General features: G+C 48.8%; 91 protein-coding genes and 3 pseudogenes (1 of these 94 running past the window's edge). 56 read left to right on the top strand and 38 right to left on the bottom strand.

What is annotated here, in order from left to right; all coding sequences use genetic code 11:
* Positions 1-1,036: the 5' portion of a ferredoxin--NADP reductase gene (gene petH / locus NDI45_RS11070; protein ID WP_190793726.1), read on the bottom strand. The gene continues 221 nt to the left of window position 1, outside the view; 1,036 of the gene's 1,257 nt are visible here — the first part of the coding sequence; the start codon lies at positions 1,034-1,036; its stop codon lies off the left edge, out of view.
* Between the two features lie 839 nt (positions 1,037-1,875).
* Between petH and NDI45_RS11065 the strand changes: the two genes are divergently transcribed.
* Both NDI45_RS11065 and NDI45_RS11060 read left to right on the top strand, forming a co-directional pair.
* The gene (locus tag NDI45_RS11065) at positions 1,876-2,886 is read left to right on the top strand and encodes a phosphoribulokinase (protein ID WP_190793727.1); all 1,011 of its coding nucleotides are present in this window, start codon (positions 1,876-1,878) and stop codon (positions 2,884-2,886) included.
* A gap of 1,007 nt (positions 2,887-3,893) precedes the next feature.
* Positions 3,894-4,337, top strand: coding sequence for an ATP-binding protein (locus tag NDI45_RS11060; RefSeq protein WP_190793728.1), 444 nt, complete (start codon positions 3,894-3,896; stop codon positions 4,335-4,337).
* Between the two features lie 34 nt (positions 4,338-4,371).
* Here the strand turns inward: NDI45_RS11060 and NDI45_RS11055 are convergent.
* From NDI45_RS11055 to glgP, 3 genes and pseudogenes are all read right to left on the bottom strand, one after another.
* A pseudogene (locus tag NDI45_RS11055) lies at positions 4,372-4,562 on the bottom strand (IS66 family transposase); the annotation flags it as partial.
* Positions 4,563-4,718: 156 nt separating this feature from the next.
* Positions 4,719-5,594 (bottom strand): DUF2382 domain-containing protein, encoded by an 876-nt coding sequence (locus NDI45_RS11050; RefSeq protein ID WP_348247346.1) that lies wholly within the window; start codon positions 5,592-5,594, stop codon positions 4,719-4,721.
* Between the two features lie 779 nt (positions 5,595-6,373).
* Positions 6,374-9,028: an alpha-glucan family phosphorylase gene (gene glgP / locus NDI45_RS11045; protein ID WP_190790306.1), complete on the bottom strand. Its 2,655-nt coding sequence runs from the start codon at positions 9,026-9,028 to the stop codon at positions 6,374-6,376.
* Between the two features lie 1,070 nt (positions 9,029-10,098).
* On the opposite strand from glgP, the gene NDI45_RS11040 reads away from it, so the two are divergent.
* Positions 10,099-11,067, top strand: a complete 969-nt coding sequence (locus NDI45_RS11040) for an RNA polymerase sigma factor, RpoD/SigA family (RefSeq protein WP_190790305.1) — start codon at positions 10,099-10,101, stop codon at positions 11,065-11,067.
* Positions 11,068-11,395: 328 nt separating this feature from the next.
* On the opposite strand, the gene NDI45_RS11035 is transcribed toward NDI45_RS11040, so the two are convergent.
* The 5 genes from NDI45_RS11035 to NDI45_RS11015 all read right to left on the bottom strand — a co-directional run bounded on the left by NDI45_RS11035 (position 11,396) and on the right by NDI45_RS11015 (position 17,426).
* Positions 11,396-12,205 (bottom strand): tetratricopeptide repeat protein, encoded by an 810-nt coding sequence (locus tag NDI45_RS11035; RefSeq protein ID WP_348247345.1) that lies wholly within the window; start codon positions 12,203-12,205, stop codon positions 11,396-11,398.
* Positions 12,206-12,430: 225 nt separating this feature from the next.
* The gene (locus NDI45_RS11030; RefSeq protein ID WP_242067145.1) at positions 12,431-14,290 is read right to left on the bottom strand and encodes an ABC transporter permease subunit; all 1,860 of its coding nucleotides are present in this window, start codon (positions 14,288-14,290) and stop codon (positions 12,431-12,433) included.
* Entirely contained in the window at positions 14,259-15,014 is a 756-nt protein-coding gene (locus tag NDI45_RS11025; protein WP_190790303.1) for an ATP-binding cassette domain-containing protein, read from the bottom strand. Before NDI45_RS11025 ends, NDI45_RS11030 begins: the two co-directional genes overlap by 32 nt.
* Before the next feature lie 37 nt (positions 15,015-15,051).
* Positions 15,052-15,969, bottom strand: coding sequence for a putative selenate ABC transporter substrate-binding protein (locus NDI45_RS11020; protein ID WP_348247344.1), 918 nt, complete (start codon positions 15,967-15,969; stop codon positions 15,052-15,054).
* A gap of 221 nt (positions 15,970-16,190) precedes the next feature.
* Complete coding sequence (locus NDI45_RS11015; RefSeq protein ID WP_348247343.1) at positions 16,191-17,426, bottom strand: methionine gamma-lyase family protein; 1,236 nt, start codon at positions 17,424-17,426, stop codon at positions 16,191-16,193.
* Between the two features lie 165 nt (positions 17,427-17,591).
* Here NDI45_RS11015 and NDI45_RS11010 point away from each other — a divergent pair, with 165 nt between their 5' ends.
* Both NDI45_RS11010 and NDI45_RS11005 read left to right on the top strand, forming a co-directional pair.
* The gene (locus NDI45_RS11010; RefSeq protein ID WP_348247342.1) at positions 17,592-18,407 is read left to right on the top strand and encodes a fatty acid desaturase; all 816 of its coding nucleotides are present in this window, start codon (positions 17,592-17,594) and stop codon (positions 18,405-18,407) included.
* A gap of 306 nt (positions 18,408-18,713) precedes the next feature.
* Positions 18,714-19,193, top strand: coding sequence for a hypothetical protein (locus NDI45_RS11005; protein ID WP_190794657.1), 480 nt, complete (start codon positions 18,714-18,716; stop codon positions 19,191-19,193).
* Positions 19,194-19,227: 34 nt separating this feature from the next.
* Here the strand turns inward: NDI45_RS11005 and NDI45_RS11000 are convergent, their stop codons facing one another.
* The 4 genes from NDI45_RS11000 to NDI45_RS10985 all read right to left on the bottom strand — a co-directional run bounded on the left by NDI45_RS11000 (position 19,228) and on the right by NDI45_RS10985 (position 25,816).
* The gene (locus tag NDI45_RS11000) at positions 19,228-20,487 is read right to left on the bottom strand and encodes a glutamate-5-semialdehyde dehydrogenase (protein ID WP_348247341.1); all 1,260 of its coding nucleotides are present in this window, start codon (positions 20,485-20,487) and stop codon (positions 19,228-19,230) included.
* 12 nt (positions 20,488-20,499) lie between these two features.
* On the bottom strand, positions 20,500-20,907 hold the full coding sequence (locus NDI45_RS10995) for a hypothetical protein (RefSeq protein ID WP_348247340.1): 408 nt from the start codon (positions 20,905-20,907) through the stop codon (positions 20,500-20,502).
* A 304-nt stretch (positions 20,908-21,211) separates the two neighbouring features.
* Complete coding sequence (locus NDI45_RS10990) at positions 21,212-23,362, bottom strand: polysaccharide biosynthesis tyrosine autokinase (protein WP_348247339.1); 2,151 nt, start codon at positions 23,360-23,362, stop codon at positions 21,212-21,214.
* A gap of 144 nt (positions 23,363-23,506) precedes the next feature.
* Positions 23,507-25,816: an SLBB domain-containing protein gene (locus tag NDI45_RS10985; protein WP_348247338.1), complete on the bottom strand. Its 2,310-nt coding sequence runs from the start codon at positions 25,814-25,816 to the stop codon at positions 23,507-23,509.
* 904 nt (positions 25,817-26,720) lie between these two features.
* Between NDI45_RS10985 and NDI45_RS10980 the strand changes: the two genes are divergently transcribed.
* The 35 genes and pseudogenes from NDI45_RS10980 (at position 26,721) to NDI45_RS10810 (ending at position 68,064) form a co-directional block, all read left to right on the top strand.
* Positions 26,721-27,740, top strand: a complete 1,020-nt coding sequence (locus NDI45_RS10980) for an MraY family glycosyltransferase (protein ID WP_348247337.1) — start codon at positions 26,721-26,723, stop codon at positions 27,738-27,740.
* A gap of 149 nt (positions 27,741-27,889) precedes the next feature.
* Positions 27,890-29,194 (top strand): glycosyltransferase family 4 protein, encoded by a 1,305-nt coding sequence (locus NDI45_RS10975; protein WP_348247336.1) that lies wholly within the window; start codon positions 27,890-27,892, stop codon positions 29,192-29,194.
* A 512-nt stretch (positions 29,195-29,706) separates the two neighbouring features.
* Positions 29,707-30,279 (top strand): PTPA-CTERM sorting domain-containing protein, encoded by a 573-nt coding sequence (locus tag NDI45_RS10970; protein WP_348247335.1) that lies wholly within the window; start codon positions 29,707-29,709, stop codon positions 30,277-30,279.
* 548 nt (positions 30,280-30,827) lie between these two features.
* A complete protein-coding gene (locus NDI45_RS10965) occupies positions 30,828-31,484 on the top strand; it encodes a PTPA-CTERM sorting domain-containing protein (protein WP_348247334.1) in 657 nt (218 codons plus the stop codon).
* A 346-nt stretch (positions 31,485-31,830) separates the two neighbouring features.
* Positions 31,831-32,445, top strand: a complete 615-nt coding sequence (locus tag NDI45_RS10960) for a hypothetical protein (protein ID WP_348247333.1) — start codon at positions 31,831-31,833, stop codon at positions 32,443-32,445.
* 52 nt (positions 32,446-32,497) lie between these two features.
* Complete coding sequence (gene crtC / locus NDI45_RS10955) at positions 32,498-33,409, top strand: cyanoexosortase C (RefSeq protein WP_348247332.1); 912 nt, start codon at positions 32,498-32,500, stop codon at positions 33,407-33,409.
* A gap of 569 nt (positions 33,410-33,978) precedes the next feature.
* Complete coding sequence (locus tag NDI45_RS10950; protein ID WP_348247331.1) at positions 33,979-34,407, top strand: hypothetical protein; 429 nt, start codon at positions 33,979-33,981, stop codon at positions 34,405-34,407.
* A gap of 319 nt (positions 34,408-34,726) precedes the next feature.
* Positions 34,727-35,671, top strand: a complete 945-nt coding sequence (locus NDI45_RS10945) for a GDP-mannose 4,6-dehydratase (RefSeq protein ID WP_348247330.1) — start codon at positions 34,727-34,729, stop codon at positions 35,669-35,671.
* 182 nt (positions 35,672-35,853) lie between these two features.
* The gene (locus NDI45_RS10940; RefSeq protein WP_348247329.1) at positions 35,854-36,693 is read left to right on the top strand and encodes an ABC transporter permease; all 840 of its coding nucleotides are present in this window, start codon (positions 35,854-35,856) and stop codon (positions 36,691-36,693) included.
* A gap of 54 nt (positions 36,694-36,747) precedes the next feature.
* Positions 36,748-38,037 carry an ABC transporter ATP-binding protein gene (locus NDI45_RS10935; protein ID WP_348247328.1) on the top strand — a complete coding sequence of 430 codons (1,290 nt, stop codon included), beginning with the start codon at positions 36,748-36,750 and terminating at the stop codon, positions 38,035-38,037.
* 284 nt (positions 38,038-38,321) lie between these two features.
* Positions 38,322-39,221 carry a hypothetical protein gene (locus tag NDI45_RS10930; RefSeq protein WP_348247327.1) on the top strand — a complete coding sequence of 300 codons (900 nt, stop codon included), beginning with the start codon at positions 38,322-38,324 and terminating at the stop codon, positions 39,219-39,221.
* 81 nt (positions 39,222-39,302) lie between these two features.
* Positions 39,303-40,256, top strand: a complete 954-nt coding sequence (locus NDI45_RS10925; protein WP_348247326.1) for a glycosyltransferase family 2 protein — start codon at positions 39,303-39,305, stop codon at positions 40,254-40,256.
* 42 nt (positions 40,257-40,298) lie between these two features.
* Positions 40,299-41,522, top strand: a complete 1,224-nt coding sequence (locus tag NDI45_RS10920) for a glycosyltransferase family 4 protein (RefSeq protein ID WP_348247325.1) — start codon at positions 40,299-40,301, stop codon at positions 41,520-41,522.
* Positions 41,523-41,848: 326 nt separating this feature from the next.
* Complete coding sequence (locus tag NDI45_RS10915) at positions 41,849-42,742, top strand: glycosyltransferase family 2 protein (protein WP_348247324.1); 894 nt, start codon at positions 41,849-41,851, stop codon at positions 42,740-42,742.
* 281 nt (positions 42,743-43,023) lie between these two features.
* On the top strand, positions 43,024-44,166 hold the full coding sequence (locus tag NDI45_RS10910; protein ID WP_348247323.1) for a glycosyltransferase family 4 protein: 1,143 nt from the start codon (positions 43,024-43,026) through the stop codon (positions 44,164-44,166).
* 20 nt (positions 44,167-44,186) lie between these two features.
* A complete protein-coding gene (locus NDI45_RS10905; protein ID WP_348247322.1) occupies positions 44,187-45,194 on the top strand; it encodes a glycosyltransferase family A protein in 1,008 nt (335 codons plus the stop codon).
* A 91-nt stretch (positions 45,195-45,285) separates the two neighbouring features.
* Positions 45,286-46,638, top strand: coding sequence for a glycosyltransferase (locus tag NDI45_RS10900; protein ID WP_348247321.1), 1,353 nt, complete (start codon positions 45,286-45,288; stop codon positions 46,636-46,638).
* Positions 46,639-46,695: 57 nt separating this feature from the next.
* Positions 46,696-48,045: a glycosyltransferase gene (locus NDI45_RS10895; protein WP_348247320.1), complete on the top strand. Its 1,350-nt coding sequence runs from the start codon at positions 46,696-46,698 to the stop codon at positions 48,043-48,045.
* Complete coding sequence (locus tag NDI45_RS10890) at positions 48,045-49,208, top strand: glycosyltransferase (protein ID WP_348247319.1); 1,164 nt, start codon at positions 48,045-48,047, stop codon at positions 49,206-49,208. The genes NDI45_RS10895 and NDI45_RS10890 overlap by 1 nt, the downstream gene beginning before the upstream one ends.
* Before the next feature lie 369 nt (positions 49,209-49,577).
* The gene (locus NDI45_RS10885; protein WP_348247318.1) at positions 49,578-50,786 is read left to right on the top strand and encodes a glycosyltransferase family 4 protein; all 1,209 of its coding nucleotides are present in this window, start codon (positions 49,578-49,580) and stop codon (positions 50,784-50,786) included.
* A gap of 179 nt (positions 50,787-50,965) precedes the next feature.
* Positions 50,966-51,973 (top strand): glycosyltransferase family 2 protein, encoded by a 1,008-nt coding sequence (locus NDI45_RS10880; protein WP_348247317.1) that lies wholly within the window; start codon positions 50,966-50,968, stop codon positions 51,971-51,973.
* A gap of 316 nt (positions 51,974-52,289) precedes the next feature.
* A complete protein-coding gene (locus tag NDI45_RS10875; protein WP_348247316.1) occupies positions 52,290-53,222 on the top strand; it encodes a hypothetical protein in 933 nt (310 codons plus the stop codon).
* 49 nt (positions 53,223-53,271) lie between these two features.
* Entirely contained in the window at positions 53,272-54,420 is a 1,149-nt protein-coding gene (locus tag NDI45_RS10870) for a glycosyltransferase (RefSeq protein ID WP_348247315.1), read from the top strand.
* Positions 54,405-55,544: a glycosyltransferase gene (locus NDI45_RS10865; RefSeq protein WP_348247314.1), complete on the top strand. Its 1,140-nt coding sequence runs from the start codon at positions 54,405-54,407 to the stop codon at positions 55,542-55,544. Before NDI45_RS10870 ends, NDI45_RS10865 begins: the two co-directional genes overlap by 16 nt.
* Positions 55,541-56,830 (top strand): hypothetical protein, encoded by a 1,290-nt coding sequence (locus NDI45_RS10860; RefSeq protein WP_348247313.1) that lies wholly within the window; start codon positions 55,541-55,543, stop codon positions 56,828-56,830. Before NDI45_RS10865 ends, NDI45_RS10860 begins: the two co-directional genes overlap by 4 nt.
* Positions 56,830-57,969 carry a glycosyltransferase family 4 protein gene (locus tag NDI45_RS10855; RefSeq protein WP_348247312.1) on the top strand — a complete coding sequence of 380 codons (1,140 nt, stop codon included), beginning with the start codon at positions 56,830-56,832 and terminating at the stop codon, positions 57,967-57,969. The genes NDI45_RS10860 and NDI45_RS10855 overlap by 1 nt, the downstream gene beginning before the upstream one ends.
* Positions 57,966-59,156, top strand: a complete 1,191-nt coding sequence (locus NDI45_RS10850; RefSeq protein WP_348247311.1) for a glycosyltransferase — start codon at positions 57,966-57,968, stop codon at positions 59,154-59,156. Before NDI45_RS10855 ends, NDI45_RS10850 begins: the two co-directional genes overlap by 4 nt.
* Before the next feature lie 64 nt (positions 59,157-59,220).
* On the top strand, positions 59,221-60,054 hold the full coding sequence (locus tag NDI45_RS10845) for a glycosyltransferase family 2 protein (protein ID WP_348247407.1): 834 nt from the start codon (positions 59,221-59,223) through the stop codon (positions 60,052-60,054).
* A gap of 150 nt (positions 60,055-60,204) precedes the next feature.
* Positions 60,205-60,899, top strand: a pseudogene (locus NDI45_RS10840) (IS1 family transposase).
* Positions 60,900-61,111: 212 nt separating this feature from the next.
* A complete protein-coding gene (locus NDI45_RS10835) occupies positions 61,112-61,714 on the top strand; it encodes a glycosyltransferase (protein ID WP_348247310.1) in 603 nt (200 codons plus the stop codon).
* A gap of 278 nt (positions 61,715-61,992) precedes the next feature.
* A complete protein-coding gene (locus NDI45_RS10830; RefSeq protein WP_348247309.1) occupies positions 61,993-62,949 on the top strand; it encodes a phytanoyl-CoA dioxygenase in 957 nt (318 codons plus the stop codon).
* Positions 62,950-63,154: 205 nt separating this feature from the next.
* On the top strand, positions 63,155-63,757 hold the full coding sequence (locus NDI45_RS10825; protein ID WP_348247308.1) for an ElyC/SanA/YdcF family protein: 603 nt from the start codon (positions 63,155-63,157) through the stop codon (positions 63,755-63,757).
* A 360-nt stretch (positions 63,758-64,117) separates the two neighbouring features.
* Positions 64,118-64,801, top strand: coding sequence for a PTPA-CTERM sorting domain-containing protein (locus NDI45_RS10820; RefSeq protein WP_348247307.1), 684 nt, complete (start codon positions 64,118-64,120; stop codon positions 64,799-64,801).
* A 280-nt stretch (positions 64,802-65,081) separates the two neighbouring features.
* A complete protein-coding gene (locus tag NDI45_RS10815; protein WP_348247406.1) occupies positions 65,082-65,687 on the top strand; it encodes a putative colanic acid biosynthesis acetyltransferase in 606 nt (201 codons plus the stop codon).
* 268 nt (positions 65,688-65,955) lie between these two features.
* A complete protein-coding gene (locus NDI45_RS10810; RefSeq protein ID WP_348247306.1) occupies positions 65,956-68,064 on the top strand; it encodes a bluetail domain-containing putative surface protein in 2,109 nt (702 codons plus the stop codon).
* A gap of 6 nt (positions 68,065-68,070) precedes the next feature.
* On the opposite strand, the gene ppk2 is transcribed toward NDI45_RS10810, so the two are convergent.
* From ppk2 to NDI45_RS10790, 4 genes are all read right to left on the bottom strand, one after another.
* Positions 68,071-68,898 carry a polyphosphate kinase 2 gene (ppk2, locus tag NDI45_RS10805; RefSeq protein WP_348247405.1) on the bottom strand — a complete coding sequence of 276 codons (828 nt, stop codon included), beginning with the start codon at positions 68,896-68,898 and terminating at the stop codon, positions 68,071-68,073.
* 371 nt (positions 68,899-69,269) lie between these two features.
* The gene (gntT, locus tag NDI45_RS10800; RefSeq protein ID WP_348247305.1) at positions 69,270-70,712 is read right to left on the bottom strand and encodes a guanitoxin biosynthesis MATE family efflux transporter GntT; all 1,443 of its coding nucleotides are present in this window, start codon (positions 70,710-70,712) and stop codon (positions 69,270-69,272) included.
* Positions 70,713-70,800: 88 nt separating this feature from the next.
* A complete protein-coding gene (locus tag NDI45_RS10795; protein WP_348247304.1) occupies positions 70,801-71,778 on the bottom strand; it encodes an AEC family transporter in 978 nt (325 codons plus the stop codon).
* Positions 71,779-71,810: 32 nt separating this feature from the next.
* Entirely contained in the window at positions 71,811-74,342 is a 2,532-nt protein-coding gene (locus NDI45_RS10790; protein WP_348247303.1) for an IMS domain-containing protein, read from the bottom strand.
* 1,140 nt (positions 74,343-75,482) lie between these two features.
* Here NDI45_RS10790 and pdhA point away from each other — a divergent pair.
* From pdhA to NDI45_RS10770, 4 genes are all read left to right on the top strand, one after another.
* Positions 75,483-76,514, top strand: a complete 1,032-nt coding sequence (gene pdhA / locus NDI45_RS10785) for a pyruvate dehydrogenase (acetyl-transferring) E1 component subunit alpha (protein ID WP_190789898.1) — start codon at positions 75,483-75,485, stop codon at positions 76,512-76,514.
* Positions 76,515-76,541: 27 nt separating this feature from the next.
* Entirely contained in the window at positions 76,542-76,802 is a 261-nt protein-coding gene (locus NDI45_RS10780; protein WP_348247302.1) for a chlororespiratory reduction protein 7, read from the top strand.
* 1,071 nt (positions 76,803-77,873) lie between these two features.
* The gene (locus NDI45_RS10775; protein WP_347277812.1) at positions 77,874-78,053 is read left to right on the top strand and encodes a replication restart DNA helicase PriA; all 180 of its coding nucleotides are present in this window, start codon (positions 77,874-77,876) and stop codon (positions 78,051-78,053) included.
* A 436-nt stretch (positions 78,054-78,489) separates the two neighbouring features.
* Positions 78,490-79,185 carry a DUF922 domain-containing Zn-dependent protease gene (locus tag NDI45_RS10770; protein WP_190789896.1) on the top strand — a complete coding sequence of 232 codons (696 nt, stop codon included), beginning with the start codon at positions 78,490-78,492 and terminating at the stop codon, positions 79,183-79,185.
* Between the two features lie 25 nt (positions 79,186-79,210).
* Here the strand turns inward: NDI45_RS10770 and NDI45_RS10765 are convergent, their stop codons facing one another.
* The 10 genes from NDI45_RS10765 to NDI45_RS10720 all read right to left on the bottom strand — a co-directional run bounded on the left by NDI45_RS10765 (position 79,211) and on the right by NDI45_RS10720 (position 88,514).
* On the bottom strand, positions 79,211-79,942 hold the full coding sequence (locus tag NDI45_RS10765) for an HAS-barrel domain-containing protein (protein WP_190789895.1): 732 nt from the start codon (positions 79,940-79,942) through the stop codon (positions 79,211-79,213).
* 75 nt (positions 79,943-80,017) lie between these two features.
* Positions 80,018-80,212: an NAD(P)H dehydrogenase subunit NdhS gene (locus tag NDI45_RS10760; RefSeq protein ID WP_190789894.1), complete on the bottom strand. Its 195-nt coding sequence runs from the start codon at positions 80,210-80,212 to the stop codon at positions 80,018-80,020.
* Positions 80,213-80,325: 113 nt separating this feature from the next.
* Positions 80,326-81,582: a rod shape-determining protein RodA gene (gene rodA / locus NDI45_RS10755; protein WP_190789893.1), complete on the bottom strand. Its 1,257-nt coding sequence runs from the start codon at positions 81,580-81,582 to the stop codon at positions 80,326-80,328.
* Between the two features lie 39 nt (positions 81,583-81,621).
* On the bottom strand, positions 81,622-82,683 hold the full coding sequence (locus NDI45_RS10750) for an Mrp/NBP35 family ATP-binding protein (RefSeq protein WP_190789901.1): 1,062 nt from the start codon (positions 82,681-82,683) through the stop codon (positions 81,622-81,624).
* 196 nt (positions 82,684-82,879) lie between these two features.
* Entirely contained in the window at positions 82,880-83,476 is a 597-nt protein-coding gene (locus NDI45_RS10745) for an SRPBCC family protein (protein WP_347277811.1), read from the bottom strand.
* A 369-nt stretch (positions 83,477-83,845) separates the two neighbouring features.
* On the bottom strand, positions 83,846-84,334 hold the full coding sequence (locus tag NDI45_RS10740; protein WP_190789892.1) for a hypothetical protein: 489 nt from the start codon (positions 84,332-84,334) through the stop codon (positions 83,846-83,848).
* 5 nt (positions 84,335-84,339) lie between these two features.
* Positions 84,340-85,128, bottom strand: coding sequence for a DevA family ABC transporter ATP-binding protein (locus NDI45_RS10735; protein ID WP_190789891.1), 789 nt, complete (start codon positions 85,126-85,128; stop codon positions 84,340-84,342).
* Positions 85,125-86,294 carry an ABC transporter permease DevC gene (gene devC, locus NDI45_RS10730; protein ID WP_190789890.1) on the bottom strand — a complete coding sequence of 390 codons (1,170 nt, stop codon included), beginning with the start codon at positions 86,292-86,294 and terminating at the stop codon, positions 85,125-85,127. Before devC (NDI45_RS10730) ends, NDI45_RS10735 begins: the two co-directional genes overlap by 4 nt.
* A gap of 2 nt (positions 86,295-86,296) precedes the next feature.
* Positions 86,297-87,439 (bottom strand): ABC transporter permease DevC, encoded by a 1,143-nt coding sequence (devC, locus tag NDI45_RS10725; RefSeq protein WP_190789889.1) that lies wholly within the window; start codon positions 87,437-87,439, stop codon positions 86,297-86,299.
* Between the two features lie 169 nt (positions 87,440-87,608).
* Positions 87,609-88,514: a cation transporter gene (locus NDI45_RS10720; RefSeq protein ID WP_348247301.1), complete on the bottom strand. Its 906-nt coding sequence runs from the start codon at positions 88,512-88,514 to the stop codon at positions 87,609-87,611.
* A gap of 577 nt (positions 88,515-89,091) precedes the next feature.
* Between NDI45_RS10720 and NDI45_RS10715 the strand changes: the two genes are divergently transcribed.
* A complete protein-coding gene (locus tag NDI45_RS10715) occupies positions 89,092-89,610 on the top strand; it encodes a hypothetical protein (RefSeq protein WP_348247300.1) in 519 nt (172 codons plus the stop codon).
* 105 nt (positions 89,611-89,715) lie between these two features.
* On the opposite strand, the gene NDI45_RS10710 is transcribed toward NDI45_RS10715, so the two are convergent.
* The 3 genes from NDI45_RS10710 to NDI45_RS10700 all read right to left on the bottom strand — a co-directional run bounded on the left by NDI45_RS10710 (position 89,716) and on the right by NDI45_RS10700 (position 93,754).
* Positions 89,716-92,121: a heavy metal translocating P-type ATPase gene (locus NDI45_RS10710; protein WP_348247299.1), complete on the bottom strand. Its 2,406-nt coding sequence runs from the start codon at positions 92,119-92,121 to the stop codon at positions 89,716-89,718.
* A gap of 232 nt (positions 92,122-92,353) precedes the next feature.
* Positions 92,354-92,851: a DUF2752 domain-containing protein gene (locus NDI45_RS10705; protein WP_190794423.1), complete on the bottom strand. Its 498-nt coding sequence runs from the start codon at positions 92,849-92,851 to the stop codon at positions 92,354-92,356.
* A 69-nt stretch (positions 92,852-92,920) separates the two neighbouring features.
* Entirely contained in the window at positions 92,921-93,754 is an 834-nt protein-coding gene (locus NDI45_RS10700; RefSeq protein ID WP_348247298.1) for a DUF975 family protein, read from the bottom strand.
* 264 nt (positions 93,755-94,018) lie between these two features.
* Between NDI45_RS10700 and hisA the strand changes: the two genes are divergently transcribed.
* Positions 94,019-94,789: a 1-(5-phosphoribosyl)-5-[(5-phosphoribosylamino)methylideneamino]imidazole-4-carboxamide isomerase gene (hisA, locus tag NDI45_RS10695; RefSeq protein ID WP_190794421.1), complete on the top strand. Its 771-nt coding sequence runs from the start codon at positions 94,019-94,021 to the stop codon at positions 94,787-94,789.
* 12 nt (positions 94,790-94,801) lie between these two features.
* Here the strand turns inward: hisA and NDI45_RS10690 are convergent, their stop codons facing one another.
* Both NDI45_RS10690 and NDI45_RS10685 read right to left on the bottom strand, forming a co-directional pair.
* Positions 94,802-95,329 carry a hypothetical protein gene (locus NDI45_RS10690; RefSeq protein WP_348247297.1) on the bottom strand — a complete coding sequence of 176 codons (528 nt, stop codon included), beginning with the start codon at positions 95,327-95,329 and terminating at the stop codon, positions 94,802-94,804.
* A 272-nt stretch (positions 95,330-95,601) separates the two neighbouring features.
* Entirely contained in the window at positions 95,602-97,308 is a 1,707-nt protein-coding gene (locus tag NDI45_RS10685; RefSeq protein WP_348247296.1) for an AAA family ATPase, read from the bottom strand.
* Positions 97,309-97,502: 194 nt separating this feature from the next.
* Here NDI45_RS10685 and prfB point away from each other — a divergent pair.
* Positions 97,503-98,625 (top strand): peptide chain release factor 2 gene (prfB, locus tag NDI45_RS10680; RefSeq protein WP_190794426.1). Its coding sequence is split into 2 segments (ribosomal slippage): positions 97,503-97,574 and positions 97,576-98,625, totalling 1,122 coding nucleotides; the frame shifts between segments, so codons are not numbered across the junction.
* Between the two features lie 104 nt (positions 98,626-98,729).
* Here prfB and NDI45_RS10675 read toward each other — a convergent pair.
* The 3 genes and pseudogenes from NDI45_RS10675 to NDI45_RS10665 all read right to left on the bottom strand — a co-directional run bounded on the left by NDI45_RS10675 (position 98,730) and on the right by NDI45_RS10665 (position 101,197).
* Complete coding sequence (locus NDI45_RS10675) at positions 98,730-98,936, bottom strand: hypothetical protein (RefSeq protein WP_190794418.1); 207 nt, start codon at positions 98,934-98,936, stop codon at positions 98,730-98,732.
* Positions 98,937-98,940: 4 nt separating this feature from the next.
* Positions 98,941-99,117: pseudogene (locus NDI45_RS10670) on the bottom strand (GIY-YIG nuclease family protein); the annotation flags it as partial.
* Between the two features lie 184 nt (positions 99,118-99,301).
* Positions 99,302-101,197, bottom strand: coding sequence for an AAA family ATPase (locus NDI45_RS10665; protein ID WP_348247295.1), 1,896 nt, complete (start codon positions 101,195-101,197; stop codon positions 99,302-99,304).
* 326 nt (positions 101,198-101,523) lie between these two features.
* On the opposite strand from NDI45_RS10665, the gene NDI45_RS10660 reads away from it, so the two are divergent.
* From NDI45_RS10660 to acnB, 3 genes are all read left to right on the top strand, one after another.
* Positions 101,524-101,688 (top strand): hypothetical protein, encoded by a 165-nt coding sequence (locus NDI45_RS10660; protein WP_348247294.1) that lies wholly within the window; start codon positions 101,524-101,526, stop codon positions 101,686-101,688.
* Between the two features lie 35 nt (positions 101,689-101,723).
* The gene (locus tag NDI45_RS10655) at positions 101,724-102,188 is read left to right on the top strand and encodes a VOC family protein (protein WP_348247293.1); all 465 of its coding nucleotides are present in this window, start codon (positions 101,724-101,726) and stop codon (positions 102,186-102,188) included.
* Positions 102,189-102,387: 199 nt separating this feature from the next.
* The gene (acnB, locus tag NDI45_RS10650) at positions 102,388-104,997 is read left to right on the top strand and encodes a bifunctional aconitate hydratase 2/2-methylisocitrate dehydratase (RefSeq protein ID WP_348247292.1); all 2,610 of its coding nucleotides are present in this window, start codon (positions 102,388-102,390) and stop codon (positions 104,995-104,997) included.
* A gap of 258 nt (positions 104,998-105,255) precedes the next feature.
* Here the strand turns inward: acnB and NDI45_RS10645 are convergent, their stop codons facing one another.
* The gene (locus NDI45_RS10645) at positions 105,256-105,699 is read right to left on the bottom strand and encodes a universal stress protein (RefSeq protein ID WP_190792629.1); all 444 of its coding nucleotides are present in this window, start codon (positions 105,697-105,699) and stop codon (positions 105,256-105,258) included.
* Positions 105,700-105,968: 269 nt separating this feature from the next.
* Between NDI45_RS10645 and NDI45_RS10640 the strand changes: the two genes are divergently transcribed.
* Entirely contained in the window at positions 105,969-107,174 is a 1,206-nt protein-coding gene (locus NDI45_RS10640; protein ID WP_348247291.1) for a phosphoglycerate kinase, read from the top strand.
* A 178-nt stretch (positions 107,175-107,352) separates the two neighbouring features.
* Here the strand turns inward: NDI45_RS10640 and NDI45_RS10635 are convergent, their stop codons facing one another.
* Positions 107,353-108,420, bottom strand: a complete 1,068-nt coding sequence (locus tag NDI45_RS10635) for a hypothetical protein (protein ID WP_348247290.1) — start codon at positions 108,418-108,420, stop codon at positions 107,353-107,355.
* A gap of 173 nt (positions 108,421-108,593) precedes the next feature.
* Between NDI45_RS10635 and NDI45_RS10630 the strand changes: the two genes are divergently transcribed.
* From NDI45_RS10630 to sppA, 4 genes are all read left to right on the top strand, one after another.
* On the top strand, positions 108,594-109,511 hold the full coding sequence (locus tag NDI45_RS10630) for a cobalamin-binding protein (RefSeq protein ID WP_348247289.1): 918 nt from the start codon (positions 108,594-108,596) through the stop codon (positions 109,509-109,511).
* A gap of 290 nt (positions 109,512-109,801) precedes the next feature.
* Positions 109,802-109,945 (top strand): chlorophyll a/b-binding protein, encoded by a 144-nt coding sequence (locus tag NDI45_RS10625; protein ID WP_190792633.1) that lies wholly within the window; start codon positions 109,802-109,804, stop codon positions 109,943-109,945.
* Positions 109,946-110,301: 356 nt separating this feature from the next.
* Positions 110,302-110,625 carry a DUF1825 family protein gene (locus NDI45_RS10620; protein WP_190792634.1) on the top strand — a complete coding sequence of 108 codons (324 nt, stop codon included), beginning with the start codon at positions 110,302-110,304 and terminating at the stop codon, positions 110,623-110,625.
* 154 nt (positions 110,626-110,779) lie between these two features.
* Entirely contained in the window at positions 110,780-112,594 is a 1,815-nt protein-coding gene (sppA, locus tag NDI45_RS10615) for a signal peptide peptidase SppA (protein ID WP_348247288.1), read from the top strand.
* Positions 112,595-112,669: 75 nt separating this feature from the next.
* On the opposite strand, the gene asnS is transcribed toward sppA, so the two are convergent.
* On the bottom strand, positions 112,670-114,061 hold the full coding sequence (asnS, locus tag NDI45_RS10610; RefSeq protein ID WP_348247287.1) for an asparagine--tRNA ligase: 1,392 nt from the start codon (positions 114,059-114,061) through the stop codon (positions 112,670-112,672).
* A gap of 837 nt (positions 114,062-114,898) precedes the next feature.
* On the opposite strand from asnS, the gene NDI45_RS10605 reads away from it, so the two are divergent.
* The gene (locus NDI45_RS10605) at positions 114,899-115,162 is read left to right on the top strand and encodes an NfeD family protein (RefSeq protein WP_348247286.1); all 264 of its coding nucleotides are present in this window, start codon (positions 114,899-114,901) and stop codon (positions 115,160-115,162) included.
* The last annotated feature ends 181 nt before the right edge of the window (positions 115,163-115,343 follow it).

The following is a 115,343-nucleotide window of genomic DNA, read 5'->3' as shown; positions in this document are numbered from 1 at the left end:
AGTTCTTCTGCTCGCGACTGATGGCGTAGGTAACGCGGAAGTTATCAGGAAACTTGGCTTGCAGTTCGTCCAACTCTTCTTTATAAAGAATGTTGGGCGTAGTAGGAATCCCAAAAATCAGCCAGGCAAATCCCTTAAACTGGTAGTCGGTGTTGACTGCCCGCTCGTTGTCCTTAAACATCCGCCACAGGTATGCCCGCATCGGCGCAATCCCGGTTCCGGTTGCCATCATAATGACGTTGGCTTCGGGGTCAGCGGGCAGCAGCATCTCCTTACCCACCGGGCCTGTGATCTTCACATCATCGCCAGGGTTCAGATTTTTCAGGAAAGTCGAGCAAACACCGTACACGGTTTCGCCCGATTCAGGGTGCTTGTATTCAAGCTGACGCACGCAAAGAGAAACGGTCTTGTCGTCTACGTCGTCGCCGTGACGGGTTGAGGCGATCGAATAAAGTCTCAGCTTGTGCGGCTTTCCTCTATCGTCGGTTCCTTCGGGGATAATGCCGATACTTTGACCTTCAATGTATTTGAGGTCTCCACCAGAAATATCAAACTTGATGTGCTTAACGGTACCGATGCCGCCTTCACCCACAAGTTCCTCGTTGGAGATGCACTTGCCGATATAGGGGTTATTCGGACGATAGATGTTCACGGGAACATCGGGCTTTGCTGCCCTTTCTTTAGGCTGAGCTTTCGGCTGAGATGACGGTGCCTGAGTCATTGGCTTGCTCTCTTCTGCTGACTGAACGGTTATAGGCTCGGTCTTTGCTGCTTCAGAGGACGCTTTGCCGTTAACTCCACCTTCAGCGGTGACAGGGCGGATGCTGACAATTCTGCCACCCATGCGCGTGATCCGCTGCATTTCCTGGTTCATCCGCGAATAAGGGACAGTGATAAACACACTGCCGCTCTTCCGAATCGGATAATCCATTTTGTCAGTTTCTTCGTTCTGGCGTAGCCCTTCGACTTCGTAAATAAACAGGCGGTTACCGTACTGCGTGTTGGAAGCACCACCCACTGCGCTTGGATTGTACATTGCTAATCAACTATTCTCCTAACCCTCATTATTCAGCACGATCGACCTATCAGCCTAATAGTCGGCTCAGTAGATCGTTCAACGCTGGTGCCACCACAAGTCAACTCCATGCGGCACAAACCCAAGGAGTCGCCAATGATTAGGTATTAGCGTAACATTGCCAAGCAGTCCTCTGATACAGACTTGAGATACAAAAACGGGCAGGATAGGAATTCCTACTCTGCTCCAGCCCTAGCATACCGGCTTCGGCAGAGTCAGACTGTCCTATCCGAACGATTTCTACTAATTTCAGGTTCGATAATGGCTTAAGGGTCGGAAATCTATCGAAAGTTTGAAGTTTTGCCTGCTTTGTCTCCAAATCGCTTCTTCTTAAAAATCATCTTGAATTGCCCTTGAACCGGGGATCACATTTTGATAACATTCCAATATTAGAAGTATAAATACTTAGTCGGACTTGCCTGGTTTGATCTCCAAACTGAGGCGATTCTAGCTGAATGTAAACTTGCTGGGCATGAAGCAAAGGAAGAAATTGCTTTCTCTCTATGCTTTTAGTACAGCCACCTCTCCGGTTCACTGTCCTGATGCAGCAAATCGCGAATCCAGACAATTCAAACTTTGAGCGTTCCCCATTAGATCTAGTAGTAGATCTGGGTTCACCTTAATGGTTTGATAGTTTAAGCGATGCTTGCCGTGCAAAAGGCGGAGAGAGTCATCCGTTCGAGATCTAACTTTATAAATCTGTGTTCGGATCAGCAAAATTCGGATCAGAAAGGTCAGATCGCAAAGTTCAGATCAAAATCTATCGAGTGAAAACCGTTCTTGTTGCCTAGAGGAAACCTATGACCAGTAAGCCAGACCGTGTGGTTCTCATCGGCGTTGCCGGAGATTCCGGCTGCGGCAAGTCAACCTTTCTCCGTCGCCTGGCAGATTTGTTTGGCGAAGAACTGATTACCGTGATCTGCCTTGACGATTACCACAGTCTGGATCGCAAGCAGCGCAAAGACCACGGCGTCACCGCACTGAATCCCGCCGCTAATAACTTTGACCTAATGGCGGAGCAGGTGGCCGCTCTGAAGAACGGTCAGGAAATCATGAAGCCGATCTACAACCACGAGACAGGCATGATCGATCCGCCGGAACTGATCAAGCCTACCCCGATCGTCGTGATCGAAGGCTTGCACCCGATGTACGATGAGCGCGTCCGTGCCCTGCTCGACTTCAGCGTCTACCTTGACATCGACGACGAAGTGAAGATTGCCTGGAAGATTCAGCGTGACATGGCGGAGCGGGGTCACACCTACGACGACGTGCTAGCTGCCATCAACTCCCGCCGTCCTGATTTCGAGGCATATATTAACCCCCAAAAGCAGTATGCCGATGTGGTAATTCAAGTCCTGCCGACTCAGCTCATCCCAAATGACACCGAGCGTAATGTGCTGCGGGTGCGGCTGATTCAAAAGGATGGCGTGGAAGGCTTTGAACCCGTTTACCTGTTTGACGAAGGTTCGACGATCGACTGGATTCCCTGCGGTCGCAAGCTGACCTGCTCTTACCCCGGCATTAAGATGCACTATGGTCCCGACGAGTACTACGGTCACAGCGTCTCAGTACTAGAACTCGATGGACAGCTCGATCGCCTCGAAGAAGTGATCTACATCGAAGGACACCTGAGCAACACCTCGACCAAATACTACGGCGAGATGACCGAACTGCTGCTTCAACACAAAGAGTATCCTGGCTCGAGCAACGGCACAGGCTTATTCCAGGTGTTGACAGGTTTGAAGATGCGCGCAACCTACGAGCGTCTGATGGGCGTAGAAGCCAAGATGTCGAAGGTCGCTGCAAACTAGTAGGGCGTTACCCCAGAAGGGAAACTGCTTCGCATCGGGCTTTTGACTCGGCAGGTTTGAATTGAATTCATTGAATGAACAGATGACTCCCAGGCTTTGATCTGGGAGTTTTTGTTGGGCGATTGAACGTTAACCTTGCTCAGGATCTACCCGATAAGGACGGACAACACGTTTGCCAGTAAATCATTGCGGCTATTGCGGCGAGTCAAGACAACTTCTGAAGTGACAAGCCGAAAAGAGCTAGTGCACTAATGTCATATTCCCAACTTATTGCTTCAGTAGGAATACGGTAGGTTCGAGAAGATGACAACAAAGGATTTAATCCTGAAATTCCGTATTTGCCGCCACGCGCTCCTTGTATTCCTATGATTTGATTAAGGTACATTCCTTTTTTATCGATTCGCTCTTAAATTCGCCTGTGTCCAAATTCGCTGATTAGATTTCCCCTTCTTCAAATTTTTCTCCCATAGTTTATTCTGTTGTCACCTATGGTTTTCTACTTATTTGGAGCCACGGCTACCTTCAGCATTCTGTTTCACGCCTTCTGCAAAGACACGACAACTTCAAAAACAGACGTTACTTCCTGGCTTGTCTTGTTGATAGCAACTTTAATCTGGTTCATCACCCTTCCCCGAATTCTGCAAAAGAAACTCCAGCCTGTAAAAACGCCTTATTATCAAGGGTGGGCGAAGTCGAGCAACTTCTGAAGAGCTTATTCCTGACGCTTACACTGGCTGACTAATTCTACAAAATGGCCTGAAAGTAACCTCAACTAATAACATTGGAATCCTGAGTTGTCCTGCCAACTATTGAGTACCGTCGATGGTTGCAGGACGTTTCATTACAAATTGACATGAGGGTGCTGGAGTTAACGAGCGGAAGGTGATTTCAACCGACAAGCTTATAAAGGACTGCTGTAGCTGCAATACAATAAGTTAAAGAGTGAACGGATATCAAAACTTCGCCCATTAATGTAGTTCTGATGCTTGACCTGCGAGTCTACGTTCGTGAATCTACTAGCTCAACTTCATACCCTGCAAGTTCGTACCCAAGTTAAAACTGATCTAAACTCTCTAGGGCAGGTGCTTTCCTGGTTTGAGCAGCTTGCTTGCCCGGTTCTGCCTCGTACGATTTGGCTTCAGTGCCAGATTGCGCTCGCAGAAGCCTTCACCAATGCTGTGCGATATGCCCATTGCAGCAAGCCCGCTGATACGCCGATCGAAATCGAGGTGACGTTCAATAGAACCACACTCGAAATCCGCATCTGGGATTATGGAGCCGAATTTGACCTGGAGAATTTCCTCCAGAAAGCTCCTTTGGTTCCAGAGCAGGCTGAAGGAGGGCGCGGTTTACGGCTGATGGAAAAAATTGCTGATGGGCTGGCTTATTGGCGAACAGAAGATCAGCGCAACTGCCTGCTAATTGTGAAAAATATCCTTCCTGAGGGGTAAGAATTCGGGCATTGCTGATTGAATACAACGATCGCTTATGTCCCTCGTGCCCCGCTTCCCTGGATTCTTTTTCCCCTGCTGCTTGCCTTTTGCCTTAAAGCCTTTGCCTCGATCTTGAAACGGGGGCTTAGATGAGTTCTTGCTATTGGGCTGCAACGGCTCCTTGAGCAATTGATTCTCCGACTTGACTTCCTTGTATTACCGTTCTAGCTGTTCAATGCGCCCCGTACGTCAGCAATGATAAGCAATCGAGCCGGATTAATTATCAGCATAACTTCAACAATAAAAACTCACAGGCAGGCGCAAAAATTACCTGACCTATGAGTTTTTGCATTCGGATTTAGGGAATTAGATCAACGAATCCCGGTAGAACAACCCTAATTACAGGTTCGGATTGTTGACGATCGGGTTGCCGTCTTTGTCGATGTTGAGTTCTTCACGGCGCAGAGTTTCATCTGCAACCACGGTATCGCGATCGATTTCCTTCCGTACCGTTACTTCCTCGCGCAGGACGGTTTCTTTGCGAATGTCGGGCGTTTCTTCGTAGACTTCCATCCGCACAGCGTCATCATGGAAGGCATCACTCGTGTCGCCAGCCACCACCTGGCCAGCAGCGGTGCGCTCGATGACAACCCGCTCTCTCTCGATGGGGACTGCAACATGCGCGGTTTCAGTTTCAACTGTTTTACCGATCGCTACTTCACCCGTCTTCTGGCGGTGCTTGTTAGCAATCAGGCGTTCCTGATACAGCTTCAGAGTTTGGTGGTCGCGATCGTTCATGCCATACATAGCAGCGTCACGATCGTAGGTGTAGCTGTTGCGATCGTAGGTGGTGTCAGCGGTGACAGGCGTATCGATCGTATCCATTGCCGTCATGTCAGAAGTCATCATGCCAGCCGTTGATGCCGTACCCATTGTGGTTGCAGCAGTCGTAGTACCCATGGACGGACGATAAACGCCACGCACTTCTTCTTCGTAGTCGTAGTCAGTTTTTTCCAGGTCGTTGAACTTAGGTAAAGCTTCAACCTGCTCGCGAGTCAGATTGGTTGCATAGATACGCTGGGAGGTAGAATCAATGCTTGCCATACCAACAGGCAGCAGCACTTTCTTACCGAAAATCCAAAATCCACTGTCAACCACAAAGTAGCGGAACTCACCTGTTTGATCATCCACTAAAATGTCATGCACAGAGCCAACCTTATCATCGCCTTGAGCATAGACATCATAGGACTTAACATCATCAAGGCTAGAACCCATTTCAGAAGAGAATTCTTGATGATCAGGATAGAAATCCTCGAGTTTCATTAAAGGCATTTCGTGAAGTCTCCTTAGTGTTTGTTGTGTGCCGTATTTATTCTTTAACATTAAGGATTTTTCAATCTAAATCACCTTTCGTTGGGGAGACAATTAAAAATAAGCAAGCAAGACTTTAGTTGTAGATCAGCCTGAAATTTTTAGCGATCGCGAGCATAAACGAGCATCGACAACCTATGACACTCCAGAGAATCTGAAAAGGGATAACGAACATGGTTTAAGGAGTCTGGAATGATTGGCTTGAGAGGGTTTGGCCTCCTAAATCCTCATTACAAACGGCAGGAAATTTTTCATTTTCGCGAAAAAATGGAACATCATCCTACTATTCTTTTCTGGGAAAATTACAGAAGAACTTAAGGCATTGCTGATCCGAGGGATGAATTCTGTAAGAGTGGCTTGCAAACTACCCCTAGCGCAGAACCCCCTATCCGAGAATCTGATTTCCATTCAGCAATGCCGGACTTAACTCTCGAATTGTTTCTGAACGATAAATTTTTCCACCTTACTTCTGGTCGAACCCGTTCTGCGGGAATCTGTAACATCACCATTGGGAATTGGCGTCCCTAACTTGTGACCTTTTAAGGCACATACCACCGTCCCTAATTCCGAGGAAACCAGCCTTCTTTAGGGCTTGAAAGTCCTCAGGATTAGGGAACAGGTCAGGCAACGGATTAGAAATGATAGAGGGCGTTGTAGAGCCTCAACCCTGCTGAGGTAACCGCCTAACTCGATAGCGTTAGTCCTGCTTCATAAGGACTGCTGAGGTTTTCATGTTGCGGCATGACACGCAGCGAGAACCCTTGTAGACCGCTATTCTGGTATGCAATGTCAACCATGTAGATGCTGATATGGGGATGCTGTGGATCTGTGCCCTGGTACTCCATCACGACTGGGGAACCCCGTTCGATATCACCATTGGCATTTACAGCTCCTTGATACAGTTCCACCCGCACATCTTGAGGTGTAAGTACCCCTAAGCTGAGTCTGGCTTTTACACCGATCGCCTGACCCACTTTAACGTTTGCGGGTTCAGACACATCCACCTGTTCGATCTTGATGTCATACCAGTGTTCAAACAGATGGCTTTTCCAGTGCGCCAGTTCTTTGGCAGGGGCATAGCGGTCAGCCATCATAATGCGATAGCGATCGCTGGCAGGGAAGTAAGCGCGTGTGGCATATTCACCAACCATCCGTGCAGTGTTGAAATGAGGACAGTTGATCCGAATCGCGTCCTTCATTTTGGCAATCCAGCCATGCGGCAGTCCTTCATCATCGCGATCGTAAAATAGGGGCACGACCTCCTGTTCTAAAAGGTCATACAGGGCATTTGCCTCGACTTCATCCTGGTATTCCAAGTCGTCGTAGTCTTCGCCGTGACCGATCGCCCAGCCCGTTCGCACGTAGTCTGCTTCGGCCCACCAGCCATCCAGCACGCTCAAGTTTGGCAGTCCGTTCATCGCGGCTTTCATGCCGCTGGTTCCCGATGCTTCTCTGGGACGGCGGGGCGTATTTAGCCAGACATCGCAGCCAGCTACCATTAGCCGGGCTACATGAACATCGTAGTTAGGCACAAAAACAATATTGTGCTGCATTCCCTGTTCACGAATGAAGTGCGTGACTTGCCGAATTAGCTCTTTCCCTGGGCTGTCTTTCGGGTGCGCCTTGCCCGCAATCACAAACTGAACCGATCGCTTCTGGATTGGATCTCCTTTGGTGCGATCGGCATTTGCCCCCAGCAGAATGCGCTTAATTCGCTCCACATTGCGCAGGAACAGGGTGGCGCGTTTGTAGGTGGCAAAGCGGCGGGCAAACCCAATTGTCAGTACCGAGGGGTCAAGCACATCTTGAGCAGCAGCAAGCTCAGTCGGAGAAGCACCGCGATCGCGCAGGCTGTGCTGCAAACGTTCCCGCACAAAGACGATCATTTCCGATCGGCAGCGTTCATGGTTGCGCCACAACTCCTCGTCGGGAATGGAATAAACCCGCCCCCATAGGGGATGATCCGCCGGGGCACTCGACCAGCTTGGACCCAAATAGCGATCGTATAGATCCTGATTCGCAGGCGCAACACAGCTTCGGGCATGAACGCCGTTGGTAATAGAGGTAATAGGCACTTCGTCGGTGGGCAGTGTAGACCAGAGTTTGCCGAACATCGACCGCGACACTTCGCCGTGAAGCTGACTCACCCCATTCACAAAAGTTGCCGTCTGAATTGCCAGCACTGCCATACTAAACGGCGAAGACAAATCCCCAGTGTTTTCGCGCCCCAGCGACAGAAACTCTTCTCTGGAAAGTCTGAATTTCTCAGCGTAGTACCCCAGGTAGTACAACACCTTGTCAGGCGGAAACAAATCGATGCCGGCCGGGACAGGCGTATGAGTCGTAAAAATCTGGCTGGACTGCGCCACCTGCTTTGCTTCTCTAAAGGTTAGCCCTTCTTCTTCAATCAAAATGCGGATTCGCTCCAGTGCCATAAACGCAGAATGCCCTTCGTTCATGTGGTATGCCGTGGGTTGGAGCCCCAATGCTCGCAGCATTCGCACGCCGCCAATGCCAAGCATGATTTCTTGATGAATTCTTAGATCGAGGTCTCCGCCGTAGAGCTGGTCGGTAATATTCTGGTCGTAGGTGTTGTTTGGCTCAATGTTGGTATCCATTAAATAGAGCGGAACCGTTCCCACCTGCACTCGCCAGACCCGGGCATAAACGGTTCGACCCGGATATTCCACAGCAATTCGCAGCTCTGAGCCATCTGGATTGCGCTCCAGGTGCAGCGGCATATTATAAAAGTCATTGAGTGGGTAACGTTCCTGCTGCCAGCCATCTGCGTTCAGGTATTGGGCGAAATAGCCCTGCTGATACAGCAAACCCACGCCGACTAGCGGCAGCCCTAGATCGCTTGCAGATTTGAGGTGATCGCCTGCCAGAACTCCTAAGCCACCCGAGTAAATGGGCAGAGCGACGGTTAAGCCAAACTCTGCTGAAAAGTAGGCGTAGCAATCTTGAGACGTCGAGGCACTCGTTGGAGGTTCGGCCAGACCCTCGGCTGTGCTGCCGCTATTGTTGCCTTTAATATTGCGGTGCTTGCGATACCAGGTGCGCTCGGTTAAATACTCCTCAAGTTGGCGGGCTGCTCGGTGCATTTGCGCCAGAAACCCTTCATCCTCTGCTGCCTCTCGCAGGCGTTCCTGGCTGATGGTTCCCAGCAGCAAAATGGGATTGTAACGGCTGGATTCCCATAGCTCGCGATCGAGCCGTCGAAATAAATTTGCAGTCTCAGCATTCCAATCCCAATGCAGATTGTAGGCAAGCTGGCGTAGGGGTTCTAGCTTGGTAGGCAGAGAAGGGGAAACATTAAAAATGCGAATTGGCTTCATAGTTCAACCAGGCTCCGTCGATTTTGGGCGAGAGTCTCGGCACGAATCTCTAGCAGAGATCTTGTAGCAACAATCGGGGGAACTGACCTCTACCAGGAGTCTCTAGTCATTGTGACGCTGGCAGCCGGAACCAGGGAAAGTCTTAATACTCTTTTCTGAGTTTTTCTAATTTCTTCGCGGTAGAGTAAGGCTGAGCATTAGAAAAGTTAACAAAGCGATCGTTCAAAAGTTCGATTCTTCTCAGGGAAAATTCCCCTGATTTTGTGTCTCAGGGTGCATTTGTAAATCTAGAACGCCCAGTATTCTAGGATTTATCAAAGGAAGGGGCCATACAAAGTCGAATTGTTTGAGGGGTGTGACAAACACGTTAACTAATGTTACGATTATTAAAATTCAAGTTATGAAGGGGTCAAATAGCAGTCAAGCACAAGGACTCTAGACTCAGAAATACAATGCTCGCATTGCTGATTCTGCTTCTAAGTCTTGATTGCATTCGAGAAACGGTGTTGCATTCGAGAAACGGTGTCGAAAATTTTTGTAACATCTTGCGGTAGCTGTCACATCCTGAAGCGATATCTATCCCATCTCTCTCCGGTATCATCGCTCTGACCTGATACGGCGACTGATTCTCATCAAATTTCAGCAGGTGTAGTGCTTTTAGCTTCTCTTTAATGAAGCTCTCAGCTCTCGTCAAATCGTGCAGAGCAGGCGATCGTCTGTTCTAGCTACTTTGTTTTACACATTTTGTTTTACAAAGGGCGATAAGAAAGAGTGACAAGTCTGAGCGCAGTTTGCAGTTCATGCTGCAATTCCATGATTAGTTCACAGTGAATTCATAAAACTCACGGTGAATCGACTGCGAACCGACTGTAAACAGGCATTTGTGAATAAGTACTGAGGTAGAGCCTTCCAGCGCAGCTATCTCTCTAACGCATTTGTCCTGAGTCATTTGTTACTTCTTTGTTTCAAGCATCTTTGTTCTAAACAAAGTAAATCAAGCAAAGTAATCCTGCGAATCGTCAACCTAACCCATCCCCACTCGTGTCCTCAGAAGCTAGAGTATCGGCAATATGAAGACGACTTTACCCTCCACATCTTCCGCAGACATGGTTCGCGCCTACCTCCGCGAGATTGGTCGTGTCCCTCTGTTAACGCATGAGCAAGAAATTCTTTACGGTAAGCAAGTTCAGCGACTTAGCATTTTTAATGAAATCAAGGAAGCCCTGACTGAAAAGCTGGGGCATGAACCCAGTCTTGAAGAGTGGTCAACCGCAGCAAAAACCTCCCTCGAAGAACTCGATCAGGTCATCATCGAAGGCGAACGAGCCAAGCGAAAGATGGTCGAGGCAAATTTGCGTCTTGTGGTGTCGGTTGCTAAGAAGTACATCAAGCGCAATGTCGATCTGCTCGACCTGATTCAGGAAGGGACGATTGGAATGCAGCGCGGCGTTGAGAAGTTCGATCCGACCAAGGGCTATCGCTTCTCGACCTATGCTTACTGGTGGATTCGCCAGGCAATTACCCGCGCCATTGCCGAAAAGGGACGCACCATCCGCCTCCCGATTCACATCACCGAAAAGCTGAATAAAATCAAAAAAGCACAGCGACAGCTCTCGCAAAAGCTTGGACGAGCTGCAACCCCGGCAGAACTGGCAGCAGAACTGGAACTCACCCCCCGCCAGGTGCGGGAATATCTGGAACGGGCACGCCAGCCCCTCTCCCTAGATCTGCGGGTCGGAGACAACCAGGACACCGAACTCGGCGAACTGCTGGAAGATACGGGTCCATCTCCTGAAGATTTTGCCACTCAATCTTCTCTGCGAACGGAACTCGATCAGCTCATGGCAGACTTAACGCCGCAGCAGCGCGAAGTCCTTTCCCTCCGCTTTGGGCTAGAAGATGGGCAATCGCTCACCTTGGCAAAAATTGGCGATCGGCTCAACATTAGCCGAGAACGAGTCCGCCAGATCGAGCGGGAAGCTCTGACCAAACTGCGGAAGCGCAGAGCCGACATTCGAGAATACCTCGCTGTTAGCTAATTCGATTTTCCGTCCAGTTTCGCATTAGCAACGCGATCGGAGTCACCTAATCGTCACTCAATCCTGAAATTGGGACGATCGATTTTGAGCCGAAGATAGAGAGGTGAATTGAACCTCCTATCCTGAGTTGAAAGTCGATCGTCCCACTGTTGTCTTTAAAAGTTGTCCTTAAAAAAACGTCCCTTCCCTCTGATCAACTTAAATTTGAGATGAGGCTTTAGACGATCGCTAGGGTGCATGAATTTCTGGATGAGAGGCATTCTCCCCAGAAGCTGATGCGTGACGCTACCCCATCCTACGGAAACTCACTCGTTCGCCTACCCATTCCCTATCGCACCAACTCCTGAAACTGAGCATGACTCCGAACTCGATCAAAGCAGGGATCGGTTTGTGCCATGACCCGGTAAAGATTAGGACTGATCACGATCGCCCGATGCAGGGCTCGCAGGGTTTGGTCGATATCGCCTTGCATTGCATAGGAACAGGCTTGACCATACCAGGCGTTGGGGTTGTCTGACTGATATTTAAGGGATTTGTCGAAGCAGATAAGGGCTTCTGCATGGCGATCGAGCTTGATCAGCACTAAACCTTTGTAATTCCAGGCATAGTAGCAGCTTCGCTTGATTGCAAGGGCAGTATCGATGCTGGTAAGGGCATCTTCGTAGCGGCGCAGCGAGGCAAGAGCAACGGCACGGCTATACCAGGCGCGATAGTTATTGGGCTTGAGTTCGATTGCCCGATCGAGGGCAGTAACCGCTTCCCGATACTGGTAAAGGCAAAGGTAAGTGTGCCCGGTGTTGTACCAGACTTTGGCATTATCTGTGCCGTACTTAAGTGCCTGAGTGAAGCTGGTGATGGCTTCTTCTAACCGTCCGAGTTTTGCCAGCGCGATGCCTCTGCCGTGCCAGGCGAGGGGATACTTTGGCTTAATCCGAATTGCCTTATCAAAGCTGACGATCGCTTCTTCATAAGCGCCCATTTCATAGAGGGCACAGCCTCGTTGGCTCCAGACCTCGTAATGATCGGGCTGCGCTAGCAAAAACTTATCGAAGCGGGCAATGGCTCCCTCGAAACGTCCAACGCGAAATAGGGCAGTGCCCTGGTCGTACCAGGTTTGTAGCTCTTGACTTTGACTCATAACGGATGTGAGTCTGACCCCGCTCTAGTAAAGATTGACAGATGGAAATTCTAATAAAGATACAGAAATAAAGCCTGGGTGAATGTTCCCAGCCGTGATTTCTTCAGCAGATATTCTGCCGATGATGATGGTGTAGTGCAACCCTGCCCTAATCTTGCCCACTTTAATGAACGGAACCAAACTTTTGCCAAATCGCGGAAGGGGAGATTTTCACCCAGTGGCTTTTCACCGCAGCAATCGTCTAGCGGTACGGCTGATCCAATCCACGCCAACCGTCATCAAGACGAAACAGCCCAGCGTCACAATTAAACTGCTGTAGTTAAAACTGCTCAACTGTTCGCTAACCAGCCGCCCCAACCCACCTGCTCCCACCAGCCCAACAATTACGGTTTCTCGCGTGCAGACCTCCCAGCGATACAGAATGTAGGCAAGAAAACGGGTCAAGGTAAGCGGCAGCATTCCATACAAAAAGACGATCGCTGCTGGAGTTCCCTGAGCTTTGAGCGCAACGATCGGACGTTGATCCAGGTTTTCATTTACTTCTGCCATCAGCCGTCCTAAAATGCCCCAGTTGTGAATGCCCAGGGCGATCGCTCCGGGCAAAATTCCGGGAAACAGGATAAATAAGGAAATTAGTGCCCAGATCGGGGCGGGGATCGATCGAAACAGCAGCAACAGCAGCCGAGACGAAATCAGCAGCAGCCAGCTTGATCCCTGCGCGATCCTACTTGTGCTAAAGGGTTGCAGCAGTCCGCCCGGCAGGAAAATGTTGCGAGCCGAGGGGAAAGACAGCACAATCCCGCCCAATCCTGCCAGGGTAATCGCGAGAACCGACATGGCGATCGTTTCCAGGCAGAGGCGAATCAATTGCGGAAATTGAGCGAGTTGAAAGTTAGGCGGGAAGGTTGTTCGCCCCACTTCTCCTAACAGCGTCACGGTACGAGGCGACCAGAGTTTGCTGTAGTCTGCCCCGACAAACCAAAAACAAAAGGGGATGAGGACGATCATCCCCAATCCTGCCAGGGTGAGGCTGGGCTGCCACCTGGTTTGGAACAGGAACCTGGAAATTCTTGAGGGGAAGCTGTTTTCGTGGGGGGGCTGAAGTTGGGGGTAAATGATCAATCCTCTAACGCTTGCATTGCCCCCTAAATCCCCCAAGGCTGGAGAACTTTGAGACGGAAGCTGCCTGGCTCGGCGGCGTAGATTGAGATCAAGGCGCGTAGGTGCTCCGAGGCGATGGCGCAGCAGGGCACTGGCTAGATCGACCAGACTGTTGAGCATGATCAGCGCGTAAAACAGCGTCCAAAGCTGCTCGTAGCGGAGCGATTGCAAACTCAACAAAATTTGATATCCCACTCCTCCGGCTCCGATGATCCCCAGAACGGCAGCCGATCGCAGTGAACATTCAAAGCGATAAAAGCTATAGGAAATCAGATCGAGGGCAGCCTGGGGAAGCAGCGTGTAGAAGAAAGCAGTCAGGGGCAGCACACCGCTATTCAGCAGGGCATTGAGCGGTTCGCGGGGGGTTTCGTCCAGCGTTTCGGAAAAGACTTTAGAGACGATCGCGCTGTAGGGAACAACGATCGCCACAATGCCCACCAAGGGATCAAGCCCAAACAGATTAACGAAAAATAGTCCCCAGATCAGCTCATGAATTGCACGCGGAACCAAGAGGATTACCCGGAGTCCCTGTCCAAAAAATTGCCCCGCTGCCCAACGCGGAAAGACAGACTGCCACCAAACTTCTGAGATCAATACGCCGCCCAGAAGTCCCACAGTGACACTGAGAACTGTGCCGCAGACGGCAAAGGCAAGCGTGACTAGACTGGCATTCCAGGTAAGCTGCAAGAATTCTGGACTTAGATCGGGGTGAATACTGGCGCGAAAAAATTGTCCGAGCTGAGGCAGCCCCCGAAAGTTCAGCAAATCCTGCTGGAAGAGTCCCGCCATGTAGCCGGAAAAGCCGATCGCCCCCAGCATCAGCAGGAACCAGCGCGTTTGGGCAGTCCACAGCGAGGGGCGCGGCATAAACCGAGAAGACATCAGCAGTTCCTCATCGCTGGTAAAGGCTGGAAATGAGCGCATCACTTACCTGATGAACAGGCAGATCAAAGAAAACCTGTCCGGCGCGCAGTCCAATAATGCGATCGAAGTGGCTTTTTGCCAGCTCGATCGAATGAATGCTGACCACCAGCGTTTTACCGTCGATCGCTGCCAAGCCACAAAGCAGATTCATAATCTCGCGGCTGAGCTGGGGATCAAGACTGGCGACGGGTTCATCTGCCAGGATTGCGATCGGGTCTTGCACCAGCACCCGGGCAATGGCAACGCGCTGCTGCTGTCCGCCAGAGAGAGAATCAGTGCGATCGTAGAGCTTCTCTGGAATGCCGACCCGATGCAGAGCCTTGGCTGCCGTCTCCAAATCTTGCGGATAAATCAACGACAGAGCCGCCTTCCAGAACGACCATCTGCCCAAGTGACCCGCGTTGACGTTGTGAACGACGGCGAGATGATTCACCAGATGAAACTGCTGATACACCGTGCCGATCTGCCGCTGAACCCGCCGCATTTTCGCTGCCGAAAGACAATTCAAAGGCTGTCCCAGTGCCCAGACTTCCCCTTGCGTGGGGAGCAGTGTGCCGTTGAGTAGCCGCAGCAGTGTGCTCTTCCCGGCTCCACTCGACCCGACTAACGCCACCCGCTCTCCTGAATTAATATGCAGATTTAAACCAGTCAGAGCTACGAACTGCCCAAACCGCTGCGTGACCTGCCGCAGTTCAAAAATCGGGTCAAAAAGGGGAAGTGCCACGATCGATCAAATCGATGAGTGAAATCGATAAGTGAAATTACTGAATCTTGCCAATTTGCCGCCCAACTTGCTCGATCTGCTGATAGTTCGAGTTTTTCGTGGGGATGAACTTCTTTGCGTCAAACAAATCGAGGATTTCCTTTTGCTCCGGCACATTGGGATCAAGCTTGAGCAGGGCTGTCTTCAATTTCTCAACAAAATCAGCCCCATAGCGTTCAGCCAGTTGGGGATTGACGACCCAGTGATAGTCGAAATAGGCGGGAGTCCGCCAGAGAACTTCAACTTTATTCAGATCAACCTCGCCCGCATCGACGCGCTTTTGCCAAACCTGCTCGTTCAGCACGCCTGCATCGTAGGTTCCAGCTTCTACCAGCTTGAGCGTAGCATCGTGATTTTTGGAAAAGCCGACCTGTCCTTTAAAGTCTTCCAGCTTCATGCCTGCCTGCTCCAGGAAGTATTGCGGCATCAACCGACCTGAGGTAGAAGACTCGCTGCCAAAGGTGAACGTGCGTCCTTTTAAAGTTTGTAGCCCGTTAATTTCCTGAAACGGCTTCAGTCCAGACTGCTTATGGGCAATAAATACGCTGTGAAAGTCTGCATCAATGTCGCGCTGGACGATCGCCTCCGCCCCCGGAACCTGAAGCCGCGCCTGTACGCCCGTTAGTCCGCCAAACCAAACGAGATCGAGATCGCCCACCTTAAAGGCAGTCACCGCTGCCGTGTAGTCCGTCACGGGCTTGTACTCAACCGGAACGCCCAGTTCCTGGGTCAGATAGGCAGAGAGCTTGCCATAGAGTCGCTGAAGCTTTTCTGGATCTTGGTCGGGAATTGCCCCTGCAACCAGCGGTTTAACTGCTGCCTGATCGCCAGAACTTGCCGTTGAATTGGGGTTTGAGGTACAGGAAGCGATTGGCAAAAGCAGTGCCAACAGCGCAGGAACAAAAACTCGTTTCATACAATTCCTACAAAACAATGCCTATAACTAAGGATGAAGAAATGCCTACAAAAAGATGAAAAGAAAGCAATTCTCTATCGTAACGAATTTCTCCGGCTAGACAGAAGGCGAGCGACCTTTGCTCAGAAGCTAAAATTAGCCAGTCTCTAACTTTGCAGGACGCCCTCCTCGCAGTATTCATCGCCTCTAAGCTTAAATCCCTGCACCTTGCATCCATCCCGTCATCCCTCACATTGCCCCACCTCCTCGATCGCTGCCTCTAGCGCAAGCGCAACATGAGTCCAATGCGTCCCACCCTGACAAAAGACAACATAGGGTTCGCGCAGCGGGCCATCGGCTGAAAATTCGGAAGTGCTGCCGTCGATAAATGTGCCGCCTGCCATCACCAGATCGCTTTCGTAGCCGGGCATTTGAGCAGGAACCGGACTGAGATAAGAGCCGATCGGAGAATAAGACTGAACCGCTTTGCAAAAGGCAATGATTTTTTCGGGTGAGCCAAGCTTAATTGCCTGGATTACGTCTCGACGCGGAGCAAAAGGCGCAGGGTTCACCGGATAGCCAAGCTGATCGAACACATAAGCCGTGAGGTGATTGCCCTTCATTGCCTCACCAACCATTTGCGGAGCCAGAAAAAGTCCCTGAAACAGCAGCCGATTTTGATCAAATGTTGCACCGCCTTCTCTGCCGATGCCGGGAGCCGTGAGCCGAAACGCTGCTCGCTCCACTAAATCGGCGCGTCCTGCTACATAGCCACCTGCCGGAACGATCGTCCCTCCCGGATTTTTGATCAACGATCCGGCAATGAGATCCGCGCCTACGGCAGGCGGTTCCTGGTCTTCGATAAATTCGCCATAGCAGTTGTCCACAAAGCACACCGTTTCAGGATTTTGCTGCTTAACCAGGCGAACAATTTTTTCGATGTCTAGAATCGAGAGGCTGGGTCGCCAGGAGTAGCCGCACGATCGCTGAATATGAACCAGGCGCGTTGCTGGACGAATGGCAGCGGCAAGGGTTTGCCAGTCGATTTCTCCTGATTCGGTCAGTTCTAGCTGGCGATAAGTAATGCCAAACTCTTTGAGGGAACCCTGTCCCTGTCCGCGCAGCCCGATCACTTCTTCCAAAGTATCGTAGGGCGCACCCGCAACAGCAAGCATTTCATCCCCCGGTCGCAGCACGCCGAACAGCGCAGCGGCGATCGCATGTGTGCCCGACACAAACTGAACGCGCACGGCTGCGGCTTCTGCCCCCACCACATCAGCAAACACGCGATCGAGAATTTCTCTGCCTAAATCATCGTGTCCATACCCGGTCACACCCGCAAAATGGTGGACGCCAACCTGGTGTCGCCGGAATGCTTCTAGCACTCGCCGGAGATTTTTCTTGACCTTCGTGTCAATAGAGGAAAAAATCGGAGATAGTGTCTGCTGCGCCTCCTGAAGCCGGTTAAAGCTGTTCATTGCCTGGCTGTTCATTGACTGTTTATCTCCCGGCTCCTTGCAAAACATCTGGCGATCGAATGGGATAATCCCTTGGTAGGAGGTTCCAAGCAGAATCTCTCGGTACGATCGCGTTGTTCATTGTCGCGCAAATTCAGACCGACTTGTTCACATTGAGATTGCTACATGACTACTGCATCAGTTAAAACACTCCGCCGCGATTGGGTCGTCATCGGCTTTATGGTGTTCGTCCATGCTGTGGCACTTCTTGCCCTGCTTCCGAGTAACTTTAGCTGGACGGCAGTTGGGCTAGCGGTATTCTTGCATTGGTTTACGGGTTGCTTAGGAGTGACGCTGGGTTGGCATCGATTGATTACGCACCGCAGCTTTCAAACTCCTAAATGGCTAGAGTATGCGTTAATGTTTTGCGGAACGCTGTCTATGCAAGGGGGTCCGATCTCCTGGGTTGGGCTGCATCGTCACCACCACCTTCACTCAGACGAAGATAGCGATCATCACGATTCCAATAAAGGCTTTTGGTGGAGTCATCTGGGCTGGATGCTCCGAGAAATTCCGGCAAAGGCTGACGTGCCAAGGTACACCAAAGATATTGGAGACGATCCCTTCTATCAGTTCTGTGAGAACTATTTCTTCCCGATTCAAGTGGCGTTTGCGGGCATTCTCTATCTGATCGGCGGGATGCCATTCCTGATTTGGGGTGTTTTTGTGCGTCTGATCATGGTCTATCACTCAACCTGGCTGGTGAACAGTGCCACGCACAAGTTTGGCTACCGCAACTTCGAGTCTACCGACAAATCGACGAACTGCTGGTGGGTTGCAATCCTAGCTTATGGCGAAGGCTGGCACAACAATCACCACACCTATCAGTACTCGGCTCGTCACGGACTGAAGTGGTGGGAAATTGATGTCACTTGGTGGATGGTCTGCGTTTTGAAATCTCTGGGATTAGCGAAGAAAATTAAGCTGGCTGAAAATCCGTAGCATTAGATTGATTTGAAATTCTGTTAAAAACTTTTCTCTCGCCCGTATCGTCGGGCTTTTTTTATGGCGATCGGTACAGATGACAAAAGTAGCCGATCATGGTTTAAATGATCATGCGGAATCCGGGCTGGAACTGATGAAGCTACCCGACTGTCAATCGAATTATCAGGACCTTTGAAAGAGAATCATCAGTTTAGAGAGAAAATAAATATTCTGTTGATCCTGCTGTAAATGGCGATCCTGCTGTAAATGATTGCTGTTGCTCTCAGTTTGCCCGACTACACGAAGAGGAATGTTCATCAGGCTATGGCTAAACGATTTTTAATTCTTATGGCTGGAGCGGCTGCCGCGATCGTCGCTGTCACGGGCTGCACCCAATCTGCCCCCACTGCTTCTGCCCCAGAGCAGCCGCAAACCGAAAATACCGCAACGGCAAATGCGCCCGCCGCAGAGAGCGAGTTCCGTGTGGTTGAAAACCCAACCCTTCCCGCACCGGGAGCCGACCCCCTGACCATGGTGGTTTCACTGCGTCCAGGCGCACCAGAACCGATCGGGTCAGAGCAAATTCGCCTCACCTATCCCTCACAAGACAAGGCGATCGTCACCGTCACCCAGTCTGGATTGCCCGATGATTCTGTCCGGGCAAAACGCACGCGCTATGAGCTAACCCCGGCCGAGGACGGCGCAAACGGCGAGAAACTCTGGAAGATTACGCAAGTCACTGAGCAAAACCGCTGCCAGCCCGGACGCGGAGCTGAAGACTGGACAGGCGATTTGTGTAATTAATTAGCGTCCTGAATCGGGCGTGATGAATCGGCTCCTAGCCCATTCCATTTCCCTGCACAATATGCTTCACCGTCGTTAGGGTTTCAAGACTGATCAGCCCACGACGGTGTCCTTTTTGGTTCGACATCCCCAGCACGATCGGGCTACCCCGCTTCGGGATGCGATAAAACCGGGGAGAGGCGTTGATATAGCTCATGGCACTGGTAATGCCCATCGCAAACTGGCGGCTCTCCTGGTAAGACTCAGTGGCAAGACAGTCGGCATGGCCGCTGCTGTGAGCATTCATCCAGGCGATCGCCGTCTCTAGCCCGTCTACCACCTTGAAGGCGATCGTGCTGTTGAGATAGGCCTGATTCCACTCAGATTCTTTTGCCTCTGCGGTAAAGATTTCGGGAAATTCGGCAATAAGTTCGGCATCCCCGCGCAGCTCAAAGCCTTTTTCCTTCAGGCTGTTCCAAAGCATCATTAAAGATGTGGTGCTGTGCTGCCGATACACCAGCACTTTTTCGATCGCATTGACCGCATCCGGCTCGCTCTGATGGCTATCTAAAATCATCCAGCGCGTTACTTCTAAATTTCCAGACGGCGACCAGTACAGGTAGCAGTTTCCGATCGCCGTTTTCAGCACCGGACAAGTTGCCTGCCGAATTACCTGCTGTACCAGGCTCGAACGTCCGTAGGGAATCACCAGATTCACGTAGCGATCGAGCGTCACTAGTTCTCGAATGTTATCTCCCTGATCCGAGGGTAAATGCTGTAGCGCATCCACCGGCAGACCGGAATCCTCGATCGCCAACCGCAGTGTCTCGCCGATCACCTGATTGGAGTGGCTTGCCTCCGTGCCGCCCCGTAGAATTAAACTGTTTCCCGTTCTGATGCAGAGTCCGGCGGCGATCGCGCCCAGCTCAGGAAATGCCTCATACACCAGCGCAATCACGCCCAGCGGCATAAGCTGATAATAAGTCTGGCACTGATCGACTTGAAACGAGGGAATATTGAGCACCTGCTGAGTGGGATCAGAAATCTCTGCGAGTCGCTGTAGGATTGATCCCGTGGTTTGCAGCCGCTCTGGGGTAAGCTTGAGCCAGTCCAGAATCAGTTCCGGCACTGCCATCTCACGGCTGATCTCCAGATCCAGCGTGTTTGCTTCCAGAATATCGTCCTGCCGCTCTAGGAGGGCTTCTGCCATAATTTGCAGTGCACGGCTGCGATCGATGCCTCTTGAAGCGGCAAGCTGAAGAGAAGCCGCATAAGCCTGATGGGCAGCGGAGGTGAGATCCGGAGAAGCGTTCAAAGAAGTTCCTGCCTAACGTCTACAAGCTAGCCACAGCATCAAGACTAACATCATCGACAGCAACAGCGCAGCAATGACGCGAAACGCAACGCTGGCACTAATCGGAAACTGAAGGACAGTCAGCAGCAGCAAAAATACCAACCCAAAAATCATCAGCAGCGTAATGGGGAAATAGCCTCTGCTCAAGCTGGAGTGGGCGACATTCCACTGATGCCCTGTCCATCGCCAGGCTCGCTTATAGGGATAGGTGGTCGAAAGCTGCTCAATCACATGACCGTTATCCTGCACCACGAAGATTTGCTGACAGCGTGTGCAGCCAAAGGCTTCGGTCAGCGTAATGGGCGTGAGACGACCCCGACGACGACAAGGACAGGGATAGTCTGCGGTAGTGTCAATCTTGTGAGCTTTTTGGGGTTGCACAGTCAGCTTAGGTGAATGTTGCTTACTAGAAACGGACAATAAGCGCGAATCAGAATGCTAGGAGGCAGCCTGAAGAAAGAATTACCCCGCTTACCGCTTAGGGGGAACTGCTTTGCCGCACTACCCCGACTTGTGGTTTCCTCAGCGAAGCTGCTCCCCGTTTAGAGGATTCGATTTCGCTTTGTCCAATGTTAACACTCTCAATCTAGCTCAAACTCCGTAGACGCTCACGATTGTTAACGGTCTTTTTAACTCATCAAGGGGTCGAGCAGAGCAAAGCACAAATGACCAAGCATAAATCGTTTTACCGACCGTTTGCGACCAGTCCCAGCAGGCGGGCGCGAGCATGGCTCAAACTCTCGATCGCCTTTGCGGCCGCGGCTTTGTCCGTTTTATGCAGGCGCACAACCAGGAGTAAGCTGTCAGCGTGAGCGGCGAGTTGGAGAGTGTCGGCGAGTCCGTTCAGCGGTGGAGCATCGTAAATCACGAGATCGAAGGTGTCTTCGAGCTTGGTTGCCAGCGCGCGCATTCGCGGGGATGAAAAGACCTGAACCGGATCAAGCGTTGTCGCCCCGCTGGGCAGGATATAGAGAGAGCTGCCTGGCAGCGGCTGCTGAATGACTTCTTTGAGCACTGGCTTAGCGGAGAAAAGCTCAGCTAAGCCTTTTTTTTCTGCAAGATTCAGCCGGGTTTGAAGCTGCGATCGTCTCAAATCAGCATCGACCAGCAAGACCCGTTTGCCTATTGAGGCGGCGGTTTGGGCAAGGTACCACGCGATCGTAGACTTGCCATCGCCTGCTTGAGCCGAAGTGATGACGATCGTTTGAATCGGCTTTTGAGTCTCAGACTGCATCATCTGCAGATTGGTTTGCAGTAGCTTAAACGATTCCTCAAACTCAAACACGTCATAATCGTCAGGCTGAGGCATCAACGGAACGCTGCCGCTAATGCTTCGCTGCAACTGTTTGATCCAGGTAGCGAGCTGCCGCCCAACACTCTTTCGACGCTGCGATCGAACGCTGTATTCCATCCCTAGAAGGTCAGACTGAAGGGGAATCACCGCCAATATCGGCAGCTTAAACCTGCGGCTCAGATCGTCTGCGGCATGAAAGGTGCTGTCTAGTTTTTCAATCAAAAACGCAGCCCCAACCCCCAGGGCAAGGCTGATAGCAAGCCCAAGCAGCAAACTGCGAGCCGTGTCGGATTCGACGCTGTCAGCGAGCTGTGAAGGTGGCTCGACGATCTGCCAGGGAATTTCTTTTTGTGCCGCTTCCACCTGAAGCGTTTCCCGCGTGACTAATAGGCGATTTAAGCTTTCGGTGGCAATCTGAAGTTCTCGCTGCAAATCCGTGTACTGGCGCGAGAGCCCAGGAATCTGCTGAAACTGCTGATCGAGCGAGCTTTGCGTTTCAGCAATTGCCTGCTGCTGCACCTCCAGGATTTGAATGCGGTTGCTAATTTCCGCTGCCCTACCGCCAATCGCCCGTCGCGCTTCATCACCCAACAGCGCCAGTACGTTTGATTGCTTTTCGCGCAGTACCCGAATCGTAAGACTGTCATCCTGAAAGCGCGTTCTCTCCAGCGCAATTAGTGTCTCTAGCTCTCGAAGCTGAGTAACAAGTTGCTGATAGGCGGCGGATTGGTTGAGTGTGGCGATCGCCCCCGTTTCTTCTTGCAGTCTGTCAAGTTCAGCCTGTGCCTGTTGTAGCTCTTGATCTACCTCGATCTGCTGCTGAGCAAGCTGTTCTGATTGGCTGATTACCTGAGATGCTTTACCATCAGGATCAAAAAACTCGTTGTTTTGCCGAAATGCTTGAAGCTTGAGCTGAAGATCATCGACTCGCTTCTGAGCCGAGATCAGCTGAGTCTGCACAAATCGCAGTCCCTGCTGCAGGTTGGTTTCCCGCTCGTTCAAACTATATGCCAGATAGTCTTTAGAAATTTGCTCAAGAACTGCCGGAACTTCTGTCGGATTATTGCTCTGATACTGCACCTGAATAATTTTTGTGTCACGGAGCTGGGTGATCGAAAGCCCTTGTATCAGATTGCTATAGGTCAAATTCGGATAGAAAGGACGCAGCTTTTCGACACTTCGATTGAGCAAACCGGGGCTTTGCAGCACTTGAATTTGTGTATCGTAATCGAGATTAGAAGATTTGTTATTATCAGTACCGCTGATGCTAGAGAGCCCAGCATCATTCACAGGCTCAACAAGCAGCCGAAATCGACCAACATATTCTGACTGCTGCCGCAAAGCAGTATTGACAAAATAGATCATGCTAATCAACCCGACTCCGGCAACAATCCACCATCGCCGCTGTATCATTTCCCAAAAATTCATCGAATCTTCGGAGGTGCCCGGAACCTGGGTGACGGTTGCTGCTCGAACCAATGCGTTTGGGGGCATACTGCCATTTTTTTCGATCGCGATCGGTTTAGATTCAGCGTCTTTCATGGTAAATGTCATCCTTTGTAGAAGGCACTCAGCCGAGGGCAAATCCAGAAGGCAGGGAAATCAGGTTGGCAAACATTAGTTGGGGCGGAGGGCTGCGCCAAGCTAGAGAACGCAGAGCAGCGATCGTTAAACGGGCGACTCAACCTAGAAAAGACCAAATACGGGCAGAATACGGAAAATTGGTTCCAGGATACTTGTAGCAGTATCAGAGAAGCTCGCAAGTCCGTTTCGGCGGACGCGAATCACATCGTTATTAAAGAGAATCGGATTCGTTTCAGGATCAACGGGGCGATCCCAATCCACCTCGATATTGCGCTGCGTCAGCGTTCCGTTGGGGTTAATCCGAATGAGCTCAACGGTGCGGCGTGACCGTCTGTTAAACCCTCCGGCTGCCAGAAGTGCCTGGTTCAGAGTCGTGTTTGCCGGAACCTGCACTGCTCCTGGGCTTGTTGCCTCTCCGACAATATTGACGCGAATATTGGTGGGCGAAACATTGGAACCTGTCACCCGCGACATTTCTTCGGGGGTCATTGCCTCTGCTTTGGCAATCGTAATTCGATCGCCGGGCTGCAGGATCAAATCCTGGCTCAGATCGCCTGCCGTGACAAGCTGCCAGAGGTCGAGGGTTGTCGCTTGCATCGTGCCGTTGCGTGCTGATCGCTGGACTTGAACCTTGCGGAGATCTGCCTCTGGCGTCACGCCCCCTGCTGCCTGGATCGCCTGCGTTAAGGTAGCGCGATTGCCTGCCGCACTGTCTAATTTATAAGCGCCCGGACGACCGACTTCACCGATCAGGGAAATATTAATTGCCTGAGCTTCATTAGATGCCAAATTCGATGCAGCAAGCTGCTCAGTTTCTGCAGCATTCATGCTATCTGTGGGCGCAATGACGATCGTATCTCCATCGAGCAGCGTCAGGTTTTGGCTCAGGTCGCCCTGTTCCAACAGCGCCCATAGATTCACCGAAATGATTTCGGGAGTGCCTGCCCGCCCAATCCGCCGCACCTGAACCTGCCGCAGGTTAGCAAGCTGAGTGACGCCGCCCGCCGTTTGAATTGCCTGTGCCACGCTAGGAAGCTGAGCATCGTTGGATGCCATCACATAATATCCGGGCTGTCTCACTTCCCCGGCAACCCCAACCCGCAGCGGACGAGACTGCGCCAAGCCCACTGTAACTCGAATATTTCTCAGTTCGCGCCCGTAAACTGCGGCGATCGTCTGCTCGGCTTCAGCCAGCGTTAATCCTGCAACCGACACATTGCCTACCGCAGGCAGGTTTACTGTTCCATCCACCAAGACACGCTGTGTACCGCTATATTCCGGCACATTGAAGAAGTTCACCTGAATTGCATCACCTGGACCCAAGCGATAAGTCTGATCGACCGCCTCGGCAGACAGTAAATTAGTTGTGGGTTGAGGCGGACTGGTTGGCAGCGATGGCAAAGTAGTGGCTCTTACGGGACTTTCGCTGAATTGAGTTTGAGCAATAGGCTTTGCTGCGGAAACGGTAGGCTGAGCAACTGCGGCTGAGACAAGCTCTATAGGCTGAGTGGCTTCGATCGCAGCTGGAGCAGCAGGAACCGAGCCCATTTGCTGAATATCGGCTTGAGCAATAGCAGGTTCAGCAGGCAAAGTATCCGCTTGAGCCGTTGTGGGCGCAGAGTCGATTTGCTGAATCTTCGCTTCAGCTGTCGTTGTGGCAGACTGAACATCAGACTGAATATTCGCTTCAGCCGTCGTGGAAGTAGGAGCTGCGGCTTGAATTGAAGCAGGAACCGGAACTGATTCCATTTGCTGAACATCGGCTTGGGCAATGCCTTGAGTTGCGGGACTATCCGCCTGAGCCGTGTCTTGAGTGGTCGATTGAACAGCGGGATCAGGATTTGCAGATTGAGGATCGAGGGCGGCCGCCTCAGGTAAGAGTGCTTGGGCAGGTGCGGTGGATAGAGCAGCCGCAGGAGGTGTCGAAGCACGACTGACCGCAGCAAACGTGCTTTCATCAAGACCTACTGAGCGAGCAATCACGCGATCCCAGGAAACATCCAAGCGTTCTGGTGTAGCATTCACTCGAGCAGGAGAACTGGCTCGCATTGGTTGACGAGCTACCGCTTGAGGGCTAGGTGAGCTGCTCTGAGAGGGCGGCAGCGGATACAGTTGTGGCTCAGGCAGATTTACGGCAGTTTGTATTTTCTGAGTATTCGCAGTTGTAGTTAATGTCTTAGCTGATGACAGAGGACGATCGCTTCCCTGTGCCTCTGCTGCATATGCTTCTGGTGGCAATATCGTGGTTGATAGGTCAGCCACCGCATTGTTTTTTTGGGAAGCTGTCTCCGGTGAAGTTGGAGTAGACGCTGGCTGCGAAGGAACGCGGCTGTCTCCCGTGTCGTTTAGGGTCAACAGAGCAAGGGGGCAGGCAGCAAGAGCCGAGAGCTGGATCAAAGCAGAAACACGCATCGATCGACCTGTAATTACGACAGAACATAGCGGATACTGCTACTTACTACAGTCCACTGAGGAAAGTTCAGGATGCCTTTTGCAGGGAAATTCGGAAAACAGAAACTACCACGAAATTTTCACAGTCGATCGCCTTCCCAGCTTTACAAACTCTAGATAGGATATAAAGCATCTATAAATTCTCTCCAGAGGACTTTGCCCCTTCCCCGAGAAATTATGTAGTATCACAGCTATACAAGGTTTAAATCAGCGCATCTTCCGCCTCTGGGTTTCTACCAACTGAGCAGCGAGTAACCCACTCAGCAATTCCCTTCAGGTCATTCAATCAGCTCTATAGCAGACTTGCAAGGCAGAGTTACAAGAGTTTTAAGAACGGTTCTGTACGAACGATTTTGTAAAGCTGCATCACCTGCGAATCAAACGTTCAGGGGAAGTTAACCGGATAGGGATCGTATTGTGCATCTGTCCTGCTTCTACGTTTGATATTTACGCTTAATTTCTCAGCGATACGCTAAAACTTTATCAGGAACTCGATTCGTACACTCTGCTCTCCGAGATATTACTCACGATAGTTCAATCAGTTTTTCCTGATTTGTGATTGATTCACAGTAAGCTACTGTAGCCTATCAGTAAAGCCTCTCTGGTTTCTTTGGTGGGTCTGCCAGCCGGTTTCATAAATCCGGTTTGAATTTGGTCGAAGTAACTCAATTGTTTTGTAGGCTTATTTCTTCAGATTATTTTCATAAGTGTTCCCTGGCTTAAGAATTAAGCCTGATGCATTTTGCTGAAAAAGTATTTGAATACGGTGTTACAGTGCATCACCACAAGCAGTATCTGCTGCATCTCCTTTATTGTTCACTGAGCACCCAAGGTCGCCATGCTCTTGACCTGCCATTCCCTAATAGTGCTATCAACTGCTATCGCATTCGTCGTTAGTTCCATCCCGCTCGTCAACCAGATTGCTCTTAAGCATCACAAGTTTGATTTACCTTCAACCCGAAAGGTCCATCAGCGTCCGATCGCTCGCTTGGGGGGAGTTTCAATTTGTCTTGGTACAATGCTGGCACTGGCTGTGGTCGGACTGTTGGCAAGTGAAAGCATTTTCTCTACTGCCGTTTCCAGCAAAGTTGCTTGGGTGCTGCTTGGCAGTTTTGCTTTTTTCCTGATTGGTTTGGCAGATGACCTTGTTAACTTATCTCCCGTATTGCGCCTGATGATGCAGGTTTTTGTAGCAAGCGGCGTTTGGCTGGCAGGTGTCCGAATTGATTTTTTGACGCTGCCGAGTATCGGTCTGACCCATTTAGGATGGCTGAGCTTGCCAATCACTATCCTCTGGTTGGCAGGAGTCGTCAACGCAATTAACTGGATTGATGGGTTAGATGGTCTTGCCTCTGGTGTTTCCTGCATCGCATCAATCACCGTTGCGATCGTGAGCCTGTTTACTGGGCAACCGACCGTCGCCCTGGTGATGCTTGCTTTGGCAGGAAGCTTGATCGGGTTCCTGTATTACAACTTCAATCCGGCTCACATCTTTATGGGTGACGGTGGCTCGTATTTCATCGGTTTTACGATCGCAGGAATCAGCGTTGTTGGTTTGGTCAAGAGTGCCACAATTACAGCGATCGTTCTGCCGTTCCTGATTTTGGCAGTCCCGATTCTCGACATGGTTGCAGTCATTCTGGCACGGCTCAAAAATGGACAGTCGCCGATGGCTGCCGATAAGCGACATCTACATCACCGTCTACTCAAAATTGGGTTATCGCATCGGTTCACAGTGCTATTCATCTACACCCTGGCGTTATGGACTGGAAGTTTAGCGATCGCGCTAGCTGGCATTCCGAACAGTGTTTTTGTCGTGATTGCCACAACAGGACTGCTGGGATGTAGCTCTTGGCGTGTCTGGAGTCTGGCTCAACAGAGTTAGCCTCAGTTCCTTTTTGCGGGGTACATCTCACCATCTCTTGCCGCTATCTTTTTGCACAGCAATTGTTCACACAGCAGTTGTTTGCAGAGTAGTTCTCAGCAGGGCAATCATCCTTAACCTGATCCCTACGCAAAAAGCAAATCGTTTTTATGAATATTAGCGACTGGCTAAAAAAGAATCCCCAGATCGACTCTAGCTTCATCAGCTCTTCTCCGGAACTGGTTGAGGCTAAAACCCGCGTCAAGATTTCCTTAGTCAATCAATTCTTTCCACCTGACTATGCCCCGACTGGGCAATTGATTGAAGAACTGGCAAAACAGCTTGACCGGCAGGGAGCAGAGGTGGAAGTCTTCACGGGACAGCCGGGGTATGCGTTTCGGGCAGCGAAAGCCCCTGCGAGCGAAACAATCGGTCAGGTTCAGGTGAAGCGATCGCGCACATCCCAGCTGTTTCCTCATCGGATTCGCGGTAAAGCGATCAATGGCGTTCTATTTAGCATGCGCGCTTTCCTCTACTTATTAAATCCGCGCCGTCAAAACAACGTTATTTTGTTAACTAGCGCACCACCTTTTTTGCCAATTCTGGGTTATCTTGCCAGCTTGCTATTTGGTATTTCTTATGTTTGTCTAATCTATGATCTCTATCCCGATATTGCGGTTGAATTAGGTGTAATTTCGGCAGATCACTGGTTGGCTCGATGCTGGCAGGAGGCCAATCGGAAAGTATGGCGGCGATCGAAGGGAGTAATTGTGCTGAGTCCGGCAATGAAAGACCGAATCACCAAGATTTGCCCGGAAATAGAATCGAAAGTTTCTGTGATTCATAGCTGGGCAAACCCCAACTGGATTGTGCCGCTGCCCAAGGAAGAAAACTGGTTTGCTCAGGAACATCAGCTCATTGAGCCATTCACAGTGCTGTATTCCGGCAACATGGGACGTTGTCACGATGTCGATACCATTTTGGAAGCTGCCATTCAGCTGCGCAATGAGCCAGTCCGATTTGTCTGTATTGGAGCAGGCGCGAAGCGGGAAGGACTGATGCAACAGGTGCAGCAGCTCGGACTAAGGAACTTTACGTTTCTGCCCTACCAGGATCGCGATGTACTACCCTATTCGCTAACAGCCTGCGATGTCTCGCTAGTGAGCGTTGCAGAAGGCATGGAAAGTCTAGTTGCTCCTAGTAAGCTGTATTCGGCGTTGTCCTCGGGTCGCCCACTGGCGGTCATCTGTCCCCAGTATTCTTATCTCAATCAGATTGTTGCCGAAGCAGCCTGTGGTGCTAGCTTTAGAAATGGTGATGGGCAAGGACTGGCTCATTTCATCCGATTTTTGATGCATGATCGCCCTAAGGCAGAGGGCATGGGCGCGGCAGGTCGAGCATACTTGCAGAGAGCCTTTACCCCCGAGGCGATCGCCAGACAGTATTTCAAGGTGCTGCGCCGGGCGGCTGCTTAGCATCTGCATGTCCCTGAAAGCCGTTGCTGTAATGCAAGTACCCATCCTCCTCTGTCTAAATAAACTTGCGGTAAACTATTCGTCAGAGGATTGTCATCGGCTCAGGGATATTACTAAGATTCAGGTTAGGAAATGATCAAGCGATGTCATTTTCCTCCAGGCTTTTCAGGGATTATCGCTTCTACCTTTGGTGCATTTTTGGCTACCACTAAGTTACATTCTCGTGCTAGCGAGCCTGGGGACGAAAACCCTATCGTCAGCCTGAATAGAAGCCACAAAAGCTTCTTTTAGCACGGGAACCAGGGTAGGTTTTGGTCAGTTTGATTCACCATCTTCTATCAAAATCATTAGTCTACCTAAGGGCAATATCGAACTGCTGAGTTCATCAACGGTTGATCAACAACTACTGACATCAGCAGGTTGCACTCTAAGCGCAGTAATCGATTGGTAGCCCACGTACTTTGTTGAACGAATTTCCTTTCTACAAGCACACACTTGAGGTAGATTCAACTATGAACTTTTCTCTCAAAGCACTTGCAATTGGCATTGGTGCAGCAGCGGCAGTCGGAATTGCACTGGACGTAAAACCAGCACAAGCAGTTAACCTGACGGGTACGCTGAATTTTTTTGGAAACGGAGACGAAGTCGGAACTGATATCGATTTCAGACCCTTCTTTACTCTTACTCCTGAGACTCCGACTCTTGGCGTACCAGGTGAAGCACTCATTTCTGCAAGCACTGGCTCTTTTGCTGCTGTGTCTTTTCAGTTCGCCTCGATCTTGGACATTCCTCAAAACTTTGTTGGCTCGCAGCTCCTGCTTGATTTTGTCAACAATGATTTTGATTTTACAGTAACGTCCTTAACCCAGGTTTCAACGGGTCTCTACTCCTTCGCGGGGGTGTTTGGTACTGGTACGCCCGGTATTGGTCAGATTTCCACGCAGACTGGAACAACCTTCTCTGGTGGAATCCAGGCTGTTCCCACTCCGGCTCTCGTACCTGCTGCTCTGGGTTTCGGTGCGGCAATGCTGCGGAAGCGTAAGGGCGAAAAGGCTGAGAAGGAAGCGGCTGGCGTAAAGGCTTAAGCTGCGATCGCTATTTCTGCTTAGCTATCGGGGCGCACTATTGAACCAGTAAAATCTGTGTTCATTAGCGGATTAAATTCCGGAGTTTTCGCCCCGATTTTTTGAATTCTTCCTGATAGTAGCTGAGTTGGATGTAGAATGCTCTACTAATGATTTAATTAGCTGTTCATTCTCAATTTCAACTGCAAAGCGCGATCAGCCAATACATAATGCAGCTAAATCGTGAAAAGTCTGTGAATTCAAAATTTGCTGCTGAATTTTGGCAGAAGAAGTTATTAGAATTCAGGCAAGGAAATCATAAACGCTTTGTGGTTTCCTCCAGGATATCAGGTATTTGTTTCTACCTTCGGGTGCAATTCCCACGATCGGGGTGAGTTAATAAGTTTCGAGTAACTCAGTTGCTCCACCTGGAAGAAGGCAAGAAGCATTTTCACAAAATTGTCTTCATTGCTTTGAATAGAAGTGGTTTATCTACTTCTTTTATCCTCGATTCTAGTCTTTGAGTCGTTTATAAGTCATTTCCCTGTTAATTATAGAAGGTGAAAATCATGAATCTCAACTTCGTTCGTTTCGGCTCGGCGATCGTAGCAATGGTTGTTGCAGGGGCAATTGCTAGCCCCGCTGAAGCAGTTTCGCTTGCAGGTAAGCAGCTTAGTTTTGCTGGTGGTGCCAGAATTGATGATCTTGGCAACGGCTTAGACAGCATGCCTGGAGGTCAAATTCGGTTTAACTTTGGAGACTTTGCTAACACAACCTCTGGTACTGCGTTTGTAGTACCGTTTACAAGTGATCCTGTCTTTGGTGCTGGTCCGCTGGCACTTTTGGATCTAACCCTAAATCAGACGAGTGCAACGACATGGAGCCTGGCAACAGCTTCTGTCCCCAGCTTTATCACTGGGCTAGCAACGGGTGCTCCAGGAGCATTTGATCTCACTCGCTTTGATCTATTCCAATTGGGTTCGGGTGATACATTGGCGTTTGAAGCACTTGTCGAAGGCGTCTTTAACCCACCTGGATTGCCCGGTCTTGGAGAGCTAACGACTCAAGCCGGAGCACTCTCGCTAAGGGGGTCTTCCTTCTCCGCCGATATTACCGCAGTTCCGACTCCAGCTCTCCTACCTGCTGCTCTTGGTTTTGGCGCAGCAATGCTGCGGAAGCGCAAGGGTGAGAAGGCTGAGAAGGAAGCGGCTAACGCAAAAGCTTAAGGGTACGATCGTCTTCTTTGTTCAGGTCGTGCATTGAACCAATTAAGATTGTATTCTCCAGTCATTTAGTTATTCGCTGAAATGCTTGTCTCGATTCCTTTCCATGCTTTAAGGGACTTACAGAATCTTCGAATTGAGCTTATCGATTGAAAGACGGCTGTAAGTCCCCGTCAAGAAGAACTATTGAGGAAAGTAAACTTCTTGTCCTGAGCAACTTTTTGGTTTTCTTTTCTCTTCTCTTTTCAACCCACTGGAGCGAAAAGCGATTTATCTAAATCATTGAACCCGATCGCTTGATTTTGATCGGTTTGTGTTCCTCGTTTATTTCTATTTTGGGTAATTTCCTATGGCTTCTGCTTCTACTCCGTCTTCGATGTCTGGTGCTGCGCGTCCTGATCGCATGATGGGCATCTGTCAAATTGTTGGCTTTGTTTGTCTGTTTGGCTTTGCGCTGAATATGCTGGTGCTGTTTCTGCCGCCTCAACTTGGAGATGCCGGATGGCGAGTTGGCTTTTTGCAGCAGTTTGGCGATCGGAGTCTGGTGCTATTAATTGGAGCCGCACTGACGATCGCGGGCAGTTTTGATAGCCGTCGCTGGTTGAAGCAGTTCTCACTGTTCTGTCTGTTTCTCGGCGGAATTTATCTGATTACCTGTTTACTGGTTGTTAAAGATACGCTCAGCCTGCGTCAGCTTGCCGTAAATAATATCAGTGCCCAGGAAACCCAGGTTCAAAACCAGATTCGCAGCGCCCAGTCAAACCCCGCAGCTCTGGGACAAAACATCACCCCAGAAGACCTGCAGCGGGCTTCTCAAAACCTCTCAGGACAGGCAACGATCGCCAAGCAAAACGCACAAACCAATGTGCTGAAAACAGGAATTACCAGCATCATTAATCTGATTACAATCGGGATAGGGCTAGTTGGGCTAGGCAAGTATGGACTGAGTGTTCGTGGACGCTGATTAGGAAATGGTCTATGAGTCCATTGGAGCTCCTTAGAAGCGGTGGCAAATTATGAAAGGGAAAACCGCACAGATAGCGGCAGGCTGGTTTCAGAAGAGCATTAGTACCACTCATCACCGTATGGTGACGTTGGGGCTGCTGGTGGTTGCCTACTGCTTGCCTCTCTGGTTGGCAGACATGGCAGTGAAGGTTTTGCAGGGTTCTAGTGCTGTTCTTTCGGGTATTGCTCTGGGTTTAGGGCTGTTTCGCTTTTGGCAGCAGCGGCAGGAACTGACAACTTTAGAGCCTTCTGAAGGTGATCGCTGGCTAGGCTACTTTTTAATCGGTCTTAGTCCGTGGCTACTCCCTCTTGGATTTGCAAATCCCTGGATTTCTCAGGTCATCTGGATGCAAACCTTGGTAGGAATTGCCTTAAGCAGTTGGGGCACGACTGTGTTTCGACGCTACCCACTTCCAATCTTTCTCATTGTCATCGGGCTGTTTCCAGAACCGACATTAGTTGCTAAGACAATTTGGAAAACTTTTACACCCCCTGAAATGCTTGAGCGAATCATGGCTTGGAGCGGCACAGTTGGCTTGAGGGCAATTGGGCAACCCGCGTCGCAACCTAATGCAGTATCAATCGCACTGCCAGGCGGAACTGTGATGGTCGATTGGGGCTGCAGTGGTTTTAATATGGCAACTGTAATGGCAGTCGCAAGTTTAGTAGTGGGAGTAGCAATGCGAGAATCACCCACCAAGATAGCACTGATAACAGCAATTGGAGTTATCCTTGCATTGCTCGCCAACATCCCTCGAATCATGCTGTTAGCCATGTCCGAAGCCTATTGGGGTAAAAGTGTGTTTGAGTTTCTGCACGGATTCTGGGGCGGTCAGATTTTCTCTGGAACCATGTTTACAATCTACTATTACGTGATAATGGCAATCCACAATGGTAAGTTCTCACGACGTTTAGCCAAGTAGATTGTTGGTGTAATTGGATAAGCACTGCTCAGGCTTAGATATTTGAAGGTGAATCCAAGCTTTCACTGAGCAATGCCCTAGAGCAACTTAGGTCAGTGCCATTTGCCCCTACTCGATTGAGTATCTCTAGGAGCGAATGGCATTTGTCCTAACTGCGGTGCCGTAAGACATGCAGAATTAATAAGTATAGACGCGTGCTACTATAGCCCCTGAAGTGCTTCCCAAAAGTTTCCTCCTAAGTTTTTCTCCTTAAAACTGTTCTGTTAAGAATATTTTGCGTTATTAATCGCTGCTCCTATCGTAAAGATTTCTAATGGTCAGAATGCTGGTCTTGTTTGTGTATCTTGTAGTTTTTATTAATGATTAGGCTGTCTTATAAAGTTTCTGGGAATTCCCAAAAGCGTCCCGACAGGCTCGAACCGCAGTGTAATAGTTATTTAGAGTGAAACAAAAGTTCGTGAACTACAACTCAATATCTCAACTTTGATCTGGAGTTGGGCTTTGACGGTCGTTTGATCTCAGTCCCTCCACCGTAACCTTCTGTTCTTTGTTAGTCAGGGGAGGTCGAATTGCAGAGAAGGTGTGACCGAAATCGAAAACGCTCCCAGCGACGGGCAATCTACTGTCCGATTCACGGATGTTATTTAGATAGTGTCAGCCAGAAGCATCGGCTGTTCACCGATCGCGCGCAGGATTTACAGCAGCGGGGTATGGGACGACAACGATCGCTGCTTTTGATTGCTAGTCGGACAGCAGTCCCCTTGGATAGTGAATGGTTGGAAGCTTTCTGGTGCGAGCAGTGTCAGCAGCGTAAATGGTATCACGTCTGCAAGGTGGGCGATCGACAATACAAGGTTCAGGTTGCTCCAGCTAATCTTTGGCAGCAGGCAGAAGGACTTATCCATCCAGATGGCAATCCTTCAGTAAGCGAGTTCACCCGCCGCCACGCCCGTCGAGTTGGTTATCATGGGATGAAGGACTTTGCCGCGATTTGTTAGTTTCAGAGAAACACCCCCCGGTCATGACGAGACGAATAGGGATGGCGTGGCTTCTTCGTCTGGTTATAGCAGATAGGCTGGAATTGACGATCGCGTGAAAAAACAATTCCTTGGTAGCTTTTGTTCCTCCTCTACACTCTTTTAAAGAGAGGAAACCGAACACTTATAGTCCAGTTTTTAAAGGAGAGATAGGGGGAACTCAAAGCGTGCAGTCTCGCAATAGATGCCTTTAAAACACGATATAAGACACTCGATTCTATTAGAAGGCTTCAGCGCATTGACAGCTTTATTGAGCTACTAGGATAAAACAGTTAATTGCATGAAAAAAGCGTTAATTTGCGGCATCTCAGGACAGGATGGAGCTTATTTAGCAAAATTGCTGCTGTCAAAGGGGTACATTGTCTGCGGTACTTCTCGAGATGCTCAGGTTTCTTCATTTCGGAATCTTGCTCGGTTGGGTATCCGTGATCAGGTCAAGCTTGAGTCAATGGTGCTAACCGACTTTCGAAGTGTGCTTCAAGTACTGCGTAAAATTCAGCCTGACGAAGTCTATAATCTGGCTGGTCAAAGTTCTGTAGGGTTGTCGTTTGAGCAGCCGGTTGAAACCTTGGAGAGTATTGCAACAGGAACATTAAATTTGCTGGAAGCAATTCGATTTTTAGAAGCTCCCATTCGCTTCTACAATGCAGGCTCCAGTGAATGTTTTGGTGATACCGGTAATGAAGCTGCGGATGAGAATACTCCCTTTAGTCCCCGTAGTCCTTATGCTGTCGCAAAGGCAACTGCCTTTTGGCAGGTGGCAAACTACCGTGAAGCATACCATTTGTTCGCTTGCTCAGGAATTTTGTTTAACCACGAATCTCCTCTACGACCCGAACGATTTGTAACCCAAAAAATTATTGCTGCAGCAAAACGTATTGCAGCAGGCAGCCAGGAAACTTTGGTACTAGGCAATATTGCAGTCAAGCGGGATTGGGGTTGGGCACCTGAATATGTAGAGGCAATGTATTTAATGCTCCAACAGGAACAACCAGAAGATTTTGTGATTGCAACAGGGCACTCCTACAGCCTGGAACAATTTATAGAAGCTGCATTCGCTAGCGTTCAGCGCAATTGGCAGAATCATGTTGTAATTGACAAAAGTTTGTATCGACCTACAGACATTCAGGAAGGGCGAGGCAATCCTGCTAAAGCAAAGGTGAGATTGGGTTGGCAGGCACAATATTTGATGCCTGAAATAGTACAAATGATGATGTCAGAATGAAGCTTGCCATTTTCACCTGATCTTGGCGTTCGTTCTAGGTAAAGCAAGTCTAAATAGGTTGAGGGAAGATAGGACATAGCGTTTCTCACCTTTTCTATTAAGAACGATTTCATCGGTTAATGCGAAATCGATCTATGGATATAAAAATTAATTTGTTGCTCTAGAAATCGTATATCTATCTCATGGTAAATCTAAGTAACTCTGAGCAAGAGCTAGTCATTAAAGCTGGGTATTCAGAGGGGCAATATTGGCGTGATCTCTGGCGATATCGGGAGCTGCTCTATTTTTTAGCATGGCGCGACATCTTAGTGCGCTATAAGCAAACGATTATTGGTATCGCTTGGGCTTTGATTCGTCCTGTGATGACCATGCTAGTGTTCACCGTTGTTTTTGGGAGATTAGCCAATTTGCCATCTGAGGGTGCGCCTTACCCGATTCTGGTATTTGCCGCTATGTTGCCCTGGCAGTTCTTTTCTCAATCTTTGGGGGATTGTAGCAATAGCTTACTTGGCAACGCTCACTTACTCTCTAAGGTATATTTTCCCCGGTTATTAGTACCATTAAGTGCCGTGGTTGTGAGCTTTGTAGACTTTTTGCTCTCTGGCATAGTGCTATTGGGTTTAATGATCTACTACCAATATGTTCCAACCTGGCGAGTGTTCACATTGCCACTGTTTATTGTGATCGCGTTTGCTGCTGCGATGGGAATTGGGCTATGGATGGCAGCGTTGAATGTCAAATATCGTGATTTTCGCTACATCGTACCGTTCATATTGCAGTTTGGGCTTTATATCTCTCCAGTTGGCTTTAGTAGCAGCATTGTGCCAGAACAGTGGCGTTTACTGTATTCTCTTAATCCAATGGTGGGAGTCATTGATGGCTTCCGATGGGCAATTCTAGGAGGCAGCTCTGGTATTTACATGCCTGGTTTCTTGCTTTCCCTCTTTTTGGTTGCTGTTTTACTAATTTCTGGAGTTTGGTACTTTCGCAAGGTTGAACGTACATTTGCCGATGTCATTTAGACGTTGTTACTAACGCTCCTCCGTTTCAATTAGTTGCAGTTTGGCAGAAATTTTATGACTCATCCGGTGATTGTTGTTGAGAATCTAGGTAAGAAGTACCTAATTCGCCACGAGCAGCAGAAAAACTACACAACCTTACGTGATACCTTAACCCAAGGCGTACAGTCTCTTTGGAATCGTAAACGAGTTAAGCAGCAGCCAAGCAAAGAAGAGTTTTGGCCGCTGAAGGATCTGTCCTTTGAGATTAAGCAGGGCGAGTGTGTTGGCATTATCGGACGCAACGGAGCCGGAAAATCAACGTTGCTTAAGATTTTGAGCCGCATTACTGAACCCACTACTGGTCGAATTCGGATTAAAGGGCGGGTAGCTAGTTTGCTAGAGGTAGGAACAGGCTTTCATCCAGAACTAACCGGACGGGAAAACATCTACCTCAATGGGGCGATTTTGGGCATGACCAAGGTTGAGATCAAGCGTAAGTTTGATGAAATTGTTGCATTTGCTGAGGTTGAGAAGTTTCTGGATACGCCTGTAAAGCATTATTCGTCTGGAATGTACGTGCGGCTGGCGTTTGCAGTGGCGGCGCATTTAGAGCCAGAAATTTTGATTGTAGACGAAGTATTGGCAGTGGGAGATGCTCAATTTCAAAGGAAGTGTCTCGGAAAGATGGAAAGTGTGGGTAAAGAAGGGCGAACTGTTTTATTCGTCAGCCATCAGATGAGTGCTGTTGAATCTTTATGTAATCGTGCAATTCTTCTACAATCTGGTCAATTGTATCTAGATAGTGGCCCTCAAGCAGTAATTCAATCGTATTTAGAAAGTTCTCATATAATTGCACATCAAGTTCCATTGAAAAAAAGAACAGATCGTCAAGGTAATAATAAAGTAAAGTTTTCGAGTTTTAGAATCTTAGATGAGAATGGAGTTGAAGTAACAGCACTTCAGTCTGGTAAAGACTACTGTTTTGAAGTTGGATATAAAAATATTTTAGATAATATATTGAATAATATAACCCTCAGTATTGACTTCCATGATGAGAGAAACACAAGAGTAATGATGTTGAAAAATAAATTTACAAATGATCTTTTCCATTTAACTCCTGGAGATGGTCATTTCTATTGCAAGATAAAAGATTTACCATTAGCTAATGGGACATACCGAATTGCGCTATTTCTTTCAATAGGAGATAACGAAATACTAGACTATATTGAAGATGCCGTATCTATAGACGTTGATGGTGGAGATTTTTTTGGTACAGGAAGCCCAGGTTTACCCAGCCATTGCAAAATTTTAGTTAGAGCTGAATGGTCTAAAGCAAGTTCTAGCCTTTCGACTGTAAACTATTAAACAATTAAATGCTTTTCAGAGTTAAAAATCACCTTCTAAGAGGAGAAGCAGTGGCTTGTGGACTACCGATAGTTGCAAGTGATATTCAAGGTATTCCTAAAATTTTGAATTAGGCGAGATTTCAGGAGGCTTAATTGTACCAGTAGATGATTCAACAGCATTATTACCTGCTTCTTCAGAAACCCTCATTCACATTGCGATGATTCGACTGATGTTACGCAGGTTTGCCTGAATCTTTTGCTACTCCCTCCGTATTTCTAAACATTCTCTAAGGTGTCCTAAAAATGTCTGTACCGATTGTTTTTATTCATAAATCTAATAGCTATTACTTGTTAGTTAGTTTAGATCAGGCTAGAAGGACGAATCCTGATTCTGAAATCCATTTAATCGGTGATGCTAGCAACGATCGCTATAGCTTTGTTCATCATCACAAAATTTCTGATTATCTTCAGGAAGCTCAGCAATTTTCAGAAATCTATCAACACTTCAACACAAATCCGTATGAATTCGAATTGTTTTGCTTTCAAAGATGGTTTATTTTGAATGAGTTTTTAAAGTTAAACAACATCAAGAGCTGTTTTTACGTTGACTCTGATGTAATGTTGTACACAAATATTTCATTAGAGAAGCAAAGATTCGAGAGGTTTGATATTACCCTCTCTTATCCGCCATGCTTCGATTCGCCTAGCCCCCATTGCATGTTTATCAATCAGTCTGAAACTTTAGATGACTTTTGCAAATTTACTAAAAACATTTATTTAGATGAAGCTTTGATGAAAATTATGAAATTTCAATTCGAGAAATGTAATGGATATGGCGGAGCTTGTGACATGACTGCTTTTCGAGAGTATTGGTTTAGTGAACGTAGCTCTATTGGAAATACAGCAATTACCTTAGACAATTCCATCTATGATCACAATATCAATGAACCAAATGGATTTGAAACGCAGTATGGAATTAAAAAGATTTACTGGATTAGTGGCGTACCGTTTTGTCAATGTGTCGAATCTGGTGAGAAAATCCAAATTAAACTTTTACATTTTCAAGGAATAGCAAAGCCTTTAATGAAAAACTACTGTAGCCATAAAACCACTGTAATAAAGTATTACATGAAACAATTGAGGAGTAAGATCGCATATTCGGCGAAAAAGTACGTTAAACCTTCTAAAATTTTTGCTTTATAAGAATAAAATCTTTAATAGGTATCAATATAAAGCAAAATTTTCAATGTTTAAGAATTAACAATCTATCGTTAGAATTTACTCATGACACTTTCTACTCCTATCGGCTTTCTTATTTTCAATCGTCCTGATTTAACCAAGCAAGTTTTCGCGGCAATTGCTAAGGCAAAGCCTAAACAACTATTCATCATTGCTGACGGTCCACGGTTAGATCGACCAGGTGAAGCTGAAAAGTGTGAAGAGACTAGGAAGATTGTTGAGAAAATAGATTGGGATTGTGACGTCCTAACTAACTTCTCTGATATAAATCTAGGCTGTGGTCGCCGTGAAGCAAGTGGTTTTGATTGGGTCTTCTCCCAGGTAGAAGAAGCAATCTTTCTGGAAGACGATACCTTACCAACACCGTCATTCTTCAGTTTCTGTGAAGTAATGCTTGAGCATTATCGTGATGATGAACGGGTGATGCATATTAGTGGGGATAACTCATACAACCAAAATAGGACAGAACATAGCTACTACTTCTCAAAATACATCCATTCCTGGGGCTGGGCATCTTGGCGACGAGCTTGGAAACATTATGACTATGCTATGAAAACTTGGCCCCAATTCAAGCAAGGCAAGTTTTTACAGTACATCTGTGATGACTCCTACGAACTCCAATACTGGACCGAACTGTTTGACCAGATGTATGAAGATCCTCAAGTTATAGATACTTGGGACTTTCAATGGCTTTACGCCTGCTGGTCTCAAGGAGGATTAGCCATTGAACCTAACCGAAACATGATCTCCAATCTAGGATTTAATCGTTTAGATGCTGCTCACACTTCTGGTGATGACCCAAGAGCAAATTTACCCACAGATGATATTTGGGGGATTACCCATCCTCCTTTTTTAGTAAGGCATCGAGAAGCCGATCAATACTCCTTTGACAAAATCTTTGGTGGAAAAGAGATGAAGGAACAAGACAAGCCACTGGTGAAGTTTCGTCGTCACTTGTCCTCACTAAAGCAGAAAGTAAAAGTGGGTTTAGGAGCATAGTGAAATCAAAGTGCAGCGGTGATTTAGCAGGAATCAGTACTGATGAACGTTTTGCACATCAACCAATCAGACCTTAATGGCGGAGCTGCAATTGCTGGATATCGTCTGCATCAGGCTCTTCTAAATTCTGGAGTTGATTCAAAATTGCTAGTTGGCAATATTCAGACTCCTAGCAAACGAGTTGCACTTGTTCCTCGTAAACCGCGCCTTGAAACAAAACTTTCTCAATTCGCTTGGAAGTCCGGTTTAAACTATCTTAACTATTTAGGTAGTTTTAATATTGCAAAACATTTGTTCTATCGAGAAGCAGATCTTCTCAATCTACATAATTTACACACTGGTTATTTTAGCTATCTCGCTATTTCTAAACTCGCAAAGACAAAGCCTGCTGTTTTTACCCTCCATGATATGTGGAGCTTTACTGGGCATTGCGCTTATAGCTATGACTGCGATCGCTGGAAAATTGGCTGTGGTCGTTGTCCTTATCCAGATACCTATCCAGCTGTTGCTCGAGATAGCACTCAATTGGAGTGGAAGCTAAAGAACTGGGCTTATAGCCGTTCTAATCTCACTATTGTTACGCCGAGCCGTTGGTTAACCGAGCAAGCTCAACAGAGCATGCTGAACCAATTTCCAATTCACCACATTCCCAACGGTGTAGATACGCAATCTTATCAACCCCTTGATCGATTGCTTTGTCGTTCAGCTCTTGGTATCCCTCTTAATAAAAAAGTATTGATGTTTGGGGCAGAGAGCCTTAAAGATTCTCGTAAAGGGGGAGACTTGCTATTCAGTGCATTACAATCTCTTCCTAATTCACTCAAAGCGGAAACTATATTGCTAGTCTTTGGAAATTCTGGAGAATCCTTAGCTGAAGGACTTGAAATCCCAGTAATTAGTCTGGGATATGTTAGTAGCGATCGCATCAAATCCATTGCCTATTCTGCGGCAGATCTGTTTATCTTCCCTACCCGTGCTGATAACCTCCCTCTAGTTTTGCAGGAAAGCATGGCTTGTGGCACGCCAATGGTATCGTTCAAAATTGGGGGAGTTCCTGATTTGGTACGTCCAGGAGTCACCGGATACTTAGCATCTCCTGAGGATAGCAACGATTTTTGCAATGGCATTGTTCAACTCTTGGAAGATGAGGACTTGCGCGATCGCATGAGCCAAAATTGCCGTGAAATTGCTCTTAAAGAATACGCTCTTGAAACTCAGGCTAAAAGATACATCGACTTATACCAGCAGGTATTAGCCAAATCGTAGCCAGTCTAAGTCAAGTTCTTAGGAATAGCAAAGCCAAGGAACAAGTCAATACTATGCATTCATCAATATGTTTAACTAAGTTTTCTAGGCTAATCACCCAATCCTCAAAAGCTGCACCTTCCCGTCCTCCAACTTGAACTTCAATTTTAGAGAGAACATTGAGATTCCTATGACAGAGAGAATCAACAATTATTGTACAGACTTGAGCAGGTAAACAATGAAAGCGTTATTGCTTATGTAATCGACATCATGGGAAGCAGTTTATTAAAAATAATTATTATTTTTGAGGCTAAATCAACTACAACGTGCTACAGGATATACATAGTTTGAAAAGAAATTTACGCATTAGCGTGATTACACCAAGCTACAATCAATGTCAATTCATAGAGGCAACAATTCGCTCTGTTATATCACAAGAGTATCCAAACCTAGAGTACATTATCATAGATGGTGGAAGTACAGATGGAAGCTTAGAAGTCATAAAAAAATATGACTCTTACATTACCTATTGGGTTAGTGAAGCCGATCGAGGACAATCCCATGCAATTAATAAAGGGTTTGAAAAGGCAACAGGTGATATCCTTTGCTGGATTAACTCTGACGATATGCTCAAACCCGGTGCTCTAAATTTTGTTGCTCAGGCTTTATCTGAATCATCTAACGCTAGCTGGCTAGTGGGTGCCAGTGAGCTTATAGATAGTGAAGGGTCTTTGATAAGCGTGCGAGATCCTGGATCTATTACGCACCAAGCTATGCTCAACTGGTTTGATAACTGGTTTCCACAGCAGTCCACGTTTTGGACACGAAGAATGTGGGAAGTTTCAGGTCCCCTCAATGAAAAGCTTTACTATGCCATGGATTATGCTTTGTGGCTAAAAATGAATAACCAAAACCCACCTATCACAACCAAACAAGTTCTTTCATCCTATCGTTTCCACAATGATGCTAAATGTTCAACTAATTACTCTGCAATTGGCAAGGAAATAATTCAAACGCTCCAGTATCATCTTAATCATTCTTCTCCATCTAATGAACTTACCCGAATGGCGAAGAAAAGTATATCTACGATTGGGATTACTCTAGCTTACAAAGATGCACAAGAACAACGATATTCACAAGCTAGAGAGCTGCTCACTTATTGCTTGCAAACTTCTTCAAAAGATTTAAGGTTAATAGTTTTATACATAAAATTGCTTTTAAAGGAGTGGAACTTTAAATGAATGAGCTTGGCAGGAGGTTAATCAAGAAATCAAGAGCTAGCTGATCTTGAGACTTAAATGAGGTTGTATACCTAGAAGAAGGCTTGAATCTATGTTTCAGACCCCAGATTTAATTCAGTGAGGACGAAACGATAGCCATTGATCACCTGCAATGATTAACAAGTCTTCAAAACTTTGTCGTCTCACTTCAGTATTCCTTAACGTTACCTAGCTCTTTATAAAATAAACTTTACGATTCATCGTTTCAGAATTGTATGTATGTCTAGAGAAGGCAGTTGCCAATGAAAAAAGTTCTCTTCATCTCCCATGATGCCTCTCGCACAGGTGCTCCCATCCTTCTCCTCAACTTTTTGCGATGGTTCAAGGAAAACACTAACATTCCATTCAAAATTATCCTTGGTAAAGGTGGTCCTCTAGAAGCAGAGTTTGCCGAACTTGCTCCAGTTACAGTTTATAGGCAATACCGTAGAGACCGCCTGTCCCAAACCGTCTTAAATCGACTCAGCCTGTATCGTCTCAAGCAATACTTGGCACGCGATGATATTGGGCTAATTTACGCTAACACAATCACCAATCATCACATCCTGAATCAACTGGCATTTCTGCAATGCCCTGTCATCAGCCACGTGCATGAGTTAGAATACATTATTCACCTAATGGCGGGTGATCAGTTTGCGACAACAAAATCACTTACCACTCATTACATTACCGCATCAAACGCAGTCAAAGACAACTTGGTAAGTCGCCACCTTATTCCCCCAGCCCATATTGACACCGTTTACGGATTTGTCCCCGTTGCTAACTTGAAACCCAATATAGCTTTAAGCAAGCGGGATACCATTCGTGCCCAGCTACATCTACCTGACAATGCTTTTGTCGTTGGCGCATCGGGAACATTGGGCTGGCGAAAAAGTCCCGATCTTTTTATTCAGCTTGCCCAATCAGTTCGTCGGAAATATCCGGAAGCACCCATTTACTTCATGTGGATTGGTGGAGATGAAGGTGAGCATCTCCGCTATTTTGAACTACGCTACGACATCCAGCGATTAAACCTGGAGCATTCAATCCGCTTTTTAGGTAACCAGCCGAATCCTTTGGAATACTTCGCTGCCTTTGATGTATTCGCCCTACTTTCTAGAGAAGACCCCTATCCCTTAGTATGCCTGGAGGCAGCCCTACTAGAAAAACCAATTCTCTGTTTTGATAACTCAGGGGGTGAGAAGGAATTCGTTGAAGACGATTGTGGCTTCGTCATTCCTTATTTGGACATTGAAACCACTGCCGACAAAATTCATCTGTTGTTGGAATCTCCCGAATTACGTCAACGTTTTGGGCAACGAGCAGCACAGAAAGTTAGAGAGCGCCATGATATTTCAACCGCAGCTTCTCAACTGACCCAGATCATTCAACGGTTTTACCAGTAAAGGTTCCTACCTCCTCGATTATGCCTAAAGTCAGCGTCATTGTTCCTAACTACAATCATGCATTATATCTGGAACAGCGCATTCAGAGCATTCTTAACCAGACGTACCAAGACTTTGAACTGATTTATCTTGATGATGCTTCTACAGATCACAGCAACGAAGTCTTTTCCCAATTTTTAAACAATTCTCGCATCCGCGCCATCTATAACGAAACCAATAGTGGTTCCCCTTTCAAGCAATGGAATAAAGGCATTAAACAGGCCAACGGCGAGTATATCTGGATTGCTGAATCTGATGATGCTGCTGACCCTCGGTTCTTGGAAACCTTAGTTACCCTTTTAGATACCCATCCCGCCGCTGGGGTAGCCTACTGCCAATCTCGCCAGATCGACTCAACCAATCAACTCAAAGGTACGATGCACTGGTGGACAGATGATCTAAGTCCAATCCGGTGGCGACAAGATTTCTACAATAGTGGGAAGGAAGAGTGCCAAAACTACTTGTTAATCAAAAATACAATTCCTAATGCCAGCGCAGCCTTGACGCGTACTCATTTATTTGAACAGATCGGCTATGCAAACGAATCCATGTTTCTTTGTGGTGATTGGCACACCTGGGTTCAGCTACTCCTTCAAACAGATATCGCCTTCACTGCAGAAGAACTCAATTACTATCGTATCCATACGCAATCCGTCAGAGCAAAAGCCGATCGCAGCATGCTCTATTTAAAGGAAAGAATGCAAATTCTCTCATTCTTAAACGAACGGCTTGAATTGCCTGAAGAAGCCGTAGAGATTGTAAAAAATAAATTAATCCGTGATTGGCTAATTCTGATTTTTGCCATTCGTAAGTGCCTAAACTTTAAAGAAGATACAAGCTTCTATCAACTCTTTAAAACCATTGATCCCCTAGTTGAACCACGGTTAGTCAAGCAGTTTAATAATCTTTTCTCTAAGAAGCTGGTGCGCCATGCCAAAGAATGGGTTCAACATTCAACTAACTATATAACAGGTCTAAATAACTCGTAAAAAGGGATTGAAGGGACCTTTCTCTGATCTGGAAAATTCTTAATCCTAACAATTCGACATTGCTATAGCGTTTAGCAAAGGAGTAGGCAACATGATCTATATCGTTGTTGAAGGCTTAGTTACACCAACAGGATTTAAAAATAACTCGGCTAGAAACTTGTTGGTTGGCCTACGTGAACTCGGAATTGAGTTTACCATTATCGACTGCCAATCAGAGATAGAACCTGCTCATCGATCAACTTCCTTTGCTCAAATACAAACCTGTGAGCTCGGCCCCTATCTTTCTGTAAATCTTCCTATTGTTAAATCCTGGCGTGATCCCAACTGCGTCCAGTTTTTCCGCAACTTAATTGATTCCCTGCCTGATTCACAGGGTATCTTTCACATCGTAGAAGCGTATGGATACCTGGGATGTTGGCTAGCCGCCTTAAAATCTACAGCGTTTAAAGTAGTATTCACAGCACTTGACTATCACTGGCTTTGTAACCTTTCCTGGCTGATCACCCGGCAAGGTAAACAGTGCTCTGGACCGCAAACTGTAGATGCCTGCCTAGCTTGTAGTTATGACCATCGCGAGCCTCTAAAAGCCGCTGTCCTAAAAGGCATGTTATTTGCCAGCACTCTGCCCGATTCGCTCCTCTGGTTTGTTCCTGCAAAAATCAGCCAAGACATTCAACAAATCGAAATCCGCCGTCAGATTGTTGACACCCGTCTCGCTACATTCCGGCAAGAATTCAATCAAGTTGATGCTGTGATCGCCCCTTCCCTAGCTTTAGGTGAAATCTTGATTAACAACGGTTTAGCTCGGGAAAAGATAGTGCATATTCCCTACGGCACTCAATCAGGACAAAGACTTTCTGTAAAGGATCGCCCACCGTTACATGAGGCGGTTGTGTTTGGCTTTATTGGTCGAATGTCTTTTGATAAAGGAATTGATATTTTAATTGACACGTTAGCCAAACTACGACGGAAAACAGCGAGCAAATTTCGGCTAGTAGTTTTCTCAAGTCTGAAAGCCAAAACTGGCTTTGAACATCAAATTATGAAGAAAATTCAAACTAATGCTTGGATTTCAATTGGCCAATTTGATGGACGCAATCCACAGTCGATTGATGCAGCCCATCGGCAAATTCACTTTCAGGTCGCTCCTAGCCGTTGGACCGACAATCTACCCAACGCTGTTTTGGAAGGCATAGAGAGGAATACACCTGTGATTGCTCCCAATTACGGAAGCTTTCCAGAAATGATTATTCATGGCACCAACGGTTGGCTCTACAACTCATCGGATCAATTTGAGGCGCTGCTAGCTGAAATTGTACACAATCCAGAGAAGTTTTTAGCTCTTAACTATGAACATCCCAGTCAGCGGTATCCAATCGCTGAAGCTCAGGATGTTTCAACCCTCTATAACCAGCTCTTAGACCGTGCACCCGCCAAGTTTTAAGCACTAACAATTGCTCTTTCTAAATAAGCCCATCGTTGCAGATTAACGAACGCACCCATGCCATACGTTGTCGTTCAAAACTTTTTCAGCAGTGACACCGTCATTAATGGTGGTTCCCAGAGTGCTCGTAATTTGCTCGTGGGCTTACATCATTTGGGTTGTCCACTGCACATTTTAAGCTGGAACACTGGGACATCAGGGACAACAGCGATTAAATGGGTAAACTGTGAATTCGGCAAAATTGCAGCAGTATCGCTGCCACCCCTACAAGCTTGGCATGACCCAGTTGTTGTGTCCCAAATCCGTACCATTCTGCATCAACTTCCTGAACAGGACGGCATCTTCCATCTGCTTGAACCCAAAGAATACCTGGGGAGTTGGCTATCAGCCTTGGAAAAAACCAGCTATCAGGTAATAGCCACTGCTCTGGATTATGCTTGGATCTGCGCTACGTCTCACCTGCTCACCCGTCAATCTGCCCAATGTGCTGGTCCTAAAAACGCCAGTTCTTGTCTCCAGTGCTTCTACGACCATCGCCATCTATTGAAAGCACTGGCTCTTAAACTGATGTTAGCCTCTACATCCTTGCCTGCTGCTGTGACAAAATCACTGCCTAATCAACTTACACAGCTAGCTCACCCTGCCCAAGAGAAGCGAATAATGACTGAGACTCGTCTTGCAGCACTAGAGCAAGATTTTCAGCGGGTAGATGCTTTGATTGCACCCTCAAAAGTATTAGGGCAGTTTTTCATTGAGAATGGTCTTGCTAAGCATAAAGTTCACCATATCCCCTATGGTACTCAAGCTGGGACAAAATTAACCCTTGACGATCGCCCTCCCCTATCAGAAAAAATTGTCTTCGGCTTCGTAGGTAAACTAACGTTTGATAAAGGACTGGATTTGCTGATTGAAGCATTAAAACAGTTAAGACAGCAAGAACCCAACCCCTTTCGCCTTATAGTCTATGCCAGTCCCCATCCCTCTGGCTTTGGGCAAATCATGCAGCAGCAGATTGCTAGCTTAGACTGGATTACTTTGAGCCAATTTGATGGGCGAGATCCTAGCTCGATCGACGCAGCTCATCGAAGCATTCATTTCCAAATTGCTCCTAGTCGTTGGACGGATAATTTACCGAATGCCGTTTTAGAAGGAGTCGAGCGACAAACGCCAATTATTGCCCCTGATTACGGCAGCTTTCCTGAAATGATTCAGCACGGTGTCAATGGTTGGCTCTATTCAAATAACACCGTTGCCACATTAAAAGAAACCCTATCTAACCTGATTAGAACACCTAAATCTTACGCCAAGCTCTCGTTCGATGCTGCTACTATCCGCCGTCCCATTGATGAGGCAACTGACGTGTTTCAGCTTTATAGAACATTAAACCAGATACACAAAAAGCCGTAATGAATATTCTTCTATTTGGTACGATCGCGGGTCAGGGCGGAATTCAAAGCCACTTGCGCTGGCTAGCTAAGGCGATAGTTGATGGTGGTCATCAAGTTCTGATTATCACCCCGCAACCACCCGATAAAGCTGGGCTGACCTGGGAAGAAGCCAGTCACAATGGAATTGGGATCTATGTCACTCGACAAAAGATAGCTGCTGCAAATTCGGTACAGCGCAATGCTCAACAAATACTATCCCTGATCAGAGCCGTTAAACAATTTGATCCTGATGTATATCTGGGAGCTGGTACAAGTTGGCGGTTCAGCCTGTTGCCATTAGTGCTGCCCCAAAAGACACACTGTATCTTCCACGAAGTCATGGCGGGTACTGCCGGAAGCTGGCGTGATCCCCGTTGGTCAGTTTGTCGGCTATTTGATGAAGTCGTGGCACAAGCAACCCCAGTTGGCCAGAACTTTGCCCGCAATTTTAGATGGCAAAAGGCAATTCCCACTCTACCCGCAATTCCAGAGCCCTTGGAATTCACGGCAGTCCTCCCTCAGCCCGTACGAAAGAGGGTTGATCTGGGCACAGCAAAAGCTGCTTTGTTTAGTCGTCTTATTCCCTGGAAAAAGGCATTTTGGTTAGTTCAACAATGGGACCACCTCCAGAATGTTCTAGGAGAACTGCATATTCACGGAACGGGACCAGAAGAAGAGCTAATTCAGACCTACATTGCAGAACGAGGAATTGGCGATCGTGTCAAATGTTTTGGACGCTACCCCGAAGGACAGGCATATGTTGATCTGCTGAGTAGCTATGACTTAACTCTGCTTCCAACTGTTGGACCAGAAGGGGCACCGTTGGTTCTACTAGAATCTATGGCATGTGGCGTTCCGTTCGTTGCCTACGGGACGGGTGGTATTCCTGATTATGGTGTGGGCAATCCGAATGTAATTGTAGTGCCGCCAGAACCCTGGGAGACAGATCAGGCAATCGAATACACAATTCCTAAAGACGGGTCTCAGGAAACGAGAGCATTTGTCACTGCTGTCAATCAAATGGCACAAAAACTGGCAATGGGTAAAATAAATCAGGAGGAATTGCAGCAGTTTTATTTAGAGCGATATTCCTATAGTGTTTTGAAGAATGCTTGGTTAAATTATTTGCAGCAGCTTGTCTAAGTATCAAGCGCCTGATTTCATGCTGACCTCAAACCGGATTCTCGTTGTTCTCGAATACCAACTTCTGCAAGAGGAGCAGGAACTGCATTGAGGTTGGGAGGAGCCTTTACCCTATGACACTTGCCGAAGCCAATACATCGAACGGAAACAGCAGGAATAGGAACAGGCTGCTGTAATTCTTTGTGGTTCTAAGTTTGTCCGAAAGGGTATTCACAAATGCGATCATCCTGCATCTCGATATGTTGTAGTGCCGTATGGAGTTGATGCACGGTTTCAAATTCCTATCAAGGTTCCCCGCACAGGATCACTACAGATTTCTACAAGACTTAACTAAGCTTGCTATTTATCCTTAAAATTCACTTCTGCTCTATGAATTCAAGTCGCTTCATTAGTGTTCAAGTTGGAGCACGACGTAATTATGTAGTACCCGCTATCCTTGCAGAAGCTGGGCTGTTAGAGGCTTTCTATACTGATCTTTGCGGAAGTGCTGGATTGGGAGGACTGCTGCAAAAGTTCTGTCCTAAAACTCTGAGGAAGCCAGCAATTCAGCGGCTGATTAGTCGTCAAGTTCCAGTGCAGCTTGAAGGCAAGGTTTGTACTTTCGATAGGGCAGCATTGCGTTTTTTGGCTCGATCGTATCTCGCTAGATCCAACGATTTCAAGTCGTATCAAGCTCTCAGACAGTTTGATCTTGAGTTTAGCCAAGCCATGTCTCAGGCAGGATTGGGAAAGGCTACCCATGTATACTCTATGTTTGGTGAAGGTCTTGCTTTTCTCAAATTTGCAAAGGACAGAGGGCTAAAAATTATTTCTGAGGTATACATTGCTCCTCAAACCCATCAGATTGTGCAGCAGCAGAGAGAACAGTTTCCGGATTTGGAGCCGATGATACCCTCCGAGATCATCGAGCGGGATTACGAATGGCTGGAGGAGCTTTGCCAACTTGCCGATCGCTTCATTGTGCCTTCGGAATTTGTCCGTGAGGGCATGATGCAATTTGGTGTTTCTTCTGAACGTTGTGCGCTAGTTCCCTATGCAGTTGGAGATTCCTGGTTCACTCTACAAAATCAACCAATTGAAAAACGCATCTTATTTGTTGGTACTGCCGATCTTCGAAAAGGCATTCATATATTAGGGATAGCAGCACAGAAACTTCGTCATTTAGGATATGAGTTTCGAGTAGCGGGCGGCGTTTCAGATATAGTCCGTCAACATCCCCTGACGCAACATCTGACTTTTTTAGGGCGGGTGCCTCGCACCGAAATTCAAAATGAATATGCGCAAGCAGACATTTTTGTTTTGCCAAGCCAAGCAGAAGGCTCTGCTGAAGTTATCTATGAAGCTCTTGCAGCTAGAGTACCTATAATTACCACAAAGGCTGCGGGTTCAGTTGTCCGTAACGGAATTGAGGGTTTTATTGTACCAGAGCAGGACCCAGAAACTCTTGCAAGCCGAATTCAAGAGTTGGTTGAAGATCGAGAACTGCGTGAAAGAATGGCGATTGCTGCAAGAAAACGGGCTTATGAGCATACATGGAATAGGTACTCTGAGGAACTATTGAAAGCAACATTAAATTAGCTCCAATTCAAGAAATGGAAAAATTTAATTTTGCCTTCAAGAACCGTCTCAAAGTTGCCCGTAGTTTTTTCTAAACTAAATTATTCCTTATGAAAATCTTGTGAGAAAAAACAATTATTGATAGCTATTTTAAGAGATTTCATTTGCGGTTTTTTATCTTAAACAATAACAGGAATTATATGAGCCGCATAGGTATCGGAATTCCAGTTAGGAATGGTGAAAAGTACATTCGTGAAGCAATAGAAAGCGCATTAAATCAAACTGAGATTGCAGACGAAATTCTTTTAGTTATTAACAATTCTACAGATGCAAGTTATGATATAGCTCGCAGCTTTTTGCCACTTATTAGAATCGTTGAGGACAACTCAATTGATAGTATAGGTGCGGCTTGGAATGCCGTTTTTTTTCATGGTACCTGCGATTATATTATCGTACTTCATCAAGATGATCTTCTCTATCCTGAAGCCGTCAGAACCTTTAAAGGAATGATCTGTAGTAATGATGTCCTTGAAATTGCTTTTGGCAGAACAAACTTGATCTCTAAGTCTGGGGCTGTTGTTCGTGTTAACTATATAGAAGAAAATCTACCTATGGAGGGTGAGGATTACCTCTATCGTACGATGAAAGGCTTCTTGCCTGGTTGCTCAGGAATGCTCGGAAAGAAAGAATTTATATTACAGAATCCTTTCAGGGAAGACTTAAACATAATTTTAGATGTTGAATTTTTTATAAGAGTAGGGTGGTTAACCAAAGCAAAGATTAATTCTGAAATTATATCAGCTTATAGAATTCACTCTGAATCCACTTTTCAATCTGATGTGTATCGTAAAAGAGAAGAAGATTTAGTGAGATGGTGGGAGCTATTGGAATCTGGAGCGATCGAAGTACCATCAAAACTTCTACTAGATTATCGAGCCTGTTTATTCAAATTTATTATCACTGCTTTCCTACATGATTTATGGAGTGGAAGACGGGACTATGTATATAGCTGGCTGCCCTTTATTAACGCATCAATTGATAAATACCCATACCTCAAATCTTCCTCATTTACTACTAGAAGTTATCTACTTTATTCAATGGTAAATTCCAATAATTTTGGATATGGTATTGCTTCCAGTATTGCTCAAGTAAGAGAAAAATTGCGTCTCGCGCTTCTGAAATTGAAGAAGCACAATATTAAATCATAAAAGCAATTGTGCTAAACAGTACTTAGAGAATGTTTGAAAAGTCTTAAAGATTCTGCATTGTCCCTTAAATTCCCTAAGTTTGGGGAACTTCAGAACCCTTGTTCGGCTCGGTTCCCCTCAGAATTGGGGAACTAGGGGGCTGTTCCAAGGCAATAGTGACCTTTAAAACAGCCTCTTAGAAATCGAATTCAGGAACTAGTGGAAGATCGAGAACTGCGTAGAAGGATGGCGACTGCTGCAAGGAAGAGAGCTTTGAGTTATCGTTGGGACAATTACGCCAAAACTTACTAAGAAGCCCTCTAGGTAAAGATAGATCATGAAAGTTCCAAAACTATCGACAATAGCACGTAGCATTCAGAGCGGTCAGATCAAGTATCTACTTCCACACTACTATTATCGGTGGAGGAGGGGAATTGACATTGAATCTACTCCTTACGTGCAGGTAGTTGAGCCAGGAACACCGGGTTCAACTGAGGTTCATATGCTGACTGGCGCGAAGCATTATGTGGATTTACTTTATGCAATAAAATCATTCATATTACATTACCCTGCTCCGGTCTCTCTTTTCATTCATGCAGATGGCACAGTTACAGAAAAAATTATTGGCAGAATTCAAAAACACCTCCCTGGCGCAATAGTTTTATCTAGGCAAGAACGCGATGAAATTGTTGAACCAAAATTAAAACAGAGCAATCTTTACCATTGCTTGAATCTTAGAAAGCTTAACGTGTACGCCACAAAATTAATCGACGTATTTTATATAGCTCATGCTGAAAGAATGATTCTTCTAGACACAGACTGTTTGTCTTTCCGTTCTTTAGACTATTTGCATGAACTAGCTATCTCGTCTGAGGCAACAGATGTATTTGGAAAAGATCCTGCAAGCTACGCCTACTCCCTTTCTAGCGAGGCAATTAGGAATAATTTGGGTGTAGATATAGTTCCACACCTTAACACGGGTCTTGTCCTAATCTCACGTGAGACACTGAACTTAAATCTTGTAGAGAAATGGTTGTCACTGCCAGTATTTCCTTCAAAGGATTTCTTTGCTGAACAAACAATTATAGCAGCACTTGCAAGTCGTAGAGAGGTTGAGGTTTTTCCCAAAGAATATAATATGGGTCGATCACTTGACGAAAAGCAGGCTGCATTGATTCACTATTGCGGACACTATCTCAGCGAAATTAGAATAGCTATGAGAAGTGTAGGGCAATCAATGGTTCTTAAACAGTTGAAGAGCGTAGCATAAGGCCGCCTTTGTGTAATAGCTAATAGATAAGAAGTCGAGGCAGTATACTTTGTCCAAGCTTAAACTCGTTGTTCTCGATGCCAATTATTATTGGACAGAACAGCTCTTCTCTACCTGCCATAGTTTTGCGGATGTCTTGCTACTGCGTCCAATAGACTTTCGAGCATTTTATAGCAAATATGGTCATTGCAGGAGCGATCGCCATCCTCAACTCCTTACAGAGGGGATCTGGGAACAGCGAATTTGTTGCCCTCCCGGTTGGCTGTTCCAATATTGGTTTCTCACACGGCGATTTCTCGCTCATTTAATTCGTCAATTTCAAGGCGACCAATCCCTCATTTTTGTTTTTAATTATCCCTATTACCATACACTGACCCGTTGCCTCAACGCTTACTCCATCTACTACAACATCGACGACTACCGGGAATACTGGAAAGGACGAGAACAACAAACCCCGCTCGTTGAGCAACAGGCAATCGCCCATGCAAACCTTACCCTTTGCGTTGCAGAATACCGGGCACAATTCCTTAAAACACTCTGCCCTGCACAAGCTGATCGCATTGCCTACTTACCACACGGCTGTACTCCAGACTTTATGGTAGAGCAGCCACTTCATATCCCTCGACCACTACCTCAACCCCTTTCAACCTATACTCGCCCTATTGCAGGGTATATCGGAGCATTGAGCGATCGCTTTGATTTTACCTATCTTGCCCAAGTTGCTGAACAACTTCCTGATGTCACATTTCTATTAGGAGGACAACGTCCCAAAAGCACCGATGGGTCAGCAGACTGGTGGCAAGGAGTGGAGCGAGTACAACGATTGCAAAACGTGCATTTCATTGGCTTTGTGCCCCACGAGCGTTTGGGTGAATACTTACAATCCTTTGATGTGTTGCTGATCCCCTACTCATTGTGTAATTTTAATCTCAACGCTTGCCCTACCAAGCTATGGGACTATATGGGCACTTCTCTTCCTATTGTCGCTAACAGTGTCGTGCCTGAAGTTAGGCAATGGGAGCACGTTATACACATCGCTGAAGATCCAGGGGAATTTGTGCAGAAGCTTGGTAGGGCACTGGCAAATCCAGCCTGGAAAGCACAGGAACGCCTAGATATCGCTCAAGCACATACCTGGACACAGCAGGGTAAAAAACTCAAGCAACTACTAGTGGAGCACGAATGCCCCATACCTTAGCCTCACTAAAGGTTCTTCATATCTGCCAGCGTGATGATTTGGCAACCGGAGGAGCCGCCCGGGTTGCTGTGGAGTACGTAAAACGCTTGCCTAACTGTGGCATCGATGCTCATTGTTTGTTTCTGTATGGTACTCCCGGTGTTTTTGCCAGGGAACTGAGTGAGCGCGCTCACTTTCTTGGCCTTTCGAGCTCACGCGAAGTTCACAAGTTTGGACGCTTGCTGTCCTTTATCCACCAGTTTCAACCTGATATCTTGCATCATCATGATGGCCTATTCTGGTCACATCTGCTGACTGCCACATTTCGAGGACTTCCAAAAGTAACTCATGCCCACCTTGGAGCATCAGGCAATTCACTGCTTTTTTCTCGGGGTGGTCTGGCAGGTTGGATACAACAACAATCGACTGATTTACTTGTTTGCATTACAGAAGACACACGCAAAAACCAGATTAAGCAAGGTGGCTATAAACCTGAGAAGACCCATGTTCTGTATAACGGTGTGGATGGCGATCGCTTCTATCCTGCTACGCCAAAGGAGCGGCTGTACGCTCGTCAACAGTTTGGGCTACCTAGTGATGCCTTTGTTATTGGTTTTGTCGGACGGCTACATTGCGCCATGAAGGGCACTGATGATTTTCTAAAAATTATTAGTCTTCTACCCTCTGGCTTCTGGGGACTAGTTGTAGGTGATGGTCCAGATGCACAATTTTTGAAGCAGCTAGCGGGTTCCTTAGGAATTGAACACCGCACGATTTTTACAGGAGTTCTTGAGCAAACTACATCTGCCTACCATGCAATGGATGTTTTCTGCTTGACCTCTCATCAAGAGCCTTTTGGGCTGGTAGTGGCTGAAGCAATGGCCTGTCAGGTTCCTGTCGCTGGGTTTGCCTGCGAAGGCGGTGTAAATGAGATCCTTAATCCGGATACGGGGAAAGTACTGGTGAAAAGAGATTTGGAAGTCATGGCAAGGATGCTTGACGAAGCAGTTCACTCCCCGGAGCACCAGCAGCTTCAGCTTAGTAAAGCTTTAGCATTACTAGAACGCAATCATCAATGGATGTCTAACACTGAAAAACTCGCCAAGCTTTATCAAAGTCTCAACGTCCCCAGCTTTAGCCTATGAGCCCTAAACTCTACCTGGATTTTCTTAATTTAATCTGTGCAGGATTGCTGGGCTGGGGGTTAATTCGACCAGAACGGGTGTATCAGTTTCCCTTTTTTATGGGAGCAATCTTTGTTTCATTTATCCTGCCTCAGGCGATCTCACTGGTTGATAACCCTGGTCTTCCAGACGAAGTAGCCTTGAATCGGGTTTTATTAATGTGCTGTCTCTGTACAGCAATGAGCTGGATCGGCTACCAGGCTCAACCTAATCAAAGACTCCTGACAAAGCTCAATATTCCACTAGACAAGCAGAAGCTCTTCAAGGCAGGAATTTTCCTGCTAGTGATGGCCTATTTCTTCAATTTTCTTCTATCTCGCACTGATATTCAAAGAACTGACAGTGGAACCTGGCAGGGGCCTAGTACAATCTATATTTTTTTTGCAAGCGTTATCTATATTGCTTTTTCAATTTTTCTCCTATATGCTCTCAACCAACCAACCTTAAAGCATTGGGCCCTCACAGCAGTTGCTGCCTATCCAATCCTTCAATTCATCATTGATGCTGGCCGTCGTCAACCCACAATTACATTTCTCATTATTATTGGTTTCTCTTTCTGGTTCGTTCTGCGCCTGATTCCTCCTCGTTGGGTCTTTGTTTTGATCACCATCGGGGGACTATATTTGATTCCTCTAATCGGTGAGCTGCGTGGGAGTTTCTGGGAACTTGTGTTTAGCGGAGACTGGCAAACAATTTCCGACTCAGCAAGAGAGAGCTTTAATAGCTTGCTAGAAGGAGAGATTTTGGAACTAAGAAATGCTGCTTTTTTAATGGACGCAGCAGTTAAAACTGGCCAGCACGGATATGGAACTGGCTTCTGGAATGCTCTCGTATTTCAGTATGTTCCAGGACAAATCGTTGGGTATGGGCTAAAGGCAAGTTTGCAGATTCAACTGACAAATTACGACCTTACCAAGCTGTACGGATACATTCCTCATTCTGGGTCAACTGTAACAGGTATTGGGGATACATTTGTTGAATTTGATTATTTTGGCTGTTTCATCTTTGCGATTATTGCCTACTACTTCAAAAATCTCTGGGTTTCCGCCATTAGTCAGAGAAGCGTTGTTAGTGCTCTCCTTTACGTTGGGCTCGTCAGTCCTGCCATGATTGGTGTAACTCATGGAATCGGGAGGTTTTGTCAGGAGCTGGTCTTTCAGCTTTTCTTTGTCGGTGCAGTCGCTTATTACGCCAGAGTTCGGGAACCTGAAGTGGCTATCTCTCCCTATGAAGGAGCCGAGCTGTAATGCTTAAAGTTGCTTTGCTCTTCTGCAATTACGGTCCTTACCACCTGGCACGGATTGAAGGGTTCTTTCATGCCACCCGAGCGCAGCAGTGGCAGGTCTGTGGCATTGAGCTTGCTCGCAGTGAAACTGAGTACCCCTGGCAAGCAGATACCTCCAACTTCCCCTTCCCTATTCATACTGTGCTACCGAAGCACCGAGTTGAAGAGGTACCCTTTACATCACTGGTGCAGTCACTCTATCAATTGCTCCAGCAGGTTAACCCCAATGTCATTGTTATTGCAGGATATGCACGTCCGGCCATGTTAGCAGCACTTTCATGGGGCCGTTGGCACAAGAAACCCACGATCCTTTTTTCTGAAACTACCGAAGCCGACTTCACCCGTTCGCCCTGGAAAGAACAGCTTAAAGGCTGGCTCATCGGTCAGTACCGAGCTGCTCTAGTTGGGGGACAGCCTCAGAAGCGGTATCTGATGAAGCTAGGCATGCAGGAAGAAGCGATCGCTCTTGGCTATAACGTCGTCGGCAACGCCGATTTTCATCCAGACCGCATTCGCTCATTGTCTCGCCCTCTAAAAAGCCCCTACTTTCTGACGATTAATCGCTTCGTCCAGAAGAAGAATTTGCCTTTCGTGATCGATGCCTATGCAGCCTATCGGTCAATTGCAGGGGAAGAAGCATGGGATTTGGTCTTATGTGGTGATGGAGAACTACGCTTATCCCTTGAAGAGCAGATTCAGAGATTAGCGCTAGAAAAGCATGTTCACCTGCCAGGCTTTCTACAGCAAGATGAGCTGCTTCCCTACTTTGCTCATGCAGGTTGCTTTATCCATGCCAGTACCCATGAACAGTGGGGACTCGTTGTGAATGAGGCAATGGCTGCAGGTTTACCCGTTTTAGTTTCTAATCAATGTGGTTGTTTTGAAGATCTTATTATCGAAGGGGTTAATGGCTTTGGCTTCAATCCTACTAACCTTCAGCAGCTTACGAATCTCATGATTAAGGTTAGCTCTAGTGCTGTCAATTTGGAGGAGATGGGCCAATCCGCACTGAGACATATTCAACAGTTTTCCCCCAACTACTTTGCTGAAGGTTTAATTCATGCCATCGAGTATGCTGTAGGACGTTACCAAACTGTATGAAGATTCTACTTGTTATACCTGCTGTCGGGTCTATCTATGGGGGTCCAACTAAAATTGTACTTGAATTAGCTCAAGCACTGGGTAGCAATGGTGTAAGTGTCGATATTGTAACTACTAATGCGAATGGTTCTACCAACCTGGATGTTCCACTTCATACTTGGGTTGCTGAAGGACTATACCGAATTCAATATTTTCCGCATTGGGGTTGGGGCGACTACAAAATTAGTTTATCGCTAGCCTCTTGGTTGTTTCGGCACATAGGTGATTATGATTTGGCGCATACGAATGCGCTCTTTTCATACCCAATTTTGTTAACTCATTGGGCTTGTCAATTTCGTAGAGTGCCTTACATTGCTACTCCTCATGGAATGTTAGAGTCATGGGCACTTTCTTATAAAGCTCGGAAAAAGCATCTTTATTATTCTCTATTTGAGAAAGCTGCTTTACAAAAAGCTGAAAGTGTTCAAATTACTGGTTCGCCAGAAGCTCTTAGTATTAAATCGCTTGGTATCAGTACTCCTATTTTCTTTGCACCCAATGGTATCGACCGCCAGGAGTTTGAAACATTACCGGATCCAGAGATCTTTTATCGGGAGTTTCCAGATACTCGCTATAAAACGCTTATTCTGTTTTTAGGGCGTATCGATCCCAAGAAAGGACTTGATTTGTTGTCTGCTGCATTTGCTCAAATTCATAAGCAATTTCCCGAAACGCATCTGATTTTGGCAGGTCCAGACAATACGGGGTACTTGTCTACCGCTCGAAGCTATTTTGCAGAAGTGGGGTGTCTAGAAGCTGTGACATTTACAGGGATGCTTACAGGTTCTCTCAAACTAGCTGCACTTGCCGCTGTTAACCTCTACGTTGCCCCCTCCTACTCGGAAGGATTTAGTATGTCAGTTCTGGAAGGTATGGCATCAGGTTTACCATGCGTTATCACAACAGGTTGCAACTTTCCTGAAGCTGCTCAGGCTCAAGCTGCACAGGTAGTTAAAATCGATGCACATGCAATTGCTAGTGCCTTAATCCACTGTCTTCAAAACCCTGAAGAGGCGAAAGCAATGGGCGATCGCGCTCGTCAATTTATCTTTGAAAATTACACCTGGGATAGCATCGCCGCCAATTTAATTCAGGTTTATCAAACGATTATCAACTCATCCTCTCAAGCCATCAAGTCAGCTCACTAAGAAGTAGTAATTGCATACTACGAATTCAATGAAAATAAGTTTAGATAATTGTTTCCAATATTCATTGCTCAATCAGACTACACCGCTAATTCTGACCTATAATGAAGCACCTAACCTCGAGCGCACGCTTCGGCAACTCACTTGGGCAAAACAAATTATTATCATTGACAGCTTCAGCACTGATTCTACGTTAGAAATTGCTGCATCCTATCCACAAGTTAAATTATTCAAACGCAAGTTTGATAGTCATGCTACGCAATGGAATTATGGCTTAGCACAAGTTCAATCCGAATGGGTGCTTTCGCTCGATGCAGATTACGTCCTTTCTGAGGAGCTCATTGCTGAACTTGCTGCTCTATCAGAAGATTCACCAATCAACGGATATTTTATCCAGTTTAAATACTGTGTGTTTGGTAAGCCCCTCCGAGGAACAATTCTTCCTCCGCGGCAGACACTTTTTCGTAAAGATCGATCGATTTATTTAGATGATGGACACACTCAGCTTGTGCAAGTTGAAGGAAAATCTAGCACACTCGTTCATTCGATCTATCATGACGATCGTAAGCCCCTTAGCCGCTGGCTTTGGGCGCAAGATCGCTACATGGTGATTGAAGTTAAAAAGCTGTTAGACACGCCGGAAGATAAATTAAGCTGGGGCGATCGCATTCGTAAACAAAAAGTGCTGGCTCCATTCATCATCCTGTTTTATTGCCTGATCCTGAAAGGTGGAATTTTAGATGGCTGGCATGGCTGGTATTATGCGTTTCAAAGGCTGCTAGCTGAAGTGTTGCTATCGATTCGGCTAATTGAAGCAGCACAGCAAAAAGGCGCAGGGTTCAAAACTGAATCGGTTGTTCAAGAAGCTCCTGAATGCACCCAGGCTGAGCTAAATAGGTAAGGACTTACATTAATGCCCTATGGTTGTACGCTAGACAAGAGTGGATAAGTAGGATCAAAGTGATGTCGTGATCGTGTGCTTACCATGCACTGTCCCTTCTATAATCACGCTGGCGTTGCATAATAGGAGTATGAATTAGGGTTGATTGCCATGCAGTGTCCAGAGTGCGGCTCGGCTCATATCCGCAAGAACGGCATCAAAAAGGGTAAGCAAAATCACATCTGCGTCAACTGTCAGCGTCAATTTATCAACCGCTACGAACCTCACAAGGGCTACAGTGACGAGGTGAAACGAGAATGCCTCAAACTGTATGTACGTCAATGGCATGGGATTCCGTGCGATTGAGCGAGTCAGGGGCGTGCATCACACCATGATAATGACTTGGGTCAAACAAGTCGGAGAATTGCTGCCTGATGCCTACCATCCAGACGCACCCGCGGAGGTCGCTGAACTCGATGAATTAGAAACCTTTGTGGGTTCAAAAAAACAGGACCTGGCTGTAGACGGTCGTTGACCACTTTCGAGCTGGAATTTTAGGGTGGGCTTTGGGTGATCATCGTGCTGAAACCTTCCGACCGCTTTGGGCAATCTTCCAGCAATGGCAATGTTATTTCTACGTCACAGATGGATGGAAGGTGTACCCCCAGTTTATTGATGCAGGCGACCAGATTGTGAGCAAGGCGAACAGGACCCGAGTCGAAGGTGAAAACACAAGATTGAGACATTATCTAGCGCAATTGCATCGCAAAACGTTGTGCTACTCCAAGTCAGAGAAGATGCTGGCACACTCAATTTGGTTGTTACAGCACTATCTTAAGTTTCATGATGTTCCGGTGCCCCATTGAGCCACACGCTGATTAAGCAACGCCCGATTGCCTAATTATTAGGCACCAAGACCTGAGGCAATTCTAGTGTTGGGAGGACATCCTGGACAGGAGGCGCTAGCAGCTCAGCTAGTAAGACACTATCCTGAATTAAATATTTGGGTCTCAAGCGGTGACCCCTCTAAAAATGTTAAAGCGATTTTTGCAGAAGCAGGTGTTTCTCCCGATCGCAGGTGCGGGCACAGTATGAAATTCCGGCAGATGTTCCCATTATCTTATTTTTATCAAGGCTGCATTATAAAAAACGCCCGGATTTGCTGCTGAAAACGCTGTATGAATTGAAGGGTCAAGGTTACCCATTTCATCTGTTGATTGCAGGTGCAGGGGATTCAGATTATCTTAACCAGCTCCAGCAGTTAACAGCTGCACTGTGTCTAACAACATGTGTTTCTTTTACAGGGTTGGTGATTGGCGAAGAGAAAGATCGGTTACTCCAGGGTTCTGATCTTTTTGTGTTGCCTTCCTATTCAGAAAATTTCGGCATTGCAGTTGCAGAAGCATTAATTTGTGGATTGCCAGTGATTATCATACCCGGTGTTCAAATTGCTTCAGACATTGCGGCGGCTCAGGCAGAACTGGTGGTCGAAGGCGCGGTAGAACCGCTGGGAGTGGCAATCGCCCAACTCCTGTCAAATCTAAATTTACGACAAGCGCTAGGTGAACGAGGACGACAATTTGCACAGTCCCAGTATTCCTGGCGCACGATCGCCCAAAACCTGATTCCGTCCTATGAGACGATCGCAAAGCAAAAGAAACTGCCTTGTATTGTTGTCTAGGCAAGGAATTTTTGTGATCGATCAATTGGCACTATGAGTGGTAGTAGGCTACATTGTGTTAAACCCTTTTAAGACTACAAGGTAGAAGAACAAAATCTTCTCCCAATTCTAAACCGTTTCCAGAGTCTCGTCGCGTTCAGCTCACTGTTCATGCCAAGTGAGCATGGGGTTGGGCAAACCATATCGAGGCTTTAATTGCTTGAGCAAGGCTAGAGGGTGAGAGTTATCTGTAATATTTCTGCCCCACTCAGCTCAAACCTAAAGCTTGATTTCAACCTATGTACACCAGTCAATTCAACGATATGCCTCTCTCAGAAATCATTAACTCGATTAAAGAGCAAGGCTATTTCTTCTGTGAAACTGCAATAACAGAGCAACACGTTGATCAACTGTTGAGCGAAGTGGATTTCAACACCATTCTTGTTAATAACAATGATCCAGGTGTCGTTATTTCAGGAACTCAAAGATTTTTGACCCATTGCTTAGCAAAATCGAAAAAGGCTTACGACCTGATTACTTCACGTAGGGTTCTTGATATTTGCAATACCTATTTTACGGAACGGTATCAGCTAACCAATCACAGATTCTGCCAGATGCGCAGAACGCTTCATATGCCCTGGCATACTGATAATAACTTGCAGCATGGTAGCCAACTCGTTGGGAAGCACCCGATGCCAGGGCTGCTGTTTCTGTTCTATCTCTCAGAGGGGAATCCTAGCCCGTTTCAATATATCAAGGATTCACATACTTGGTCCCATAAGTATGACCACGAGATTTACCTGAGCGATCGATGGGTAGAAACTCATCACCAAAATGAGGTTCTAAATTTCAATGTGTCAAAAGGAAGCCTCATTATTTGTGATATTCACGGAATCCATCGAGCAGCTCCGTTCTCTGATCCCCGCCACGTCAGAAATACTCTGCTCTTTCAGGTCGATCAAGTTGGTAGTCATTACATTGGGCACGGTGAGCAGAACCTAGTAAACACTGAGTTTATTGATAATTTTAGTCCGGAAATTTTTGACTATTTGGGGTTTGGCGTTAGGCGAGATTATCCTGCCTCTCCAAACAGTTCTGCTGCAACGATGACCATGCATGATTTGCTGAATTTGCAAAGACAGCTCTTGCCGCTAACACTGAAAGCCGTTGTCAAGAACTTGGTCACAACCTTACTACCTGCAGAGTTAATAGTTGATTTAAAGCGGACAATCTGGACGATGAAATCTAAACATTAAAAAGCAAATTCAGCTACCTCTTCTTGCGCCAATCATCACACCACGTATGCAGATTGATATAAATGAGTTGCATCCTCTCATATTCTGTATTACCAACTTTTGCTAATCGGTGTTGCCACTCGATCGCAATTTGAGGAGAATGAGTAACAGGGTGGCTCTACAGAGAGCATCGGCTTTTAACAGGTGCCTTCAGGGGCAGAAGCGGGTGAAACATTTTCGGAGTCGATTCAGGCGATATGGAGCTGGGATATTGGCAGGCGCAGTGCTGCTGGCACTCACGGTTATCCCGGTTCGTTTAGCGATCGCAATGCATCAAGCTCCACGTCCTCAGGCGATTTTTACGCTGGGCGGAGATCCGAGTCGAGAAGCGGCAGCGGCTGAGCTTGCTCGCCATTACCCATCGCTAGATGTTTGGGTTTCGACGGGGGAAACTCGCCAGAAATCACAAGCCATTTTTCGAGCAGCAAATATCCCGGACGATCGCCTGCATCTTGATTATCGAGCGGTGGATACCGTCACCAATTTCACAATGCTGGTCTCGGACTTTAAGCAGCGTCAAATTCAGCACGTCTATGTGGTGACATCAGATTTTCATATGCCGAGGGCAAAGGCGATCGCGACGATTGTGCTAGGCAGTCGAGGGATTACGTTTACTCCGGTTGTGGTTCCGTCTGATCGACCTGCCGAGTCATCAGCTCGTGTGCTTCGAGATGTTGGGCGATCGATTTTGTGGATGATGACGGGAAGGACAGGAACAACACTACATGAGATTCAAGACAGAATTCAGGACAGAGAAATCCGGAACTGAGGGAAATTAGCTTTAAAGTCGCGAGAATTTGGCGGTGACCCTCGTTTTCTAAAAAATTCTGATGAATCTGCCGTTCAGTACATTTACGGTAAAGATTGTTCTATATAATTTAAGAGTAACTTGCGATAGCTGCTGAGAGTTCAGGATGATTCGGTATAGCCTGAATTCTAAAGGGATTTAACAGACAGGCTGCTCTACCGCTACGTTGGGTGCGATCGCCACACATAACCTGTCTTTGTGGTTCCAGATTTTCTACCAATTAACGACATTTATCCGTTGAGTTTTTAGCTTGGCGATCGTCATTCTGGTTGCCCAGACAGGATTGCAGTGTTTGTTCCCTGTAATCAATCCAAGGAAATCATGAAAAAACAATTTCTAACTGGTGCCTTTGTTATGGGTACTTTAACGGTTGGGTCATTGGGGCAAATGAGCCTTGCTGAAGCAGCCTCAATCTCTTTTTCTGTGAACCCTTTTACAAACGATTCTGATCCTGCAAACGTTAACTTCACGCTTACGGATGTTGCACAGGGAGTTCAGTTCAACGCAAATACTAACAACGGCGATATTACAGGCATTTTCTTCGATATCGCTAACAACAGCTACCTTGGAGAACTGCAAGTTACGAATAATAATTTCCCTCTCACAGCTTTTAATCAGAGTGGAAATGTTTCGGATCTTGGGCAGGGCGTCAATCTTAATGGGGGTGGAACGTTTAGTCCCTATGAGATTGGTGTAAAAGTTGGTAATTCTGGAGGAAATCCTGGGGACTTTTTCCAATCAGTTCAGTTTACTCTATCTACTGTCCCAAACTCAGGGCTCTCTCCTTTGACGATTAATCAATTTCTTGGGCAGAACTTTGGACTACGCTTACAAAGTACATCTCCCAGTGGGAGTGGCAGAGGAGAAGGTAGTAGCAAACTACAGGGTACTGCTGTTCCCACCCCTGCTCTCCTCCCTGGTTTAATTGGCATGGGTATTGCTACTCTACGCAAGAAAAAGCGGGAAGAGAAATTAGAACCAGCAGGGCAGGGCGTAGAGGCGTAGCAGAGTTTTGCATCGGTGATCAAACACCTGTAGAAACACAGTAATGATGCTTCAGCGTCGCTCACTCATTATTTAGCTGCCTGTAACAGTGAGTTTATAGGCAAGCATTGAGGGTTCTACTATCCCTGGCTAAACCCATCCCTACCCTTGAAATTACCTGATCGATCGCACTCCTCCCTTTGGAATGCGATCGTTTTTTATTGCTGATCCTTTTAGCAATTCACTGATTAATGATTCATAGCTCATTAATTCTTTCTCCCTAGATTCATCCCTTGCTATGATACAACTCGATCGCTACACAGTCGGTTCTTATACACCCGGCGCACCGTATTGGAAACAGCTATTGTGGTATTTCATTGGTTCGCCCCTAGTGCAGAGCTACTGGTTACCGATGTCAGTGATCAAAGTTTGGATTTTGCGCAGGTTTGGGGCTGAGATGGGTGAGGGGGTGCGAATTAAGCCGGGGGTGCGAGTGAAGTTTCCGTGGCGGCTGACGATCGGCGATTATGTATGGCTGGGAGAAGATGCCTGGATTGATAACCTTGCACCCATTACGATCGACAGTCATGTGTGTATTTCGCAGAGCGTTTATTTGTGTACAGGAAATCACGACTGGAGCCATCCCCAGTTTGAGCTGAAAATTGCCCCGATTCATATCGCGGAATCAAGCTGGATTGCGGCGCGGGCGATCATTGGTCCAGGCGTAACGGTGGGGGAAGGAGCAGTGCTGGGGTTGGGCGGCGTAACCGGACGATCGCTGGAGCCAATGACCATCTATTCTGGTAATCCAGCTCAGCCAATCAAAGTGCGGAAAATGAAATCTGTTGCGGGACTAAAGAAGGTGCCTTCTGGGGAAAAAACTGCGATCGAAGTGCATGAGGCTTGAGGTAAGCAGAAGCGACCAACTATCACTGCGGTAAGCCAAGCCAGGTTAAGCGTAAAGGCTTAGTGTTAGCACTGATTCGCAACCTACTTTATCCCTAATTGAAACATCAATTAAACCAGAGCCATGATTCGATTCGACTGATCTTGGGAAAGGTGAAGACAGGGCAGTTTGAAAGAGCAGCCCTACTCTAACTGCAACAATTTCAACTTCAGCTTGGAATTTGCAGAGACGGGATGTGTCTACCTCCTTTCTAAGTAAGAGGTACGTTATGGCAAAGTCTTCACCCACAGCAGCAATTCTCGTTACGACGACAGCCGATTCTGGAGCAGGTTCACTTCGATCGGCGATCGCCTCAGCCCAATCCGGAGCTACAATTCGCTTTGCGCCCAACCTTAAGGGGCAGACGATCGCTCTTACCAGTGGACAGCTCGAAATCAAAAAAGATTTGACAATTGATGGCTCTGCTGCACCCGGTGTAATGATTAGCGGCAACAATGCCAGTCGCGTTCTCAAAACAGGCGAACGAACCAGTGTTACGCTCAAGCACTTGATTCTGGCAAATGGACGTCTGACGGGTCGCGATGATGAAACGGGGGCAGGGGCAGGCATTAAAACCGGGATGGATAGCACCCTAAACATTATCCGATGCCAGATCAACCGTAACGTAGCTTCCTATGCAGGCGGCATCTGGACGGGCTATCGATCGACGACCCGAATTATCAATAGCCGCTTCAATGAAAATGATGGATCAGGAGCAATTGAAGAGCGGGGTGGCGGGGCAATTGCCACATCGAGCGGTGGGACGCTAACGGTTCGGGGCAGCAGCTTTACCAATAATCGAGGCAGTAACGGTGGAGCAATCAACAATCTACTCACACAGCTACTCGTTGAAAACTGCACCTTTCGCAACAATGATTCGACTCCGGAGGGCGTGAAGGCGGGCACGATCGGCTATGGAGGAGCCGTTTATGTAGATGGAGCTGATCCTGCTACAGCGCAAAATGTTCCGGGTGCATCTGGTCGTACGATTACGATTCGCAATAGCCGGATTGAGGGCAATCGTGGAGCAGCGCAGGGTGGCGGGGTGATGCTGTGGCTCTACGGACAGGACAAGGCGATCGTTGAAAACTGTTCTATTCTTGGTAATTCCGTCAGTCGCGGAGCCGGGGGAGACTCGCTTGGTGGCGGGCTGCGTCACGGTAACGGAGAACTCACCGTTCGGAATACAACGATCGCCAACAATACTGCGCTCGATCAAGGCGGCGGGATGTGGATTGGGGGAAAATCGCCTGTCACCGTAGTTAACAGCACAATTTCTGGAAATCGGGCAGACAATGGCAAAGCGCAGGGATTAGGTGGTGCGGTCAGCCTAGCAAACGATCGCGGCTATCCTGTCAATTTTACGAATGTGACGATCGCTAATAACTATGCAGGTTTTGGGGGCGGTGCTTTCTGGACAAATCAGACGGCAGTCACGCTGAGTAATGCGATCGTGGCGTACAACAGCACAAGCAATCCCTGGAAGATAAACTCACAAACGGGCTGGCAGCTTATCGACGGCGGCAATAATATCCAGTTTCCGGCTCCTGTCTCGCCCAATGACAAATTGATTACGGCAAATGCCCGTGTTGTTGACCCAAAACTGGCTCCCTTACAAGGGGGTAGTGGCGGTTTAAGTCCAGTTCAGATGCTTCTAAAGGGCAGTCCTGCAATCGAGGGGGCGACAGGAACAAACATTCCTGCGATCGATCAGCGAGGCATTGGACGCAGCGGTAAACCGGATATTGGTGCGGTGGAATGGGCAACAGGTCGTGTGCTCAAGCTGGCTGGTACGGATGCAAATGATTTTCTGATTGGCAGTTCCAGTCAAGATAGTTTGACGGGAGGGGAAGGCGATGATTTGCTGATGGGAAGTCGAGGGGGCGATCGGCTCACCGGCAACGCAGGCGCAGATTACTTTGTTTTTGCAGGTAGCAGCGAGGCACTGGTTTTCCGGCAATCAACTCTAAAAGCAACCGATCAGATCACGGACTGGAAAGTGAACGAGGGCGATCGAATCCTGATCGATCGAGATGATGATGGGGTGGGCGATGCGCCTGTTGCTGTCTTTTACGCAGGTCGGGTTGGCGGCAGTTCTCTTGCAAGTGGGGTGAGCGCGGCTTATCGAGACAAAATTCCACAGCGGCGAGGTCAGCAAAAGCTGCAAGCCAATGAAGCGGTCTTTTTGCAGTGGCAAGGACGAACTTATCTGGCGGTAAACGATCGATCTTCTGGCTTTGCCCCAAATCGAGACTTGCTGCTGAATGTTACCGGAATACAAATCCCAAAAGCAGATATTCGGGCAGGAGTTTTGGCAACCGACAGCTACTTTGCCTGATCGCGACTAATAAACCTGCGGCACAAAAAACTGCTCGTTCAGGGGCAGACGCACATAGTTTTCTCCTGAGCGGCGGGGCGGCAATTCTAGCGCGGGGGGCGTAATGTCTTCGTAGGAAATTTTGCTCAAAATGTGGTGCATCAAGTTGAGGCGCGATCGTTTTTTGTCGTCGGCTTCCACGGTGAACCAGGGGGCTTCTGGAATGTTGGTGTGGGCAAGCATGGCGTCTTTTGCTCTGGAATAGTCTTCCCAGCGATCGCGGGCTTCAATATCCATCGGGCTGAGCTTCCATCGCTTTGCCGGGTCTTTGACTCGTTCCTGAAAGCGACGTTCCTGTTCTTCGTCGCTCACCGAAAACCAGTATTTCAGCAAGATAATGCCAGAGCGGACTAGCATTTGCTCAAACTCTGGACAGGACTGCATAAATTCTTGATATTCTGCTTCGGTGCAAAAGCCCATCACGTGCTCGACTCCAGCACGGTTATACCAGCTTCGATCGAACAAAACAATTTCGCCCGCCGAGGGTAAATGGGCAACATAGCGTTGAAAGTACCATTGGGTTCGCTCTATGTCTGACGGTTTACCCAATGCAACGACCCGACAACCTCTCGGATTTAGACATTCAATGATTCGCTTGATTGCGCCTCCTTTGCCTGCTGCATCCCTACCCTCAAACAAAATCACCACTCTGAGTCCCTGATGCTTGACCCAATATTGAAGCTTCACTAGCTCTGTTTGTAGGCGAGTTAGCTCCTGCTCGTAAAATTGGCGCGAGAGTTTTTGCGATCGATGGTTGGATGAAATTTCTGTTCGATCAATCGACGGTTCGAGCAGATGTTCTGCATTGCCTGTTCCGTTAGCTTGCGCGATCGTATCTTTTAATTCCTTCTTGTTTTTATTCTTTTTATAATCAGTCTGTTTTGTTTTCTTGCCCTCTTTCTTCGCTTTCACGGTTTATTTTCACCTCTACCCAATCACAAAATGTTTTTCGATCACTTTGTCATCACCAGAATATCTCCTTACTTACAAGCATGAGACCTAGTTGGCTGAAAATCTTTATGTTGCAGAGTAGCCTCTGATGTAAGCAGTTGCCTATCGATAGTGGTTTACAGGGCTGCGAGGACTTTAAACCACTCCAGAGAAAACAAGGATACTTGACAAGCCCATTTGAGAAACAGATTGGGTTAGTTAAAGGTTAGCAAACGCTAGCTTTCTAATCGCGTCGTTGCCGGAACCCGCACTGCCAATAATCCTGCTCGTATTGCCATAAAAAGAGCCATTGCCAGCCAGAGCAGCGTTGAACTTCGGGCATTCCAGGCAATGATTGCAACCGGGACAAATCCTAACAGGGTTGCGATCAAAGCGGTGTTGCGAAGGGTAGCGCCTGCAGTAAGTCCGGCAAAGTATCCATCGAGCATAAAGGCAATCGAGCCACAGCCAAGTACAGGTAATAGCCAGACGACAAACTCGTGGATACCTGCTAGAACGGCTGCACTATTGGTAAAGAGATGAAAGACAGAATGAGGAAAACAAATGCAAATCAATGCAATCGCTAATGCAAACACGAAGCTAACGCAACCCGCTAGCGTGGCTAAGGGCAGCAGCCGATCGCGTCGCCCTTCTCCATGAAACATTCCGGCTAGGCTTTCGGTGGCATAAGCAAAGCCATCGACAAAGTAGGCGGTCAGCGTCACGATTTGCAGTAGCAGCGCGTTTTCTGCCAGCACGGTGGTTCCCAGTGCAGAACTAAGGCTGGCAAACAGCAAGAAAGCACAGAGCAACGTAAAGGTGCGAATCAGTAAATTACTGTTCAGCGTTAGCGTTTGTCTGAATTCTTTCCAGTTAAAAATCTCTGGAGCCAGCGATCGAATTTCCTGCCATTTCACCGATCGCCCCACCATCACAAGCCCCACGATCGCCATTGCCAGTTGACCGATCGCCGTTGCCCAGCCTGCCCCCGCGCTCTGCCAGCCCCACCGCACAATCAGCCAGTAGTCCAGCAGAATATTCACGCCATTTCCGACGATCGACAGCAGCAGCACCCGATTTCGCCAGAAAGGAAACTGCTTTGCCTCGCCCTTTTCCTGTCCCAGCAGCCAGCCGATGATCACAAAATTCAGCAGCGTCACGGGAGCCGCCCAGATCCGCGCATCGTAATACGCCTGCCCCGCCGCCCCCACTTCTGGAGCCGCATTCAGCAAGCGAAAGCCGATATCTCGCAGCGGATGCTGAAGCAGCAGAATCAGGCCGCCCAGCCCCATCGCCAGCAAGCCATTTCGCATTCCCGTGAGCAGCATGGCGGATCGATCGTCTCGCCCCACAGCCTGCGCCGTCATGCCCGTCGTGCTCATTCGCAAAAAGCTGAGCGTGCGATAAATCGTATTAAACAGAACAGTTGCCAGCATTACGCCCGTCAGGTAGCGAATGTCGTTGAGATGCCCCAAAAACGCGACACTGATCAGCCCCGACAAAGGAACCATCAAATTGGAAAGAACGTTGATTGTCGCCAGTCGCAGAAAGCGCGGCAAAAAATCAATCGATGCCAGAGCTAACCCGAAAGAATTTCCCCGATCGCCGGATTGCTCTGGGGAAAGCGAAACGGCAGGCGGATCGGCAGCAGAATCGACCGTCGGAGAAGAACGAGGCATTGGTTAAGCTCTGCGAAGGTATTGTTCTCGTTCTACTCTTAATTTGGTTTAAAAAACAAGTCGAAATTGGACGAAGTGTGAAGATTTTTTAGCCAAACAGCCAGAGCCACAAAGGAATCAGCAAGAGACAGCTTCCGGTCGTGAGCACAATGCTACTGGCAATCAGCGATCGATCAATTTCATATTCTTCTGCCAAAATCAGTCCGGCAAAGGCACTGGGCATTCCTGCCATCAAAACCAGGGCAAGCTGGGCAGGCTGTGGCAGTGCCAAAAAATGAGTCACGAGTCCGAGCAGTCCTGGCAGAGCGATCGTCTTAAGTAACATTGGCACGATTGCGATCTTCAGACTCTTCCAGCCCTGAAGCTGTCTCAGCCGCGTTCCCATCAGCAGCAACGCCGCCGGAATCACAAAGGCGATCGAGCCATGCAACCCAGATTCCATGATTGCGGGCAGGGGGATGGATTGAGTGCTGTATCCGAGAAGAAATGCCCACAGTGACGGAACAGTGAGCACATCTTTGATCAGTTCCTTGACTTGGGGATGATCTGCCTGCCGTCCGTAGTAGCTAGCTAAAAATACGCCCGTGCCATAGGTTCCAATCACGTTTTGCGTCACGCAGTAGGACACTAACCAGCCCCAATAATCTGCACCGACAAAGGCGGGGGCGATCGCTAAGCCCACAAAGCCCGTGTTACCCAGGACTGAAGCGATCAAAAAACTGCCGCGCTCGGCAGGGCAAAAGGGTTGAACTGCACTGCAATTTTCTGCGGTCAGACCTGCCGCAACCGATTGGAACTGCAAGCGGGACTGCATCGCCTGAAGGACGAGCCAGGCGATCGTAAAGCCGCTTAGCAACGTGGCGATTATCAGGAGCGGAGCTAGTCCGACTTCTGCTGCAAAATTGGTTTGTCTTGCCAGTGCCAGAATTTCGAGGGGAACGCCGACCCAATAAAGGCTACGTCCTAGCAATCGCGGCAGAGAAGCGGGCAACGATCCTGAAAAAATCAGCCCCAGCCCTGTCCAAGCAAAAAGCGGCAGATAGGACTGAAGCAAAGCATCTGTCATTGGGGATCAGGTTGGAGGGCAGAAAGGCTGCTCTATTCTAGAACGTCTATTGCCTCAATTCGCCACTGTCCCTGGCTTCGGACTAAGTTATAGCGGGCGCGAATGCTGTCTTCATAGGAAGAGCTTTGGTCAATCTGACCATTCACAAACAAATCGCCCCGCTCGGTCACGATCGCCTCTACCTGCGCCCGTTCATCGCCCGAATTGAAGGCGGCAGAACTCGCAGCACGGTCTGAACTGCCTGCCGGACTGCCCGATGCTGTCGGACTCGCCCCGGAACTTGTCCCAGAACTTGTCCCAGAACTGGCTGAATCAGAAGTGGAATCAGAGGAAGCCGTGCTCGAAGTCGCCCCAGTAGTCGAATTATCCCCTGCCGAACTGTTCACAGTTCCACTTTCCTTTGTAACAGAGACAATTTCCACATTGGGATGCTCATACTGCCAGTACCAGTTTTCTGTCTTTGCTTTTTCCGATCGCGTTTGCCACTGAGACAGCAGGGGATTCGCAAGGATGTCAGCAAGGGCACCAGTTTGATGCTGATTGCCCATTGCAGCTGCTTTTGCCGTTAGCCAGGACTGAAGCACCGTTTCAGCCGTCGTTTCGGTGAGCGGTTCGGTAACCCCTGCGGCTGACGACTGCGGACTTGACTGGGAAGCGGCTGGCGCGGCATTCGATTGAACAGTTGCAGCGGGAGAAGGATCGGTCGTTGCGGGTGCGGGATCATTTTGTCCGGCAAACAAACGGCTGATCAGGAACGCCAGCACCGTCAGACTCAGCAAGCCGATCGCTGCCAGAAACACAAGCCGATCCAGACGTAGCCCTTTTCGGGTTGCGGGTCGGCGCGAGGGTGGGGCAATTGGTGCTGCGATCGGTTCTTCGGGTGAGTCTTGGCGAGTCCGAGACGAAGCTGCTCCCCCAGCGGAGTGATTGCCGACGGCAGGCAGGGGGTTTGGATCAACAAAACGAGTGGGGCGACCTGTGCCGTTTGTTCTTGCCCCGTTTTGTTCTTCGTACCGTTTTGGACGAGACGTAAACCGCTCGGCTGGGGCGACTTCGGAGTCGCTGGCTCCACGATCGGGCATGGTTACTGCCGAGGAACTGCGATCGGATTGGTTTCGCAGCAATGTGCCAGTTTCTCCAGGGGATGGAGATTCGCGATAGGACGTTCCACCAGACCAGGGTGAGCTGAGTTCGGGTTCGTTGGGCAATTCCTCTAAATACGCCTGCACATCCTCATCTGCAAAATACTCTTTCAGCGAGGCTTGTTTGCGGGCAAGATCCCGAAAGTGGGGAAAGACTTCGTTTTGCAGCCAGCGTTCACTGTAAAGGCACAGTCCGGGCAGCAAATCGGGGGAACCCTGCGAGTGGTCGCGAATAAAGGCAAGGGATTCGTATTCCTGGCTTAGCTCTAGTGCCCGACTCGCCTCTTCGGTTTGCCCCAGCAGCAGCGCGCAAACTGCCTGCTCCAAATGGACATCTTGACGGATACCAAGCCGTATCAGCATGGTTTTTGCCCGGCGCACCAGGGCGGGCTGCCCCTCTGCAAAGCCTCTTGCCACCAACGCATAAACTGCCAGATAAGTAGCAACCGGAGAAGGGCGACGTGCCTCAACTTCAAAAAGAGCCTGCTGTTCCGCAGAAGTGAGATAGCTTCGCAACTGCTGCATAAAGCGCAGAAAATCGTCGGTGTTGAGTCCAGATTGGTCTGCTCCTTCGCCGTCGATCCCGCTGCGATCGTGCAGCATCTCTTGCAGCAGCGTAAGCCCCTGCCGTCGTTCAGCCACATGGCTTTCCGGCAAAGCAAGTAGCTCTAGAATTCGATACGGGCGCAGCTTATAGAGCTCTGCCTGCATTTCGCCCCGTATCTGAGCAAACACTCCTTCACGCAGCAGCAGTTCTCGCCCCGTATCTAGCGATTCCGCCGCGTTTTCGTACTGCCCCTGGTTCCACTGCTCTCGTCCCAGTTCCAGGCAGGCAAGCGCGACCGCGAGCAAAATATCTGTGCTAATGATGTCGGGGTCGCCAAATTGCCCCTGTTTGACGCTGCGATTGCCGCCGATCACATAGGGACGACCCAGCTTTAAAATCAGCTCGTACTCGCCCAACTCCAGCAAAATCAGCAACACGCCCACAAACTGAGCTTCGTCAATCTCAATACAGGGGGTATAGAGATCAATACCGAGATCTGGATCACCAGGACGATAGCTGCCGTTGATCGAACTGCCGAGGTTATGCTCATCGATCGCCCCCCCCGATTGCTCTGCAGCTCCCCCCGGAGATAATCGCCCAACCTCCAGCAGCTCATAGGATTTGGCGAGGAAACCCGCATCGTATTCCTGCCGCTGCACCGGATCAGAAAGGACAGCATACGCTTCGTCAATCAACTGCCGTCGAGCCGCAACCGCCGCCTCTGAAAATTCTCGTCGAGGAGGAAGCTGAAGGGATCGATCGCGATGAGCCTGCTGAAGCTGCTCCGCAGTTGCCTGTATCGGTAATCCTAGAATCCGATAATAATCTAGAGGAATTCGCACCGTCTCCTCCCCTGCAAGTCGTTCATCTAACACACAAATTTGCTATCGCGTCAGTTTGTATCAATGGCATTCACCGAACTTCCGCACGGATAGAAGCCCTTCTAAGGAATTCTCTGCTAACTCGGTCGGGATGACCAAGGCAATTAGCCAAATCAACGTTTACTAAAATTCATCCCTCAGCATAGATAAAAAAGTCCTCTTCGTAACATCAGCTTCTTAGAAGCCTGAACTCAGGCCGAATCGAGAGAGCCAAATAGAGAGCAATTATATCCGAACTCGCTCTGTCGAAAGCGATCGTTTTGCGACACTCCTCAGGTGTAACCTCTAATACACAAAAAATGAGAACCCCTAGGGTTTCACGGTTGGCTCTTTTCTCAGTCTCAAACAAACGTCATTAGGGAAGTAATTTCGAGCCAGCTAGCCTCGATATGGTCTTAAATCATTCTTAAGACAGAGGCTAACTTTCGATCGTTCTGCTAGACAATGACAACGATTATCAGGAAAACGTAAGATTCAAATTTAGCTTGAATGGTCGAAGTTTGCAGATTGTACCTGATCCCAGTCTCAGATTAGTCAGGAATGGTATGGATCTCTATAAGTGATCTAGATTACACCCAGCGATGTCCGTAGTGCACGACCCTAACTGTACGACTTCTCGCGCAGAATTTTATCTATATTTGGTTTGGTGCAGAATTTGGTTTAGTGAAAAATAGCGTTCAGAAGGAAGCGAGCAGAGTTCGATCGCCTTTTGCTGCCTAGTTCCGCCTTTTTGTCCCTAAATTGGGCTAGGATGATCTGCGGCTGATTATCTCTGACCCTGTTTATCTCCGACCCTCTAAAGGAGGCTGCCCCAATTTTGCAAGAGCGACAGCAAGCAGATTATTCTTAATAAATGTGAGCTATATAATGTTGAGCTTGGCCATGTTGCTCTCGGTTAGCTCATGAGATTCCCAAACAATTTGCAGCCTTAGAGCAGGCGATCAGGGTTCAAGCCTAACGCAGGCGAACTGAGGCTCAGCCCTTATAGCTCCGCAGTTATAAAGGATCTACGACAAGCACTTACGATAAGTATTTACGACAAGTGAGTATTTACGATAAGGATCGACGACCCAAGTACCCCCAATCAAATTACCCACAAGCAGTACACTGTCGCTGAAGGAAACGGCACATCTAATGATTCAGGAACGGACAATTCCCACTTTGCCCTCGATCGCGCCCGTAACCCGTGAAGAGGGGCTGGCGATCTATGAAGATATGGTCTTGGGGCGCACCTTTGAAGACAAGTGCGCTGAAATGTACTACCGGGGAAAAATGTTTGGATTTGTCCACCTGTACAACGGGCAGGAAGCCATTTCCACAGGTGTAATTCGTACGATGCACCCCGGTGAGGATTATGTGTGCAGCACCTACCGCGATCACGTTCATGCCTTGAGTGCCGGAGTCCCTGCCCGTGAGGTCATGGCAGAACTGTTTGGCAAAGTGACCGGATGCAGCAAAGGACGGGGTGGCTCCATGCACCTGTTTTCGGCGGAGCATCGGCTACTGGGCGGCTATGCCTTTATTGGAGAGGGAATTCCGGTTGCGTTAGGAGCTGCGTTCCAGAGCAAGTATCGCCGAGAAACAATGGGCGACGAAACGGCAAACCAAGTGACGGCAGCTTTCTTTGGAGACGGAACTAGCAACAACGGGCAGTTTTTCGAGTGTCTCAATATGGCAGCCCTCTGGAAACTGCCGATTCTGTTTGTGGTGGAAAACAATAAATGGGCGATCGGCATGGCGCATGAGCGGGCAACCTCTCAGCCAGAAATTTACAAGAAAGCCAGCGTGTTTGGGATGCCAGGAATCGAAGTAGACGGAATGGATGTTTTAGCCGTGCGAACGGTTGCGCTAGAGGCGATCGAGCGTGCCCGTGCCGGAGAAGGTCCAACGTTGATCGAGTGTCTCACCTACCGCTTCCGGGGTCATTCGCTGGCAGATCCAGACGAATTGCGATCGAAAGCCGAAAAAGAAGCCTGGCTTGCCCGTGACCCAATCAAAAAACTGGCAGGTCACCTGACTGAGAAAAATTTGGCAACCGCAGAAGAGCTAAAGGCGATCGATCGACAGATTCAAGCCGTTATTGAGGATGCGGTTAAGTTTGCCCAGGATAGCCCTGAGCCAGAAGCCAGTGAACTCTACCGCTATGTGTTTGCAGAAGACGAGTAATTTGCCTCTTACCTGCGCCTGACTCCTATGGCTGACCCAATCATGTACAGCAGCGAGGATTACTACGTGCTGCTGGAACCCAACCAGCCAGAGCAAATCCTCACGGCTGCGGAACTGTTCGACCGATTAAAAGCAGTGCTGAACGATCGCCAGGATAACCTACCCCGTGATGTGCAGCAGTTCACCGACCTGGATGAGCAGACAAAATATCTGATGGAAACTGCCTGCACGCTGGATATGAATCCAGGCGAGTACCTTCAGTGGTACGCCGTTCGACTCGAAAAGTAGCAGAATGCTCTTGCCACCCAGTAATAGATTAAAGCAGGTGCGTTGTCTAATCTCGCCGCCAATCCGCTTGCTTTAAGCCGTTAACCCAACTTCTATCTCCGTCGTCTTTATCCCCGGATCCACCAAGCTTCGGGGTAGGATGCAGACGTAAAACGTTTGCCTGGAAGATTCCAAACTTCCCCCCCTTAACCCCCAGTGCTGAGGGAAACCGAGGGCTCTTGAAGGTTCTCAAAGCTCTCCAACGAAAATATAGGGGGATATATAACCTTTGCGGCTGCTCAAACCCCTTCTAACAAAACAGGGAGCATCCCGCGTTTGTTAATGGATTGCTCCTCGTTGCCCAGCTCCTGCTTCCAGCAACATTGAACAGGGGGACGTTGTTACGAAAGCTACAGTAACTTGATCGTTCCTATTGATCAACATCACGATTTTTAGAATTAGCAACTGCGCCAAATCACAATTTTCTATTTCATAGAGTTTTAATCACTGGAATTGCATTTTGATCGAGCCAAGATTCAGAAGGATTACGATCGCAATTGGGCTTGCTCTCCTGATTTTTTGAGAATCTTTATCTAAAAATTAAATTTGTATCGACAGAACAGTGTTTTACTAAGACTGTTTCAACAAATTCGATCGCTCTCAGAAAGGGATTGAATTATAAAGATTTACTAAAAAAAACCAGAAGAAATGAAATCTTTTCCGGTAGAAGATGAGCAACTGTCTTTGGATAGATGGCTGTACCCTGAGATCCTTATAAAGTGGGGATCAGTTAGCTGGAGAGCGATCCCCGTCTTAAAGAAACGATTTTCTAGGGTTGTTCTCTGCTAATTTTGACATAATAAAAGAATTGAACGCTGTCTTTACTTAAGCAACTTTAAGTCAGGTTTCTCACCGTTAAGGTTTAGACTTGAAAATTTTAAGCGATCGAATTTATTGTTTTTTCTGATTTTTGATCGAGTTACTGTCAATTCAATCAATAGGTTTAAAGAGGCTGTGATTAATTGTTCTTTTAGTTCGTTCTCAGCGAAAGAAACTGAAGCCAAAGAAGCGCAGAGTACAGAAACTCAAATGATTCCGCTATCGCAATCAATTCGATGCCCAAACTGCGGTAGCCCTGGCGAAAGGCTTTATCTAGTCAACCAGCAGCTGATCCAAACTCAATGTCCGACCTGTGACTATCTTTTGATTACCTGTTCACGTACAGGAAATGTTATAGAAGCTTATGCTCCTGGAATTTCAATTTGTTCTTAATCTATTGATAGTGGATAACTCTAACTGAACTCGAAAGCTGAATTTAGAAGCTGAACTTAATAGTCGAACTCAAAGTGCGAGTCGGGCAATCGTCTAAAAGCTGGAACAAGCTTAAGAACAATTAGAAAAAATCGCTAGAAAATTGATTAATCCTAAGCAAGTTTAATCTCACAGTGGAGTTCAAAGGGGGTCACAGCTACCCTCTTTTTTTGCTTCTTGTTAAGGCTGAACGCGCTGCTGCGCCTGCTCCTGGTGTTTCTGAGTAATTTGCTTCGAATTGTTAAGAAGCCGAAAGCTTAGTTCTGTAATATGGGCATCCTCCTAAAGGAATATTGCCTTAACAGGATTGCTAGCTGTGCTGCGTCGATTTGCTCTTCTGTTTCTCTCTACGCTTATTGCAGTCTCCTTCGTTCGTGTTCCCTCTTTTTCCGATTGGTTGTCTGGTTCATGGTTTACCCTGTTCCGCACTAGTTCTGCCCTGGCAACCATTTCACCTCCTCCAGCTGTTCTCCCATCGTCACTCACAGATTCCCTTCTGCCGAGTTTATCGCCTTCTCCAGCTCCATCCTCTGAAAGCCACCTTCCGGTCGATATCCGCTATCACTTTTATCCGATCGCAGGAACAACGGCTGCCGAGCTGCGATCGCAAATGCTTCGGCGAAGCCCTGTGAGTGATGCTGAGGGACGCTCGTTCGATGCCCTGACCAATTGGAACGTTCAGTGGAACATTCGCTTTGCCCGGAATGGCAAAAACTGCGTGGCTCGATCGATTAGTACTCAAGTCGATGTCGTCTTCACGCTGCCGCGATGGAAGGGTTCCCACTATGTATCATCTGGGCTGCGAACGGAATGGAATCACTACATGACTGCCCTGCAACTGCACGAAGAGGGGCACAAAAAGAACGGCGTTGCTGCGGCTCAGTCCGTGCTGCAAGTGTTGCGCCAGCTTCCTGAATATCCGAACTGCCGCGAGCTTGAAAAGGCTGCCAAAGAAGCGGCTGATCAGGTTATTGCGGTTTATAACCGCCAGGATATCGCATACGATCGCGCCACGGGGCACGGCAGAACTCAGGGAGCCGTTTTCCCGCTCATTCATGCAGATGCTCAGACTGCCCCGAATGCCTCCCTTTAAGGGTCACCGCTTCTAGATATAAATTCTAGATATAAATCTGGCTCAAGATAATGCGAAGCCGATCGTAGTCATCCTTCAGCAGAATGCTCAGCATTCGTCCTGCCTGAACGAGCCATTGGCGATCGGCTTGCCGCAGTCGGTAAATTTCTCGGATTGCGGCTGCCGTTAAACCATCGACGGGTGCGCCTGTCACCTGAAGCAGCGTTCGCAGAAAATCAAGCTGTTCGCTGAAGCGCAAAATTTCTTCAGAGTCGCAGTAGTAAACTGCCTGATGAATTTGCGGTGGACGAGGCGGCAAATGCTGATAAATCGTTTCGCTCAGGCTGCTGCCGTTTTTCCTGCCGTTCCCGTTTTTGACGTTCCCATTCCTGGTTCCGTTTCCGGTTCCATCCCTGGCGGCATGGCTTCCTCTACCGGACTGAAAGCCGACGATCGCTGCCCGAAACTCGGTTTTGAGCATGGCGAAAATCTGCGGCTGCTGTTCTCGCAGGTCTTGCAGCGAGAGTCCTAACGCTCTGGCACGATGCACCGAGTCGATCGGGCTGGTCGTGGCATGATAAACCACGGCATAAACCACATTTCCAGACTCTTCATCTTTTGCCTTGACCCAGCTTCCGAAGGGCGGCATCACTGCAAAGCTGAGGTCTTCCGGTTCAAGGCACTGCGCTAGAAATTCAGTCGTTGCCGTCTCGATCACTTCGGCGAAATAGCCAGGGTGACGGCTTTGAGAGCTGAATTGAGGCAGAGGCAGCCGCATAGGAGGAATGTGCGATCAGGTTAGGGGAAAGAAGGTGAGCGGATAGAAGAGTGAGGCGATCAGGCGATGCGGAGATTATTTCTTGGCGCGTCCGGCTTTAGCATCGATCGCTTCGATATCAGCCAGTTTAAAGGTGACAAGTTTATCCCAGTTGCCGCCTTCAAACAGCACTGCCACCTTGCCATCGCCTACACGCTGAACCAAGCCTTGATAGCCGTAATAGATATCGTCGACGTTTTTAACGCGAACTGCAGCTCCCGGCAGAATCATAAGTGAATCATCGGTAAAGTGAACTGATATTAGCTTAGATCATTCCCGCACGAATGCAGAAGAGAAACCGCAATAGAAATCCTTGATGATTGCTGTTTGCAGTTTGAATGATGCTAAAACTTGAGCCGATGACGATAGTTATTCACTGATTCCACAATCCCCAGCGCGATAAAGTTAGTGAGCAACGCCGATCGCCCATAGCTAAGCCAGGGTAAAGGAATGCCTGTTACGGGAGCCAATCCAATCGTCATGCCAATATTCACCAACACCTGAAAGACAATCATCGACAGCACCCCGATCGCTAGCAGCGAACCAAAATTATCTTTAGCGTTTTGGGCAATAATTACCAGCCGCAGACAAATGAGCCAGAACACCGCCAGCACGACCACACAGCCGACAAAGCCCATTTCTTCGCCGATTGCCGAGAAGATAAAGTCGGTATGCTGTTCGGGAATGAAATTGAGCTGGGTTTGAGTGCCCTGATTGATGCCGCGCCCCAACATTTGCCCTGCTCCGATCGCAATCCGCGACTGAATCAGGTGATAGCCGCCGCCAAGCGGGTCTTTATCGGGATTGAGAAACAGTGCCAGCCGATCGCGCTGATATTCCTTCAGTAAATTCGTCCAGGCAAAATTTCCCAGTCCCCCCGCAATCAGATTCACTACGCCCACCCCGATCGACCCCCACAATGCCCAGGGCAGTGTGCGCCAGCCGAGATACAGCACCAGCCCGATCCAGAAAAACCAGCTCGGCAGGAAAATGCCAAACAAAATTGCAGAGACGATCGGAGAAATCAGCAGCACTAGCCAACCCGGATTCGCATTGCCCCAGTAAAGCATTCCCAGCGTGATTGCGCCAAACACCAGTCCCGTTCCCAGGTCAGGCTGAAGCATAATCAGCACCCAGGGAACTGCGGTAATTACCAGCGTCTTCAGCACGATCGGAATCGTGGGCGCACCGCGCTCGTTCAGGGTTGCTGCCAGCGTAATGATCACGCCTACTTTGGCAAATTCCGACGGCTGAAGGTTGAAGTTGCCGATCGTCACCCAGCTTTGTGCTCCATTTGCCGTGGTTCCAATAAAAATTACGATCAGCAGCGAAAGATTTGTGATTGCGTAGATAATCCATTGCCACTGAAGCAAATTTTCATAGCGCGATCGGGCGATGAACAGTGCCATTACCAAACCAATGCCGCCCGTGATCCAGTGCTGCCACCAGGTGGAAAATCCCTGATGCAGTTCAGTACTGCGAATGGCAATGCCTCCGAGCGCCGTCATGCCGATTGCCAGCAAAAACAGTAGCCAATCGACTTCCTGCCAGGGCTGTATCAAAGCTTTCCAGCTAATGCGGCTAAGGGAGCGATAAAGCATGGGCAAATTGGGGAAAAACTGCGCTTAAGACAGAATAGCTTATGCCAGGGCAGCGACGGAAACTCTGGCGGCAACCTGCTGAGCGATCGCCGTAATCGCTTTAGCAGAAGGAGACTCTGGATCATTCACCACGATGGGAACGCCTCGATCGCCCCCTTCTCGTACCGGAAGCTCCAGCGGAATACAGCCTAGCAGCGGCAAGCCCAATTCTTTGGCAGTTTTCTCACCGCCGCCGGAGCCGAAGATATCGTATTGGCGATCGGGTAGATCAGGCGGCACAAAGTAGCTCATATTTTCCACAATGCCCAGAATCGGAACCTGAAGCTGCTGGAACATCCGCAGACCGCGACGGGCATCGAGCAAAGCAACGGTTTGGGGTGTGGTGACGATCACGGCTCCTGCCATCGGCACAGCCTGCGCTAGGGTCAACTGCGCGTCTCCGGTTCCGGGCGGCAAATCGACAATGAGATAATCCAGGTCACCCCACTGCACTTGATAGAGAAACTGGCGAATAATGCCATTCAGCATCGGACCACGCCAGACTACAGGCTGATCCGGGTCGATCAAAAAGCCCATCGAAACGAGCTTCACGCCATAGTTAAACGCAGGCTCCAGCACTTCTCCGTTACTGCCCTGGTGCACCACAATTTTTGCATCGGCTAACCCCAGCATTGTTGGCGCGTTGGGACCATAGATATCTGCGTCGATCAGCCCCACTTTTGCGCCTGCCTGTGCCAGCGAGACGGCAATATTCACCGCTACTGTGCTTTTGCCCACGCCACCTTTACCGCTCGACACGGCAATAATATTCTTCACGCCTGCAATTCCAGTGCGATCGGGCAGGGATTTCTGCTGAGGCGTTTCTGCGGTCACTTCCACCTCAACTGACTCTACACCGGGCAGGGTCTTCACCGCTTTCTGGCAGTCTTCGACAATGAACTCGCGCAGCGGACAAGCCGGAGTCGTCAGCACCAGGGTAAAGCTGACCTTACTTCCCTCGACCCGAACATTGCGAATCATATTCAGTTCGACCAGGCTTTTTCGCAGTTCCGGGTCTTGCACGGGGCGCAGCACGTCCAGAATGGCACTTGTTTCTAGCATTGTGGGCATCGCGTTCTCAACTCTGGCGATCGACCAGGCGACAGGACAAAACGAAAGGTAAAACTTGAAGCAAAAGAAAATAAGGGCAAAATGTTCAACGTCCATTCTACCGTTTGCTTTGCCTGAATCAGTTCGCCTGAATCAAAGCAGCCTGCCCGAAAGCAACGATTCGGTTTTCTCAAGCTTCATCCCAGACTTAACCCAGAATACGCGGACAGCGATCGAGCCAGGTTATCACCTGAAAGCCGATTTGCCATAGTAGCAGACCCGCAAACACATCGGGATAATCGAGCTTGCGCCGCTTGGAAACCGGATTGTCTGCTTCTATCAAATCCTGCTCAGCCGCAAGTGCCAGCTCACGGGCAACTTTAGCAGCATAAGGGCGAATGATTGACCAGACGATCGGCGAAAGCCAGCCGCGCAGCGTCACCGAGTAGGAAACCTTTGTGCCGCACAGCGTAGACTCAACGCGATACGTCACCCGCTCTTCAACTCCCGGAAGCGCCAAAATTCGAACGCTTAGCAGTTCCATCGGCGACACCCGCTCCACAAAAATCTGAATTGGAAACGGGCTGAGACGGCTCACTGCCTGATAAATCAATCCCGGTTTAGGAATCAGCCCCTGCGGAACGTTAGTGCGGGCGATCAGGGGATGCCACGAGACATCGGCTAAATTCACCACCTTCTGCCACAGGTCGTCTACTGAAGCAGAACTAACCGCCTGATAGGTTTCCGCGAGAGGAGGAAGATTATCAAAGTTCCAGCGTATCCGTCGAGACCAGAAGCCTAACATTGCTCGTCCTCCTCGAAGCTCTGCCTGATTGCAGTAATCGTCTTTCGGTCGGGGGTCGGGCAGCAGATCAAAACCTGACCGACGCATCGATCGTCTAAGACATAAGACCTTCTATTGTAGTCCAGGTCGTTAAGTCAGTACGGCGAGTTTGTCAAATGAAATATTTAATACAGAGCCAGAGCACTTTTCCATGGGAGGGGCGGTTTGAGGAGTCGCAGCGATCGAAGATTGCCCGCTCAACCGCATTGCCCCTCAATCGATCGACTTTAGGGGAGTTAACTTTGGGGAGCTTAAGTTTGGAGAATTTTAAGATCTGTAAGAGCCGCGAGGACATCTACGCCACAAGCATGACCGCTCTATTTTCCAGTTTTAAGCAATTTCATTCATCGAGTAGTGGGTTGCTCGCTTGCCGCCAAACCGTTCCACAATCCAATCGTCATAGGTGTCAGCGATCGTCACCACCGATAAAATACAGGTTTGCAGCTCCATCAAATCCATATTCTCGCCGCCCAGCACACTGTTGCCAAACAGCACCTCGCCACCCTTGCCTAACTGAAACGCCCCAAAGCGCATTCGAGAATTTTCAGTGAGCAAATAGTGCATCAGCTCTGATGTAATCTGGGTTTCGATCGTGACCCAGCTCCAGGCACGCACGATCGCTAGTTCTCGCATTTCCCACGGATGCACTTCCCATGCCAGCACCTCGATCACGATTTTTGCCGAACCGTAGGTTAAGTAAAAGAATGGCTCATGAGCGGAAACCTGCATCTGGTCTTTGAACAGGGCGGAACTGGTGAGATAGTCCTGCACCTTGCGGTAGGTGAGTTCCTGAGCAGCATTAAAAAAGGAGAGGGACATCAGGGCTACAAAATAAACATTTTCTGATCCAGCCGCTTCGGGTCGTGGGTTTCGACAAAGCGATCGAGACTTTCATCAGACTCCAGGCGACCGTCTACCAGGTTGACAATGCGATCGGCAACGTCGAGGATGCGGTTGTCGTGCGTCACCATCAGAATGGTACAGCCCTGCTCTTTAGCAAGCTGTTGCAGCAGCGTCACCACCTCTCGACCAGAGGCTTTGTCTAGAGCAGCAGTCGGTTCGTCTGCCAGAATCAAAGTAGGACGATTGACCAGAGCACGGGCGATCGCGACGCGCTGTTTTTGTCCGCCGGAAAGGGAGTTGGGCTTGTAGTTGAGCCGTTCGCCTAAGCCGAGTCGGGTGAGAATTTCAGTGGCGAGTCGCCGCTTTTCGCGCCAGTTTTGGGTTAGCTCGACTGCCATTTCGACGTTTTGCATTGCGGTGAGCGAATCGAACAGATTGTGCGCCTGAAAGATAAAGCCAATATTGCGCCGCACTTTGACTAGCTCTGATTTACTGAGTCCGACGATTTCTTGTTCCAGCACTTTGAGACTGCCGTCCTGCACGGTTCGCAGTGCGCCGATCAGGGTCAGCAGCGTGGTTTTTCCAGAACCGGATGGACCTGTCATGATCACAATCTGTCCCTTGGGCAGATCCAGGCTGATGTCAAATAGCACCTGCTTTCGCAAATCGCCCTGACCGTAGAAGTAATTGAGATTGCGAATTTGAACGGCGATCGAGCCTGCCGTTTCTTCTGCAAAATCCAGTCTGTTTGTGATTAAAGAAGCACTCATGAGCCAAACACCTCCGCTGGATCAGCCTGCTGGACGCGACGCACCGCAATCACGCCCGAAATCAAACACATTAAAAACGTGGCAATCATCAAATTCAGGATTCGTGAAGGAGTCATGACCATATACAGTCCGGTTGCGTTCCGGGTTAAGGTGTATAGCCCAAAGCTGATGAGACACCCCGGCACAAATCCTAGAAATCCCAGCAGTGTCGCCTGTTGCAGCACAACGCCGAACAAATAGCGGTTTGAGTAGCCGATCGCCTTTAGCGTCGCGTATTCCACCCAGTGGTCGGCAACGTCGGTGTAGAGAATCTGATACACCAGAATCACGCCCACCAGGAAGCTCATTGTCGTCAGCAGCGAAAACACAAAGCCAATGCTGGTATTTTTGCGCCAGTAGTTGAGTTCCTGATCGACAAATTCCTGCTTGGTATAGACCGAGATATCTTTGGGAAGCCGATCGCGCAGCACTTTGGTCAGTTGTTCCACGTTTGTTCCGTCCGCGACATGCAACAGCCCAATGTCTACCGTGTTCAGCGATCGGCTTTCTTCGTCTGGACCCAGATTGGCAAAGTAGCGCAAGAAGTTTTGGTCGCTCATGACCACGTTGCCGTTGCCAGATGCAAAGTCTGTGCCCAGGCTAAACGTACCCACCAGGGTCACTTGCTGTTCTGCCAGTTCGGTAACGGTGCCTGCCTGCTTGGGCCCCACTTCCGGGCGAGATTTTTCGTCGATCAAAGCAGTTCGGGGCAGGAGCAAGTCCGATCGATGCTGCACAATTCCCGGTAAGGGCAACACGTTATCGTTTGGGTTAAACGCCAACACGCGCAGGGGACGGGTGCGCTTGCTGATCGGATCTTTCCAATTTGCGGTAACCGTGTAGAGCGGATAGGCAGCCGTCACCCCGTCAAATGCTTCTGCCTGGTAGAGCCGCCGCCGAGCAAACTGCTGCGGCACAAACATATTGTATTTAATTCGATTCACGATCACGATGTTGCCATTCAGCCGTTTTAGAAGCTGCACCTGGCTGTCGTACAGGGCATTCTCAAAGCCGCGAAACATAAACATCAGCACCACAGCAAACCCAACTCCGGCGATCGCAGTCAATAGCCGCCGCCGCTCATAGGTGAGGTTAAACCAGGCAAGGGGAGTCCGCCGCCAAACCATCCTTAGAACACCTCCGCTGGATCGGTGGTAACCACGCGTCGCACCGAAATCAGAGCTGAAAGGCTGCACATCACGAGGGTCAACAGCAGCACAAATATGGCTCGTTCCAACTCCATTGTCATCGGCAGTCCGCCACTCGTTGCCCTAACCGTCAGGTCATACAGCCCTAGCGATACGGCAAAACCAGGGATATAGCCCAGAACGGCCAGAATTACCGCTTCCTGCAACACCACACCAAACAAAAAGCGGCTGCGATAGCCCATCGCCTTGAGCGTCGCATACTGCTTCATGTGGTCAGAGATATCAGTGTAAAGAATCTGATAAACGATCACCACGCCCACCACACAGGACACTGCAACGCCCATCGTGAAGATGAATCCAGTCGAAGTCGTGTTAATCCAGTAGTCACGATCGCGGGCAATGATTTCTTCCTGCGTGTACACCGACACATCCGGCGGCAGAACCCGCTTCAGTTCGACTGCAATTTGCTGCGGATTCACACCAGGCTTGAGCTTGATCAGTCCCAGGTTGATCAGGTTGAGCGGGAAGGGGTCAAAGTAGCGGCGAAAGTTCTGATCGCTCAGAATCAGCGTGCCGTCTGCCGCAAACCCGCCACCCATACTGTACTGTCCACCGATCGTAATCTGTCGCCGCTTTGCCTCGGTCACGGTTCCCGTCGTCTGCGAACCAAATTCAGGACGCGAGAGGCGATCGATCAGCGCAGTATCGGGTCGTCTCAGTGCCGCCAGATTTTTCGGGTCTTTCAGTTCAGGCATGATGAACACCGGATCTTCGGGGTTCATGCCATACACAAAAATAGCGCGATTGCGTCGCGTTTCTGGATTACGCCACTGCAAATAGCCCACATACAGCGGCATGACCCGCTCTACTCCATTAACCCCTGCCGCCTGGTAGATTCGCTCGATCGGGAAAGGCTTGGTCGTACTGATTTCTAAACTTTGAGGCGAAATTAGAAAAATTTCTGCGTCAATCTGCCCGTAAAGAATCGCCGCCGTCTTTGCCAGCGAACCGAGAAACCCCAGATTCATAAACACCAGAATCACTGCAAACGACACCCCCGCAATTGCCACTAGCAAGCGGTTTTTCTCGTGGGTCAGGTTTAACCAGGCAATCGGGGTTCTCATGCAGCCCAGCCAGAGGTAAGCGATCGGCGATCAAGTGTAAACAACTCTTAATTATTCTAAGATTTCCGATCGGTGATCAACTCCCCCAACTGGGGCATTGCGCGGGTGCTGGTGAGCAAAGGGGTTGTTGCAAATTTTGTTGCAAATAATGCTTGCGGACAGGCAATGTTTACTTCAATTTTTGCGATCGTGGCTGATCGATATCAATTAAGATCTCTATTTCAACTGCACCGTATCGTTCCCTTAATCGGCTTTCCAGGCGATCGACGATCGTTTTTGCCGCAAGCCGAAACTCGGGACGCAGCAGCAGTCGCATTTGCACAAAGACCAGCCTGCCAATCATGCCCTGTGTCCGAATATGCGAACAGGCAACGACTCCTTCAAACTGCTGGGCAAGCTTTGCTAAAACCTCTGGTGCGATCACCATCTGACGCACTAAAGAAGGAATTTGCCAGTTCAACAATCGCCACAAACTCACTCCCGTCAGCAGCAGCAAAGCCAGCGTCAGCAGCGGGTCAAGCCATCGCAGCCCTGAAGCCACTGCAATAACGCCTAAAATTGCACCGCTCGTCACCCAGACATCCTGCAACATGTGGCTGGCATTCACGCGCAGAATTCCAGTTTGCAGCACCCTTGCCTCGTGTCGCTCAAACAAAAGCAAACCCCACTGTACCAGCAGCAGCGCGATCAGCAGCCAGATCAGAGCGGGTTTAATTGGGGCGATCGTTTCGAGGGTGGGCTGCTGCCAGAGGGCATAAAGCTGAAGTAGGGCAATCCCCAGCAAACTCAGCCCTGCAAACCCAACAAGTGCCACCAGCAGCAGCACAATCAGCGTTTCGCGACGACGATGGCTCCAGATCGTCCACCGCGTCGATCGAGGAAAAGCCGCTAGCGTCATCAGGCTCAGCAGGGTGCTGAAGCAGTCCAAAATCGATCGCAGTGCCTCTGCAAATAAACAGAGTGATCGGGTAGTCCAACTTGCCCAAACTTTGATTGCAAAAAACAGCAGCAGTAACCAGAAAGTAATAAACAGCAGGCGATAACTAATTTTTGCTCGATTCAATCGCTCCATCATAGGGCAGAGGCTATCACAAGCATAAGCAAATCGCCTGAGGGGTCTTACCCTCTAAATTGCTGAGTTGAGCGGTTAATTGAAAAGTATCAAAGCTGCGATATCGCCTCCTAAATCCCTTAATGCTGAAGGACTTTGAAACCTAGAGATGGCTCAGTTTCCTCCCCAATTGACTAGTCGGGGGCAGGTAATTGTTATGACTTTTCAAACATCCCTATAAAGGCAGACTGGCTTAAATGGGGTGCGATCGGTTTTCGTGCAGGATTGAAAGTCTTTCTAGTTGAGGAAACTGGAAAGCTGAGGAGCAAGGCAGCAGTTTGAATACGGCTTCAAACTTTTCTGAAAAATTGGCGGGAATTTAGGGCACTCTGAGTTTCATCGACTCGCATGACGAATTGAAATTCGATCGCTAGATTCAGGCTGAGGTTTGCATTAAATCCATGTGCCTATTTTGGCGATTGCTCTTATCATTAGTTAGGACTTTGTGACAGAAAGAAAAGAGAGGCGAACTGTTCGTCAATCCGTTTCTATCAAAAGCTTCCTGCTCCTTTTTTCACCTTTGGCTGTGAGGATAAAAACGATGGACAAAACCTCAGATGGGCATTCTCGATCGCAGCACATTTCCCGATTTTGGCAGTCGCGATTTTCAAAATATGGGTTGGGGCTTTTGACGATCGCTGCGGTGATGGTTCCTGGCTATCAGGCAACGGCGCAAACCGCGACCCTTCAACCCTCGATTCCCGATACATTTGAGGATGCTTTCTACTCGAATGCGGGTACTTTTTTTGGCAATCGTAGCCTGGGCGGATCTCTTTCGCTGCTGCTGGGCATTCCTGAATTCCCCGAAAACCAAATCGCCAGGGACGCCAGAAGAGCCGATCGGCTGTATCGAGAAGTTTTGGAACAGCAGGTCGCCAGTGACCCCACCATTCGCACCCCCGACTTACCCAATCCATTTAGCGGTTCTCTGCTGACCACGCCCCTAATTGCCGCCGAAGATCCCATTCCCCCCGCTCCGCCGCCCGTTATTTTCCAGCAGCCAAACTTTGTGCCTGCTCCTGCGGCTACCCCGGTTCAACCCGTCCCGGCACTATGGTAATTTGCAGGATTTGACGAACAGCGACAAACGTAAAAATCCCCCGATCTGGGGGACTTTCGTTTATTCCAGGAAAATGCCCTGTAAACACGACTTCATTGACCAGAATTAGCGAAAGCGACTTCTCAGCAGCAGCGAGTTTGTCACTACGCTGACCGAGCTAAACGCCATAAACGCTCCTGCCGTTGCCGGACTGAGGGCAATTCCTAAACTGGGCAGCAGTAGCCCTGCGGCGATCGGAATTCCCAGCAGGTTATAGATGAATGCCCAGAAGAGATTCTGCTGAATCTTGTTAAAGGTGGCGCGGCTGAGGCGAATCGACTCCACTACATCGCTTAGCCGATCGCGCATCAGCACAATGCCTGCCGACTCCATTGCCACATCAGTTCCCGAATACAGTGCGATTCCCACATCTGCCTGAGCCAGAGCAGGCGCGTCGTTGATGCCGTCTCCCACCATGCCGACTGTCCCCTGCTGCTGAAGCTGAGCGATCGTCTTTGCCTTCTCATCGGGCCGCACGTTTGCCAGCACAGCTTGTTCTGAGAGTCCAAGTTGTTTTGCTGCCGCCTGCGCTGCGGTTTGCTGATCCCCGGTCAGAAGCATGACGCGCAATCCCATAGATTTGAGGCGATCGACTGTTGCTTTGGCATCAGGTCGCAGGGCATCTTGAGCCGCGATCAGTCCGATCAGATCACGGTTGACCGCCACATAAACCAGCGATTTGCCTGCGGCTGTCAGGGTTTCAGCTTGAGTTTGGGCAGCTTGAGGGATTGCTACACCAGCGCGATCGAGCCATTGGGCATTCCCAACAATGACGCGATTTTGGTCTATCGTTGCTGCCACACCTAAGCCTGGCTCGGTTTGAAACTGGTCTGCCTGCAACAAAGGGAGTTCCTGCTGCTGTGCCTGCTGCTGGATTGCGATCGCTAACGGGTGCTGTGTGCCGCTTTCAACTGTGGCTGCAAGCTGAAGCAAGTTGTCTGCTGAAATATCGGCTGAGCTATCGGCTGTGACGGGCAAGCAATCGGTGACGAGCGGCTGACCCATTGTGAGCGTTCCGGTTTTGTCAAACACGATCGTTTTAAGCTGATGCACCTTTTCCAGCACATCGCCGCCGCGAATCAGCAAGCCCCGCTCTGCCCCAATGCCCGACCCAACCAGGATAGCTGTGGGGGTAGCAAGCCCAAGCGCACAGGGACAGGCAATCACCAGAACCGCGATCGCAAGCTTGAGGCTGAGCAAGAGCGGAGAAGTTGGCAGCTCGCCCATACCCGCCATGCCGCCGCTGTGCATTAGCGCATGGGATGCGCCGATCGCGTGATGTCCTAACTGCTGAATTTGTTCTGCCCATACCCGGCTGCCGATGAAATACCAGAAGCTAAAGGTGAGCGTAGCGATCGTCATCACGCCATAGGTAAAATAGCCTGCGACCGTATCCGCTACGCCCTGAATCGGAGCCTTGCGCGTTTGCGCCGTTTCCACCAGATTAATAATTTGCGCCAGCGTCGTGTCTTTGCCCGTGCGCGTCGCCCGAATTACGATCGCCCCAGACAAGTTAAGCGTCCCAGCAGCAACCAACTCGCCCGACTGTTTGAGCACCGGAACGGCTTCTCCGGTCAGCATCGACTCGTTCACCGTAGTTTGTCCCGCAATTACTTCGCCATCAACCGGAATCTTTTCACCCGGCAGCACTTGTAGCCATTCGCCCACCTTCACCTGACTGGCAGGAATTTCAGCTGCTGCGTTGGGAGCCAGCGTGGGAGAATCAGCCGGAATCAACCGAGCGATCGTGGGCTGGAGGTCAAACAAAGACTGAAGCGCAGCCGTTGCCCGACTTCTTGCCCCTTGCTCTAGCGATCGACCCAACAAAATAAAGCCCACCAGCATCACTGGCTCATCAAAGAAACATTCCCAGCCCAAGCGGGGAAACAGCAGCGCGATCAGGCTCGCCGTGTAAGCCGTCACGGTTCCCAGCCCGACCAGCGTATTCATATTCGGCGCATTTCGCCGCAAGCCGCGCCAGCCATCCACCAAAATCGATCGCCCCGGAAACAGCAGTGCCAGCGTTGCCAGTCCCCAGTGAAACCAGATATTGCTCAGTCCCGGGATCGATAGCCAGCCAAACTGGTGCAGATGCCCGGTCGCCGAGAGCACAACCAGCGAAATGGCAATCAGGGCACGACGAGTTTGCTGCCGCGTCTCCTGCTGCTGCCGTTCAGCGGGGGTCAGCCCATCAGGGGCGGCGGTGTCGCTCTGGCGCGACTGGCTGGGAAAGCCTGCCTGAGTTAGTTTTTCTGCCAGCACTGCGGAATCGATGCCCGGAGCGCATTCCACCACTGCCACTTCGGTGACGAGATTCACGATCGCATTTTTAACGCCTGCTTCTGACTTCAACGTATTTTCGACTGTCCGCACACAGCCTGCACATTTCATGCCGCTGACATCGAGCGTAAAGGTTTCCGAAGCGGATTCAGAGGGGGCAGAAGCGATCGATTTTTCGGGGATAAGCTGCATAAGCGATCGAAGTCAGAGAAACAAATCGGAAGTGATCTAACGCAATCAAGCTTCCATCTCCAGCCTAGCGAACCGCTACATAATTGGATACAGACGATCGGTTGATTTTAGCTTTTGCAAGATTTGTGCAAAATTTATGCAAGATTTGCGGCTGAGCAAATGTTTGAGCAGTTGCAGAAAGCAGTTGCAGAGATCCGGCATTGCCCACTAGACGAGCGCTAGATTTTTGTTTCTAGAAAAGTTTAGTCACTCCCTCAAACAATAGATTCCCGATCGGCGCAGCTTGCATTGCGGCTAATAGCTCGCCGGACGATAACCCGTGATGTAAGCGAACTCCGTAGTACAGCAAGAATCCTGAAAGTAGGAAACGCTGCCAGCGACGATTGTGCATCCAGCGTCCATAAACCGTGCGAATTCGACGCTGCATCCCCAGTTCCAGCAATAAATGCAGCGCGGCAATCAGCAGAATCAAAAACAAAAGCGGACCAAAGGCGTGATAGCCGATCGCCCCACTCCAATCGCGGCTTGTGACGGCTATAAAGGATCGCGTCATGCCGCAGGTGGGACAGGGAATTCCAGTCAGCGATCGGAGCGGACAAACGAGCCAGGAAATCTGATAGCTCCTACAAAGGAATGCCCCTGCGATCGGAGCAGTAACCACCGCGAGGCAAACCTGGCGCGATCGTCGTTCAGCAGCGGAAAGCGGCACAAGCGAAAGAGAAAACAGCATTAGTTAGCATCAGTTCGATAAGAGCGAACCCAGGTAGAAGCGAAATCCAGGCGAAACTGCCTGAACTGCCTAAACTGCCATCTCACTCGAAAGATTGAGTCCGAGGATATGACGATAGGCAGCGACGGTAGCACAGATCGTTAGGGGAGCGGTGACTAGCAAACCGATGCCACACAGCAGCACACCTGCTACGTTAACCAGAAACAGCAGGCTAGCAAAGCCCAGGAAGGAAAACCACTGCTTTGTGATCACCTTACGGCTTGTCTCGATCGCTTCCCAAAAGCCCAGCCTGCGCTCGACTACTAAAGGAATCGCAAAGTTATAGGCGATCGAAAGATAAATTCCGGGCAGCAGTGCCAGCAGACTGCCAATGAGCAGCAAAACAGCAACAGTCGGATTCGGGCTGAAAGGAATTGGAGTAGAAAGCGCGAAAGCTGGATTGCTCGCGAGCAACGCAATCAGACCCAACCCAAACAGAATAAAGAAGGGAATTAAGCTTAAAAGAATCAGCAAACCGGAGACGAGACTGGTCAGAAAGATAGGCAGAAATCGACCGTTCTGAAACCCCTTAAAAAAATCCCCGAAGGTCGTCTGCTGTTGCTTCAAGATCTTAAAAGCAACAAAAAGGAATCCAGCAAAAAGCGGAGCAGAAATAATCGAGCTAATCAGGCTTCCGATAGTGCGCCAGGCTGCTGCTACTCCGCTCAGTTGATCGGGATCAGAAACAAAGGCGGCAGGTCCGGTAAGGACAAGATTGATCAGAAAGCAGACGATCAAAAAACCGATAAATCCCCCCGCATTTTGCTTAAAAATTTCCCAGCCTTCACTGAGATAAGCGATCGGGGTGATCGTGTAGCCTTCTCGAATCAAGCTGTTGATATTTTTAGGAGAATCGTCAAACATCTATTAGTCCCAATGCTTTTATGAATGAACGCATTAAAATACTTGCATACACATCACTTGCATACACATCGCCAAATTATACTTGTCGCTCTTGCCACCCACCGAGAAGTGACAAATGATTAAACATTTTGTCTTTGCTGAGTTGGTAGAGGAAACTGCGACCTATTGCCCCATACAAACTTCCTGATTTTGCCGCTCATCCATTCGGTCATCAATTTAGTAAAATCAGGGTTTGGCAAGTGCAATTTAGACTGTGTAGAACTTATGGATGTCATTCCAGCGATCGACCTGCTAGACGGAAAATGTGTGCGGCTGTATCAGGGAGACTATGCCCAGTCTCAGGTGTTTGACGACAACCCGGTTGCAGTGGCGCAGCAGTGGGCAGAGCAGGGCGCAACCTGGCTGCATCTCGTCGATCTGGATGGGGCGAAGGCAGGGCATCCGGTCAATCAGCAGGCGATCGAGGCAATTGTGCAGGCAGTATCGATTCCGGTGCAGGTGGGCGGGGGCTTGCGCGATCGAGCGAGTGCGGCGGATTTGCTCCGTTTGGGCGTGCAGCGCGTCATTTTGGGAACGGTTGCTGTCGAACAGCCCGATCTGGTGCAGCAGCTTTGTCAGGAGTTTCCCGATCGCATCGTCGTCGGCATTGATGCCCGCAACGGCAAGGTTGCCACACGCGGCTGGCTGGAAACCTCAGCAGTCGAAGCTGTGACCCTGGCTCAGCAAATGGCAGGGTTTGGCGTTGCCGCAATTATCTACACCGATATTCATCGGGACGGAACGCTACAGGGCGCAAATTTGGACGCGCTGCGCGAGCTGGCGAATGCGGTGTCGGTTCCTGTGATTGCGTCGGGCGGGGTCAGTTCGGTGAATGACTTAATGCAGTTGCTTCGCCTGGAAGCGATCGGGGTGACAGGAGCGATCGTCGGACGTGCTCTTTATACCGGAGCCGTTTCGCTCAAGGAAGCCATTCGTGCAGTCGGTCAGGGTCGCTGGCAGGATGTGCCGCCCGATTTTGGTTCCACCCTTGCCTAAATGCACTGGTGCTTATTTTTTGCGTTTCTGAGGGGCAGTGGTGCGGGGCGTTGCTTTTGCCTTGGCAGCCGTTTTGGTTGCTGAAGCGGCTCGACCCCGACGACGGGAAGGCGAAACGATCTCAAGCACTGGCTCCACGATAGGAGCCTCAACGGGTGGGCTGGACACAGGCTGATTGCGACTCCGACGCGGCTTGGTGGCTGAATTGGCGCGTTTAACGATCGACAGATAGCGTTTCAGCGAAGAAGCAGTAATCCGAATGCCGCAGCTGGCCAGAACCGTCACAATTTCGTCGTAGGTATAGCCCCGCTGCATGGCGATCGTAATCGAGTCTTGAAGTTGATCGACTGCTTCGCGCAGCGACCAGGATTCTTTGGTTTTTTCTGGCAGGTCGGTCAATGTCAGGCTAACGGTTGCGAGGGCCCGCTGCGGAACGTTTGAAGAACCCCGCTTCTTCGTTTTGATCATGCTTGTCGCCGTATTCCCAGTCGCATTCCCAGCCGTATCTTTAGCCATATTCCTCGCCGTGCCTCTTGCCATATCTAGATTCCTACCCCAAAGTAATAAAATGTGATTTAGTGCCGTTGTAGAATCGATCGCAGGGATTGATTCTTCATTATCAATGCAGGATTCCCACAAATCAACTGAATTCTTTCAGTCCGTTTGGTTTAGAAATATTAATTCGTAAATCTCCTGACGCTTGCCGGGATGCTCATCCCATTGCCTGCCGTCCTATTACCTGCTGGATGCGATCGCAATTTCTACCTGTTTCAATCAATTCCATTCCCCGGCTAAAGCGATCGCACCTGCTGTCATGATTCTCTGGTTCGCTTTCGTCGCGTTGCGGCGGATGGTTTCGCTGCTTTGTCGGGTAATGTCTCAGGCGGTACTTCAGATAGCAGATCCGGTAATGTTTCGGGCAATGCTTCAGACAATGTTTCGGGTAATATGCTCAGGGCAACCGATGGAGTCGATTCAGCAGCAGAGGATTTACGCGAAGATTTGCGGGAAGAATTGCGCGAGGATTTGGGTTTGAGTAGTGCTGCGGGAAGTTTCAAATCATATCCGTGCTGTTGACAAACCGTTTGCAAATGCGTTATCTCGATCGTCGTCACACCCATTGCTGCCGCATCGCGAATCATATCCTGAGCAAGTTCCTGAATCGTGCCACCGCTAATGAGTAAGTGATCGGCTAAAAGTTGCCAGGGCATTCGTTCACTGACGGTCACCGAGGACGGAAAGGCACGCTGCCACAGCTTCAGCCGATCCATCGCCGCAGGCAGGGGCAATCTCAGCAAACCGTCCATTTGTCGCTGCCACTGAAGCTGTACCGAGGCTAGATGGGTGACATTAAAACAGGTCAGGGTAGCCAGCTTCGATCGCTCCTCAAGAAACCGATGAAGGGTGGCGATCGACAGCGTAGACGATCGGCTTAGCCACTTTTGCGCCGATTTAATCAGCACCACGGTAGGAGCGTACAGACTGATTTCTTTGAGAACTGCCGAATAATTTGCCGGATCGATCTGCGCTAAATCAACCGTGAATAATGGCACATCGAGCGCACTGGCAGCGGCAGCAGCGACGGTTGTTTTTCCCGTTCCAGGCTTGCCTGTAACCAGCGCAAATCGACCGATTCGTCCCAGGTCTGCCGCACCCAGGTTCCAAACTTCCTCTGCCTGCCTTTGTCCTGCAACCTGCTGCGTGAGATATTGCAGGGACGACAGACATTCTGGTGGCAAAACAACATCCGACCAGGCAACAGTCGCCGTCTGACGCTGAAGATAAACGCAGCGACTAATGACAGCAACCGGAGCCGCCGCTTTGGGGGCAGGAGGATGCAGCAGCGTATCAAGATCTGCCTGTGTGGGGTGAGTCGCCAGCAGATAGTTCACCAGGCGATCGGAGAGCTTGACCGGGCTACTGAGGCGAGTTTGCTCGGTGCAGGGCAGCAGGTTTACCAGTTCCGTCTTCAGCAGCGGCGAAGAATTTAGCAAGTGATAGCGAGCGGTATACCAGTCGGCATCGGTGCGGCAAAGCAATCGCAAAACCAGATCGAGCATCGGCAGATCGGGCTTCAGTCCGCCCTCGTTGCCCTGCAAAAATCGATAGAGCTGAGCAAAGCGGCGATTTACTTCTGGAGCAAGTGCCATCAGCACCAGATTTTTCTCAAATTCCGACAAGCGCAATCGATCGCGGAGCGCAGGCAACGCCAGAACATTTCCTTGCCGCTGACTGGCTTGAATCTGCGCCTCAAGCTGCTGGGGATAGGTCGATTTTGCGCTCGACTGGGGCTGGCGATGTTCGTCATAGGCGACATTAGTATCCAGCGAGATGATGCCCTTCCACCAATGACTTGTCGCACGATCGGCTGCGGTTTGGGAAAAGCGATCGATCTCTTTGGTGTCTTTGCGTTGTCGAGCAACTGCCAGCAGCAAGACTCGCTCTAACCACTGAAGCTCTGTTTTTAAATAAGCCCAGTTGTTTGCAAAGCCGTCTGCCTGTTCTCCGGGTATTGCCATGATGGGTAAGGGGGTTCTTAGGTGTGGGAGGAATGGATCTTAGCGAAAAGTAAAGTAGATGCGCTTCAATATTGTTTTGGCTTTATTCGAGCGTGGCTTTATTCGAATGCGCTCAACCCGATGCGAAGCCTGCACACAGGGATTAGAATTGAAATGCAAGATGCTAGTCCTAGTTTGAAGCAAATTTCTCCATGATGGAAGTTTTCGACATTAAACGCGAAGTCGAACAGTTGTCTGACCGCCTGGGTAAAACCCAGGACTATCTTTGACCTGCCTGCTCTCACCGCCAGAATTACTGACCTGGAGCAGGTCGCTGCCCAACCGGAATTTTGGGAAAACCAGGCGCAAGCACAGCGTACCCTTCAAGAGCTAAACGATCTCACATCTCACATCGAACAGCTCGATCGCTGGCAGTCTGCCCTCGAAGACACCAAAGCAATTCTAGAACTGCTGGAATTGGAATCTGATCAATCCCTGATTCAAGAAGCCGAAGCCAACCTGAATCGGCTCCAGCGCGAGCTTGACCAGTGGGAGCTTCAGCAGCTTTTATCGGGCGAATATGACGATCGCGGCGCAGTGCTCACGATCAACGCCGGAGCAGGCGGAACCGACGCGCAAGACTGGGCAGAAATGCTGCTGCGAATGTACACGCGCTGGGGCGAAGCACATGGCTATAAGGTGCATTTGACCGAAATTTCAGAGGGCGACGAAGCCGGAGTGAAATCTGTCAGCTTAGAAATCGACGGACGCTATGCCTACGGCTATCTCAAAGTCGAGAAGGGAACCCATCGCCTCGTCAGAATTTCCCCCTTCAACGCCAACGGCAAGCGGCAAACTAGCTTTGCAGGCGTAGAAGTGATGCCAATTCTGGATGAGTCAGTGACGCTCGACATTCCCGACAAAGACCTGGAAATTATCACCACGCGATCGGGCGGCAAAGGTGGACAAAACGTGAACAAAGTGGAAACGGCAGTCCAGATTCGCCACGTTCCCACCGGGCTAATGGTGCGCTGTACCGAAGAACGATCGCAGCTTCAAAACAAAGAGAAAGCTATGGCGCGTCTGAAGGCAAAGCTATTGGTCATTGCTCAGGAACAGCGAGCCAAAGAAATTGCCGATATCCGGGGCGATATCGTCGAGGCTGCCTGGGGCAACCAAATCCGCAACTATGTGTTTCATCCCTATCAGTTGGTCAAAGATCTGCGAACCAATCAGGAAACCACCGCGATCGACGATGTGATGAACGGTGAACTCGATTCGTTTATCGAAACCTGTTTGCGCCAGGAAAATCACCTCACCGAAGGAGCAAGCGTTTAGCAGAGGTTTTGCTTAGCTGCAGCGAGCTGACACCGTCCCCGCTGTTTCCCTCGCCTACTTCTGGAGGAGTGATATTAGGAGCGATCGCGTTTAGCAGGAAACTGCTATTGCCCCCGCCCTGGTTTGCAATCTGCAAAACCTAATGCCTCTGTATCGAGAAAACTGGCGATCGCCATCTCAATTACTGCCTCGATTGGATACTCAATCTCAGTAGCACGTTCAATCAGAGCCGTCCGAATTCGCTCAGGCAATCGTCCTAAAATGACTTCAGCATCCGCGGGAAAAAGTTGATCTTGAAGTTTGGCTTGCATGACATCACCTTTCAGTCGGGATCTGGGCGTTGTAAGGGGGTTCGGTGGCTCTTAGAATAATGGCTTCTAGCTCCAATAGTAACGCGGGGTTCCCCCAATGAGAAATGACCTGTACTGCAATCCGTACGTCTTCATCATTATATTGGTCTAGCCATGCCCACAAAAAAGCTTTATGCCCGCCCCTAACGCGATCGCGTTTAGTAGGATGCAATTGCCCCTACTGTTCTCCCTAAAGTTGCTGTTCAGCGGCTGAAAATAACTTTGGCAAACATCCCAATGACTTTTGACAATCCGCTGCCACAGCGTTGTTCTGCCAATATTGGCAAATTGTAGCGCTTAAGTATACGATTGGCACGACCTTTAACCTATTGAATGTTTTGAATTTCTTTCAACAGACATACAAAATCGTACGGAATAAGGGACGGCACATCATCAATTACCTTCGCGATGATCTCCAATTTCAATTGAGATTCTTTTTGAAACCGCTTCAGCTCTTGAAAGGCATTTTTCAAATTTGTTTCTAGACTATGCCCTTGAGTATAAAGAAACCATTTGGGCAAACTTATGATTTGTCCACCGAGGTATTGGCATGACAATTTGTCATCCTCGGCTTTTGAAGATATATGAAGCTTTACTTTATTTACTACGAAATCAGCTATTTCCTGAAGCCGAGTGTTGTCGAAAGTGACAAAGTTGGTATAGTTTTCATGCATACTAAGCCCAATTTCACTTCGTTCTATCCACTTCTCTCGCAAAAGGAAAGCTGCAACAAGAACTGGATCAAGAATATAATTTTCGATGCTATAGCGGTTTCCTTTACCAAGAACTTTAATGCGCTCGTTGCCACAATTGGTTAAATCCCAGTCAATAATTCCGTAGACTGTTCGACTGCCGCCATTTTTCAGTTTATTAACAACATCTTTTACTTGCTCACAATTACCGCTTCCTCCTGCTCCAGATGCGATGAAATTAAGCGACACTTCGGGTATCAAATGCTCCCTTAGCTTCTCATACAATCGTTCATAGAACTGAACATCATAATGGCTTTCGACAAACACTTGACGACGATTCTCATAATCTATACTTAAGGTTGGAACCCCAGTAGTCAAAATGGACAAAGCTTTATCCTTCGTAGTCTTTTGCATCCGTCTTTGATCAGTCTTATACATTGCGTATAGAGATTCCTCTGGAGCAAGAGCTACCGTGGAAGGTGAATGTGTAGTTAGAATCACCTTAATACCATGGCGATTAACCAAAACATCTTGAATAGTAGTTAAAAGAGATTGGGTCATTGAAGGGTGTAAAGGTGCATCAATCTCATCAAATAATAGAATCTTTGGATAATCTACAATTTGACGACGATCTCCTGCATAGTAAAGACACAATGCAAAAGACATTAATACTCTTTCGCCCGAAGACAGATCGTTAAACTTTACTTGTGAGTTCCTTATTTTATCAGTGAGAATTGGCTCATAGGGTCGATCATCATATCTCGGTGGATGGTTAATCCTAAAATCGAGATTTGCCGCTTCAAGAACACTATTTACAAAATCCCAAGGTGGTTCACCATATCTATCCACGAACTCCTCATTAGTTAAAAAAGTGACATCTTCACCATCGAAATTCGCAACATACCTATTTCGATTTTTGAGCCAGTTGCTTTGATAGTCAGCAAAGAGACGACCAAATGATTGTTGAAACATATCAATAGGTTGCCAACTGCTGGGAAAGTGATCATAAAAATCATTTTCCTCAAAAGCAATAAAGGGCTTATTAGTATTCTTTTGAAAGAGGCTAACTAGCCGTGATCTATTATTAGGATCATTTTGTGTAAATCTAGCGGCTACATTTTGAGTTGTACTAGAGGTGGCACTCTGAATTGCTTGGACAATTTGATTTGCTTGCTCTGGAGTACTACCTGTCAAAATTAGTTTTTCTGGTGTGAGGCTTATGATCTCACTTATCTCAAGTTTGTCCAAATCAAATCGATTCAATTGCTGAAGAGTTTGAGAAATTTGAGGTCGATATTCTTGTATATACTGAGAAAATTCATTCCAAAATCCATGTCTTTCTTGAGTGATTTGATAAGGTGCAAAAGCACCTGTATCTTGTGGAATGAGGTTTGTCCAATCAAATCTACGAATAGGACGTGTCTGATTTGTCTGATTGTTTATTACAATATCGTCAATTTGCATTGAGCCATTTTCAATTGCCTCTAGCAGATGACTCTTTCCTGCACCATTCACCCCTGTAAGAACCACGAAATTAGGTAGTTCTGTGTCTGGGAAAGAAGCTATTGATTTGTGAACCCTGAGAAACGACAATCTCATAGTGTTTGTCAATATTCAAAAATATGCAGACAAGTTACAAATTCTTAGGCTGAGTGCCCATGCTGGAATCATGTGTTTAAATCTTATACAATCTGCACACATCGGCAGAACTACTGATTGGGCTGAATGTTTCCGCCTAAGATTCTGGATTAGCGATATAGGCAAAAATATTTCCGTCTAAGATCCTTGGCTGTATAGACAGAACGATTCAAGTATAACTATCCCTCCGATCGATCGTCCCTATCTACCGCGTTCTCATGAAGTTTTGGGAAAAGACAATTCTGATTGAGGGGTCGCCTTTCATCAGTCAAATTGTTCAAATCGTTATCTTTAGAGTTGCGTTTTGCGCCGATCGCCCCAGCAACTTGTCCTTCAACCCACAGGTTAGCGATCGCCCCACCCAGATGATTGAGCTATCCTGATCCATAGCAGGCTTTACTTTTTCCCTATTTGTCCTATGGTTTCCAGTCCTCAGCAAGAAGCGAAATCGATCGCCACCGGAATGCTGCGTCGCGTTCATCATATTGCGTTGAATGTTCGTGATATGGCGGCATCGCGTCACTTTTATGGCAACGTGCTGGGGCTGCGGGAGTTGACCGGGGCAGAAGTACCCGAAACGCTGAAGGAACTGTTTGAGAAAGGCGAAGCGGCAAACTTTGAAACGCCGGACGGAACGATCGTTGATTTGTTCTGGAAGCCAAACCTGCTGCCGCCCAACCCTGACCCCAGCAAGTGCTTTACTCGTGCCGGACATCTGGCATTTGATATCAACCCAGACTTATTTGATCATGCGGTTGAAGTGCTGCGGCAAAACGAGATTGCGATCGATCACGGTCCCGTCAGCCGTCCGACCGGAAGAGGGATTTATTTTTATGATCCCGATGGCTTTTTAGTCGAGATTCGCTGCGATCCAAAGGGATAGTGCGATCTATATAGTTAAAGAGCGGAAATCTGGCTGGGCGATCGTCCAATTCAGTCCGGCAGTTTCCCCTGTCCAGAACTCCTCACAATCTGTTGGTCGAGCTACGGTAGGAATAGAGCGAAAAATGTTTCAATGAAGATTCTGGGTGGTGCGTGTCACCCCAAGTTTTGCTGCCAGGAGACCAGGAGAAGTTAGGAAGATGGATGAAGCTTATCGGAACCACGTTGCAGAGCGATCGGCGTTAGGAATTCCACCTCTGCCGCTCGATGCGGAGCAAACCTCTGGTTTGTGCGAACTGCTCAAAAATCCTCCGGCAGGTGAGGAAGCGGTTTTGCTGAGTTTGCTGCGCGATCGCGTTCCGCCCGGAGTCGATCAGGCGGCTTATGTAAAGGCAGGTTTTTTGACCGGCGTTGCAAAGGGTGAAATTACGAGTCCCCTGGTGTCTGCTCTGGATGCAGTGGAGCTGCTAGGCACCATGATGGGTGGATATAATGTGCAGTCGCTGATCGATCTGCTGCAAGTTGAAAATGCTGAAATTGCAAGCGCAGCAGCAAAGGCTTTAAGCAGAATTCTGCTGGTGTACGATGCCTTTCATGACGTGCAGGAACTCGCCGAACAGGGCAACGGCAATGCTCAGCAGGTGATGGAATCCTGGGCGAATGCAGACTGGTTTACCACTCGTCCCGAACTGGCGGAATCGATCACAGTGACGGTGTTTAAGGTTCCGGGCGAAACGAATACCGATGATTTGTCTCCGGCAACCCACGCGACAACTCGCCCCGATATTCCGCTTCATGCCTTGGCAATGCTGGAAACTCGCCAACCGGGAAGCCTGGAGACGATCGCCCAACTCAAGCAAAAAGGCCATCCCGTCGCTTATGTGGGGGATGTCGTGGGAACCGGGTCTTCCCGTAAATCAGCCATTAACTCCGTGCTATGGCACATCGGACAGGACATTCCCTTCGTGCCCAATAAGCGATCGGGTGGCTATGTGCTGGGCGGCAAGATTGCGCCGATTTTCTTCAACACCGCCGAAGATTCGGGCGCGTTGCCGATCGAGTGCGATGTGTCGCAAATGGAAACCGGGGATGTGATTACGATCTATCCCTACAAAGGCGAAATTCAGAATGAATCGGGTGAGACGATCGCCACCTTTAAACTGAAGCCGGACACGATTTTGGATGAAGTACGGGCAGGCGGACGAATTCCCCTGCTGATCGGTCGGACGCTGACGGATAAGGCACGGGTGGCACTGGGCTTAAGTGTGAGCGATCGCTTCATTCGCCCATCTCCGCCGAAAGACACGGGCAAAGGCTATACCCTGGCGCAGAAAATGGTCGGCAAAGCCTGCGGTTTAGAGGGTGTGCGACCGGGAACTTCCTGTGAACCCATGATGACGACTGTGGGATCGCAGGACACCACCGGACCTATGACCCGCGACGAACTGAAAGAGCTGGCTTGCCTCGGCTTCAGTGCCGATCTGGTCATGCAGAGCTTCTGCCATACGGCGGCATATCCCAAACCTGTAGATATCAAAACTCACCACGAACTGCCGGACTTTATCACCCAGCGCGGTGGCGTTTCCCTGCGTCCAGGCGATGGCATTATCCACTCCTGGCTAAACCGGATGCTGCTGCCAGATACAGTGGGCACAGGCGGTGACTCCCATACTCGCTTCCCGTTGGGCATCTCTTTCCCGGCAGGTTCGGGACTGGTGGCGTTTGCGGCAGCGTTGGGCGTAATGCCTCTGGATATGCCGGAATCGGTGCTCGTGCGGTTTACGGGTCAATTGCAGCCCGGTGTGACGCTACGCGATATCGTGAATGCGATTCCCTACGTGGCAATGCAACAGGGCAAACTCACCGTTGAGAAGCAAAACAAAAAGAACGTCTTCTCCGGTCGCATCATGGAAATGGAAGGACTGCCCGACCTGAAACTAGAGCAAGCCTTTGAGCTGACCGATGCAACCGCAGAAAGATCCTGTGCGGGTTCAACGATCGCCCTCAGTACCGAAACCGTTGCCGAATATCTGCGATCGAATGTCGCCCTGCTAAAAAATATGGCGGCGCGGGGCTACGGTGATGCCCGAACCATTCTGCGGCGCGTGGCAAAAATGGAGCAATGGCTGGCAAATCCGTCGCTGATGGAAGCCGATCAAGATGCCGAATACGCTGATGTGATCGAGGTCGATCTGGATCAGATCAAAGAACCGATCGTCGCCGCTCCCAATGATCCCGATAACATCAAACTGATGTCGGAATGTGCAGGCGATCCGATTCACGAAGTGTTTATTGGCTCCTGCATGACCAACATCGGGCACTATCGCGCCGCCGCCAAGATCCTCGAAGGGGCAACCTCCACCAACGTTCGCCTCTGGATCGCGCCGCCAACTCGTATGGACGAAAAGCAGCTCCGCGAAGAAGGCGTTTACGATGTCTTCAATGCCGTCGCAGCCAGAACCGAAATGCCCGGATGCTCGCTTTGTATGGGCAACCAGGCGCGAGTAGAAGATGGCGTCACGGTCTTCTCGACTTCAACGCGCAACTTCAACAACCGCATGGGCAAAGATGCCAAAGTCTATCTCGGCTCAGCGGAACTGGCAGCAGTCTGTGCCCTGCTTGGTCGGATTCCCACGGTTGAAGAGTATCAGGCGATCGTTCAGGATAAAATTAATCCCTTTGCGGCAGACCTGTATCGCTACCTCAACTTCGACCAGATCACCGGGTTTGAAGATGAGGGTCGTGTGATTCCCCTAGAGGAAATGCCCCGGATCGAGGACATCCTGGGAATGCCGACCACTGCCCGATAGTGCGGGCAACCTCGTCTAGACTCTCGTTGTCATCAAGCAAGGTAATCAAGCAAGCAGGGGCAGTACCCGATCGATTCGATCTAAGGTATTGCCCCTTATGCTATTGCCCCTTATGCTATTGCCCCTCATGATTTGACTCTTGATTGGCTTTATTTCTTGATTGACTTTATTGCGGGATCAAAGTCCCCCAAAATTGGGGAATTTAGGGGGCTGAAACGCCCAGAAGCCTACCAGAAAAACTACGGCACCCCTAGAAAACTACGGCACCACCAGAACTGGGCAGGGCGAGAGATTAATCACTCGATTGGTCACGCTCTCTGACGCGCCTTCTTCGGTCAGGCCCAGCCCGCGACAGCCCATAATAATCAAATTGGCTTCGACCTCGTCTGCCACATCGCAGATCACAAACGCCGGAATTCCTTCCCGTTCAATGACCTCGGATTCGATGCCCTGCTGCTGAAATAGGGCTTTTACTTCGGTAAGCAGTTTGGCGATCGCTTCCGGTGAGGTCATTTCGCGATTACCTCCGTGGGGGAACTGCTTCGCATCGGCGGTTGTAGCCGCTTCTCCTACTTCTAAAGACTCCACCACCGAGAGCAGCACCAGCCGACTGCTGTAGGTTTTGACGAGGTTCACCACCGTATCTACCGCTTCCCGCGATTCACGGCTCTGGTCTACCGGGAATAGTACATTTTTGAACATTGTCCCTCCTGTTCTAATCCTGGCTTCTGATTCTGGCTTTTGATTCTGGCTTTTCAAAAAAACGAACTTGCGATCAGACGTTTTCCCAGAGAAATCCTGAAAACCAAGGGCTTACACTGCAATGAGTTCTGCATCTAGTGTACTAGAGTCACAGGCTACAGATTTTTTTCGGAAAATTTGGTCAAGAAAATGCGATCGTTTTTTAGAAATGCTCCATAAGACTTTACAATGCTAATAGGTAAAAAGACTCATTAAAGGGAGTTCAAGCGGTGGCAAAAAAAGCTCTGAATAGTTTATCTGCTGCGGATTTATCAGGAAAGCGCGTTTTTGTACGAGTTGACTTCAACGTGCCTCTGGATGAGCAGGGCAAGATTACAGATGACACTCGGATTCGTGCCGCGCTCCCGACCATTCAATATCTCACCTCTAACGGGGCAAAGGTAATTCTTGCCAGCCACTTTGGTCGTCCCAAGGGCAAAGTCGTAGACAGTATGCGGCTCACCCCGGTTGCCACTCGTTTATCTGAGTTGCTGGGTCAGTCCGTGACCAAGTGCGATGACTGTATTGGCGATGCAGTTGCTAGCACGATCGCAGGCATGAAAGACGGCGATGTCGCCCTGCTGGAAAACGTTCGCTTTTATGCTGAAGAAGAAAAGAACAATCCCGAATTTTCTCAAAAGCTGGCATCAGTTGCCGATCTCTATGTAAACGACGCTTTTGGAACTGCGCACCGCGCCCATGCTTCCACCGAAGGCGTGACTCACTACCTCAACCCCAGCGTTGCAGGTTTTCTGATCGAAAAAGAATTGCAGTATTTGCAGGGCGCGATCGAAGAACCTCAGCGGCCTCTGGCAGCTATCATCGGTGGTTCCAAGGTTTCTAGCAAAATCACTGTGATTGAAACCCTGCTAGAGAAAGTAGACAAGCTGCTAATCGGCGGCGGTATGATCTTCACGTTCTATAGGGCACGCGGCTTGAGCGTCGGCAAATCCCTGGTTGAAGATGAGTATGTAGAACTGGCACAAAAGCTGGAAGCCAAAGCAAAGGAAAGAGGCGTTGAGTTGGTGCTGCCCACTGATGTCGTCGTTGCCGATAACTTTGCCCCCGATGCCAATGCCCAAACCGTCAGCATCAGCAACATTCCCGATGGCTGGATGGGTCTGGATATCGGTCCCGACTCGATCAAGCAGTTTGAATCCGCTCTGGCAGACTGCAAGACCGTGATCTGGAATGGTCCAATGGGCGTGTTTGAGTTCGACAAGTTCGCCAAGGGCACAGAGGCAGTCGCAAAGAGCCTAGCGACCCTGACCGGAAAGGGAGCCAGCACGATCGTTGGTGGTGGAGATTCAGTAGCAGCAGTCGAGAAAGTCGGCTTGGCAGACCAGATGAGCCACATTTCCACAGGGGGTGGAGCTAGCCTGGAACTGCTGGAAGGCAAAGTGTTGCCCGGTATCGCCGCGCTGAACGATGCTTAATTGAATCTCCTGGCTGGTGTTCCTTTAGAGAAACGCCTTGAGAGAAACGTTAGTAGAGAAGTGAAGCAACGGACTGAGTAGGATTTCTGCTCAGTCTTTTTCTTGCAGTGTTCCTGGATGGTGCAACAGGTTTGGCATTCCCCGAACACCCAGCTCCTCATGCGATCGACGGGTACGACTAATCTACATATCCCAGCCCCAGGAGCAGAGATAGAAGCAAATTTGTCGCTAGAGCGATTGCGCCAAAGCCACAGCCCAGACAAAGAAACCTCTGAATCGATTGATTGGTGCGGAGCCAGAGCAAAATCGCGGCGGCAACTGCCAGAAGGATTGAAACAACCTGAACAATCTGCATGATCAGATACGAGTATCCCTGCTGCGAAAACATGTCGGCTAAACCCAGGAGACTTAGTAGGTGATTAGAATTCCAGGTCAGCGACCACCAGCAAAGGCTAAAAATTGCTGCACTGGTGCTAATGCTAAGCAGGCTCTTACTGAAACGATTTAAGCTGCTCCAGAGTAAAAGCGCAGTGGTCAACATTGTGATCACGCCAGTCACGATCGCGCTTCCACTCACAACCGAGCCCCAGCTCTCCGGGGTAAATCCATAAGGGGTCACAAGCGTGTAAGGAACTCGCCCCAGCCAACTTCCGATTAATTGATACATTCCAATGCCGCAGGCAAAGCTAGCAAAGCTCTTGCTCAGATTGCCAGGGTGGAACCAGGTGAAGAGAGCAGCACTGATCCCGGCTGCCAGTGAGAGTCCAGTGCTAATCCACAGCAGGCGGAGTTCACCCAGCCGCACCAGCACATTCATGCTCCAGTACTCTTGCCGAATTGCCTGAATTTGCTGAGAACTCAATCCCAGGTTCTTGATTTCATACATCTGTGCCAGGATAGGGGCATAATTTAGCCCTGTGTCCTTGCACTCAACCGATCGCCCGCCATACTCAGCACGACAATTGCTGAAATCGTATTTATAGTCCTTTCCTTTAGTCAGGCGGAGGGCTAGCAAACGGTCTTGAAGTTCTGTCTGACACTGAAATTGCTGCCCAGTTTCTGTACAGGTAAAGATCCGATTGGGTAAGCGAACGGTACTGTTTTGCTCGGTGCGAATCGACAGACTGGCAAAAGGAGTATTGGGCACGCTTGGCGCATTCTGCAAGAGCAGCAGCAGAAACGCGCTAATTAGTACAATCCAGAGGCTAAATAAAAATCTTGAAAGGAATAATACGGCTTGACGCATTGCTTCTAGCTGCCTTGCTTATGTGGTTGAATCGATGCCCCTCACGCCTTAGAAGTTCCAATCAATTTGATTATTGCGGTTTGATTCACGTTATCTTTTCACTTCATGTAATCTTTAGAAGCAAAGGACGAGTTACACGACCTCCGGACAACTTTTATCACATTATTATTTTCATGCTTCGTATTGTTTCCCTCATTCCTAGCGCAACGGAAATTGTTCACCGGTTAGGACTCACCGATGCTCTGGTGGGCCGATCGCATGAGTGCGACTATCCGCCGCAGGTGAAAGATTTGCCCGTCTGTACCGAGCCGAAATTTAATCCCGAAGGAACGAGCCAGGAAATCCACGATCGCGTCACCGATCTACTCCAGTCTGCTTTGAGCGTGTATCGCGTCAAAACCGAAGTCCTAGAACAGCTCCAGCCAACGCACATTTTGACGCAGGCGCAGTGCGAAGTTTGTGCGGTCAGTTTGGCAGATGTGGAGCAAGCCGCTGGAACCCTGATGAGCAGTCAGCCGCAAATTATTTCCCTTCAGCCCAATCAGCTCTCGGAACTCTGGACAGACCTCGATCGCGTAGCGGCAGCCTTTGGCATTTCGGCGGCAGGATTAACGGCATCGCTACAGCAGCGAATCGATCGCTGTACTGAAAAAACACGATCGCTCACCGAAAAAGAACGACCAACGATTGCCTGTATCGAATGGATCGAACCCTTGATGGCAGCAGGCAACTGGATTCCAGAGCTGGTGGAACTGGCAGGCGGACGATCGCTTTTTGGAACCGTCGGACACCATTCGCCCTGGCTGCAATGGCATGATTTGATTCAGGCAAATCCTGAGGCGATCGTGATCATGCCCTGTGGTTTTGATTTGGAGCGCACCAAGCAGGAAGCCAAAATTTTGCAGCAGCATCCCGACTGGGCTGGGCTACGGGCAGTGAAAAACGATCGCGTTTACATCACAGATGGCAATCAGTATTTCAACCGTCCGGGACCACGCCTCGTAGACTCGCTGGAGATTCTGGCAGAAATTCTGCACCCTGATCGATTTAATTTTGGGTATTTAGAGCAGGGATGGCAACCGTTTCGATAGGAGTGGCAAGGTTCAAAGTCCCCCAGTTTTGGGGGATTTAGGGGGCTGCAAAACTCGAAGCTCGCTTAGACTCATGTGCCTACAGTTGTTGACGCAAGGGAAATAGATGATGCAAGAGAAATAGATCGAGCCGCATCAAAACTCAGTCATCAGTAGGGCACTATCATCACCTTTAACTATTTTTAAGTACGAAGCGGCAATCTCATTTTTGTTAAGAGTTGCAAATTTTTTTTGAATTTATGTTAAGTTTATCTACATCAAGGTTGATCCTGAGTGAGGTTTGAGTCGTTATGGAAAGTCAACAGTCTAAGTTTGGTTTTACCCAGTTTGCTGAAACCTGGAATGGTCGTCTGGCAATGCTGGGTTTTGTCATCGGAGTCGCAACTGAGTTCCTCACCGGTCAGGGCATCCTGTCTCAGCTTGGTCTGATGTAATTCGTTCTTATCCTCTAGTTTCTTAATCCATCTTTCAGAAATCCTTAGTGGGGGAGCCAAGTCGGTTCCCTTTTTCTTTGCGTCAATTTTCTGCCGATCGCAGAACTATACCCTCACAAAATATTCATAAACAACTTTGCCGATAGGAATAACTTTGCCTACAGGAATCAATAAAGATAGGTAGAGAGATCCGATCTCTTTTCCAGCAGACGGCTCCAGTAAAATGAGATTAATCGAAAGAGAAAGAAGCATTGTTCAAACTCATTTAAGGCTGCCGGTCTTGAAGCGGCATGATGAGCACGATCGTGACATTGAACAATTCGTTTAACAAACTCGTAAAACGGTGAAGGGAAGCGATGGGATTTTTTGATTCTGAAATTGTTCAGCAGGAAGCCAGAAACCTGTTTGAGGACTACCAATCGCTCATGCGGCTGGGATCAGACTATGGCAAGTTCGATCGTGAGGGCAAAAAAATTTACATCGAAAAAATGGAAGAAATGATGGACCGCTATCGTGTGTTTATGAAGCGGTTTGAGCTATCAGAAGACTTCATGGCGCAGATGACGGTTGAGCAGCTCAAAACCCAGCTGGGCCAGTTTGGTGTGACGCCGCAGCAGATGTTTGACCAGATGCACATGACCCTGGAGCGGATGAAGGCAGAGCTAGAAAGAACTTCTTGACCAAGCAGGAGTTAAAGACCAAGCTCATTACCTGCCAGGGAAACAGCTTTGCATCGCTAGAGGGACGGAGTACAGTAGAACTGAAGCTTCACAGAATTATCTGCTTTTTTCTGATTCCTGCTGCTTCGGTGCAACCCCGACTCCTCACTTCATAATGCGCGATTTTCTCAAACAAATCCTGGCTACGATCATTGGACTGGCTCTTTTCTCTGCGATGAGCGTGGGCGGTTTGGCGGCTCTGCTGTTTGCGGTGGCTTTTTTTCCGCGGGATACTGCCCCTGAGGTTGAAAATAGCTCCATGCTGACGCTCAATTTATCTCAGCCGATCAGCGATGGGCAGAGCGATGAAGGCAATGTTCTCAGCGAAGCACTCTCTGGCAATCGATCGCCCCAAACCCTTCCGCTCCGAACCGTGCTGACGACGATCGAGCGAGCTGCCCAAGACGATCGCATTGCCGGAATTTATTTGTCGGGCGATGTTACCTCGGCTGGGCTGGGCTCGGGCTATGCCACGCTGCGAGAAGTCCGGCAGGCACTCCAGAAATTTCGCGATGCCGGAAAGCCGATCGTGGCGTATGACGATACGGGCTGGTCAGAGCGCGGCTATTATCTGGCATCGGTGGCAAATACCATTTTGCTGAATCCGTCAGGACAGCTAGGGATCAATGGGTTTAACTTCGAGACGACCCTCTACGGCGGCGCGCTGCAAAAATACGGCATTGGCGTGCAGCCGCTTCGAGCCGGAAAATTTAAATCAGCCGTTGAACCGTTTGTGCGAAGTGCGATCAGCCCTGAAAACCGGGTAGAAACCCAAAAGCTGCTGGCAGACCTGTGGAGCGAGTTTCTGACGACCACCGCAAAGAGCCGCAAAGTAACCCCGCAGCAGCTTCAGAAGATTGCCGATCAGCAGGGCATTTTGCTACCGGAACAAGCGCAGACAGCTAAGCTGGTCGATCGCCTTGCCTACGATGACGAAGTGACCGCCGAACTGCATAAAATCACAGGCGAAAAGGATCAAGATTCCTTCCGCCAAATTGACATTGAAGAGTACGCCGAAGCAACGGTTGGGGACGAAAAGCAGCAGGGCGACAGAATTGCAGTTGTTTACGCTGAGGGCAATATTGTCAGCGGTCGCGGCGGTGCGGGGACAATCGGGGGCGATCGGCTGGCTTCAACCCTGCGAGACATTCGGCAGGATGATGACATCAAAGCAGTCGTGCTGCGAATCAACAGTCCAGGCGGCAGCGCAACGGCTTCGGATTTGATTGCCAGAGAAGTACTGCTGCTGAAAAAAGAGAAGCCTGTGGTTGTGTCGATGGGCAGCTATGCAGCATCGGGCGGTTACCAGATCGCGACCAATGCTAACCGGATTTTTGCTTCGCCCACCACGGTGACGGGATCGATCGGCGTGTTTGGGGTGCTGCCCAACTTCCAAAAAATTGCCAACGCGAACGGCATTACCTGGGACACTGTCAAGACCGGCCGCCTCGCTGATCTAGACACGATCGCCCGCCCCAAAACTCCGGAAGAGCTGCGAATTTTGCAGGGAGTGGTCAATCGCCTCTACGATCGCTTTATCACGCTGGTTTCCACGTCTCGATCGCTACCCAAGCAGCGCGTGGCGGAAATTGCCCAGGGTCGAGTCTGGTCGGGAGCGGAAGCCAAGCGAATTGGCTTGGTCGATGAAATTGGCGGTATCGAGGACGCAATCCAGGCAGCCGCTAAGGAAGCTAAACTGGGCGACGACTGGCAGACTGAGGAATACCCGCGCCAGCGATCGTTTGAGGAGCGGGTTTTGTCTCAGTTCAGCAGCCGCCTTCTCACCCACGTTCTGCCCCCCGCCGAAACCCTGACGGATCCGCTCAGCGTCAAAGTGCAGGAAATTCGTGAGGACTGGGATACGCTGCGATCGCTCAACGATCCGCTGGGGATGTATAGCCGTCTGCCTTTTACACCGATGATTGATTAGATAAGGGATGATTGATAGGGCGATCGGGGTTTAGAAGGAGCGGCTCGGATGATAACTCCAGCTTTGCAACCGTTCCTAAAACTCAGCATTGAGCGGCGTACGCGGGAACGGAATCACGTCTCGAATATTCGTCATGCCCGTCATGAACTGCACCACCCGCTCAAACCCCAAGCCAAAGCCCGCATGGGGAACCGTACCAAATCGCCGCAGATCGAGATACCACCAGAGTTCTTCTTCGGGTAGACCAAGCTGCTGAATTCGACGCTGAAGCACTTCAAGCCGTTCTTCCCGCTGCGAACCGCCCACGATCTCACCGATTTTAGGCGCGAGGATATCCATTGCCCGCACCGTTTTTTCGTCGTCGCTGAGACGCATATAAAAGGCTTTGATTTGTGCCGGATAGTCGGTGACAATCACGGGCTTTTTGAACAGGTCTTCGGCGAGATAGCGTTCGTGTTCGGACTGCAAATCTAAACCCCAGGAAACGGGGAATTCAAACTTGCGGTCGGCTTTTTCCAGCAGCGCGATCGCATCCGTATAAGTAATGCGTTCAAATTCATTGTTGATAATATTGTCAGCAGTAGCGAGAACAGAATTATCAATGCGCTGGTTAAAGAATTCCATATCTTCAGGGCAATGCTCCAGCACATAGCGAAAGATATGTTTGAGGAAGGCTTCGGCAAGATCCATGTTATCGATGAGATCACAAAAAGCCATTTCCGGCTCCACCATCCAGAACTCTGCTAAGTGACGCGAAGTGTTTGAGTTTTCAGCGCGGAAGGTTGGACCAAACGTATATACATTGGTGAACGCCATTGCCATGATTTCTGCTTCAAGCTGACCGCTGACGGTGAGGAATGCCCGTCTGCCAAAGAAATCCTGGCTATAGTCGATCTCACCCGCATCAGTTTTAGGAACCTGTTTTAGATCCAGGTTAGTAACGGTAAACAGTTCCCCTGCGCCTTCACAATCGTTTGCGCTGATAATCGGCGTATGTACCCAGAGGAAGCCCCGCTCTTGAAAGAACTGGTGGATTGCCGTTGAGCAGGCATTTCGCACCCGAAAAACTGCCCCGATCGTATTCGTGCGTGCCCGCAGATGGGCAATATCGCGCAGAAACTCAAACGAGTGCCGCTTTTTCTGTAAGGGATAAGTTTCGGCATCCGCTTCGCCATAAACCGTGATCGAGGAAGCCTGTAGCTCAATTCGCTGCCCCTTGCCTGGAGAAGGAACCAGCACACCGTCGATCGCCACAGACGCGCCTGTGTTTAACCTGCGAACCGCTTCTGCATAGCCCGGTAAATCCTGATTTAGAATCGCCTGAAGCCCTGCCATCGAAGACCCATCGTTGACTTCGACAAAGGTAAATTCTTTCTGTTCGCGCTTTGTCCGAACCCAGCCCTGAATCGTTACAGTTTCATCAGGCTGTCCATGTCTGAGCAGGTCTACAATACGGCGGATAGTCATAGGATCAGGTCAATCAGTGAATAAAGAATTCAACCACGATTCAGTGCGTCGAGAGCCATTGCTCTGCTTGTCTCTTCTTAAGATATCGCAATCCTTTTTGGTTTCTAAAGCAGTGCAGAAGTAATCCCAATTCTGTAGAGCCGTGGGACAGATCCCGTAGAAGCTACTTTTTGCCGGAGGATATCGGAGCAGAAGATACCAGAGCAGATGTGGGAAGAGTAACCATACTCCCTTTTCACACCCCCTGTAAATACTGAAGCGATCGATTGATCTTCAAATCTCAGGAATATCCAGAAATATTTCTGTTTGAGGCAAATCACTTCACCTTTCGATCGTCATCACTTTCCCCGTACGGTAAACGCTCTATCGTCAGATGGATTCTGGTTCGCCCTCGGAACTCTTATCCGGGTCAGCCTGTCCTTCTGGATAAAGCATTTTGTTCACCCTTTGCAAATTGCGTCTAAAAACTGAGCCCAAACCTGCAATTTCCTGCCCTACCGATGCCATCTCTGAGTTCAACCTGATGAGTTCAAATTGAACCTCTAGGCATCAAGCGATCCTGCTTTCAGTTCGCACCACGGATCAATGTTTTTGATGAACTTCCGACTCACTCACTGAGATCAATTTAATTAGCAACTCAATTAACAGCGCTCGTTGATCTATCTTTTGCCGTCGCTGTCATTATTTCCGATAGGGTGCAGCCTTTCACCAAAAGTTCCGACATCTAGTTCGACCCCAGGTTGAATTGAACCTGTGAATTTTATTCTCTCTTTTGCCCCTAAAGCCCCCCGGAGTTTTATGATGTCAATTACTCGCGATTTTAACTTCTTTTCCTCCTTGTCAAACCTTTTTTCTTCTGATTCATTCCCGCTAACACCAGAACAATTTGAGGATAGTTCTACGCTGGAGGAGACGATCGCGAATGCAGCGGTTGTTGAAAAAGCAATCCAGCCAGGAAAGCCGGGTCGCGTTAAATATCAAGGGGTGTGGTGGTCTGCTCGCTGCCTGGAAAACATCACGCTCCTGCCAGAACAAACCGTTACTGTTGTAGGACGGATGAACCTGACGCTGCTCGTTCAACCCACACCACAACAAGCTTAATTGCGAAATCTCTCCTACGATTACCTCTTCGGGAACCTGCGAAACACTTAATTCTGATTAGAACGTAATAGACTTGTCGGGAAATAAGCAAGAATAGAAGGCAGAAATGGGATAAGCAAATGCTGGATATTGAACGGGTGCTGACACAAGACCGCTTGCTGCGCGCTTTAACTGGCTTGAA

This window comes from Leptolyngbya sp. GB1-A1 (assembly GCF_039962475.1).
Taxonomy (GTDB): Bacteria; Cyanobacteriota; Cyanobacteriia; order Elainellales; family Elainellaceae; genus Leptolyngbya_A.
Note: the sequence above shows the minus strand (reverse complement) of the source record. Positions and strands in the feature narration are given on the sequence as shown.

Coding starts and splice junctions, on each gene's coding strand:
- NDI45_RS11065 (WP_190793727.1), top strand. CDS start 1,876: ATGACCAGTAAGCCAGACCGTGTGGTTCTCATCGGCGTTGCCGGAGAT.
- NDI45_RS11050 (WP_348247346.1), bottom strand. CDS start 5,594: ATGGGTTCTAGCCTTGATGATGTTAAGTCCTATGATGTCTATGCTCAA.
- glgP (WP_190790306.1), bottom strand. CDS start 9,028: ATGAAGCCAATTCGCATTTTTAATGTTTCCCCTTCTCTGCCTACCAAG.
- NDI45_RS11040 (WP_190790305.1), top strand. CDS start 10,099: ATGAAGACGACTTTACCCTCCACATCTTCCGCAGACATGGTTCGCGCC.
- NDI45_RS11035 (WP_348247345.1), bottom strand. CDS start 12,205: ATGAGTCAAAGTCAAGAGCTACAAACCTGGTACGACCAGGGCACTGCC.
- NDI45_RS11030 (WP_242067145.1), bottom strand. CDS start 14,290: ATGCGCTCATTTCCAGCCTTTACCAGCGATGAGGAACTGCTGATGTCT.
- NDI45_RS11020 (WP_348247344.1), bottom strand. CDS start 15,969: ATGAAACGAGTTTTTGTTCCTGCGCTGTTGGCACTGCTTTTGCCAATC.
- NDI45_RS11015 (WP_348247343.1), bottom strand. CDS start 17,426: ATGAACAGCTTTAACCGGCTTCAGGAGGCGCAGCAGACACTATCTCCG.
- NDI45_RS11010 (WP_348247342.1), top strand. CDS start 17,592: ATGACTACTGCATCAGTTAAAACACTCCGCCGCGATTGGGTCGTCATC.
- NDI45_RS11005 (WP_190794657.1), top strand. CDS start 18,714: ATGGCTAAACGATTTTTAATTCTTATGGCTGGAGCGGCTGCCGCGATC.
- NDI45_RS10990 (WP_348247339.1), bottom strand. CDS start 23,362: ATGAAAGACGCTGAATCTAAACCGATCGCGATCGAAAAAAATGGCAGT.
- NDI45_RS10985 (WP_348247338.1), bottom strand. CDS start 25,816: ATGCGTGTTTCTGCTTTGATCCAGCTCTCGGCTCTTGCTGCCTGCCCC.
- NDI45_RS10975 (WP_348247336.1), top strand. CDS start 27,890: ATGAATATTAGCGACTGGCTAAAAAAGAATCCCCAGATCGACTCTAGC.
- NDI45_RS10970 (WP_348247335.1), top strand. CDS start 29,707: ATGAACTTTTCTCTCAAAGCACTTGCAATTGGCATTGGTGCAGCAGCG.
- NDI45_RS10965 (WP_348247334.1), top strand. CDS start 30,828: ATGAATCTCAACTTCGTTCGTTTCGGCTCGGCGATCGTAGCAATGGTT.
- NDI45_RS10960 (WP_348247333.1), top strand. CDS start 31,831: ATGGCTTCTGCTTCTACTCCGTCTTCGATGTCTGGTGCTGCGCGTCCT.
- crtC (WP_348247332.1), top strand. CDS start 32,498: ATGAAAGGGAAAACCGCACAGATAGCGGCAGGCTGGTTTCAGAAGAGC.
- NDI45_RS10945 (WP_348247330.1), top strand. CDS start 34,727: ATGAAAAAAGCGTTAATTTGCGGCATCTCAGGACAGGATGGAGCTTAT.
- NDI45_RS10940 (WP_348247329.1), top strand. CDS start 35,854: ATGGTAAATCTAAGTAACTCTGAGCAAGAGCTAGTCATTAAAGCTGGG.
- NDI45_RS10935 (WP_348247328.1), top strand. CDS start 36,748: ATGACTCATCCGGTGATTGTTGTTGAGAATCTAGGTAAGAAGTACCTA.
- NDI45_RS10930 (WP_348247327.1), top strand. CDS start 38,322: ATGTCTGTACCGATTGTTTTTATTCATAAATCTAATAGCTATTACTTG.
- NDI45_RS10925 (WP_348247326.1), top strand. CDS start 39,303: ATGACACTTTCTACTCCTATCGGCTTTCTTATTTTCAATCGTCCTGAT.
- NDI45_RS10920 (WP_348247325.1), top strand. CDS start 40,299: ATGAACGTTTTGCACATCAACCAATCAGACCTTAATGGCGGAGCTGCA.
- NDI45_RS10910 (WP_348247323.1), top strand. CDS start 43,024: ATGAAAAAAGTTCTCTTCATCTCCCATGATGCCTCTCGCACAGGTGCT.
- NDI45_RS10905 (WP_348247322.1), top strand. CDS start 44,187: ATGCCTAAAGTCAGCGTCATTGTTCCTAACTACAATCATGCATTATAT.
- NDI45_RS10900 (WP_348247321.1), top strand. CDS start 45,286: ATGATCTATATCGTTGTTGAAGGCTTAGTTACACCAACAGGATTTAAA.
- NDI45_RS10895 (WP_348247320.1), top strand. CDS start 46,696: ATGCCATACGTTGTCGTTCAAAACTTTTTCAGCAGTGACACCGTCATT.
- NDI45_RS10890 (WP_348247319.1), top strand. CDS start 48,045: ATGAATATTCTTCTATTTGGTACGATCGCGGGTCAGGGCGGAATTCAA.
- NDI45_RS10885 (WP_348247318.1), top strand. CDS start 49,578: ATGAATTCAAGTCGCTTCATTAGTGTTCAAGTTGGAGCACGACGTAAT.
- NDI45_RS10880 (WP_348247317.1), top strand. CDS start 50,966: ATGAGCCGCATAGGTATCGGAATTCCAGTTAGGAATGGTGAAAAGTAC.
- NDI45_RS10875 (WP_348247316.1), top strand. CDS start 52,290: ATGAAAGTTCCAAAACTATCGACAATAGCACGTAGCATTCAGAGCGGT.
- NDI45_RS10865 (WP_348247314.1), top strand. CDS start 54,405: ATGCCCCATACCTTAGCCTCACTAAAGGTTCTTCATATCTGCCAGCGT.
- NDI45_RS10860 (WP_348247313.1), top strand. CDS start 55,541: ATGAGCCCTAAACTCTACCTGGATTTTCTTAATTTAATCTGTGCAGGA.
- NDI45_RS10855 (WP_348247312.1), top strand. CDS start 56,830: ATGCTTAAAGTTGCTTTGCTCTTCTGCAATTACGGTCCTTACCACCTG.
- NDI45_RS10850 (WP_348247311.1), top strand. CDS start 57,966: ATGAAGATTCTACTTGTTATACCTGCTGTCGGGTCTATCTATGGGGGT.
- NDI45_RS10830 (WP_348247309.1), top strand. CDS start 61,993: ATGTACACCAGTCAATTCAACGATATGCCTCTCTCAGAAATCATTAAC.
- NDI45_RS10820 (WP_348247307.1), top strand. CDS start 64,118: ATGAAAAAACAATTTCTAACTGGTGCCTTTGTTATGGGTACTTTAACG.
- NDI45_RS10810 (WP_348247306.1), top strand. CDS start 65,956: ATGGCAAAGTCTTCACCCACAGCAGCAATTCTCGTTACGACGACAGCC.
- gntT (WP_348247305.1), bottom strand. CDS start 70,712: ATGCCTCGTTCTTCTCCGACGGTCGATTCTGCTGCCGATCCGCCTGCC.
- NDI45_RS10795 (WP_348247304.1), bottom strand. CDS start 71,778: ATGACAGATGCTTTGCTTCAGTCCTATCTGCCGCTTTTTGCTTGGACA.
- pdhA (WP_190789898.1), top strand. CDS start 75,483: ATGATTCAGGAACGGACAATTCCCACTTTGCCCTCGATCGCGCCCGTA.
- NDI45_RS10780 (WP_348247302.1), top strand. CDS start 76,542: ATGGCTGACCCAATCATGTACAGCAGCGAGGATTACTACGTGCTGCTG.
- NDI45_RS10765 (WP_190789895.1), bottom strand. CDS start 79,942: ATGCGGCTGCCTCTGCCTCAATTCAGCTCTCAAAGCCGTCACCCTGGC.
- NDI45_RS10760 (WP_190789894.1), bottom strand. CDS start 80,212: ATGATTCTGCCGGGAGCTGCAGTTCGCGTTAAAAACGTCGACGATATC.
- rodA (WP_190789893.1), bottom strand. CDS start 81,582: ATGCTTTATCGCTCCCTTAGCCGCATTAGCTGGAAAGCTTTGATACAG.
- NDI45_RS10750 (WP_190789901.1), bottom strand. CDS start 82,683: ATGCTAGAAACAAGTGCCATTCTGGACGTGCTGCGCCCCGTGCAAGAC.
- NDI45_RS10745 (WP_347277811.1), bottom strand. CDS start 83,476: ATGTTAGGCTTCTGGTCTCGACGGATACGCTGGAACTTTGATAATCTT.
- NDI45_RS10740 (WP_190789892.1), bottom strand. CDS start 84,334: ATGTCCCTCTCCTTTTTTAATGCTGCTCAGGAACTCACCTACCGCAAG.
- NDI45_RS10735 (WP_190789891.1), bottom strand. CDS start 85,128: ATGAGTGCTTCTTTAATCACAAACAGACTGGATTTTGCAGAAGAAACG.
- devC (WP_190789890.1), bottom strand. CDS start 86,294: ATGGTTTGGCGGCGGACTCCCCTTGCCTGGTTTAACCTCACCTATGAG.
- devC (WP_190789889.1), bottom strand. CDS start 87,439: ATGAGAACCCCGATTGCCTGGTTAAACCTGACCCACGAGAAAAACCGC.
- NDI45_RS10720 (WP_348247301.1), bottom strand. CDS start 88,514: ATGATGGAGCGATTGAATCGAGCAAAAATTAGTTATCGCCTGCTGTTT.
- NDI45_RS10715 (WP_348247300.1), top strand. CDS start 89,092: ATGGACAAAACCTCAGATGGGCATTCTCGATCGCAGCACATTTCCCGA.
- NDI45_RS10710 (WP_348247299.1), bottom strand. CDS start 92,121: ATGCAGCTTATCCCCGAAAAATCGATCGCTTCTGCCCCCTCTGAATCC.
- NDI45_RS10705 (WP_190794423.1), bottom strand. CDS start 92,851: ATGCTGTTTTCTCTTTCGCTTGTGCCGCTTTCCGCTGCTGAACGACGA.
- NDI45_RS10700 (WP_348247298.1), bottom strand. CDS start 93,754: ATGTTTGACGATTCTCCTAAAAATATCAACAGCTTGATTCGAGAAGGC.
- hisA (WP_190794421.1), top strand. CDS start 94,019: ATGGATGTCATTCCAGCGATCGACCTGCTAGACGGAAAATGTGTGCGG.
- NDI45_RS10690 (WP_348247297.1), bottom strand. CDS start 95,329: ATGGCAAGAGGCACGGCGAGGAATATGGCTAAAGATACGGCTGGGAAT.
- NDI45_RS10685 (WP_348247296.1), bottom strand. CDS start 97,308: ATGGCAATACCCGGAGAACAGGCAGACGGCTTTGCAAACAACTGGGCT.
- NDI45_RS10675 (WP_190794418.1), bottom strand. CDS start 98,936: ATGCAAGCCAAACTTCAAGATCAACTTTTTCCCGCGGATGCTGAAGTC.
- NDI45_RS10660 (WP_348247294.1), top strand. CDS start 101,524: ATGAAGTTTTGGGAAAAGACAATTCTGATTGAGGGGTCGCCTTTCATC.
- NDI45_RS10655 (WP_348247293.1), top strand. CDS start 101,724: ATGGTTTCCAGTCCTCAGCAAGAAGCGAAATCGATCGCCACCGGAATG.
- acnB (WP_348247292.1), top strand. CDS start 102,388: ATGGATGAAGCTTATCGGAACCACGTTGCAGAGCGATCGGCGTTAGGA.
- NDI45_RS10645 (WP_190792629.1), bottom strand. CDS start 105,699: ATGTTCAAAAATGTACTATTCCCGGTAGACCAGAGCCGTGAATCGCGG.
- NDI45_RS10635 (WP_348247290.1), bottom strand. CDS start 108,420: ATGCGTCAAGCCGTATTATTCCTTTCAAGATTTTTATTTAGCCTCTGG.
- NDI45_RS10630 (WP_348247289.1), top strand. CDS start 108,594: ATGCTTCGTATTGTTTCCCTCATTCCTAGCGCAACGGAAATTGTTCAC.
- NDI45_RS10625 (WP_190792633.1), top strand. CDS start 109,802: ATGGAAAGTCAACAGTCTAAGTTTGGTTTTACCCAGTTTGCTGAAACC.
- NDI45_RS10620 (WP_190792634.1), top strand. CDS start 110,302: ATGGGATTTTTTGATTCTGAAATTGTTCAGCAGGAAGCCAGAAACCTG.
- sppA (WP_348247288.1), top strand. CDS start 110,780: ATGCGCGATTTTCTCAAACAAATCCTGGCTACGATCATTGGACTGGCT.
- asnS (WP_348247287.1), bottom strand. CDS start 114,061: ATGACTATCCGCCGTATTGTAGACCTGCTCAGACATGGACAGCCTGAT.